The following is a 115,343-nucleotide window of genomic DNA, read 5'->3' on the forward strand; positions in this document are numbered from 1 at the left end:
CCGGACCCGGGTTCGACAACTGGCGGCAGCCAGTTGGACAGACCGCGAACGCAGTGAACGGGCTGCCCGCAGGGCGACGAGGAGTTTCCCAACATAGTCTCATGTTGCGTTCATAAAGGATGGGGGGAAAGATACCTTGTTTTGCAAAATCATATTTGCATAAGATAATAGCGAAATAATATTTATTACTTACAAAGGCAAAAGCTGAATATAAATGTACAAAGCGATTCAATTCTAACTATTGCGAGTAAATGGATGGGAGTATCCTTTAATAACAGACAGCATGACTATGCTCTTCTGAAGCGAGCACAAGACAAAAGAGTTTCCGATATCGCTTTAAGAACTCTTGATGCAAAAGGTCCTGATGTTGTTACTCGCCTGCTTCTTGTTGAAGCAAAATAAATCTTAACTCTTACGAAACAGGTTGGCATTCAGGCACTCCAGACTCGCATATGTTCATGATCTACAAACAAAGATTCAAGATGTCATATCTGCGATGAATTCAACAATTTATAAGATGGAGGATAAAGCATGAACTTAACTGAAATTTCAAAAGAAATTGAAAAATTGAAATACCATATAAACATCCTTGGTGACATAATCGACTACCATAATCATCCTGTGGAGTCATTAACTATTTCAATGGATTGGGATGAAAAAAACATCAATCACACACATGATATATTTGAAAAATACGATGAAAAGTTAAGCAACAATGAAAGATTAAACTGGTATGATTTTGAAAACGACTTAAAAAACGAACTCGATATTGAATACCAAATGGTTAAACAAGTTATTCTTGCTTTTTACAAAAATCATCAGTGGACAGATGTTTGTTATCAATATGCGCTAAGTTTTGGACCTAACATACCTGCCGAGTTTCACCAAATTATTCATCACAATAACTAATTGTCTATCTGGTAGTAGGACAATTCTATTACCAGATAAATACATTTAATCATAGTTATTTATTTGGTTACTACCTAACGCACAAACTGATATGACATTAATGCTGGCGATGAGACAGTAAGTTATATACAATATTGATAATAGTCTCGTACATTTGTTTAAGTCAATTTAAGGATAGAACCATGTATAATACAAAGAGGATTGCCTGGCGCGCATATAAAAAAGGGTATCATACAGGGGAGAGTATAAAATGGTTTTCATATTTTCACTCAATTCTTACTGGAGCCTGCTTTACCTTTTTCATTGGGCTTTTTAGTGTATCTCCTGTCAATATCTCCAATAGTGTTCCGCTGTGGTGGGCTACGTTAGGTTTCGCAATATCAACATTGCTGAACACAGGCTTCTCATTATTTTACATATTTGCAAGTGGTGAAAGGGAGTTCATTTTTGAACTACACTCATATAGTAAAGTTGCTAATTTATTGATTATTACTTCATTAGCACTGCCAGTAATTTCATTTATCATGTTACTTTTTTATTACTCCACACATATTGGCGTAATAATTTTATTTGTCACAGCCATCATTTCATTAATAATAAAAAGAATGTTTTCCGAGATAAAATCAACAAAGGATAAAATAGAAAAGAGAAAGTTATGGTCAATTGAAAATGACAAGTTTGATGATTATGATACAATATGTGAACAATATGATTTTCCAATTTTTACACCAGAAGAACAATCCCAGAGAAGTATTGAACTTTATTTCCTTATCAAAATATATAAAATTATAAAAAACTTTCAAGACAGCAACCCTCAAATCGACAACATGGCTAATATTGATTCGTTTAATAACGAATTACTCAACATTGTTCATGAAATGTATAACAGCAGAAATTTCCTCCCGGGAATTTTATCAAAAAAAACAAAGAAACTGATTTTATTAACCATGACAAAAAACAATGAATTGAATAAGGAAAAAATATCAGAAGAGTTGACAAAACTGAATGAATATATTGAGAACAGACTTTATTATTTAAAATAGCTATTCTGCATTGCAACTAAACCGGCTATAGGCAGTTTCAGATAAAGTTGTAGCCCGGGCATAAACATCAAAAACAAAGCCCGGTTAGCCCGGGCTCTGCGCTTATAATACGCTTAACTGTATGCATGTAGCGTACGTTGGCAAAGTGCCGAACGTACGCAATCATTTTTGCCGAACCGGACGATCCCGACCATTTCATCTTCTTCGAAACGTTCCAGCGCGTCACTTAATCCGGAGCGCACACCGCGAGGTAAATCGCATTGCGTAATATCACCGTTGACGATAACCGTCACGTTCTCCCCGAGGCGGGTTAAAAACATTTTCATTTGCGCGGCAGTCACATTCTGCGCCTCGTCAAGAATGACGACTGCATTTTCAAAGGTACGTCCACGCATATAGGCAAACGGCGCAATTTCCACCTTCCCTATTTCCGGTCGCAGGCAATACTGCATAAAGGAAGCCCCTAAGCGCCGGACCAGCACGTCGTAGACCGGGCGAAAATAGGGAGCAAACTTTTCTGCAATATCCCCGGGTAAGAAGCCAAGGTCTTCATCTGCTTGTAGAACTGGACGGGTGACGATGATCCTGTCGACATCCTTATGTATCAGGGCCTCTGCCGCTTTTGCCGCACTGATCCAGGTTTTACCGCACCCGGCTTCGCCCGTAGCGAATATCAGCTGCTTACTCTCAATAGCCTTCAGATAGTGCAATTGCGCTTCATTTCGCGCCTCGATTGGCGAAGTATCGCGACTGTCGCGGGCCATACCAATGGCTTCTACGCCGCTCATCTGCACAAGCGAGGTGACCGATTCTTCTTCACGCTGTTTATGGCTGCGCGAATCCCGTCTCAGCACACGTTTTGCTTCGCGACGAGCTTTGATCACTGCTTTTTGTCTTCCCATGGAGAGCACCTTGAGTTGTTTGTATTCATCACACGCGCCATTGGCAGCGCGATTATGCGCACGAACATCAGAGGGTTGGCTTCCTTGTAAGCCATAGTTTGCTTTTGGAAATAACACCAAAAACGGCTACGCGCACCGTTTACGGCGTCGGTAACACGAGTAAAGAAAGGAAGTGGATGAGAATGTAGAGTGACGCAGTTGCTACCGGAGGAGAAGTCTCCGCGTTTGGTGGAGCGTTGATTGTCTAAAACATGTCCAGTACAGGACGTTACCATCCGCGATCTCCATAGTGACTGACTATCACTGCCGGGAATTACCGCTGTTACATAATAATTACAACAGATCTCTCATCCATTGCAACAATATATTCACCTATATTTAACCACAAACAGCCATTTCAGTGATATTAGTTTCTATTGGAAAGATGACAGCGTGATGACAGTAATAGAGAAAGTTATGTGCTTTCAGCAGGATTCGTGGTAGCTGGTAAAGTGCCTTGTTCTTGCCGGATGCGGCGTAAACGCCTTATCCGGCCTACCGATCCGCCACCAACTGTAGGCCTGATAAGATGCGTCAGCATCGCATCAGGCACCAGCACACGAATGCCGGATGCGGCGTAAGCGCCTTATCCGGCCTACCGTTCCGGCACCAATTGTAGGCATGATAAGATGCGCCAGCATCGCATCAGGCACCAGCGCACGAATGCCGGATGCGGCGTAAGCGCCTTATCCGGCCTACCGATCCGCGACCGATTGTAGGCATGATAAGACGCGCAAGCGGCGCATCAGGCATCAGTGCACGAACGTCGGATGCGGCGTGAACGTCTTATCCGCCTAAAAACATTAAACCCGCAATAATGCGCTTCCGAGATAATCGTTCGCGTCCTTCACACCCGGCAGCGCAAAGAAATAACCGCCACCGATGGGTTTGACGTACTCCTCCAGCGCCTCGCCGTTCAGTCTTTTTTGTACTGTCAGGAAGCCTTTTTCCAGATCGTGTTGGTAGCAGACAAACAGTAGCCCCATGTCCAGTTGCCCGGAATTGGTGACGCCCAACGAATAACTGTAGCCACGTCGCAGCATCAGGCTGGACTCACTCTCCGCCGTGCGGGGATTCGCCAGCCGGATATGGCTGTCCAGTGCAATCACCTTCCCTTCCGGGTCGCTGGCGTAATCGGGAACATCATGCTCATGCTTCATACACAGCGGCGCACCGGTTTGCTTATCACGACCAAAAATCGTCTGCTGTTCTTTCAGCGGTGTTCTGTCCCAAAACTCAACGCGAAACTGAATTAAGCGCACAGCCTGGTAGCTGCCACCAATAGTCCAGGCTGGTTCTTGCTGATCTGCCGTGACCCACACCACTTTTTGCATCAACTTATCATTCTGGCTATCGGGATTGGCGGTACCGTCTTTGAAGCCCAGCAAATTGATTGGTGTCTCTTTACCTTTACTGCGTGCCGCGTGATCGGAGATAAACCCTTCCCGCTTCCAGCGCACGCTGAGTAAATCCGGCGTGTGTTTGATGATATCGCGCAGCGCATGGATCACCGTGTCCTGGGTGTTGGCGCAAATCTGTAACAATATGTCGCCATGACATAACGCTGCATCAAGCGAGTCGTTGGGGAAACGCGTCATCTTTTGCAACTTTTTCGGTATCTGCGTTGCAAGACCAAAGCGCTCATCAAACAATGCGTGGCCCACCGATAACGTAATGGTGAGATTATCAGGCGCAATGTAGCCGCCAAGAATACCGGAATCGAGTGGCGGCAGGCGCGGGTTTGGCGTTTCTGGTGCCACTCCGCCCTGAGTCAGAAAAGCAAACCGCTGAGTCAACAAGCGAAACAATCGCTCAAGATCGGCTTTATCGCTGGCAAGCACATCAAATGCCACCAGCATCATTGCAGCCTGCTGCGGCGTCAGAATACCCGCCTGATGCTCGCCATAAAAAGGCTGCACTTCACTGCGCGCATCCGGTGAAAGCGTACCCGGCGCACTTTGCGGTTTTTGTGCATGCGCGACCGGGCAACTTCCCGCCAGCGCCAGCGCGCCAATCCCTTTCAGTAAACGTCGGCGTGACGGTTCATTCACGCCGTTTTCATTTTCATACTGCATAACGCTTAATCCAGCCCCAGCACACCGCGAAGTTGCGCCAGATCTTCCGCCAGCGCAGTAATCGGGCCTTTCAGCGCGTTACGGTCGGCATCGGTCAGCTTGTCGTAGGTTTCAAAACCGTCTTTGGTACGGTATTTCGCCAGAATGGTATCGACCTTTTTGAAGTTGGCATCGACTTTTGCCAGCAGTTCCGGGTTGGCTTTTTGCAATTGTGGACGCAGCAGATCGACAATTTTCTGCGAGCCTTCAACGTTGGCCTGGAAGTCCCACAGATCGGTGTGGCTATAACGATCTTCTTCACCACTGATTTTGCTGGCTGCCACTTCCTCAATCAGTCCGGCTGCGCCGCCGACCACTTTTGACGGTGGGAAAGCCAGTTCACTGATCCGTTTTTGCAAATCGACCACATCGGTATAAAGCTGGTCAGCGTACTGATCCATTCCTTTGGTGGAGTTGTCGCCAAATAAGGCTTTTTCCAGACGGTGGAAACCGGTGAATTTCGGGTCGGCGGCTTTTTGCTCGTAATCATCCTCACGGGCGTCAATGCTGCCATCCAGATCGGAGAACAGTTCAGCAATCGGTTCAATCCGCTCATAGTGCTGGCGCGTCGGCGCATACAGCGCTTTCGCTTTTTCGATATCGCCCGCTTTAATAGCGTCGGTAAAAGCTTTGGTGTCGGTAACCAGCTGCGTGGTTTCCGCCATGACATACGCTTTATATGCGGTAATTGCACCGCCGAGGCTTAACAGTGCATCGCTTTGCGCCGCATCCGCCGTTGCCTCACCTTTAACGATCAACTTCCCTTTCGGGTTAGTCAGCAGACCGCAGGTCATATCGTATTCTCCAGGCTGTAAATTTGCCGTCATTTTCTGGCTAAAACCGGGAGCGATGTTTTCTCGCTCTTCCACCACCATCACCCCTTTGAGGATCTCCCACTCCAGCGCCTTCTGGCTGTGGTTCTGAATGATGAACTGTGTTTTCCCGGCGTTAACCGTAATGGTCATCGGTTCGCACTGTTTATCTGTCACAGTGACTTTGACCTGCGGAATATCAGCGGCGTTAGCCATAAAAGCAGAGGAGAACAGCGCAGCTACGCTCAGGTGCAGTGCGCTACGACGGAAGTTAATGGTCATGACGAGACTATCCCTTTAAAGTATGTTGTAACTAAGCAAGAATTTGCGTCGTATTCGTTACGCGGAGCGAGACGCTGTCGTTCCTGCACGTGGCGGCAGAGCAAACGCTACCAGCGCCGGGATGAGATAAATAAACCAGACGGCGACTTCGCTGACGCTCGGCGCTTCCTGATAACCAAAAATACCTTCCATCAGCGTACCGAACAGCGAGTGAGTTGAGAGCACCGCACTCATATCGAAGGCGATTTCCTGAAAGTGGTTCCACAATCCGGCTTCATGAAATGCGCGAATGGCACCTGCCGCCAGCCCTGCGGCGACGAAGAGAATAAACAGGCTGGTCCATTTGAAAAATGCGCCCAGATTCAGTCGAATACCGCCCCAGTAGAGCAGGAAACCAAGCACCACAGCCGTGGCAAGACCCAGCATTGCGCCGAGCGGGGGCCAGATCCCGACATCTTGTTGAAATGCCGCCAGCAGGAAAAAAACCGACTCCAGCCCTTCCCTTGCAACGGCAAAAAAGACCATCATCACCAGCGCCCAGCCATGATGATTTCCACGCTGCAATGCGCTATCGACTGCCTGCTCCAGTTGCACCTTGACGTTACGCGACACTTTGCGCATCCAGAAAACCATCCAGGTGAGGATCACCACAGCAATCACCGCCACGATACCTTCAAACAGCTCCTGCTCTTTTTGTGGAAATTCGCCGGTGGTTTCATTAATGAAGATGCCCAGTCCCAGGCACAACGCAGCGGCAAGCAACACGCCAATCCACATGACTCCAATCCATCGGCCTCGCTGGGTACGCTTAAGATAGCTGGCAATCAAACTGACAATCAGCGCGGCTTCAAGTCCTTCGCGCAACATAATGAGAAACGGAACAAACATGCCACCCACCCTTAAACGTTTTTCTGAGTCAATCTATGCAAAGAAAAGTAAATCACAGTGATAGTGATTATCATTACGACACAGAAAAACACAAGCAGAATGTAGTGATAATGATGAGAAAATGTAAAAATATTTTGAGAAAAAACACAGAGGGCAATCACTGATTGCCCTCTGCCTGATTCCCATTATGACGTGGGATTTTCGGTAAAACGCCTTCCCTTAGCTTTCTTGCAACCGTGACGGCGGTGCCGAATGATAGTGCGCATCCGCTTCGGCAAAACGTTTTTGCATCGCCGCTGACGGCGCTTTACCCAGCAAACTAAACACCACAATCCCAATACTGCCGAAGATAAAGCCCGGAATAATTTCGTACAGTCCCAGCCAGCCGAACTGTTTCCAGACGATAACCGTGAGCGCGCCAATGATCATCCCCGCCAGCGCTCCGTTGCGCGTCATGCGTGACCACATCACCGAGAACAGCACCACCGGTCCAAACGCCGCGCCAAAGCCTGCCCACGCGTAGCTCACCAGCCCCAGCACGCGGTTTTCCGGGTTCGCTGCCAGCGCAATCGCCACCAGCGCCACCACCAGCACCATGACACGCCCTACCCACACCAGTTCTTTCTGGCTGGCATGTTTACGCAGAAACGCTTTGTACAAATCTTCAGTAATCGCACTGGAACATACCAACAACTGGCAGCTTAAGGTTGACATCACCGCCGCCAGTATCGCCGACAGCAGGATCCCGGCAATCCACGGGTTAAACAGAATTTGCGCCAGTTCGATAAACACGCGCTCGGCATTCTGATTTACTGCCCCCGCCAACGCCGGATGATCATTAAAGTAAGCAATCCCAAAGAAGCCGACAGCCACCGCCCCTGCCAGGCAGAGGATCATCCAGGTCATACTGATACGACGCGCATGGACGATGCTGTGATGAGAATCCGCCGCCATAAAACGCGCCAGGATGTGTGGCTGACCGAAGTACCCCAGCCCCCAGCCCATCAGCGAGATAATGGCGATAAAGTTCAGTCCTTTGAGCATATCAACGTTTTCAATGCTCTTTTGTTTGATAACCTCCAGCGAATCACCAAACCCGCCGACGCTGATAATGACAATAACCGGCGTCAGGATCAGCGCAAAAATCATCAGGCTGGCCTGTACAGTATCAGTCCAGCTCACCGCGAGGAAGCCGCCAATAAAGGTGTAAAGGATGGTCGCCGCTGCCCCTGCCCACAGAGCCGTTTCGTAGCTCATGCCGAAGGTGCTTTCAAACAGACGTGCGCCTGCCACAATGCCCGAGGCACAATAAATGGTGAAGAACAGCAAAATAACCAACGCGGAGATAATGCGCAAAATACGGCTTTTATCTTCAAAGCGCCCGGTGAAATAATCCGGCAGAGTTAAGGCGTTATTGTTGTATTCGGTATGCACACGCAACCGCCCTGCCACCAGCTTCCAGTTGATCCACGCGCCTAATGTCAGGCCGATGGCAATCCAGCTTTCGGAAATACCGGAAAGAAAAACTGCGCCCGGCAACCCCATTAACAGCCAGCCGCTCATGTCAGACGCACCCGCAGATAATGCCGTTACAAACGGCCCAAGGCTGCGACCGCCCAGAATATAGTCGTCGAAGTTTTTAGTTGATCGCCAGGCGATAAACCCAATCAATATCATGCCAAAGATATAGACACAAAATGTCACCAACATCGGTGTGCTAATAGCCATCTAAAGTCTCCAAAAAATTATTATCGGCAATGTCGAAACTTGCCGTTATATCTGCCACCGGAACGGGGTAACAGAGTTTATGTTTTACCAGGGCGACCGTATCCTGCCGGAAGTGCTGGTTATTCACAATCGATTTAACACATCATTTACATCAAATTTTATTACCCAGCGACACTATTTTTCATCAGGTTGCACTTCCTCACATTTTTTGCAGTTGCACCTTTCAAAAATGTTAACTGCCGCAGAGAAAAAGCCTGCATTACTTTTTTAATTCCTGTCATATCGATTTCTTTTATTAACATTTCATTCATTTTTAAGCTTGCTACGTAAGTCACATTTAACGCGGTTGCGCAAAGTTGCAACATAATAGATATTTCACGATAACGTTAAGTTGCACTTTTCAGAACAACAGGAGTAATGGCATGGGAACCACCACTATGGGGGTTAAGCTGGACGACGCGACGCGTGAGCGTATTAAGTCTGCCGCAACACGCATCGATCGCACACCGCACTGGTTAATTAAGCAGGCGATTTTTTCTTATCTTGAACAGCTGGAAAACAACGATACCCTGCCGGAGCTGCCTGCGCTGCTTTCTGGCGCTGCCAATGAGAGTGATGAAACGCCGAATCCGGCAGAGGAACCACACCAGCCGTTCCTCGACTTTGCCGAGCAAATTTTGCCGCAGTCGGTTTCCCGCGCCGCCATCACCGCCGCATATCGCCGCCCGGAAAGCGAAGCGGTTTCTATGCTGCTGGAACAAGCCCGCCTGCCGCAGCCGATTGCTGAACAGGCGCACAAACTGGCGTATCAACTGGCGGATAAACTGCGTAATCAAAAAAACGCCAGTGGTCGCGCTGGCATGGTGCAGGGGTTATTGCAGGAGTTTTCGCTGTCATCGCAGGAAGGCGTGGCGCTGATGTGTCTGGCGGAAGCATTGCTGCGTATTCCCGACAAAGCCACCCGTGATGCGTTAATTCGCGACAAAATCAGCAACGGTAACTGGCAGTCACACATTGGTCGTAGCCCGTCTTTGTTTGTTAATGCCGCCACCTGGGGGCTGCTGTTTACCGGCAAACTGGTTTCTACCCATAACGAAGCCAGCCTCTCCCGTTCGCTGAATCGCATTATCGGTAAGAGCGGCGAACCGCTGATCCGCAAAGGTGTGGATATGGCGATGCGCCTGATGGGCGAGCAGTTTGTCACTGGCGAAACCATCGCGGAAGCGTTAGCCAATGCCCGCAAGCTTGAAGAGAAAGGTTTCCGTTACTCATACGATATGCTGGGCGAAGCCGCACTGACCGCAGCGGACGCGCAGGCGTATATGGTTTCCTACCAACAGGCGATTCACGCTATTGGTAAAGCATCCAATGGTCGTGGCATCTATGAAGGTCCAGGCATTTCAATCAAGCTGTCGGCGCTACACCCGCGTTACAGCCGCGCCCAGTATGACCGGGTAATGGAAGAGCTTTACCCGCGTCTGAAATCATTAACCTTGCTGGCACGCCAGTACGACATTGGTATCAACATTGACGCCGAAGAAACCGATCGTCTGGAGATCTCCCTCGATCTGCTGGAAAAACTCTGTTTCGAGCCAGAGCTGGCAGGCTGGAACGGTATTGGTTTTGTTATTCAGGCTTATCAGAAACGCTGCCCGCTGGTGATTGATTACCTGATTGAGCTCGCGACCCGCAGCCGTCGCCGTCTGATGATTCGTCTGGTGAAAGGCGCATATTGGGATAGTGAAATCAAGCGTGCGCAGATGGACGGCCTTGAAGGTTATCCGGTTTATACCCGCAAGGTGTACACAGACGTCTCTTATCTCGCCTGTGCGAAAAAGCTGCTGGCGGTGCCAAATCTAATCTACCCGCAGTTTGCAACGCACAACGCCCATACGCTGGCGGCGATTTACCAACTGGCGGGTCAGAATTACTACCCGGGCCAGTACGAGTTCCAGTGCCTGCATGGCATGGGCGAGCCACTGTATGAGCAGGTCACCGGGAAAATCGCTGACGGCAAACTTAACCGTCCGTGTCGTATTTATGCTCCGGTCGGCACACATGAAACGCTGCTGGCGTATCTGGTGCGTCGCCTGCTGGAAAACGGTGCCAACACCTCGTTTGTTAACCGTATTGCCGACACATCTCTGCCGCTGGATGAACTGGTTGCCGATCCGGTCACTGCCGTTGAAAAAATGGCACAACAGGAAGGGCAAACTGGATTACCGCATCCGAAAATTCCACTGCCGCGCGATCTTTACGGTCACGGACGCGACAACTCGGCAGGGCTGGATCTCGCCAACGAACACCGACTGGCATCGCTTTCCTCTGCCCTGCTCAATAGTGCACTGCAAAAATGGCAGGCCTTGCCAATACTGGAACAACCGGTAGCGGCAGGTGAAATGTTACCCGTTATCAACCCGGCGGAACCGAAAGATATTGTTGGCTATGTGCGTGAAGCCACGCCGCGTGAAGTGGAACAGGCACTGGAAAGTGCAGTAAATAACGCGCCAATCTGGTTTGCCACTCCTCCGGCTGAACGCGCGGCGATTTTGCATCGCGCTGCCGTGCTGATGGAAAGCCAGATGCAGCAACAGATTGGTATTCTGGTGCGTGAAGCCGGAAAAACATTCAGTAACGCCATCGCCGAAGTGCGTGAAGCCGTCGATTTTCTCCACTACTACGCCGGACAGGTGCGGGATGATTTCGCTAACGAAACTCATCGTCCATTAGGGCCTGTGGTGTGTATCAGTCCGTGGAACTTCCCGCTGGCGATTTTCACCGGGCAGATCGCCGCCGCACTGGCGGCGGGTAACAGCGTGCTGGCAAAACCGGCAGAACAAACGCCGCTGATTGCCGCGCAAGGCATCTCTATTTTACTGGAAGCGGGCGTACCGCCAGGTGTGGTGCAGTTGCTGCCAGGTCAGGGTGAAACTGTGGGCGCGCAACTGACGGGTGATGATCGCGTGCGCGGGGTGATGTTTACCGGTTCAACCGAAGTCGCCACGTTACTACAACGCAATATCGCCAACCGCCTGGATGCTCAGGGTCGCCCTGTTCCGCTCATTGCTGAAACCGGCGGTATGAACGCGATGATTGTCGATTCCTCCGCCCTGACCGAACAGGTCGTCGTCGATGTGCTGGCCTCGGCCTTCGACAGTGCAGGTCAGCGTTGCTCGGCGCTGCGTGTGCTGTGCCTGCAAGATGAAATTGCCGACCACACGCTGAAAATGCTGCGCGGCGCAATGGCTGAGTGCCGGATGGGTAATCCGGGTCGCCTGACCACCGATATCGGTCCGGTGATTGATAGCGAAGCGAAAGCCAATATTGAGCGTCATATTCAGACCATGCGTGGCAAAGGCCGTCCGGTGTTCCAGGCGGTGCGGGAAAACAGCGAAGATGCCCGTGAATGGCAAAGTGGCACCTTTGTCGCTCCGACGCTTATCGAACTGGATGACTTTGCTGAATTGCAAAAAGAGGTCTTTGGGCCGGTGCTGCATGTGGTGCGTTACAGCCGTAATCAGTTACCAGAACTGATCGAGCAGATTAACGCTTCCGGCTATGGCCTGACGCTCGGCGTCCATACGCGTATTGATGAAACCATTGCTCAGGTCACTGGCTCGGCGCATGTCGGTAACTTGTATGTTAACCGTAATATGGTTGGCGCGGTGGTTGGGGTGCAACCGTTCGGCGGCGAAGGATTGTCCGGCACCGGGCCGAAAGCAGGCGGGCCGCTCTATCTCTACCGTCTGTTGGCGAATCGCCCGGATAGCGCACTGGCGGTGACGCTCGCGCGTCAGGATGCAGAGTATCCGGTCGATGCCCAACTGAAGGCGGCATTAATTCAGCCGCTAAATGCACTGCGGGAATGGGCGGCAAACCGGACAGAATTGCAGGCGTTATGTACGCAATATGGCGAACTGGCGCAGGCAGGAACACAGCGATTGCTACCAGGACCGACGGGTGAACGCAACACCTGGACGCTGCTGCCGCGTGAGCGCGTGTTGTGTATTGCGGATGATGAGCAGGATGCACTGACCCAACTCGCCGCCGTGCTGGCCGTTAGCAGCCAGGTGCTGTGGCCGGATGACGCACTGCATCGTCAGTTAGTGAAGGCATTACCATCGGCAGTCAACGAACGGATTCAACTGGCGAAAGTGGAAAATATTACCGCTCAACCGTTTGATGCGGTGATCTTCCACGGTGATTCGGATCAGCTTCGCGCGTTATGTGAAGCCGTTGCCGCGCGGGATGGTGCAATTGTTTCGGTGCAGGGTTTTGCCCGTGGCGAAAGCAATATCCTTCTGGAACGGCTCTATATTGAACGTTCACTGAGTGTGAATACCGCTGCTGCTGGCGGTAACGCCAGTTTGATGACTATCGGTTAAACAGGTTGCCGGAGGATGTTGCAACTTCCTCCGGCATCATTAACGTGGCCGAATCCCTTCAATAATAATCCGCTGCACGTTTTCAACCGTTTGATTAAAAAACACTTCATCACGCAACGTCGCGCCTGTCACCGCCTCCACCTGGGGGGCAAAATCGGCGTAATGTTGAGTGGAAGCCCAGATCATAAAAATCAGATGCTGCGGGTCAATCGGCGCGAGTTTGCCGCTTTTGACCCAACCGGCAATCAGCGCCGATTTCTCATCAATTAATGCTTTCAAATCGCCCGTCAGTTCATCCATTAATAGCGGCGCACCTGCCAGCATTTCCATACAAAACAGGCGTGAGGCCTGCGGATAATCGCGGGAGACTTCCAGTTTCAGACGAATGTACTCTTTGATCGCCGCCAGCGGGGCGAAATCTTCACGAAACGCCTTTAACGGCGCCAGCCAGATATCGAGAATTTGCCGCAACACGGCAATGTATAGCGCCTCTTTTGACGGAAAGTAATACAGCAGATTGGTTTTTGAAACGCCCGCCAACTCTGCTATTTGCTCCAGCCTTGTACCGTGAAAACCGAATTGTGAAAAAGTGTCCAGTGCCGCGCTAAGAATCGCTTTTTTCTTCGCGCTCACTGCGCGCGAACGTTTACCCGTTGTTTTCACTGCGTCTTGCGTCATGCGCTCTCCCCTCTTTTAGATTGGCAACAGGATAGCAAAATCAGCATGATGCCTCGACCATCAACATTCACAGTACGAATGAATAATGGTGAAATGAGCGAGAAAGGTATTAACGTGAGGATATTAAGGAGAGTAGAACAAAAAACCGCCGGAATTACCGGCGGCAGTGGCGTATTGACGCGCGTCAGACAAACGCATTCGTCATTGAGTAGCCCGGCTAGTTGTCGCTTTTGCCGTGGCTGCTTTTGCCACCTTTTTTTCCTGCTTCAGATGCGCGCTGCGGGTCATTTTTGAAATTCCCCCCGCTGTGCTGTCTACCTTTTTTACCTGCTTCTGATGCTCTTTCGCGGTCTTCTGCAAAATTACCTGAACCGCCTCGATGGTTTGCCATTACTGACCTCCGTCTTGATGTAGACATCATATTGCATTGCATAGGATTAACGCGGCGTATGGCGGTTGCCATATTTTCGCTACGTGGGACTAAGCTTAGTGAACTGACGCGGGTGGACCCGCGTTTAGTAATATCCTGCAACAGGTTCTGAGCGAGAATGGATATCATTTCCAATAATTATCCATAAGCCTCTCTTATGATTAAAAAAACACTATGGGATAAAAATGTATCATTTTGCGACAAATTTATGCGCTTGTAAAAATTGTTATAAATCAAATAAGTGCTTGTGAAATTTGCACTCTGAAAAGGACGTCTTATCTTTAAAAGAGTGGTAGCGAATCGCTACGGAATAGAGATAACACGAGGAGTGGTTAGAAATGGCTAAAGTTCTGGTGCTTTATTATTCCATGTACGGACATATCGAAACGATGGCGCGCGCAGTCGCGGAAGGCGCAAGCAAAGTCGATGGCGCAGAAGTTGTTGTTAAGCGTGTACCGGAAACCATGCAGCCGCAATTATTCGAAAAAGCAGGCGGTAAAACGCAAACTGCACCTGTTGCAACCCCGCAAGAACTGGCCGATTACGATGCCATTATTTTTGGCACGCCAACCCGCTTTGGCAATATGTCCGGGCAAATGCGTACCTTCCTCGACCAGACTGGCGGCTTGTGGGCTTCTGGCGCATTGTACGGCAAACTGGCGAGCGTCTTTAGCTCTACCGGCACCGGCGGCGGTCAGGAACAAACCATCACATCCACCTGGACGACACTTGCCCACCACGGCATGGTGATTGTCCCTATTGGCTACGCAGCGCAGGAACTTTTTGACGTCTCGCAGGTTCGCGGCGGAACGCCGTACGGCGCAACCACCATTGCAGGCGGTGACGGTTCACGCCAACCCAGCCAGGAAGAGCTGTCTATCGCACGTTATCAGGGGGAATATGTCGCTGGTCTGGCAGTTAAACTTAACGGCTAATCTTCAACAGGAGGATACGCATGCCAACTCAAGAAGCGAAAGCTCATCACGTGGGTGAATGGGCATCTCTGCGCAATACGTCGCCGGAAATAGCCGAGGCCATTTTTGAAGTCGCCGGGTATGACGAAAAAATGGCGGAAAAAATTTGGGAAGAAGGTAGCGATGAAGTGTTAGTCAAAGCCTTTGCTAAAACCGATAAAGATTCGCTTTTTTGGGGCGAACAGACCATCGAACGTAAAAACGTTTAACCAGCAATTCCCCCGCTTCTCGCGGGGGAGTTTCAAATTGTCGACAAAGTTGCGCTTTGTTCATGCCGGATGCGGCGTGAACGCCTTATCCGGCCTACATAGTCGTGCAAATTCAATATATTGCAATCCTCTGGTAGGCCTGATAAGCATAGCGCATCAGGCAATCTTACGTTTGTCATCAGTCTCATACTCCCCCGCTTCTCGCGGGGGAGTTTTCTGTTATTTCACCGCTTCATTCAACACGTTATCAAACTTATCCATTGGACAAAAACCGTTGGCATCTATCGGGCAGTCGGTAAGTTCAAGCGTCACGCGTTGAGCCGGAGACTGCAACGTTAACGCGTCGGCATTACGCAACTGTTCCGAACTCTGGTACACATACTCGATTTTCATCAGGTCGCGGTTCGCTTTGCTGTCATGCCAACGCTGGAAAACGATTTTGCCGCCAATCGGCGTGCGTTCGTTCTGATCATGCAGTTGATACGGTTTGAAATCCAGCGCCGTTAACAGAGAGGCAATGTTTGAGTCGTGACCCACCAGCACCGTGATTTTCGGCGCGTTGGCACGATCGGTGACCAGGGCTTTGTCGATATAACTGACCAGCGGTTTCGCGACATTGCGCGCCACTTCCGGTGAGGTAAACAGGCTGTCCTGGTAACCGTTTTTCAGCTTCGACAACACCTTCCACTGCTGGTCAGATTTGATTTCTCCCCAGGCCACCTGATCCATCGGGAAACCTTCGTAGTATTGCAAAGTAAACGCATCCACCAGCGAGTTGCCGACTTTTAGCGGCCCTGAAACGCCCGGTTCTTGTTGATATTTCGCGCTAAAGGTATTTTTGCCATCCACCAGCGAACACTGCTGTTTCTCCTTGCAGGCTGGAGAGTCTTTATAGTTGACGATTTTTTCCAGTAGCTGGTAGCTGTCGGTAAGCTGGAGTTTACTAAGCTCTTTTTCCATTGCCGCTACTGCCTGCTCGCTGAAGGCGGCAGAATCATCGGTAATTACCGGGTTAAAGGTTGGGTCCATGCTGCCCATTTTTTCCTGGTGATGAACCGGAATGTCACACCCAGGGAATGCGCCTGTGATAAAAAATTGTGCAGTAGCGACAGTACGTTGCAGACTATTCGCGTAAGCATAAACGGTGTCCGGCGGCGGACATTCCCCCGTTTTCACTATTCCCTGCTCTGCCAGCCACTCACGCATGTAATGACCCATATACACTTCCAGTACGCCGCCTTTGGTAGTGAGTTGTCCACCGGGAACATCCCACTGCGGCCATTTATTCGGCGTCGACTGCTCAAGCACACTGCCATTATTTGCCAGAGGCGCACGTAAGTTATGACGGCTCATGAGTAGCACTTGCTGTAGCTGATAGCCTTCCGGCATGGTCTGTGCCTGACCATTCGAAGAGAGTAAAACCATCCCAGCCACGGCTGCAGCGATTAGCGTTTTTTTCATTCCTCACACCTCTTTTGTTATCAATCAATTAAGAGTGTGACAGAAATATGGCATTTTTCCGGGAACAGGTTCGCAAATTAGCAGATGACGAGGCGGGAAACCGTCAGGCGATAACGGACAGTAGTCGTGCTATCGCCTGGTTTGTATCGTTAAACTAATACCTGAAACAGCAAGGCAAAAAGAATGATATTGGCAATGACAATGGCCCAACCGTTATAAAGCATATATTTCAGGTGAGTTGATTGTGCCAGCCCCATTTGACCAAACATATCCGATGAAGGGAAAGGTCCAAACCAGTCCACTTGCGATGAGGCTAATAATACCGCCGTTGTACCCTGTGGCGGCACTCCCGCAGCCATCAACATCGGACCAAATATTTTGTGCGTAAAGGTCATCTGAGCAACAGCAGCACCAGGCACATGACCGATAATATTAAAGGCAAAAATACAGAAACAAAGCCATGCCGGAGATATCCCGGTTAACAGTGGTTGAGTGTATTCGAGCAATCCCTGATACGCCTGCAAACTATCCATAAGTTCCAGAATCGGGTTATACAGCCAGTAGAGCAGAAACATCCACACCAGTCTGCCACAGCCTTTATACAGCGCTTGCAGGATCCCGGTTGGGCTTAATCCACCCACCAGCCCGGTGATCAACGCCACCAACAGCATAACGATAATGGCAAAACTAAAACCTGCTTTTATCACTACGCCAATAACCGCCATCACAATAATGGTTGCAGCAAATGCCAGGGCGCTGAGTTTGCGACGACGATCGCGGGCAGGATCCTCTTCTTCCTGAGTTTTCTCTGAAAGATCCACTTCGTAGTGTAATTTTCCTTCCGTCATCTTCTGAATTCGCCCGGCCATTATCCAGCCAGCGAATAACGTCACGGCGCTCATTGGTAGCCCGACGTACATCAGGTATTGCGGATAAGTCAGGCCGCCGAGTTGTAAAATCGTCACGGTACTGGGAGTAAATGGCCCGGTAAACAATCCCACTGATCCGGCCGTCATCATCAGTGCAGCCACCGTAGGCGGTGTCAGCCGTACTGCCGCCGCCACAGGAATAATCACCGCGACAATAATGGCATTACCGCCAGCCATAGTCCCCAGCGCGCCACAGATGAGAATGGATGAGACGACGATGCCAAATTTGACCCGTGTCTGGCTGGAAAGCCCGATACGGTGTACCACAAATTTGACCAGTTCAACGGCGGCTCCGGTACGTGTTGCCACTTCACCGACACCGGCACCAAGCATAATGATCAGACCAACAGTGGCGATAAATGATCCTGTCGACTTTGCCAGCATGGCGCCCATTTCTGGTAAGCCGGTGGAGGTCATTATCATCGCAATAATAATCGATGAAATAACTGCCAGAACAATATCGACGCCTATCAACGAGAGCACCGCTAACGCCACCAGTGGTGTAAAACCAAGCAGTCCGAGTTCATTACCTGGACGCCCCTGACACCAGAACGCTGTCAGTAAAAATGCAATCAACAACAAGCCAATAATGACATTCTTTTTGGTGATATTTTGTCTGGTTAGCGAACCACCAGCGAGCATTGAGTCACTCATATAACTCCTTAACCCCATCGAATCGACCGACAATATCAGCCGATGTATTTGGACAGCTCAGAAAATATCCCCCCTCGTTATTATTGTTGGCGAAATGCACTGAGGGTTTGTCCGGGTACTACAGGTATTATTCTGAGTTCGTAATTAACCCCCTTTAGGTGGGCAAATAACGCATTGTTACCAGAACAGGCGTTACAGATTAAATTTATGTTAACTTGGTGTTACCATGAAATGACTTTTTATCTACCGTCTATAACTCTGGGTTAACTCTTAATGAAACTGCGCCACCTGGAAATCTTCTATGCCGTGATGACATGCGGGACACTTTCACGAGCTGCGGAATCGCTGAATATTTCCCAACCGGCCGTCAGTAAAGCGTTAAAAAACGCTGAACAAAAACTCGGTTTTCAGCTCTTTCAGCGAGTTCGAGGCAAGCTTCTTCCAACCAGCGAAGCGATCACACTTTTTGAAAAAGCGCAGTCGATTTATCACGAACTCGATAACCTGCGACTGCTGGCCGATAACCTGACGCGAGATCCGCGAGCCAGAATCGCTCTGGGATGCCTGCCAAGTCTGGGATTAAGTCTGGTGCCAGAAATAGTCACTGCGTTTTACCAGCAGAATGCCAATCTGGTAATGACACTGACGACAGAGCACACCGAAACGTTGGTTAAAAAACTTGATCTGCGAGAGATTGATCTGGCCCTGACGCTACAGCCGATTCAACAGGGGGAGATTATGACGACGCTGATAGCCGAAGTTCCGCTGGTTTATATCGACCGGGACTATCGCCAGGGCGCGGTAGAAATAGACAAGATTGACCAACAACGCTGGATTTCTCCCGGCCCACATTCCCTTTCCGATGCAATAGCCAAACGGCGTGATTTTTTGACAACGCGCCTGAATGTCCAGACCTATTACATGGCCACGGAATTTGTAAAACGAGGAATGGGATGCAGTATTACCGATATTTTCTCTGCCCGTCATAACCTCCCGGCAGAAACAATTCACCCTATCGAACCACCAATGAAAATTGACCTTTGTTTGTTACGCCGTGCCGACGTTTCACTTAGCCCCATTACACAAAAATTTGTCGATTTCCTCTGTCAGCAATTACGTCAGCAACTGCGAGCCATTAACCTTGAGTTATACCCTGAAAATAAAAAGTCAATTGCTCCTCAGGCCTAAATGTTTTGACATAACCCCAACGCATTTATTAGCGGTGGATATCTCAGGTGATGAAAAAACGCATTGTAGTTATTGGCGGTGGGGTAATTGGTCTGGCGACAGCCTGGGTGCTGGTAAAACAGGGCCATCAGGTGCAATTGTTAGAACGCAACAATCAGGCAGGCGTCGCTACCAGTTTCGCTAATGGTGGCCAACTGAGTTACCGCTACGTTGCTCCTCTGGCGGACAAAGGCGTACCGATGCAGGGACTTAAATGGATGGGGAAAAGCAACTCCCCCCTGAATATGCGTTTGCGCATGTCATTTAGCCAGTGGCGCTGGTTGCTGGAATTTTTACTGGCCTGCAATAGCCGGACAAATAAACTCAATGGCGATCATATCTTACGTTTATCACTGTTAAGTCGCCAGGTGATGGAAGAGTGGCTGCTGGAAGATAATCTTGATGACTTTCACTGGCGCCGTTCGGGCAAACTGATTATTCATCGCCGCCCGCAAGATTTAGCCAAAGCGGCAAAAGGCATTAATCCGCAATTTCAACAGGCGTTATCACGCGAAGAGTGCGTTTATCTTGAGCCAGCACTAAAACATATTGGTCATTCATTGTATGGCGGTATTTACTCCCCGGGCGATGAAACGGCGGACTGTTATAAGTTCTGCCAGGCATTACTTGCCAAACTTAATGCCAGCACAAACTTTTCGCTACAAACCGATTGTGAAGTTTTGCAGTTGAATAAAAAAGGCGAGCGCATTGATTCCATCACCACCAGCACAGGGACGCTGGTTGCGGATGATTATGTCGTTGCCGCCGGTAATGGCAGTAAGTATTTACTTGCCGGAACCGGGACCCACGTACCGATCTGCGGTCTGAAAGGTTACAGTCTGACGCTCCCCTTCCCACAAGAAATGGGGATCGCACCGCAAATCAGTGTCACCGACTATGGCCATAAAATTGTCTATGCCCGACTCGGTGAGCGGTTACGTATCGCCGCTATGGTCGATATTGGTTATGACGGTAATGAACTGCGCCCTGAACGCATTGACGCCTTAAAACAGATAGTAGCTAACAGTTTTCCACAACTGCAAGGTATCGATGAAGCCGAATTATGGACAGGTATGCGTCCATCCACCCCTGCGGGTCCGCCACTATTAGGACGGGCGAAGTATCAAAATCTCTGGATGAATCTTGGCCAGGGCAGTCTGGGCTTCACGTTAGCGGCAGGTAGTGCCGTGGTGTTAGGCGCTCTGCTGTCGGGCGAAGATCCCGCAATTTCCCTTGATGGACTGACATGGAGCCAATCAGCTTGAATATCAAACGTAATAACCCACAACCTCGTCTTGCCGCCAGTGTGGAATATGGCAATCTTGTATTTCTCTCCGGCCAGACACCGAAGAGCAATACTCCTGACATCGCGCAACAAACGCGCGAAGTGCTGGAAAAAATCGACGCACTACTTGCTGAAGCTGGCAGTGATAAATTTCATCTCTTGTCCGCTCAGGTATGGCTGAAAGATATCAGCCGCGATTTTGCCGATTTCAACGACGTATGGGTTAGCTGGCTGCCAGAGGGATATAGCCCGGCTCGCGCTACCGTACAGGCTGAGATGGCCCGCCAGGAGATTCTGGTTGAAGTGATGGTCACTGCGGTAAAAGCGGGATAAATCCCCATTTTCAGCCCCCTGACGACGTCGTCACGGGGCATCTATGAAGGTTAAACGCCCCTCTTTTACCTGCCAAAATTCAGGCTGAAAATATCATTTTTAGTTATGTTTTTATCACTGACCTACGATTTTTTCTGATTTCCCCTACACTTAACACTGATACCTTGTCAGGGGTTTCCCTTTGTCTGTATTGATTTACGCGAGATAACGCTATGGAATTAAAGGATTATTACGCCATCATGGGCGTGAAACCGACGGACGATCTCAAGACAATCAAGACCGCCTATCGTCGACTGGCCCGCAAATACCATCCAGATGTCAGCAAAGAGCCCGATGCCGAAGCCCGCTTCAAAGAGGTCGCTGAAGCCTGGGAAGTGTTAAGTGATGAACAACGTCGCGCTGAATATGATCAGATGTGGCAGCATCGCAACGATCCGCAATTCAACCGTCAGTTCCAGCATGGCGACGGTCAGAGTTTCAATGCCGAAGATTTTGAAGATATCTTCTCGTCAATTTTCGGCCAACATGCCCGCCAGAGTCGTCAACGCCCCGCCACACGTGGTCACGATATTGAAATTGAAGTTGCGGTATTCCTTGAAGAAACGCTGAGTGAGCACAAGCGTACCATCAGCTATAACCTGCCGGTTTATAACGCCTTTGGTATGATCGAACAGGAAATACCAAAAACGCTGAACGTGAAGATCCCCGCTGGTGTCGGCAATGGTCAACGTATCCGCCTGAAAGGCCAGGGGACGCCAGGCGAAAACGGCGGTCCCAATGGCGACCTGTGGCTGGTGATTCATATAGCCCCGCATCCGTTGTTTGATATTGTCGGGCAGGATCTGGAAATTGTGGTGCCGGTTAGCCCGTGGGAAGCGGCGCTGGGTGCTAAAGTCACAGTGCCAACGCTGAAAGAAAGTATTTTGTTGACCATTCCGCCTGGCAGTCAGGCCGGGCAACGATTGCGTGTTAAAGGCAAAGGTCTGGTAAGCAAAAAACAGACTGGTGACTTGTATGCGGTGCTGAAAATCGTCATGCCGCCGAAACCGGATGAAAATACTGCCGCATTGTGGCAACAACTGGCAGACGCCCAGTCGTCTTTTGATCCACGCAAAGATTGGGGGAAAGCATAATGGCCCATGTTACGGTGACTTTTACCATTACCGAATTTTGCCTGCATACCGGCGTTTCTGAAGAGGAGTTGAATGAAATTGTCGGTTTGGGCGTGGTTAAACCCTGCGAGATTCAGGCTACGTCCTGGGTGTTTGATGATCACGCCGCGACCGTCGTACAACGGGCGGTACGGCTGCGTAATGAACTGGCGCTGGATTGGCCGGGGATCGCGATGGCGCTGACGTTAATGGATGATATTACGCATCTGAAACAGGAAAACCGCCTGCTACGCCAGCGGCTTTCCCGGTTTGTAGCTCATCCGTGAGTGTGTTGCCTGAGGCGACGCTTAACGCGTCTTATCAGGCCTACAAAATCACTCCCGTAGGCCGGATAAGGCGTCCGCGCCGCATCCGGCGGCTGTACCATAATGCCTGATGCGACGCTTAACACGTCTTATCAGGCCTACAAAATCACTCCCGTAGGCCGGATAAGGCTTTCACGCCGCATCCGGCGGCTCTGCCATAATGCCTGATGCGACGCTTAACGCGTCTTATCAGGCCTACAAATCGGCATTATCTCTGGTGGTTATCGCAAGCAACAATTGGCTTAATGCTGCGTAAAAACCAAACCTATCATACTGATGGCAACGCGCAGCAAACTCAGGTAGCCATTGCCGCAGCGCCATCAGCGTTTTTAGCCGCAAACTGTCGATTCTTTGCGCAGGAACGGTTCCCTCTCCGAGCGAAAAATACAGATGACTCAACAACTCCAGATAGATCGCCAGATGATCTGCCGGTTCGTTGAAATTGCCACTGGTTTCCATACCTGCCTCAACTAACAAGCGTCTAATCTCTTGCTCGTCCTGTTTGTAGGCCGAAGCATACGGCAGTGCCGCTTGTTTATCGGTCATCAGAAACAGGCCGCAAAAGTCAGCGGCGAGTTCCAGACGGGCGTCGTCACGTACCGTCAAGGCGGCGATTTTTACTTCCAGTTCGTTCACTGCCGCAGCCAGCGGCGGTTCGCTTTTCAGCAAAGAAAACCATTCAGCCATCTGCGCACTGGCAATTTGCGTCAGTTGTTCATCATCCAGTTCACGGGAGAACAACTGCGCCAGCCAGGCGTAAACACAGGCAATCTGTTGCGCCGTTAGTGAAGTCATGATTTCACCTGTGACGCCGGAACATATTCGCACTGCGCCACCATCTCAACGGGGCCGTTAAACGCCGTCACCTGCTCCACTGTTCCGCTGTACTTCTCAATTTCCACCAGCGTAGTGTGCGCACTGGTCGCCTGCGCCAGCTGCGAAGTACCGATGTCGATGGTCAACACGTTGGGGTTACCATATTTACACAGCGCACCAGGCTCGCCGCCTTTATCTGGATCGTACCATGCCCCTTCGTGAATTCGCGCCACGCCGGGTGCATAGCGGTCAGAAACCACGGCCCCTGCCAGCACCTGACCACGAGCGTTAAAGACACGCACCACATCACCGTTACGAATACCGCGCGCGCTGGCATCCTGCGGGCTAATAAATACTGGCTCCTTACCCGCTACCGTATACTGCTGACGCAGAGTTTCCGACTCACATAACTGCGAGTGCAGTCGGAAATCGGGATGCACAGATTGCAGATGCAACGGATACTTCTGTGAGCCGGGTCCACCGTGGGAACGTTCGATTTTCTCAAACCACATCGGATGTCCCTGACAATCGTCATAGTTCATGTCGGCAATGGTTTTCGAGTAGATCTCAATCAGGCCACTCGGCGTGCCCAGCGGTTCGAGATCCGGATCTTCGCGGAATGCCTGGTGGCGAACAAACATCTGCGGATGGTCAAACTCGACGTACTCTTTGTTATTCCAGAAGTCATCAAACGCGGGCAGATGAACGCCGCGTCCTTTGCCCTGTTGTACCCCTTCCTGCCAGATGCGTTTCAGCCAGCCCATTTCGTCCAGCCTTTCGGTAAAGGCTTCTTCGCGATTAAAGCGACGGCACAGCTCGCGGAAAATATCAAAGTCGTTGCGCGCCTCGAACTGCGGCGGCACGACCTGTTTCATGGCGATAATGCCACGGTTGGAGTGGTTGCCGTACTGGTCGAGATCGTTACGCTCAAACTGCGTGGTCGCAGGCAGCACGATATCGGCAAAGCGGCAGGTTGAGGTCCATTGGTTATCTATGGCGATAACCGTTTCCAGCTTGCGCCAGCCTTCAATAATGCGGTTGATCTGCTGATGGCGATGGAACGGGTTAGTTCCGGCAAAAATACACATTTTCAGTGGCGGCAGTTTTACCGATTTACCGTTCCAGTTGATTACTTTCCCCGGTTCGAGGATCGCATCAACAAAACGGGCAATCGGAATGGTGCTGCTGTAGCCTTTGTAGTCGCTGTTGTCGTGGACAGGCGGAATCGACGTTGAGCCGGAGAAACCGCTCAGAATGACGCCTTTACGCCCCGGCGTGCCTGCACCGTTATAGTGCCAGCCAAAACCAAAACCACCGCCCGGCAGGCCAATTTGTCCCAGCATCGCCGCCAGAACCACAACCATCCACGCCCACTGTTCACCGTGCTGCATTCGCTGTACGCACCAGCCAGCAATAATCTGCGTTCTGTTGGCCGCCATCTGCCGCGCCAGCCCGCGAATGGTTTCGGCATCAATACCAGTCAGTTTTTCAGCCCATGCGGCATCTTTCGGCTGACCGTCTTTCTCGCCCAACAGATACGGCAGGAACTGTTCAAAGCCCACGCAGTAGTTGGCGAGGAAGTTTTTGTCGTACAGGTTTTCGCTGTACAGCGTATGCGCCAGCGCCAGTTGCAACGGCACGTCAGTTTGCGGGTTAACCGCAATGTGTTTCACATGCTCACGCCCCAGATACTCATGGGTTGAAGTGACAACCGGATCAATGCTAATGACCTCAATTTCACCTGCGGCAACTTTCGCCTTCAACTGCTCGTAATATTCATAAACATCGTGATCCGGGCACCACCAGTTTGCCTGCTGGTTTTTCAGCAAATCGGAGCCCCACAGCACAATGGTTTTGCTGTTCTGCAAGACCAGCGGCCAGGAGGTTTGCTGTTCATACACTTCCATTGAGCCAACGACACGCGGCAGGATCACCTGCGCAGCACCGGTGGAGTAATCCCCACCCGTACCAACGCTATTACCATGTAAAGCAATAGCTTTCGCCAGCATCCCCGAAGCGTTATGGAACATCCCCGTCGATTGCCAACCACTGGCGGTCAGCAAGGCACTCGGCCCGTGAGTTTTCTGTACGCGTTCCAGCTCTTCATAGAACATGTCGAGGGCTTCATCCCAGCTCACGCGTACGAAGCGGTTATCGCCACGCTGGGAGGTATCACTCAGATGGCGCTTACGCAGCCAGTCCACGCGTACCATCGGGTAACGAATACGCGCCGCGTTGTGTACGTGATCCGGCAATCCGGCAATCATTTTCGACGGGTATTTATCCAGTTCGAACGGTTTTGCTGCCACAAAGCGACCATCCTTCACCGTCGCGCGAATAGCCCCCCAGTGCGACCCGGTCAGAATGCCCTCTTTCGAGGTGGCGGCCTCGGTAGCCGCTTGCGCCGCATTCGCGCGGCGCGGCGTTAACAATGACGGCCCCAGCATCCCGGCGACAGTTAAGCCGCCGAGTTGTGCCAGAAAACGCCGACGTGATGCCTGAAAGAGATCGTTATTGTTCATTATTTTTCTTCCTTCTTATCGCCGTGAGCTTTACCTGCGGTGTCAGATGCATTCATTTGCAGATATTTCAGCAGGGTGCGTTCTTCACGTTTATCAAGGCTGGTAAAACCAATCATGCCGTTGAGCGTGCCGATCCAACCGTTAGCGTCAAAGTGGGAGATTTCCGGTGCACCGTGGCACTGGTTACAGGTGCCGTTGTACAGCGAATCCGCATAAGCCCAGATCGGTTTGATATCGTTCACCATGTCGCCTTTCTTCATCCACGCGGTGGCCTGCAACTTGCTCCACTCGGTATTGGTGTCGGCAACGGTGGTTTTCTCCAGCGTTTTCACCTGCTGCTGAACATCGCCACGAATCGAAGCAACAAAGATGCGTTTGCCAGGGAACTGGGTGAGTACTCGCTGACGTCCGGCGCTTTCCGTCCAGCCGGTGATTTCAATTTGCAGCCAGTCGCCGTCACGTTTAAGGACTTTCACTTCCGAAGCAGGCAGCAGAGAACCAGACGCTTCTTTATCGCCTTTCGCCGCATAAATCGGCTTGATATCAATGGAGTACAACGTGTCACCACTGTCATTAGCACTGGCGCGCAGCTCATCGAATTGCTTACGGAAGCCGCTACTCATATCCGGTAACTGGTGGGCAATACCTTTATGACAGTCGATGCAGGATTGATTATCTTTCGCTGCCACCTTCATCTGACGAGCCGCTTCCGGATGCTGCTTCGCATGATCCATCGCATCGTAGTTATGGCAGGAGCGGCAGGTTGCCGAGTTGTTTTCTTTCATTCGCGCCCATTCACGCTCGGCAAGTTCCGCGCGTTTGGCTTCGAATTTCTCAGGTGTATCAATGGAGTGGGCAATAAAGGTCTGGTAGATGTCGTTGCTCGCTTCCAGTTTACGCTTCACTATGCCTGGAATATCCGGCGGGATATGGCAGTCATGGCATTCAGCTCGCACGCCGGAGGCGTTCTGGAAATGCACCGACTGTTTATATTCTTCATAGACCGGTTGCATACTGTGGCAACTGACACAAAATTCAGTTGTGCTGGTGACTTTGATCCCAACGTGTGGCAACACAATCAGCGCAATGCCAATCACAATCCCAATAGCGACCAGCGCCAGTACCGACCAACGAGCACTGGGTCGGCGTAGCGTGTTCCAGAGTTTCCGCATAATAGCCCCTGTAAAATTATGGTTTAGTGAAGCGATCTTAATGAGTAAATATGAACAGCGGCACTGGTCAGGATGAACGGCTTACGGCAGAATATGAACAGATATGAACAGAATGAGTAAAACCCTCTGATGCCACATCACATTGTTATTGTTGAAGATGAGCCGGTTACCCAGGCGCGATTACAAACCTACTTCACTCAGGAGGGGTATACCGTTTCCGTTACGGCGAGCGGTGCCGGGCTGCGGGAAATTATGCAAAATCAACCAGTGGATTTAATTCTGCTGGATATCAATTTGCCCGATGAAAATGGCCTGATGTTAACCCGCGCCCTGCGAGAACGCTCAACGGTGGGTATTATTCTGGTTACCGGACGCAGCGATCGGATAGACCGTATTGTTGGGCTGGAAATGGGCGCAGACGATTACGTCACCAAACCGCTGGAACTGCGCGAACTGGTGGTGCGGGTGAAAAATCTGCTCTGGCGCATCGACCTCGCGCGACAGGCTCAACCGCTCACTCAGGACAACTGCTATCGCTTTGCCGGTTATTGCCTGAATGTGTCGCGTCATACGCTGGAACGGGATGGCGAGCCGATTAAACTGACCCGCGCAGAGTATGAAATGCTGGTGGCGTTTGTGACCAATCCGGGCGAAATTCTCAGCCGTGAACGTCTGCTGCGTATGCTTTCTGCGCGTCGGGTGGAAAACCCTGACCTGCGCACCGTCGATGTGTTAATTCGTCGTTTACGCCATAAACTCAGTGCAGATTTACTGGTGACGCAACATGGCGAAGGTTATTTCTTAGCTGCTGATGTGTGCTGATAATAATAGACCGGGCGAAATCCCCCTGGCGACAGCGAGCGGCGGATATGTTCACGGTCAGCATTTTTCGGCGTCAGGACTAAAATCGGTGGGCTGACATTATCGGACACCGATTGTCCCTGTAATTGCCTGATGGCCTGCTCAACTGCCAGTTCCCCCTGCCAGACCATTTGATCGCTGGCAGCCATAATCACTCTCCCCCGCTTCAGCCCACGATACACCTGATGTGAAAGATAAAACGACACCACAGTAAGCGGCGTTTTCAGGTTACGCCCTTCGCCCATTGCCGCCTCTGCCGCAATGGCCGTTCCGGCAACGACGTCGATTTCTGGATGGCGCTCCAGCATTTCCTGCAACAGGTTACGCTGGATTTCAATATCGTTGTCGCCGAGCGCAATATCGACAATACGCACCGGGCTTCCGGCAATGGCTGCGCGGAAACCCTCTACCATCTCCTTACTGCCCCCGGCGTTATCGGGGCCAGGCATCAACAGCACGTTCAGTGGTTTTCCGTGGCTCCATTGCACCAGATATCGCCCTGGTTGATAGCCCATCTGAAACCAGGGCACACCAACGCGGCTTTTTATCTGTGAGTCGTCAATAGCATTCACCAGTTCGATCACCGGCAGATTAGCTACCTGCTTTTGCAGATCGGGAAATGACATCGTACTGCTGCCGAGCAAAATCGCCTCTGCGCCCCATTGTTTACACTGGTCGATTTGCGCCTGCTGAGTAGCTAACTGGCTGTAACCACCTGCCTCCAGCACTTTTAAATCCACACCGTAGCGACGAGCAGCCTCCTGCATTCCATAGTTCAACGATAACCAGTATGAATCTTTCAGGCTGGGATAAAGCGCACACAACTTCCAGGGACGATTTGCCTTTAACGGCATAACAGGTTGCACCTTGAAATGCTGCGCATCATGCCAGCGCAACAGGTTATCGCCCGCAAAGGCTGGCAGCACAAAAAAGGGAAGAAGTAACAAAAGCAGTACGCGCATGATAGCCTCATCAATAATAAGGCTTTATGCTAGATGCATTCCGCTTTGCGACTCAACCTTTTTCACCCAAAGGATGACAAAATCACACAAATCATTTAAAAATCATAGCATTATAAGAAGTTATGGTTAAATAATAGACTACAAGACGCAGCAAAACACTACATTTTGAATCACTATAAATCAATGAGTTAGATATCTTTAGTGACCTGAGACAGAGCATTAGCGCAAGGTGATTTTTTGTCTTCTTGCGCTAATTTTTTGTCAACGCACTGGGTTAGCTGAATTTACAACCATGCTCAGTATCTAGATAAGCGCAGAGAAATGCTGCAGTGGTGGGCGGACTGGCTTGATGGGAAATGATTAGACATTAGCTAGAGAAAAATGGCTGCGCACTTTCCTCTCAACTTTATTTCCACACTAGACGAACGCAGAACCATAAGGAAAATTTGGAGGCATCCACAAAAATTGATAATATCGCGACATTTGCATAAACAGAACAACAGGATAGTAGCCGAGATGAAATTTAGCACAAAACAAGATGTAGGGATACAATATTTAAGGGGGGTATCTGCTTTATACGTTGTATTCTTCCACTTTAGAGAATTTTTAGATAATTTTTTACCCATGGCCATGTTGGGTCAAAAATTTTTTAGCAATGGTTCTTTCGGTGTTGATATATTTTTTATAATTAGTGGATATATTATTTCTCTTTCAACAGAAAAAAAAGACAATTCAACTGTTAAAGGATATATCATAAAAAGATTTTTCAGAATATACCCCGCTTATTTCATAGCACTCTCTATTTTGATTGTTTTCTCTCCAATAAAATATTCTTACCATGAGATTTTTAGTTCATTTATGATGATCCACCCTGATTATCAATATAATGCACCTTACTTTGGTTATGGTGTACTGTTTACCGCATGGACATTAACATACGAGATATATTTTTATATAATATTTCTAATAGGTATGTTTTTATCACATAAACATCGCATTATGTTTACATCAACAATTGCAATATTTGCTATGATATCAATACAGCTTATTTTCAACAAATCAATAAACATTTTCCATCAGGAACAATTTAAAAATGGAGCAGGGATATTGAATGTCCCAGGAAATATAATGGTTATAGACTTTATATATGGAATGTTTATTTATAAGATTAGAAATTATTTAAAATTAAATAAATATTCTATCGCAATATCATTTTTACTTATATCAATTGGATTTATAACAATACAATCAGGAGTAAACGCTGGGCATGGTCCACTGCAATACGGGCTTTACTCTCTAATGATTGTTCTAGGGGTTGTTATGTACGAGAAAAATAACAAAATTACCGAGATTAAGCCATTGGTTTTTCTTGGTGATATATCATACTCAGTTTATTTGTATCATGTGATAATTGCTACATGTGTATATTCACACCTATTAAAAATAGGATTTTCAGGATTATCGATGTTCTCTATGATGACCGTTTTATCAATATTTCTTGCGTATATTTCATATGTTTTAATTGAAGTTCCATCAGTTAAAGCAGGGCATTTGATATTAAAAAAACAAACGAAAGGTTAAATATTAAAAATGTTCTTCATGGATAACAGTAAAAGACCACCTCCTGAGTAGTTTGTTTAGGGATAACAATAAAAACAGGCATCCAAAATGAATGTCTGTTTTATTACTGAATAAGATAAGCAAAAAAGCTACAGGCCACTTCGCCAGAAGTGTTGTTTCTTGTTATTTTTATAGTATTATCGACGACGCCTGTTGAAATATTTGTTGCAACATCAGTTGATGTCGCAATCACACCAATAGACGATGTATTTTTAATTGATTTTATTGTTAGAGGGATTTGTATTGATGCAGATCCATCAGGAATGATAATTATTCCTGTTTGTTTATCTGGATGGCTTGGTGAATCATTATTTATGAGCCTGCAGTTTGTTGGGCCTACGATCGCCCCTCCATTAATGACTGTATTATATAGATATGCACTAGCACCACCACCTATATTATCAAGAATGACAATATCTGCCACCCTGCCACTAGTAAGAGTGCAATTAACTAACCTTACATTCGTTACTGAGTTGACAAGAAGTTCTCCAATTTGTTCATCTACGAGGTTGTTATTTTGGATGATGCAATTGTTTAGAGTTACATTAGAAGGTGAAAATATGTTCTTTGTTATTCCCCCCCCCATTTTCTACTGTCTGAAAACGTAGAACCAACAGCGGTAAACATATCACTTGAGCCTTCAATAATTGTATAAGATGATGTTGAAGAGTTAGATGAAAAATACACCGACCATTGCATAATATGGAAAATGTTTTATAGTGAAATCCCTTCCGGAATGCAAATTGACCATAAAGATGGTAATGGGTTAAATAATTCAATAGACAACCTGCGTCTCGTTAGTCTCGGTGAAAACCTAAAAAACAAATCTAAATACACAAACAATACATCTGGGTGCGCTGGGGTTTCATGGCATAATACCCATAAAAAGTGGCATATATTAGCGACACAGGGAAGCGCATTGATCTCGGATACTTTAAGAGTCTCGATGATGCAATTGCTGTAAGGCGTGAGGCTGAAAAGACCTATGGTTAACATGAGAATCATGGTAGGTAATGTCTGTCATTTAATTTTCTCCAGACGTAGCAATGTCGAACAAGATGCAACTTGCCCTGCATTGCACTAATGTCAGTTATGATTTGTTAATTATGAGATGAGTCTATGCAAAGAGATCTGTTGAACATTGCGTTCTACATATTTGGTTTTTGCACGTTCATGGTGTTTGCGAAGCTATTCTGACAACGCATCAGACTTAGCACTGACCTGGCTGCCAGCGGCGTTGCCTACAAAGAGCGGATGAAAATACCGGTAATTGCAGAACAGGTAGCCCGTGAGCAACCGGAGAACTTGCACACCTATTTCATGGAACGGCTACGATACTGGCCGGCGTTGAATTAATCCACATGATGCGCAAGGGGCAATATCAGCATCCTCAGGGTGATGGATTGTCACCCACGGAACAATTTTATCTGCTGACTGTATGAAAAATCAGCAATACAACTTTTGCTGACTTTCCACCGTTAACGCGACACAACCTTAATATGCCACAAAGGTTTTTGTTAACGAGCTGCATCTTTTTCTTTTCTGGGTGATGATTGTTTTATAATAAACAAATAACAACATTTATTCTTGTAAAAGTAATAATATCTCTCTGGCGATCGAATTTATTGATCGCATTTCAATTAAACAAATAAGGAGTTTTTTATGCCAAAAATTACCGGTGTTCTAGTGAGTCACCATGTTTTCGATATAAAAAAAGACATGGCTAATGGTTCATTCCCGAAAACATTATTTCCAGGTGCGACATTTCAGATGGTGGTTGACAATGATGTTGTCAATAATAATACGTTGGACTGGAGTGTTGTCACCAATGCGGGAGACAATTCGCTGACTGTAAATCAGGACGGCGTGGTGTCATTTTCAAAATATATTGATGAAAGCTGCATTGGTAAAACATTTGTTATTTTTGCGAAGGATAAAGCCACAGGGAAATTTGTGTCATCTTATTTAATTAAACCTCATCGCTTCTTTAAACCTCGTACCGCAACGTCGGACAGATTTGACAATGTCTTGTCATTGTGGAAAGGCCGACATCCATAGCTTTGGCGGCATCTGCCACCGTGTAGTTCTGGTCAACAACCCGTTGAGCGGATTCGCGTTTAAACTCTGCGCTGAAATTTCTTTTTTTCATTGGAGCACCTGTGTTGTTCTGAGGTGAGCATATCACCTCTGTTCAGGTGGCCAAATTCAGTGTGCCACTACAGTATCAGGCCGAAAACTCTACTCGACTACGCCAGCAAAATCAGGGCAATCCGAAGAAAATTGCCGGACAAACCGCTCACTGACATATCAACGAAAGAAGTGGCAGCAATGCTAAACACCTACGTAGCAGAAGGTAAAGCAGCTTCCGCAAAATTAATCAGGTCAACCCTTGTTGACGTTTTTCGTGAAGCAATAGCCGAGGGGCATGTGGCAACGAATCCGGTAACAGCAACCCGTACAGCAAAGTCAGAAGTAAGGCGCTCAAGGCTGACAGCTAATGAGTATGTCGAGATTTACCATGCAGCCGAACCTCTCCCTATCTGGCTAAGGCTGACGATGGATTTGGCCGTCGTTACAGGGCAGAGAGTCGGCGATTTGTGCAGAATGAAATGGTCAGACATAAACGACAACCATCTTCACATTGAACAGAGTAAAACAGGGGCTAAACTCGCCATTCCGCTAACGCTAACGATTGACGCGCTCAATATATCATTGGCTGATACACTACAGAAATGCAGGGAGGCCAGCAGCAGTGAAACTATAATCGCATCAAAGCATCACGATCCGCTTTCCCCGAAAACAGTATCAAAGTATTTTACAAAGGCGAGAAATGCATCTGGACTCTCATTTGATGGAAACCCGCCAACATTCCATGAACTGCGTAGCCTGTCAGCGAGGCTATACCGGAACCAGATTGGCGATAAGTTTGCTCAACGTCTTCTCGGGCATAAATCAGACTCAATGGCGGCGCGGTATAGGGACAGCCGTGGACGGGAATGGGACAAAATTGAAATCGACAAATGATTTTATTTTGACTAATAATGACCTGCCTACATTAATCCATTGATAATAAAAGAGATTTTAAATATACAACTTATTCACCTTAAGTACACCGACCGTGAATTTAACCCTGACCCGAAGACTCTGGATGGGCTTTGCCCTGATGGCGCTGTTAACACTGACCAGTACCCTGGTGGGATGGTACAACCTGCGTTTTGTCAGTGAGGTGGAAAAAGCCAATACTCAGGCATTGATTCCTACCATGAATATGGCGCGCCAGTTGAGCGAAGCCAGCGCCTGGGAACTTTTCGCCGCGCAGAACCTGACCAGTGCCGATAACGAAAAGATGTGGCAGGCGCAGGGGCGAATGCTCACCGCACAAAGCCTGAAGATTAACGCGTTGCTGCAAGCGTTACGGGAACAAGGTTTTGACACCACCGCGATTGAACAGCAGGAGCAGGAGATCTCCCGTTCGTTACGTCAACAAGGGGAGCTGGTGGGGCAGCGTTTGCAACTGCGCCAGCAACAACAGCAACTCAGTCAGCAGATAGTCGCCGCCTCCGATGAGATCGCGCGCCTGGCGCAAGGTCAGGCGAATAATGCAGCAACCTCAGCCGGAGCTACCCAGGCAGGGATTTACGATTTGATCGAACAACATCAGCGCCAGGCCGCCGAAAGCGCACTCGATAGGCTAATTGATATCGATCTTGAGTACGTTAACCAGATGAATGAACTGCGCCTTAGCGCCCTGCGGGTGCAGCAAATGGTGATGAATCTGGGGCTGGAGCAGATCCAGAAAAATGCGTTAGCGCTGGAAGCGCAGCTCAATAATGCGGTGAAAATTCTGCAACGTCGGCAAATACGTATTGAAGATCCGGGAATTCGAGCTCAGGTCGCGACAACGTTAACTACCGTTAGTCGATATAGCGATTTGCTGGCGCTGTATCAGCAGGACAGTGAAATCAGTAATCGCCTGCAAACTCTCGCCCAAAACAACATCGCCCAGTTCGCGCAGTTTAGTAGCGAAGTCAGTCAGCTGGTCGACACTATTGAACAGCGTAATCAGAGCGGGCTCGCGCATCTGGAAAAAGCAAGCACACGCGGGCAATACAGCCTGTTATTGCTGGGGATGGTTTCACTTTGCGCACTGATTCTGATCCTCTGGCGCGTGGTGTATCGCTCAGTCACGCGCCCACTTGCCGAGCAAACCCAGGCGTTGCAACGCTTGCTGGACGGCGATATCGACTCCCCTTTCCCGGAAACCGCTGGCGTGCGGGAGCTGGATACCATTGGGCGGCTGATGGACGCGTTTCGCAGCAGTGTTCATGCGCTGAATCGCCACCGCGAACAGCTGGCGGCGCAGGTCAAAGCGCGTACGGCCGAATTACAAGAACTGGTGGTAGAACACCGACAGGCACGAGCGGAAGCAGAAAAAGCCAGTCAGGCAAAATCAGCGTTTCTGGCGGCAATGAGCCATGAGATCCGCACGCCGCTGTACGGTATTCTCGGCACCGCGCAGTTGCTGGCAGATAACCCGGCACTTAATGCCCAGCGTGATGATTTGCGGGCGATTACCGACTCTGGCGAATCATTGCTGACCATCCTTAACGATATTCTCGATTATTCGGCTATCGAAGCAGGTGGCAAGAATGTTTCGGTCAGCGATGAACCCTTTGAACCGCGCCCACTGCTGGAAAGTACCCTGCAATTAATGAGCGGACGGGTGAAAGGTCGTCCGATTCGACTGGTAACGGCAATTGCCGACGATGTACCAACCGCATTAATGGGCGATCCGCGACGCATTCGCCAGGTTATTACCAATTTGTTGAGTAATGCTCTGCGTTTCACCGACGAGGGGCAGATTATCCTGCACAGCCGCACTGATGGCGAGCAATGGCTGGTCGAAGTGGAAGACAGCGGCTGCGGTATTGATCCCGCGAAACTGGCAGAAATCTTCCAGCCATTTGTTCAGGTGAGCGGCAAACGCGGCGGCACCGGGCTGGGGCTGACTATCAGTAGCAGTCTGGCTCAGGCGATGGGCGGCGAATTGAGCGCCACCAGCACGCCGGAGGTTGGAAGCTGTTTTTGTTTACGGTTGCCGTTACGTGTTGCTACTGCGCCCGCGCCCAAAACAGTCAATCAGGCAGTGCGTCTGGACGGTTTACGGTTGCTGTTAATTGAAGATAACCCGCTAACCCAGCGAATTACCGTCGAGATGCTGAACAGCAGTGGTGCGCAGGTCGTTGCCGTGGGAAATGCCGCTCAGGTTTTAGAAACACTGCAAGATAGTGAACCGTTTGCTGCCGCACTGGTGGATTTTGATCTGCCGGATATTGACGGCATTACCCTTGCCCGGCAACTGGCACAGCACTATCCGTCGCTGGTTTTGATTGGCTTTAGCGCCCACGTTATCGACGAAACTTTGCGCCAGCGTACCAGTTCGCTATTTCGCGGAATTATCCCTAAACCAGTGCCGCGTGAAGTGCTTGGCCAGTTACTGGCGCACTATCTGCACCTGCAAACACCTGACCATCAACCACTGGATGTATCGCAACTCAATGAAGATGCGCAGTTAATGGGCGTGGAGAAAATCCACGAATGGCTGACATTATTTAAACAACATACCCTGCCCCTTCTCGATGAAATAGACGCAGCCCGCGCCAGGCAGGACGGCGAAAAAATTAAACGTGCCGCGCACCAGCTAAAAAGCAGCTGCGCGAGTCTGGGAATGCATAGCGCCAGCCAGCTATGCGCGCAACTGGAGCAGCAGCCATTATCTGCGCCCCTCCCACACGAAGAAATTACACGCAGTGTTGCCGCTCTGGAAGCGTGGTTGAATAAGAAAGACCTGAACGCGATTTGAATCAATATCAGCCAGTTAAGAATATTTAGAATAGTGGCATTTAGCATGCAACTTAACGGGCTGGCAAAAACATGGCAGAGAAAAAAAGAACCCGCTGGCAGCGGCGGCCAGGCACGACGGGCGGCAAATTACCGTGGAATGACTGGCGCAACGCCGCTACCTGGCGTAAAGCGACGCAATTATTACTGTTAGCAATCAATATTTATATTGCCGTCACCTTCTGGTACTGGGTGCGCTATTACGAAACGGGCGGAAATACGCCTTTTGTCGCAAGGCCTGGTGGCATCGAAGGTTGGCTACCGATTGCCGGTCTGATGAATCTGAAATATAGCCTTGAAACAGGTCAGTTACCTTCCGTGCACGCCGCCGCAATGCTGTTGCTGGTCGCTTTTATCATTATCAGCTTGCTGCTGAAAAAAGCCTTTTGTTCGTGGCTATGCCCGGTTGGTACGCTCTCTGAATTAATTGGCGATCTCGGGAAAAAACTGTTTGGTCGACAATTTGCCCTTCCCCGCTGGCTGGATATTCCTCTGCGCACGGTGAAATATTTACTGTTGAGTTTTTTTCTCTATATCGCGTTATTCATGCCCGCCCAGGCGATTCACTATTTCATGCTATCGCCTTATAGCGTGGTGATGGACGTTAAAATGCTCGATTTCTTTCGCCATATGGGGAAAGCGACATTAATCAGCGTAACGGTTTTGTTAATTGCAAGCCTGTTTATTCGCCATGTCTGGTGTCGTTACCTCTGCCCGTATGGCGCGCTGATGGGACTGGTTTCGCTATTATCGCCGTTTAAGATTCGTCGCAATGCAGAAAGCTGTATCGACTGCGGTAAATGTGCGAAAAATTGCCCATCACGTATCCCGGTCGATAAATTAATCCAGGTACGAACAGTGGAGTGTACCGGTTGTATGACCTGCGTAGAGTCATGTCCGGTGGCCTCAACATTGACCTTTTCGCTGCAAAAACCTGCGGCAAATAAAAAGACCTTTGCGTTGTCTGGCTGGTTAATGACGCTACTGGTTCTGGGGATTATGTTTGCGGTGATTGGTTATGCGATGTATGCGGGCGTATGGCAAAGCCCGGTGCCAGAAGAATTGTACCGACGCTTAATTCCGCAAGCGCCAATGATTGGTCATTAAAATAGCAACAAGCGGAACATCACCTCGCACGGGGTGATGTTCACAAAATCACATTATTTTGATTTTGACATTATAACTTTCAAGCCCGGTCATTTTCTCCCGCGCGGTGAAGCAAATTTCAGAGACTTCTTTCCCTGTGTTCTTGTTAAACTCGGCGATTTTTTGCGCGATAAAATCTGAGATTTCCGTTTCAGCTTGTTTTTTTAGCTCTTCAATATTCACTGTTAACCTCTTCTGGTCTTAAAAGACAGCAACACGCCAGTAAGGTGTTGGTTCCCGGTACCTGGTCAGGTAAGAAATGTTATAAGCCATCTCCCTGAAAGATTCAATAATCAACAGGTTATCGCTTATTATACATACAGAGTTGAAGAAAAATAAGCCAGATATAAAAAAGGCTCCACGAGGGAGCCTGATATTATTTGGTGAAATCCAGCGGCACATGGTCAGTGCGTATCTGCAATGCGATGTTATCAAACGTGATCATCGTCGATTTACAGAAAATACACTTTGCGCCCAAAGGGTTTCGCTCCGTCACATCGAATGCCGATGTGCGGTACTGTGAACCATGACAACATGGACAGCGGAAATGGAGATGCTGAGTAATAACGGCAACCTTAGAGCGTAACAACGTTCGCTGCCGAGGGACCACGTTGCCCCTGCTCAATAGAAAATTCGACTTTCTGATTTTCATTCAGAGTGCGGAACTCATTGCTCTGGATGGCGGTGAAATGAACGAAAACGTCCTTGCTGCCATCATCAGGAGTGATAAAGCCAAAACCTTTATCTGCGTTAAACCATTTTACTAAACCAGTCATTTTATTAGACATATTTTACTTCCTTCATTTTGGGCCTTTCGGCAAACAGGGCTTTAATACAGAAACTACTTAGTGTTCAGGAGAGAGACTCAAAAGAAGGGGATAATGCCTGATAATGAGAACTGCTTTAGTAAACTACTTTGTATGCCGTCTGTCTTTCAAACCGAAGCAGCTATTAACGCATGATACACATAATTAAGCAAATTTTATTTTAGCCGTCCGGCGGTCTTAAATATCGCTGGTTTTATTTTATTAAAACCGTATAGTGCAGCGCAGTATTTTTAGTAAGGAATTTGTTTGTCCCGTAAAATGACAGGAATTGTCAAAACCTTTGATCGCAAAAGCGGCAAAGGATTCATTATCCCCTCCGACGGTCGTAAAGAAGTCCAGGTCCATATTTCCGCATTCACTCCCCGCGACGCAGAAGTGCTCACACCTGGGTTACGTGTGGAATTTTGCCGCATCAATGGCCTGCGTGGCCCCTCAGCGGCAAATGTTTATTTGTCCTGATGTAAGCTACATGCCGGAATGCGCGCTTCATTCACGATTTGCGTAAAATCCGCCAGTGAACACATGCCCTGTACGTTTCTCTCCTCACATTCTGCCAGTGTCAGTTTCACCTCTCCAGGTGGCGTTTTTAGCGATAGCGGCGTTTTGTCACGCATCTGCTGTAAGGTCTGGAATACCAGCGATACCTGAATCCACTGGCTGTTATCACTAAGTCGCCGCCAGCGTTCAAAAACCAACTCGCCACCCGGTGGGGTATTATCCGGCTGGCCTGGTAGCGTCCAGTTAAGCGCTAACGCGCCCCCCAGATTCGCCAGATTAGTATCGTGTCCGGCAATAAATAGCAGTGAAGTGGGTAATGTCACGCCATAAACCTGTTGTTGCGTGTTATTTGGCGTCAGCGCCGTCAGGACCAAATCTAACAACGGCGTGGCGCGACTACGGGCAACCTCTGGTGTCCGCTGCAGCAAATAAAACTGCGCATTATGCAGACTTAGCAAGGTGTTCCACTGGTGTGAATCAGTAATTCGTCCCCAGCCAGGCTCCGGCATTCCCTGCGCCTGTTGCAGGAGAAATATCTCCGTCAGCATGGATGCGAGACTTACCGCCCCCGTTAATGAGACGTTATCAGCACTCACCTTGAGTTCAGAGGGTAATGCCCGCGTGAACGAACAGCTTTCGTCTTGTTTCTCTCGTTTGAGGCACAGACTTGATTGCGGAAAATTGAGTACCCGCTCCAGTTCGTGAAATGCCGTTTGCCGATGATCGGTAAAATCAACGAGAGAGCCGCCTGCCCTGCTGAGAATCGCCTCAGTCACATTCACGTTATCCAGTTGGCAAACACCGGTTTTCAGGGGATTAAATAACGGATCGGGCCGGGAAGTGTCTGACTGAGTATGTACGGTTATTGCACAGTCGGGAGCCAGCCCGGCAGCAAAGGCTTCGCCTGTTTTACGAGTGCGCTCGTCGACATCGGCAATAATTTCAACCTGCCCAGCTTTCGGGCAACCATTTTTTGCCAGCAAACCGTCAGCTACCAGGCGTTGGCGTTGGTAATGTCCGAGATAAGAGATCAGCTCACCGCCTCGTGGTGTCAGCCACCCCAGTTTCACCGGCCAGCCAGGCCAGGTGTCTGGCGTAACTTCCTGCATGAGTTGCGTAGATTTGGTGGGTGCTCGCACACCATGACGGCTCACAATCACCACACTTTCCAGCTTCAGTTCCGGCGCCCCCTGAGCAAAAGCAGGTAGCGGTGTTAACGGAAGCAAAAGAGAGAAAAAGGGGATTAAAATCGCTTTCATCGCCAGGTTTCCGTTTTTCATGTTTCGCATTATTGCCGGATATGACGCTAACGCCTCTTATCCGGCCTATGTTCGTTGTGCGTCCAGTCATCCCTTCAGACGCGGTTCCAGCCAGACCAACACGACGGTAGAGAGCGAACACATCAACAAAATGCCGACGAACCACAATAAATACCACATTGATCATCCCTCCTTAGTACAGCTCACTATCGTGACGGCGAAGAGTTTCAGTCGTCATTCGACCCCACATTTTGTAGTAGCTCCATAGAGTGTAGAGCAACACTAATGGCAAAAATATCAGTACAATTACTAACATAATGCTAAGTGTCAGTTGGCTGGAGGTACTGTCCCACAGCGTCAGGCTGGATATCGGACTGATACTCGAAGGCATAACAAATGGAAATAACGTAACGCCAGCGGTGAAAATCACGCCAAATTGCATCAATGACGCCATCAGAAATCCCCAACCGGGGCGACCACGATAAATTGCCATCACCGTCAGTAACGGGCAGAAGAAGCCGAGCAGTGGGAAGATCCACAAGACAGGCGATTCGACGAAGTTATTCATCCAGGCTCCTGGCAGTATCGCCACCATTTTCATCAATGGATTGGACGGACCGTTGACATCCTGGGCGAGTAACACAAAACCATCAATGCCGACCCACAGCCAGTAACCCGCCAGCAGAAAGCAGAGCATCACCAGCAGTGCGGCGCGTTTGGTCGCCAGTTGCGAACGCAGATGAATAGCGCCGACGGTTTTTAGCTGTAACCAGACGCCCCCTTGCAAAATCACCATACCCAGACTGAGCAAGCCACACAGTAAGGGGAATGGCGTCAGCAACTGCCAGAAGCTACCGAGATACTCCACGCGTAATTGTGGTGTGAAGCTAAACGGCACGCCAAGTAACAAGTTACCGAACGCAATACCAAAGACCACGGGCGGGACCAGACTACCAATGACCAGACCGGTATCCCACATTTTGCGCCAGCGGGCATCCGCTATTTTGCCGCGATAATCAAAAGCTAACGGGCGGAAGAACAGCGAGCACAGTACCAGGATCATCGCCACATAAAAGCCGGAAAACGCCGCAGCATAGACTCTGGGCCAGGCAGCAAATAATGCCCCACCAGCGAGGATCAGCCAGACCTGGTTGCCCTCCCAGTGAGCGCCAACGCTGTTGATCACTATTCGGCGTTCATCATCGTCACGCGCCACCAGTGGCAGCAGACAACCGATCCCCATATCAAATCCGTCGGTGACCATAAAGACCACCAGAATGACGCCCATCAGCAGCCACCAGATGAAGCGTAATGTTTCATAATCAAACATGACTATCTCCTTTACCCCTGTTGCTGCGCTGGTTGTTCACTCTGCATCGCACTCGGCCCCAGACGGGCATATTTCTGCATCAGGTAGACTTCGGCGATTAAGAACAAGGTGTAAAGCCCTACGATCATGATCAGAGAGAAGGCCAGTTGGCCCGTGGTTAACGCAGAGTGCGCGGAGTATGTCGGTAAGATGTCCTGAATCGCCCACGGCTGACGACCAAACTCGGTCATAAACCACCCGGCTTCAATGGCAATCCACGGCAGTGGCAAACTCCAGAGCACCATTTTCAGCACCCAGCGATGTTGGTCGATTTTGCCGCGCAGCGTCTGGACGAGCGCAATCAGCATCACCAGTAACAGCAGCGAACCACAGCCCACCATGATGCGGAAACTCCAGAATACCGGCGCAACCTGCGGGATTGCTCCACGCATCGCAGCCTGGTACTGCGCAGCAGTGACATGATTCATATCCGGCGCATAGCGGGAGAGCAACATGCCATAACCGAGATCGCCTTCTAACTTGCGAAACGCCTGTAGTACATGCGGCTCGCGGTTGCCCTGCGATATCTCCTGCATCAACAGCCAGGCTATGCGTCCGCGTTGCAGCCGTGGGTAGGTTTCGGCCATCAAATTTTTCAGCCCGGGAACAGGTTTATCCAATGAATGAGTGGCCAGTATCCCTAACAGTGCCGGGATTTTAATGGCAAATGCGTTGCGTTCTTGATCCTGTTCCGGCCAGGCAACGAGATGGAACGGCGCGGGCGCCGGTTCGGTTTGCCACTCCCCTTCCATCGCCGCCAGTTTTACCGGCTGTACTTGTGCGACTTCATATGCAGAGCTGTCTCCGAGTTGTAGCGCGCCCATTATCGCCAGGGTCCCAAAGACAGAACCGATGGCAAACGAGCGGAGTGCAACGTCGCGCTCCCGCCCACGCAGCAAATACCACGCGCTGATCGCCATAATGAACATCGCCCCGGTCACATAACCTGCCATCACCGTGTGTACAAATTTCACCTGGCTTACAGGGTTAAAAACCAGATCGCTGAAACTGGTCATCTCCATACGCAAGGTGTCAATATCGAAATGCGCTCCGGTCGGGAACTGCATCCAGCCATTGGCATTCAGGATCCACAATGCGGAGATATTTGAACCGAATGCCACCAGCCAGGTGACCAACAGGTGTTGGTATTTATTCAGGCGTTGCCAGCCGAAGAAGAACAGACCGACAAAAGTGGATTCGAGGAAGAAGGCCATTAATGCTTCCATCGCCAGCGGTGCGCCGAAAATGTCGCCCACATAGTTGGAATAGAATGACCAGTTAGTACCAAACTGAAACTCCATCGTCAGGCCGGTGGCTACGCCGAGAGCAAAGTTGATACCAAAGAGCTTACCCCAGAAACGCGTCATGTCGCGGTAGATTGTTTTGCCGGTAACCACGTAAATAGTTTCCATGATGGCCAGCAAAAAAATCAGCCCCAGGGTAAGGGGCACAAATAAAAAGTGATACAGCGCGGTCAGCGCAAACTGCCAGCGCGATAAGTCAATAACATCCCACATGCTAACTCCTGTAGGCGAAGAGAGGGTAATAACCCATTAATAGTAGATCCCTCTTTTCAACCTTACAGTTTGTAGGTAGTTGTATTCGCTAATTGCGATATTCACAGGACCGAAAGCGATATTTGCCGCCGTTTTTACTTTTGCGCGCTTTCCACCAGCCACTGACAAACCTCGCCGAGACGCTGTGCAGAATCCGCCAGATCTTCCGGCGCAGCCAGCACAACTTCGGGTATCGGGCAGATTTCATAACTTTCAAGCAGAGGGCCTTTTAAGGTGTCCATACAGCGTAAATGCCAGACATGGCGTAATCCCGTGGCGTTGATATAGCTCTCTCCGTAGCCAATGGTTCGAATCTGAATATTGCCCGGTCCGCAAAGACGCAACAGAAAAAGCCGGTCAGCCTCGCTGATGGGTAACTGCGTCAGGTTAATACTGTGCGGCTGCGCGTCGGGGTTTCGTACATGCGCCAGTAATTCATGGGCCAACGGTAAGCCATTCATCAGACCATTAAGAGGGGGCGGTAATAGCGAATCTGTCGGCAGTGCGTTTTGCGTTGCCGCCTGCCACAACGCCTGCGGCGCGCAGCCAGCCTCCAGGCGATCTTCCAGCAATTGCTCACCGCAACGTCTGCGTACACGCCATAATCCACAGAAGATCGCCTCCTGAATCTCACTTTCACTGCCGTCAGCATGCTGGATGCGAACTGACACTTCCCCTTCCCCGAGAAGCGTATTAATAAAGTGACGATCGTCGGCGTTGAGATTTAACAGATCGACTGCCAGCACCTCGCCCAGCGGCGGCTGGCGTTCGCTTAGTTGATGTTGCAACTCGGTTAATAGGGCAATCACCTGCGGGCTGTGAACACATTGCTCCAGAGCAGCCATACTCGGTTCATCATTCACCTGACAGGTGATCGGCAGTGGATTCATGCTGAAACTATCGTCGCCAGGTTGTGTTCCCGGCCCCAGCAGATGGAAGAAAGCGTCGCTCATGAGGCTCGCTCCTGTTGCGGTTCGACAAGCGTGCGCATCAGGCTTATCAACTCCGCCCACGGGTGAATGCCGTTCAACACGCCGCAATAGTTACCGCCGGTAAACACCAGGGTGGCGGGAAAGCGAAAAACACCAAAGCGATCGCCAATGGCTTCGCTCTGCTCAAGATCGGCAATCGCCACCTTCCACGCATAGTCCGGAAACTCGTGCAGTAGCTCTGCGATCATTACCGGATTGTCGCTGACTTCAGGCGTCCGTTTTGGGTCACAGCTTAACAACACCACACCGTCTGGCGTTTGTGTAAGCCAGTCGTCAAGACGGGATTCACTGACCGGTGTCCAGCCTCGTGCCAGCATTCGTTGCCACAACGCATTAAAAGGAGAGTCATTGATCATCCCTGCTCCTCCTGCGTCATCCGATACTGGCGCAAACGAACGCCTTCGTAATTTTCCATCGACAGGCAGTCATAATTGAGACAACGAGACTCCTCAGTCGGTTGCGGCACAACTCCCCACAGAGCCAGCTGTACCAGCGCCGCCTGTTCCGCAGCGGGCAGTTGCTCCCGCGCCAGTTCGCTCAGGCTGCCGCCGTAGTCGTCGAGCATCGCGGGTTGCAGACCGACGAGGGCAATATGTGCTGGCAAATGACCACGTATGTCCGCCAGCGCCAGCACTTCGGAGAAACTATTCTGGTGCAGGCTCATTTTCTTCGCGCTGAGATATGCCGGAATGCGCTCTCCGGCATAGGTTCGTAGCGTTCCTGGCTCCAGCCCATAATCAATGGCATCGAGAATCAACAAATGACTGGCGCTTTCGACATAGCCCAGCAAGTTCAGCCCCTGGGTACCGCCATCAACAATTTCCACTTCTTCGGGCCAGTGGTAATGGGCATACAGCCGTTCCGCCACCCGCACACCGAAACCTTCATCGGCCCACAACAGATTTCCCAGCCCCATCACCACCACGCGCTGCTCACTCATGAACGCTCCTTGTTGCTTTTAACTTTAAAAAATTTGTGGCTGCGGTAGCCGTTCACCATGGTGGAGATCACCGTGTCGTCAGACATGATGTCTTCACGCAGCGCCATATAGACATGACCAATCACAAAAGCGCCAATTAGCCACATCCCCAGCCGATGCCAGCTGTGAATGTCCATTGAGTTGCCGCCCGTCCAGTAGAAAAATTCCACCACGTAACGGAACGGTGTGAAGATAGCGTACTGACTGTGTTCGCTGAACAGCGCAAAACCGGTGACGATCATAAAAACGGACATCAGAAAATAGCCGAACATCGCGGCCTGGGCGATGGGGTTATGACCAATATCAGTACTTGGACGTTTGGCCAGAAACAGATACCAGCGGATTTCATACCACACGCCCAGCCACCAGCTTTTACGCCACACTGGCACGACGAACAGCTCACGTGAGTAGCGATTACCGACAAATGCCCAGTAGATCCGCATCAGTAATATCACGGTAAAAATCATCCCGGCACTAAAGTGAATTAGCCTGATGTAGCCCATATAGAACAGATACGTCGCCTCGCCGCTGACCGAAGGCAGCGGTTTGCCGATAAAGTAGCCAGTAACCATCAACACTGCCATGCACAGCACCGTCAGCCAGTGCCATATCCGCACGGGCGCTTCAAAGACATAGTGGCTGACAACGTTGTCGCTTTTCTCTTGCATGATGATTCTCCTTCGCGGTTAACGCACCTGCACGGAGATAAGCTCGCTACCATCGTCGCCCAGCACGTGAGTTGAACAGGCGAGGCACGGGTCGAAGCTGTGCAAAGTACGCAGGATTTCCAGCGGCTGTTCAGGAATAGCCATTTTGGTGTTCATCAGCGCCGCCTCATACGCACCAATTTGCCCTTTAGGATCGCGCGGGCTGGCGTTCCAGGTGGTCGGCACCACACACTGATAGAGATCAATCTTGCCATCGCGAATGGCGGCCCAGTGACCTAACGCCCCGCGCGGCGCTTCGGTAAAGCCGACGCCACGGCACTCTTTCGGCCAGGTAGCTGGCTCCCATTTTTCAGTGGAGGCGGTGGCGAGGTTGCCGTTTTTCAGGTTGGTTATCAGTTTGTCGAAGAAGTATTGCAGCTTACCTGCGGCCCACTGCGCTTCGTGCGCGCGGCACAGAATGCGGCCCAACGTTGACTGGATACCGGAAAACGGCAGGTTCAGTGCCGACATCATGCGCTCGACCGACTCAACGGTTGCTGCATCGCCTTTGTGGTAAGCGATCAACGTACGCGCCAGCGGCCCCACTTCCATCGCATGAACGCGCCAGCGTGGCGCTTTGATCCACGAGTAGCGCTCCTGTTCATTCAGTTGCTGAATGTTAGTGTCACTGCCTTTGACATCTCCGGGGTTGTACCACGGATCAGTAATACCATCGAACGGATGACGCCCGACCCGATCGTCGGGATAACGATACCAGGCGTGATCGACAAACTCCTGCACCTGCTGCGGATCCACTAAGTCTACTGGCAGGACGTTTTTGAAGTCGCCGTTAATTACTGCGCCGCCAGGCATCAACAGACTTTTCTCGCCAAAATCGTTGGCGATATCCGGGAACGCGCCGTAGCTGAGAACGCATTGATCCGAAAGGCCAGTGCCGATTTCACTCCACGGTTTGTTGAACTGACCAATGGCTAAGGCGTCGGGGATCATCACGTTATTAATGAAGTCCGCCGTACGGGTAATGATCGACTGCACGAGGTTCAGGCGTTCCATATTGACCGCCCCGACCGCGCCGCTTTCGTCAATGTTAATTGCACATGGCATCCCACCAACAATCCAGTTCGGATGCGGGTTTTTACCGCCGAAGACCGCGTGGATTTTGACAATTTCACGCTGGAAATCGAGAGCCTCGAGATAGTGGGCAAAGCCCATCAGGTTGGCTTCTGGCGGCAGTTTATATTGCGGATGGCCCCAGTAACCGTTGCGGAAGATCCCTAACTGCCCGCCTTCAACAAATTTCTTCAGTCGGTTTTGCACATCGAAGAAATATCCTGGAGACGATTTCGGCCACGAGGAGAGACTTTGCGCCAGTTCGGACGTTTTACGCGGATCGGCTTGCAGTGCGTTTAGCACGTCGATCCAGTCCATTCCGGCGAGCTGATAGAAATGCACCAGGTGATCGTGGCACCAGAGCGTCGCCAGCATAATGTTGCGGATAATATTGGCGTTATCAGGCACTTGAATACCAATGGCATCTTCGATGGCATAAACCGAGGCCAGGGCGTGTACACCGGTGCAGACGCCGCAAATACGTTCAACGAACGCCCACGCATCGCGCGGATCGCGCCCTTGCAGGATGATCTCCAGCCCGCGAAACATAGTGCCGCAGGAGACTGCATTGGTTATCACATTCTGATCGTTGATATTTACTTCGCAGCGCATATGACCTTCGATGCGCGTGATCGGGTCGACCACCAGGCGGCGTCCGGCATTGTTGATGGTGTATCCCTGGGTTTCGTACTGAGTGCTCATGCCTGTTTATCCTCGTTGCCCGGCTGTTGTTCTGCTTCTGCAAGTTGCTGGTTGTGACGTCTGCGCTGGTCAACGGCGCTGGCGACTGCATGTACGCCAACAGCCGCAGCCACCACGCCAAGCGCGGTTAAACCGACGGTATCGGCGGTGGAGTGAGTCCCCATTTGCGGAATATCGACCACGCGGCTGTAGAACGAGCCGCGATCCCAGAAGCCATTTTCAGAACAGCCAAGACAGCCGTGACCAGACTGGATCGGGAAGGAAACGCCATCGTTCCAGCGGGTAGAGGAACAGGCGTTATATGTAGTTGGCCCTTTGCAGCCCATTTTATACAGGCAGTAACCTTTTCGCGCCGCGTCATCGTCCCAACTCTGGACGAACTCACCGGCGTCAAAGTGGGCGCGGCGATAGCATTTATCGTGAATACGCTGACCATAGAACATCAGCGGACGCCCCATTCTGTCGACATCCGGCAGGCGATCGAAGGTCACCATATAAGTAATGATGGCACTCATCACATCCGGGATCGGCGGGCAGCCAGGCACTTTAATGATCGGTTTATCGGTGATCACTTTGTCGATAGGCGTGGCCTGCGTCGGATTAGGGCGCGCGGCTTGTACGCAGCCCCAGGAAGCGCAGGTTCCCCAGGCGATTATCGCACTGGCCCCAGCCGCTGCACGTTTCAGTTTTTCAATAAACGGTCGGCCACTGCTGATACAGAACATCCCCTGCTCGCCCAGCGGCGGATTGCCCTCTACCGCGAGGATATATTTGCCATTGTATTGCGTGATGATGTCTTCAAAGACGTCTTCCGCCTGGGTTCCGGCGGCAGCCATCAGAGTATCGTCGTAGTCGAGAGAAATAAGGGAAAGAATGACATCCTTCGCCAGAGGGTGAGCGGAGCGGATAAAAGATTCGGTACAGCAGGTGCATTCCAGACCGTGGATCCACACCACCGGAATGCGCGGTTTATTTTCCAGCGCCCAGGCAATCTTTGGCGCCATCCCCGCACCTAACCCCAGCGAGGTTGCAGCCAGACTGCAATATTTGAGAAAGCTGCGCCGGGTGACCCCCTGACGCCGCATGGCCTGGTAAAATGTCTCCTCGTTATTCATATCGCACGTCTCTTCTCCTTGCGACACCAGCAGGACGCCGGGCGCTTATGGTCGGCAAGCGACGTCCCTGTAGCAAGGCAAACCATCGTTTTACGTGAGATGCTGAAAACGAAAGCTCATCCTTCTGCACTGGCGCACGTCGCCAGAAAGTATTGTTAATAAAGCGTAGTGAAACTTTTGCACAAAACAATACAAACTGTGTGGATTTGTCTTTTAGCGATAAAAATGGACCTTATTTTCCTTAAGGTTTGCCGCCGGAAGGTTATGAAGCGATTTTTATGGCGACGGAATGCGCAAATTGCTGTTATTTCACGCAATCAACACGATTTTGTCTGTTTTTCAGGCAAACAAACAAATTGGGGGTTTACACGACGCATCGGGATGTTTATAGTTCGCGTCATTCCGGAAGTGTGGCCGAGCGGTTGAAGGCACCGGTCTTGAAAACCGGCGACCCGAAAGGGTTCCAGAGTTCGAATCTCTGCGCTTCCGCCAAATAAGATGAGGGGTTAGCTAAATGCTAACCCCTTTTTCTTTTGCCTGTCAAAATGCTATACCACACTCAGTGGCTTAACCATCCTCTGCTAAACCTGTTCCAGATCAAATGCGTAAAGATGGGTAAAACCTCTGGGTAGCTTTCGGCAATATCATTATGCTGCTTCATTAATTACATCTGTCATAGAGAGTGACTCAATGGATCGTATTGTTAGTTCTTCACATGACCGTACATCACTACTTAGCACCCATAAGGTGCTGCGTAATACCTATTTCCTCCTGAGCCTGACACTGGCCTTTTCGGCGATTACCGCGACGGCCAGTACGGTTCTGATGCTGCCATCTCCGGGACTGATTCTGACGCTGGTGGGTATGTATGGTTTGATGTTCCTGACCTATAAAACGGCGAATAAGCCGACCGGGATTATCTCCGCGTTCGCGTTTACCGGTTTTCTGGGTTATATCCTCGGGCCAATTCTGAACACCTATCTGTCTGCCGGAATGGGTGACGTAATTGCCATGGCGTTGGGCGGTACGGCATTAGTGTTCTTCTGCTGCTCTGCGTATGTGCTGACCACTCGCAAAGATATGTCGTTCCTCGGCGGTATGCTGATGGCGGGTATTGTTGTTGTCCTGATCGGGATGGTAGCGAATATCTTCCTGCAACTACCTGCTCTGCATCTGGCAATAAGCGCGGTGTTCATTCTGATCTCCTCTGGCGCAATTTTGTTTGAAACCAGCAACATCATCCACGGCGGTGAAACGAACTACATTCGTGCTACTGTGAGCCTGTATGTGTCGCTGTATAACATCTTCGTTAGCCTGTTGAGCATTCTGGGCTTCGCCAGCCGCGATTAATCCCGGCCGCTATCTCTTTCAGAGCCTCGCTTTATGCGGGGCTTTGTTTTTTGTTACACTGCCGCCAGTCTGACTAAGGTAGTAAATAATTATGCTGATCTTCGAAGGTAAAGAGATAGAAACCGATACCGAAGGCTATCTCAAAGAGAGTAGCCAGTGGAGCGAACCACTGGCGGTGGTCATTGCAGAAAACGAAGGCATTACACTGTCGCCAGAACACTGGGAGGTCGTGCGTTTTGTGCGTGACTTCTACCTGGAATTTAATACGTCTCCGGCGATTCGTATGTTGGTTAAAGCGATGGCGAATAAATTTGGTGAAGAGAAAGGCAATAGCCGCTATCTGTACCGACTGTTCCCGAAAGGTCCGGCAAAGCAAGCCACCAAAATTGCTGGCCTGCCTAAACCGGTAAAATGCATTTAACGGATTCGAAAATCCGTTAACTCTCCGGAGGGATGATGCGGCTCGCTAAGAACCCGTTCCACACGCGCTGAATGCGGGCCGCCGCTCTTTAACCACTGCATTAATTTTTCCACCTGCCCTTCTTCACCGCAAGCAACGACTTCCACGCTGCCATCGTCAAGATTTTTGGCGTAACCAGTTAACCCAAGTCTTTTCGCTTCGTACTGGGTGGTATAGCGAAACCCTACGCCCTGAACCCTGCCATAAACCCAGGCAATTATGCAGACTTTCAACATGACTGCTCTCCTTATCCTTAATGGACGCGTTGCAAATCCATGGAAAACTCCGGACAATGGCGCCCATTTCTTTGCATCGACAGAATAGTTAATTATGAGTGTACGTTTAGTGTTAGCCAAAGGGCGCGAAAAATCATTACTTCGTCGCCATCCGTGGGTCTTTTCCGGCGCCGTTGCCCGAATGGAAGGTAAAGCCAGCCTCGGAGAAACCATCGATATTGTTGATCATCAGGGAAAATGGTTAGCACGCGGCGCTTATTCGCCAGCATCGCAAATCCGTGCGCGCGTCTGGACGTTTGACCCGTCAGAATCCATCGACATTGCCTTTTTTACTCGCCGTTTACAACAGGCGCAAAAGTGGCGCGACTGGCTGGCGAAAAAAGATGGCCTCGACAGCTATCGTTTAATCGCGGGCGAATCTGATGGTCTGCCAGGCATTACTATCGATCGCTTCGGCAATTTTCTGGTGCTGCAACTGCTGAGTGCTGGCGCAGAGTATCAGCGCGCGGCATTAATTAGCGCCCTGCAAACGCTCTATCCGGAGTGCGCAATTTACGACCGCAGTGACGTCGCAGTACGTAAAAAAGAAGGTATGGAACTGACCCAGGGTCCCGTTACCGGCGAGCTGCCGCCTGCCCTGCTGCCGATTGAAGAACACGGTATGAAGCTGCTGGTGGACATTCAACACGGCCACAAAACGGGCTACTACCTGGACCAGCGTGACAGCCGCCTGGCTACCCGCCGCTACGTTGAAAATAAACGCGTACTCAACTGTTTCTCCTATACCGGCGGTTTCGCCGTCTCGGCATTAATGGGTGGATGCAGCCAGGTAGTCAGCGTCGATACTTCGCAAGAAGCACTGGATATCGCACGGCAGAACGTTGAGCTGAACAAACTGGATCTGAGCAAGGCTGAGTTTGTCCGTGATGACGTCTTTAAATTGCTGCGTACCTATCGCGATCGCGGTGAAAAATTTGACGTTATCGTGATGGACCCGCCGAAGTTTGTTGAGAATAAAAGCCAGTTGATGGGCGCCTGCCGTGGCTATAAAGACATCAACATGCTGGCCATTCAGCTGTTGAATGAGGGCGGAGTTCTCCTGACTTTCTCATGTTCTGGCCTGATGACCAGCGATTTATTTCAGAAAATCATCGCCGATGCCGCAATTGATGCCGGTCGTGATGTACAATTTATAGAGCAGTTCCGTCAGGCCGCCGATCACCCGGTGATCGCTACCTACCCGGAAGGGCTATATCTGAAAGGGTTTGCCTGTCGCGTCATGTAACTTGAAAAGTGAAATTTTGCCCATATATCAAAGGTAAAGATTTCCCGGGAGGTGACTATGATTGCCAGCAAATTCGGTATCGGCCAGCAGGTCCGCCATTCCCTGTTAGGTTATCTTGGAGTGGTCGTGGATATCGACCCGGTTTACTCGCTCTCTGAACCGTCGCCTGATGAGCTGGCGGTGAATGACGAGCTTCGCGCCGCTCCGTGGTACCACGTGGTGATGGAGGATGACAACGGCCTACCGGTTCATACCTACCTGGCTGAAGCCCAGCTAAGTAGCGAATTGCAGGATGAACATCCAGAGCAACCGTCGATGGATGAGCTAGCGCAGACTATCCGCAAACAACTCCAGGCGCCGCGTCTGCGTAACTAATCCTCATAAACATGCCCGGAAGGTTTTTTCCTTCCGGGTATTTTTTATTTAGCCAGGCCCAGACGGGGGATCTCAATCGCCGGGCAGCGATCCATCACCACGTTTAGACCTGCATCACGCGCCAGCACCGCCGCCTGTTCATTTATCACACCCAACTGCATCCATAAGGTTTTCGCACCAATAGCGATCGCCTCCTGCGCCACGCCCCATGCTGCTTCTGAATTACGGAAGACATCGACCATATCCACTTTTTCCGGAACCTCCGCCAGCGTGCCGTAACCTTGCTGGCCTAACAGCGTTTTACCGGCGACCTTTGGCGAGACGGGAATAACGTGATAGCCCTGATCGAGCAGATATTTCATTACGCGATAACTTGGGCGATCGGGTTTGTCACTTGCTCCCACCAGCGCAATGGTGCGAGTGGACGTTAAAATGCCTGCAATATCGGTTTCTTTCATCATTTCCTCCAGACTATTTACCAAAGTGTACGACAATCCCGACATCCCAACCATGTAGCTAATACGAATGAATGAGAGCAAAAGCGGAAAATATGTCTATATGTTAGTAAGTATGATTAAAGAAAAATTTTGATACATTATTAGTCGGGCGGTCTTTGGACAGGAGCTATCTATGAAAACCGGCGTTATGACCACCTTGATTGCACTATGTTTGCCGGTATCCGTTTTTGCCACCACACTGCGGCTGTCCAGCGATGTTGATCTCCTGATACTCGACGGTAAAAAGGTTTCCAGTTCTCTGCTTCGCGGTGCTGACAGCATCGAACTGGATAATGGACCACACCAGTTAGTGTTTCGCGTTGAAAAGACAATCCATCTATCCAGTAATGAAGAACGACTTTACATCTCCCCGCCGCTGGTCGTTAGCTTTAATACCCAGCTCATTAGCCAGGTAAATTTTCGCCTCCCTCGCCTGGAGAATGAACGAGAAGCTAACCATTTTGACGCTGCGCCGAACCTTGAATTGTTAGATGGCGATGCGACGCCGATTCCGGTGAAGCTGGACATTCTGGCTATTACTTCAACCGCAAAAACGATTGATTATGAAGTCGAGGTCGAGCGTTACAACAAATCCGCAAAACGTGCTTCGCTACCGCAATTTGCCACTATGATGGCAGATGACAGTACACTGCTCTCCGGCGTTTCGGAACTGGATGCAATTCCTCCGCAGTCACAGGTGCTCACTGAACAACGGCTGAAGTATTGGTTTAAACTGGCTGACCCACAAACGCGTAATAACTTCCTGCAATGGGCGGAAAAACAACCTTCTTCCTGAAATTTTTGTGCCTGTGCGCAGGCTTTTTCGGTCTTTATCTTGCAGCGATAAGTGCTTACAGTAGTCTGTAGGAAAGTTAACTACGGATGTAAATTATGGAACTGACAACTCGCACAATGGCGGCGCGTAAACATATTGCGCTGGTGGCACATGATCACTGCAAGCAAATGCTCATGAGCTGGGTGGAACGGCATCAACCGCTTCTGGAGCAGCACGAACTTTATGCAACGGGCACCACGGGTAACTTAATTTCCCGCGCAACAGGAATGAACGTCAACGCGATGCTGAGTGGCCCGATGGGCGGCGATCAGCAGGTTGGCGCATTGATCTCAGAAGGGAAAATTGATGTGCTGATTTTCTTCTGGGACCCGCTGAATGCTGTACCACACGATCCCGACGTGAAAGCGTTGCTGCGTCTGGCGACGGTGTGGAACATTCCGGTCGCCACCAACGTGGCAACGGCTGATTTCATCATCCAGTCACCACATTTCAACGACGCTGTAGATATTCTGATCCCGGATTATCAGCGTTATCTCGCTGAACGCCTGAAGTAAGTTCGCACAGGCGGCACTCGCCGCCTGTTTTTTACGGTTTTCTTGCTACCGGTACATCCAGTTTTTTCAGGTCGTCCACAAAGGGAGAAGGATTCTCTTTGCTGAACAGTACCCATACCCGGTGCCGTGCGCGAGTGAGCGCAACGTACATCAATCGCCGTTCTTCGGCATCCGGGTAGTCCTCTACCGGCGGCAGTAGCGCCTCTTCCATAATTGACTCACGCGCCACAGCCGGGAAGCCATCGCTCCCCTCCTGCAAACCAACGATGATGACGTAGTCGGCCTGTTGCCCTTTGCTGGCATGAATGGTCATAAAGTCGATTTGCAGCTTCGGCCAGCGCGTCCTGGCTTTCTCCAGACTAACGGGCTTCAGGTGGTGATAACGCGCCAGTACCAGAATGCGCTCTTCGGGTTTGACATAACCAGATAGCTTGTCCAGTAAAGCGTCAAGCTGACTCTCGTCCAACAAGGTGACGGCTTTTTTGTCGCCATTCGTTAAGCTATTCAGCGGTTTTTTCAACTGATTAGGGTTCTGCTGAATAAAACGATTTGCCACCTCTCCGATACGGCTATTGAAACGGTAAGTAGTATCTAAATCACAGCGGTCGCCTTCACCGAAGTTTTCATGGAAGGCCGTGGTGAGCGACATTTGCGCGCCGCTGAAGCGGTAAATAGCCTGCCAGTCATCGCCAACAGCAAACAACGTTGCCTGGCTATTTTGTTTACGCAATGCTGCCAGCAAGGCCGCACGCTGTGGGGAGATGTCCTGGAATTCATCAACCAGAATATGTTTCCACGGGCTGATAAACCGTCCTTTCTCAAGGATAGCAATCGCCTGATGAATCAGACCTGAAAAATCGACGGCGTTTTCCGCTTTCAGCGCACCTTTCCAGGCTTTCAGCAACGGCGCCATCAATTTGATTCGTTTACTGAACAGATCCCGAATCTCTTCAGGCGCATTGGCAATCATTTCAGCCTGCGCGCCGCCGTGCATCCGCATCAGGCTGACCCAGCGATCGAGACGAGAGGCGAGACGACGCTGCAATTTTTCATCATCCCAGAAGTTTCCTTCTGGCACTGACCACTGCATTTCTTCCGTTAGCCATTGCCGCCAGCCCTTCGCCTGCGCTTTCTTTTCACTACACTGCTTGCGCCACTCAGCAATAAAGAGTTCATGGCGGGCTGCGGTGTCATTTTCCAGGTTACTGACTGTCGGTACTTTTTTGCTGCCCTGCTGAATAATATGCAGGGCCAGAGAATGAAACGTGCGAGCGGTAATCTCTTCGGTACGCAGTCGTTCGCGGATCCGCTCGTCCATCTCTTCCGCCGCTTTTCGGCCAAACGCCAGCAATAAAATTTGCTCGGGTGATGCTTCACCACGCGCCAGTAACCAGCCAGCGCGCGCCACCAGCACAGACGTTTTTCCGCTTCCTGCGCCAGCCAGCACTAACAGGGAATGCTCACCATTAACCACCGCCCGTGCCTGCGCCGGATTAAGCGGTGAAGACTCAACCTGACGGAAAAAATCCGCATATTCGTTAAGCATGGTTTCGGTATACGCCTGATTATGCTGCAACCAACTGCCTTCAATATCTTTCAGCCAGGCCTGACATTTGCGCCACGCCTCACGACAGTTATCAAATTCCTCCAGGCGATTAACCGGTAACGGCAACGCTGACAAAGCCTGACGAATTTGTTGCTGTACCCCAGTGGTTTGCTCCCGCGTCAGCCATTTATTTTCTCCAGTGCGGGCAGCAATCAGATCCAGTTGTTGCTGTAATACGCCAGCAGCAATTTCGCTCATTTCCTCGCTCCAGCGCCGCCAGTGAGCATCAAGATGATGGTGAAAACGCTGCGTCTCTGCCCATTCAGTGCCATGCAGACGCACGACTTTTTCATCAGGCAACACAAATTCCAGCTCGCCCCATACCAAACCACGTTTGCAGTGAATAGCCAGTAGTTGATTGAAAGGAATAAGGTATTCGTGGCGATCGCCGGAAACTTTTATCCCGGCATTGAGGATCACCGCCCGATCGTAAGGGTGCTGTGCCAGACGTTTGCCAAGAGTTGTCGCTTTCAGTTCCATGTCTCTGTAGATCCACACGATGTCATTTCTTATCAGTGTAACCGCCAGAGAAAACGTGCTCCAGCCCAAAAAAACGTTACAATTGCCGCCCATTACTGAAAACCACAGTAAAGCGAGGTTTTATGCGTACCGTTTTGAACATTCTGAACTTTGTGCTTGGCGGATTCGCCACCACTCTTGGCTGGCTGTTAGCGACCCTGGTCAGTATTGTGCTGATTTTTACCTTACCGCTGACACGATCATGCTGGGAGATAACCAAACTGTCTCTGCTGCCTTATGGCAATGAAGCTATTCATGTCGATGAACTAAACCCGGCGGGCAAAAATGTGCTGCTAAACACTGGCGGTACGGTGCTGAATATCTTCTGGCTGATTTTCTTCGGCTGGTGGCTATGCCTTATGCATATAGCAACAGGTATCGCGCAATGCATTTCCATCATTGGTATTCCGGTTGGTATTGCGAACTTTAAAATTGCCGCTATTGCACTGTGGCCGGTCGGACGCCGCGTGGTATCAGTAGAAACAGCTCAAGCTGCGCGTGAAGCCAATGCACGTCGCCGTTTCCAATAATCCAACATTATGGCCTTTATGCTAAGTCCTTTGCTCAAACGCTATACCTGGAACAGCACCTGGCTGTATTACGCGCGCATTTTTATCGCACTTTGCGGCACTACTGCGTTTCCGTGGTGGCTGGGTGATGTAAAACTTACAATTCCGTTGACTCTCGGAATGGTGGCAGCAGCACTGACCGATCTCGACGACCGGCTCGCGGGACGTCTGCGTAATCTCATTATTACGCTGTTCTGTTTTTTTATTGCCTCGGCTTCAGTAGAACTGTTATTTCCGTGGCCCTGGCTGTTCGCCATTGGTTTAACGCTCTCCACCAGCGGCTTTATTTTGCTTGGTGGTCTGGGTCAACGCTATGCGACCATCGCCTTCGGTGCATTGCTGATTGCCATTTACACGATGCTGGGAACCTCTCTGTATGAGCACTGGTATCAGCAGCCTATCTATCTGCTTGCTGGTGCAGTTTGGTACAACATCCTGACACTTATTGGTCATTTGTTGTTCCCTGTCCGCCCGTTGCAGGACAACCTGGCTCGTTGTTATGAACAGCTGGCGCGGTATCTGGAACTCAAGTCACGTATGTTTGATCCTGATATTGAGGATGAAAGCCAGGCACCACTGTATGATTTGGCGCTCGCCAACGGGCAGCTCATGGTGACGCTGAACCAGACGAAAATCTCGCTGCTGACCCGCTTACGCGGCGACCGCGGTCAGCGAGGAACGCGTCGTACACTGCATTATTACTTTGTCGCGCAGGATATCCACGAGCGGGCGAGCTCTTCACATATTCAGTATCAAACGCTGCGAGAACATTTTCGCCACAGCGACGTACTGTTTCGCTTCCAGCGCCTGATGTCGATGCAGGGACAAGCTTGCCAACAATTGTCACGCTGTATTTTGCTGCGCCAGCCTTATCAGCACGATCCACATTTTGAACGCGCTTTTACGCATATTGACGCCGCACTTGAGCGAATGCGCGAAAACGGTGCGCCCGCCGATCTGCTAAAAATACTGGGATTCCTGCTGAATAATTTACGAGCCATTGATGCCCAACTGGCGACTATTGAATCAGGACAAGTCCAGGCGCAGCCCCACAATACAGACGAAAATGAACTCGCCGACGACAGCCCTCGCGGGTTTAGTGATATCTGGCTGCGTCTTAAGCGTAACTTAACGCCGGAGTCTGCACTCTTCCGCCACGCGGTGAGAATGTCGCTGGTATTGTGTGTTGGCTACGCCATCATTCAAATTACCGGGATGCATCACGGGTACTGGATCTTGCTGACAAGTCTGTTTGTCTGCCAGCCAAACTATAACGCCACGCGCCACCGTCTGAAGCTAAGAATTATTGGCACATTGGTGGGTATTGCTATTGGTATTCCTGTGCTGTGGTTTGTTCCGTCACTGGAAGGGCAACTGGTGCTGCTGGTGATTACCGGCGTGCTCTTTTTTGCCTTCCGTAACGTGCAATACGCTCATGCAACGATGTTCATTACGCTTCTGGTGCTACTGTGCTTCAACCTGCTGGGTGAAGGTTTTGAAGTCGCACTGCCTCGCGTAATCGATACGCTTATCGGGTGTGCAATAGCATGGGCGGCGGTGAGCTACATCTGGCCCGACTGGCGGTTTCGCAATCTGCCGCGAATGCTTGAACGCGCGACGGATGCTAACTGTCGTTATCTCGATGCCATTCTTGAGCAATATCATCAGGGGCGTGACAACCGTCTGGCGTATCGTATTGCCCGTCGCGATGCGCACAACCGTGATGCTGAACTGGCATCGGTGGTGTCGAATATGTCCAGTGAACCGAATGTCACACCGCAAATTCGCGATGACGCGTTCCGTTTACTGTGCCTTAACCATACGTTTACCAGCTATATTTCTGCCCTCGGCGCACACCGCGAGCAGTTAACCAACCCTGAAATTCTGGCGTTTCTTGATGATGCAGTTTGCTATGTTGATGACGCGCTACATCATCAACCTGCCGATGAAGAACGCGTCAATCAGGCATTAGCTGGCCTGAAACAGCGGATGCAACAACTTGAACCACGGGCAGACAGCAAAGAACCTCTGGTCGTACAGCAAATCGGGTTACTGATTGCATTACTGCCAGAAATTGGCCGTCTGCAACGTCGGATTACTCAAGTTCCTCAGGAAACTCCTGTTTCGGTGTAATGGAATCAGCCCATTCTGCAAGCTCCTGGCGGCGTGCCACCGGGAGCGCTGCTTCATGAATACCGATAATTGCGCCTTCAAGCATGAACAGAATCTTTTCTGTCACCAGACTGTTATGCTGCCGTAGTCGCAACCAACACATTTTCGCCCCAAGTATACGTAGCGCCCGAACATCCTTAATCCCCACTTCCCCGAGAATCGCTTCCAGGTGATAAGACATATTGGGCAAATCTTTCAGCCGTTGCTGGGTATCGCGCGTACTTTTCTCTTTAAGCGCAGCGTCCAGCGAATATTTCGACAGCCGCACCAACTTCTGTTGATTCCGCCATAAGCTTTCATCAACCCGGTAGTAATTGAGAGTAACGGGGCGGCCACACTTTTTATATGTCAACCAGACTGGGGGATGTTTTACACAGTACTGTGCGCTTTGCTCACAAGCCCGAAGATACAACTCACCATCAGAAACCATCGCAAACACTGTATCGTCAATGGTCAGACTGTAACTGCCAAACAACGAACGATATTCAATAGTGCCTAACGTCGACAGGTATTCTTGTGACTTATAGATCCGCTTGTAGGAGAGGCTTTTCATAAAATTCCTTTTAAAATCATAATATAAAAGAATGATTCACATTAACGGATCCGTTAAATACGAAAATAGGCAACTTATTCTCAAGGGGCAAGATTAATTTAAGTTTTCAGGTCACCAACGACAAAAATTGCGAGGCTCTTTCCGAAATTTGTGTTGATCTTTGTTGTCACTGGATGTACTGTATATTCATACAGTAACTCACAGGGCTGGATTGATTATGTACACTTCAGGCTACGCAAATCGTTCTTCGATGTTCTCCTCCACAGCAAGCAAAATTGCGCGTGTCTCTACGGAAAACACTACAGCCGGGCTAATTAGTGAAGTTGTCTATCGCGAAGATCAGCCCATGATGACGCAACTCCTGCTTTTGCCATTATTACAGCAACTCGGCCAACAATCGCGTTGGCAACTTTGGTTAACGCCGCAACAAAAACTAAGTCGTGAATGGGTTCAGGCAGCGGGACTACCCTTAACTAAGGTGATGCAGATAAGCCAGCTTTCCCCTTGTCACACTGTGGAATCAATGGTTCGTGCTTTGCGTACGGGAAATTACAGCGTAGTGATCGGTTGGTTGGCAGACGATCTGACAGAAGAAGAGCATGCTGATCTTGTCGATGCCGCTAATGAAGGCAACGCAATGGGGTTTATTATGCGTCCAGTAAGCACACACTCTCACGCCACGAGACAACTTTCTGGGCTAAAAATTCACTCAAATTTGTATCATTAAGTAAATTTAGGATTAATCCTGGAAATTTTTTTGTTAACCCGTAGACGCTTTCACTCGTCACTAATTTTACTTGTGGAGGCTTGTCTGAAGCGGTTTCCGCGATTTTATCCTGTAAAGTATCGTTAACAAAAAAGGTTAAACGTACCTTATACAAGTCTTTTTTTTCATATGCCTGACGGAGTTCACACTTGTAAGTTTTCAACTACGTTGTAGACTTTACATCGCCAGGGGTGCTCGGCATAAGCCGAATTTATCGGCAGAGTTACTATTGAGCAGATCCCCCGGTGAAGGATTTAACCGTGTTATCTCGTTGGAGATATTCATGGCGTATTTTGGATGATAACGAGGCGCAAAAAATGAAAAAGACAGCTATCGCGATTGCAGTGGCACTGGCTGGTTTCGCTACCGTAGCGCAGGCCGCTCCGAAAGATAACACCTGGTACACTGGTGCTAAACTGGGCTGGTCCCAGTACCATGACACTGGTTTCATTCCTAACAATGGTCCGACCCACGAAAACCAACTGGGTGCAGGTGCTTTTGGTGGTTACCAGGTTAACCCGTATGTTGGCTTTGAAATGGGTTACGACTGGTTAGGTCGTATGCCGTACAAAGGCGACAACATCAACGGCGCATACAAAGCTCAGGGCGTTCAACTGACCGCTAAACTGGGTTACCCAATCACTGACGATCTGGACATCTACACTCGTCTGGGTGGTATGGTATGGCGCGCAGACACCAAGGCTAACGTACCTGGTGGCCCATCCTTTAAAGACCACGACACCGGCGTTTCTCCGGTATTCGCAGGCGGCGTTGAGTACGCGATCACTCCAGAAATCGCTACCCGTCTGGAATATCAGTGGACCAACAACATCGGTGACGCTAACACCATCGGTACTCGTCCGGACAACGGTCTGCTGAGCCTGGGTGTTTCCTACCGTTTTGGTCAGGGTGAAGCAGCTCCTGTAGTTGCTCCGGCTCCGGCTCCGGCTCCAGAAGTACAGACCAAGCACTTCACTCTGAAGTCTGACGTTCTGTTCAACTTCAACAAAGCAACCCTGAAACCGGAAGGTCAGGCTGCTCTGGATCAGCTGTACAGCCAGCTGAGCAACCTGGATCCGAAAGACGGTTCCGTAGTTGTTCTGGGTTACACTGACCGCATCGGTTCTGACGCTTACAACCAGGGTCTGTCCGAGCGTCGTGCTCAGTCCGTCGTTGATTACCTGATCTCCAAAGGTATCCCGTCTGACAAGATCTCCGCACGTGGTATGGGCGAATCCAACCCGGTTACTGGCAACACCTGTGACAACGTGAAACAGCGTGCTGCACTGATCGACTGCCTGGCTCCGGATCGTCGCGTAGAGATCGAAGTTAAAGGCATCAAAGACGTTGTAACTCAGCCGCAGGCTTAAGTTCTCGTCTAATAAAAAACCCCGCTACTGCGGGGTTTTTTTTCATCTGTAGCAAAGTAAATGACCTTCGCCAGTTATTCCTTACCAAGTAATGCCTGCAAATCCTGCTTCAAAGAAGACATTTTATTTGCATACTTCTCTTTGTTTTCAGCATCTTCAATCAGCTGGACAATCGTTTCGGATAGCGTTTTACCTCGCCGTTGCGCAAGCCCTGCTAACCTTTGCCAGACAATAAATTCCAGATCGATAGATTTCTTGCGCGTATGCTGATGCTCCGCATTAAAGTGCCGTTTTCGTCTGGCCCGAATCGTCTGTTTCATACGATTAAGCAGCTCTGGATTCATATGTTTTTCAATCCAGCCATTTACGAGTACAGGTTCGTTCTCCAGCGATAGCAACACATCGACGGCTTCCTGGGCGGCACTGGCCTCTATGTAACGGGTGATCAACTCACCTTCACGGTGCTTCTTCACCAGATATTTCCATTTCCAACCACTTTCAAGATTTTCAAGTTGTTGATATTTCATAGCGATCTCAATGTTACCGTGTAACTCTTTACAGAATATCAGCTTTTTACCTGCGTGATGAAAAGAATCTCTGTCCTGTGAGCCTTAACGCGTATGCCAGGACTTTTGTCGGTGCTTTCTACGTGTGCTGCAGTGCCGGTTACGGTATAATCGCGCCTTTGACAACAGACTAAAAAACATCGACTTTGACCATTACGAAACTTGCATGGCGTGACCTGATTCCTGATACCGAAAGCTATCAGGAAGTATTCGCACAGCCACATTTGATTGACGAAAACGATCCTTTATTCAGTGACACTCAACCGCGACTGCAATTTGCGCTTGAGCAGTTACTGCACGCGCGGGCATCATCCTCTTTTATACTGGCGAAAGCGCCGGAAGAATCCGATTATCTGAATCTTATAGCCGATGCAGCACGCACGCTACAAAGCGATGCAGGCCAATTGATGGGCGGTCACTATGAGATTTCCGGCCACACCATACGCTTACGGAACGCAGTAAGCGTTGACGATAATTTTGCGACCTTAACCCAGGTTGTTACAGCTGAGTGGGCTGAAGCCGAACAGCTTTTTGGCTGTCTGCGCCAGTTTAATGGCGACATTACCTTGCAGCCAGGACTGGTACATCAGGCCAATGGCGGCATTTTGATTATCTCCTTGCGTACACTGCTGGCCCAGCCACTGCTGTGGATGCGTCTGAAGAACATCGTCAACCGGGAACGCTTCGATTGGGTAGCATTTGATGAGTCGCGCCCTCTCCCCGTCTCTGTACCTTCGATGCCATTGAAGCTGAAAGTCATTCTGGTAGGCGAACGCGATTCATTGGCCGATTTCCAGGAGATGGAGCCAGAGTTGTCCGAACAAGCTATCTATAGCGAATTTGAAGATACTCTGCAGATAGTCGATGCCGAATCCGTAAGCCAGTGGTGTCGCTGGGTGACTTTTATCGCCCGACATAACCACTTGCCAGCGCCAGATGCCGACGCCTGGCCGGTACTTATCCGCGAGGCAGTACGCTATACCGGTGAGCAAGAAACGCTGCCACTTAGTCCGCAGTGGATCCTCCGCCAGTGTAAAGAGGTCGCTTCATTGTGCGAAGGTGATACCTTCTCCGGCGAGCAGCTAAACTTAATGCTACAGCAGCGGGAATGGCGCGAAGGTTTCCTCGCCGAGCGCATGCAGGATGAAATCCTTCAGGAGCAGATCCTGATTGAAACCGAAGGTGAACGCATCGGTCAGATAAACGCCCTTTCGGTAATCGAGTTTCCGGGCCATCCACGCGCATTTGGCGAGCCTTCGCGCATTAGCTGTGTTGTACACATTGGCGACGGCGAATTTACCGACATCGAACGGAAAGCGGAACTTGGTGGCAACATTCACGCTAAAGGGATGATGATCATGCAGGCGTTTTTGATGTCGGAACTTCAGCTTGAGCAACAGATCCCTTTCTCGGCGTCACTCACCTTTGAGCAATCTTACAGTGAAGTGGATGGTGACAGCGCATCAATGGCCGAACTCTGCGCTCTGATCAGCGCCCTCGCCGATGTCCCGGTGAATCAGAGTATCGCCATTACAGGTTCAGTGGATCAGTTCGGTCGCGCCCAGCCAGTGGGTGGTCTGAATGAGAAAATCGAAGGCTTCTTTGCTATCTGCCAGCAGCGTGAGCTAAGTGGGAAGCAAGGTGTGATAATCCCCAGCGCTAACGTCCGCCATTTAAGTCTTCACAGTGAACTGGTGAAGGCGGTAGAGGAAGGCAAATTCACCATCTGGGCAGTGGACGATGTGACTGATGCACTGCCGTTATTATTAAATCTGGTGTGGGATGGCGAAGGCCAGACGACGCTGATGCAAACTATCCAGGAACGTATCGCGCAAGCATCGCAACAGGAAGGGCGTCACCGTTTTCCGTGGCCACTACGTTGGCTGAACTGGATTATTCCGAACTGATCGGACTTGTTCAGCGTACACGTGTTAGCTATCCTGCGTGCTTCAATAAAATAAGGCTTACAGAGAACATGGTAGATAAACGCGAATCCTATACAAAAGAAGACCTTCTTGCCTCTGGTCGCGGTGAACTGTTTGGTGCTAAAGGCCCACAATTGCCAGCACCAAACATGCTGATGATGGACCGTGTGGTCAAAATGACTGAAACGGGCGGTAACTTCGACAAAGGGTATGTAGAAGCAGAACTGGATATTAATCCGGATCTGTGGTTCTTCGGTTGCCACTTCATCGGTGATCCGGTAATGCCGGGCTGCCTGGGCCTGGACGCGATGTGGCAGCTGGTAGGGTTCTACCTCGGCTGGCTGGGCGGCGAAGGTAAAGGCCGCGCCCTTGGCGTTGGCGAAGTGAAATTCACAGGCCAGGTGCTGCCGACGGCGAAAAAAGTGACCTATCGTATTCACTTTAAACGCATTGTTAACCGTCGTCTGATTATGGGCCTGGCGGATGGCGAAGTGCTGGTTGATGGTCGTTTGATCTATACCGCCAACGATCTGAAAGTGGGTCTGTTCCAGGATACGTCTGCATTCTGATTTTAATCAGACAGAGTATAAAAAGGCGAAACCTCCGCAATGCGGAGGTTTCTTTTTAAAGAGACAGAATCAGGCCATTACTACCCTGTCCGCCATGGCTTCTCGCCAGCCTCCCAGCCATTGTGACCTTTGATTCAGCGTCTGATAGGGACACATTTCTTTTGAGCGTCCGGCGATGCCGGCCTGATAACCACGTTGATGTGCCCGTTCCAGGCGATCTCGTTTTTGTCTCTTCATGCCTCGTTTCCCTCATACTGGTTTCTGGTGGAAAAGAAAACAGTGATTACTAAATGTGCAATCACAGTTAAGCAATACCGCGAATCATAACTGCCGTCAATGCGCAAAATTCACACCACTGCCATATTTGTGAGCTACACGGGCATGTCGGTTGTACAAAAAATGTGAAGCGGAACAAGTTTTCCCGTGACTTATAAACAAAAAAACCGCCTCAGGCTACATGCCGGAGACGGTTATATTTACAAATCTTTATAATTAAGGTAAACGCTTTATCTCTTGCGCAATAGTCGCGGCTTCCTGACTCCAGACACTGGCCAGCACTTTGACCATTTCATCGTAACCATCCTGATTCTGCACCCCTTCCACACGGAACGGACGTTTTATCAGTTGTCCCTGATGGTTTAGCAGCCACTCGCCACTCACAATCACCTTACCATCGTAACGGCCGTTAAACTCAGTCACCGTCACATTAAGCGTGTCCTGAGTGCTTCCCAAAGGCTGGGAAGCTACGACCCAACCGGGCAGTTGTGCACTCAGGTTAGCGACCAAAGTATTGCGCAACTGTTGGTCCAGCGGGCTGGCCCACAGATTGTTATTGGCAATCACATACTTCACATCACTGGTCTGATATACCACGCCATTCCCTGCCAGATAATCAGGTACAGAAACCTGCTCGACCCATAGCAGGCGGTTACCCTGGCTGGCGGTACTTTGCGTACCGCTCTGCACGACAGGCAATTGGTAATAGTTTTTGTTAATTTCACCGGAGCTGCATCCGGCCAGCCACAGTGCAGCTATCGTCACTAGCCACTTTTTCATTGTTTCGCCCTCTTCGGCTCTGGATCTTTCTTATCCTTCGCTTCAAATACCAGCGCGTTGCTCTTCTCGTTGAGCGTTTTCAGAACCGGTTGCAGTTCACGCAATACCTGATCAAGACGCTGCATATCCGCCACCATCTTGTTATAAGCTGCGGAACCCGGCTGGAAGCCCTGCATGCTGCGGTTCAATTCGCGTAGTGTCGACTGCATATCCGTCGGCAACTGTTGCATCGACTGGCTGGCAAGGATCTTGTTCATACTATCCAGCGTAGTCTGCAGGTTTTTCATCGTGCGCTGACTTTCCGACAGTGTACTGGTCGCCTGTTCAATCATCGGATTCAACGGCAGTTTGTTAATCTTATCCAACGCTTCCATCAGACGTTGCTGGATTTGCGCCAGACCACCGCTAACGGTCGGGATTATCTGATAGCCATTAAACTCACGCACACCGGTAATTGCCGGGGTATTTGGATAGAAGTCCAGATCAACGTACAGCGCTCCCGTAACCAGATTCCCGGTCTTCAGTGAACCGCGTAAACCGCGCTTCAGCAATTCGGCCAGGTGTTCTACCACATCAGCATTTTCACCTAACTGCATTTTCAGTCGTTCTGGTTCAATACGCACCATGACTGGAATGCGATAATCATCGTTAAAGACCTGACGCATATTCGGCGCAAAGAATGGCACTTTGCTTACCGTACCGAGACGAATACCGCGGAATTCCACTGGCGCGCCTGGTTGCAGACCGCGTACCGAATCTTTAAAGAACATCAGGTAATCAATGTGATCTGTGTACAGTGAATCCTGAATACTCTTCTGATCATCATACAAAACGAATGACGTTTTTGGCGCAACCGGCTGTCCCAAATCCAGCCCTTCAGGCACGTCAAAGCTGACACCACCACTTAGCAACGTCGTCAATGAACCCATCTCTACGCGCATCCCCGCCGATGTCAGATCCACCGCTATGCCGCTATCTTTCCAGAAGCGAACGTTGCTGGTTACCAGGCGATCATAAGGCGCGTTGATGAACAGTTGATAGCTGATATTACGCTTCTGGGTATCGAAGGTGCTGGTTTCAACCGACCCTACGCGATATCCACGAAACAGCACGGGATCTCCCGCTGTGAGCTGCCCAGCTTTGTTGCTGTCAAGAATGACACGGATCCCTTTGGCATCTGGTGGGGCCAACGGTGGAGAATCAAGCAAATCATATTTTGTTTGCTTGCTGCCTGCAGCCCCCGGTTGCAACTCGATATACACCCCGGAAAGCAACGTACCAAGACCACTGATGCCTTCACGGCCAATTTGTGGTTTCACTACCCAAAAGACAGTATCTTTGTGCAGCAATTTTTCCATACCGGCGTTGAGACGCGCTTTGATTTCAACATGCGTTAAATCATCAGCCAGCGTAGCACTTTCGACCACACCGACGTCCACGCTACGGCTTTTAATGGTCGTCTTGCCGCCTTCTATTCCTTCCGCATTAGCAGTGATCAGGGTAACTTCCGGCCCTTGATGACTGTAATGATAAAAAAGTACCCAGGCCCCGATGAGTGCCGTAACGATGGGAAATATCCACACAGGGGACCAGTTCTTCACTTTCTGGATTTTGGCTTCCCCACTATTAGATTCCATACTGTCAGGACTCCTCATGCTCTGGTTCAGGTTGACGATCCCACGACAAACGCGGATCAAACGTCATCGCAGAAAACATTGTCATTATGACGACTAAAGCAAACATTAATGCACCCATTGCCGGATAAATACTCATTAAGCCTCCCATACGCACCAACGCCGAGAGCACCGCAATCACGAAAACGTCAATCATTGACCAGCGGCCTACAAACTCAACAACTTCGTAAATCAAATGCATTCTTTCACTATCACGCTTGCCGTGCCCTTTCGCGTCCCAGCAAAGCCAGCCTATAGCGATCATCTTTAAAGTCGGCACCATAATACTGGCTAAAAAGATGACTGCGGCAACCGGATAAGAGCCTTCGCTCCATAATAAGATAACCCCGGCGAGAATGGTCGACGGCATCTTAGAACCTAAAAAATCGGTCACCATAATGGGTAAGATGTTCGCCGGGAGATATAACATGATCGACGTAAAAAGCAGTGCCAACGTCCATTGCAGGCTGTTTTTACGTCGAACATATCCTTTGGTGCCACAGCGCGGACACACTGGCTCATCGGCAGGAAGAATTGCCGTACAGCATGAGCAAGAGCGCAGCCCCTGGCGTATTCCCGTAATGCCGGGTTTCAGCGTCTGGCGAAGCTCTGGCATCGGGGCAATATCATCCCATAACCAGCGACGGTCAACGCATTGAAAGGCGCGTAATTGCAGCACACAAAACAAACACCAGGGAATAAAACTACTGCCCACGCCAATGCTGCCGTAAGCCATCAGTTTGACAAAGCTGACTAACACACCGGCAAGGAAAATCTCCGCCATTCCCCAGGTTTTGAGCTGAAAAAGCACCCGCCCCAGTTGTTCTTTTAAACGAACGGGTAATTCCGCACGATTCACCAACAGTAAAATCGTAATCAGGCAAAACGCGGGGACCAGTTGCACAAACAACAGGAAAAAAGTACCGAGGCTGGCATAGTTCTCGGAAAATAGTACGCTCGGGATTTCCAGCAACGTAATCTCACTGGTTACCCCCGCAACGTTCATATTCACAAAAGGGAACAGGTTGGACAGCAGCAGCATGAACAGTGCAGCCAACGCATAAGCGGTAGGACGCTGTCGAGGGGCATCCCACGCAACGGTTAACGTTGTGCCACACCGAGGGCATGCCGCCTTCTGACCATGCTCAAGGTGGGGTAAAACCACCAGCATGTCACACTGCGAGCACAGGATGTGCTTCGCGGCATGATGATGTTCGCACATTGGTACTCCTTAATGATGCGCTATTCTACAGAATGCTGACATAGCACTCGCTTTTATGCCGGATGCTGAACTACCGCATTATCCGCTCAGGGAAGTTGTGGAAACGCAATAAATTGACGTTTCCACCCAGGCCAGATAAGCGTAGCGCATCAGGCAATTTGGCCATTGTCAGCAGTCTCTCTTTTCACTTAACTAATTAGCGATCAGCCACCATTTTTTAACGCTTCAAGATACTCCCAACGTTCAAAAGCCTGCTCCAGCTCCTGCTCCGCAGCTGCCATATCGGCGAGCACTTTTTGCGTCTGCTCATGGGGCTGGCTGAAGAAAGAGGCATCTGCCACCTGCGCCTGTAAGGCTTCCAGTTTTGCTTCCAAATCTTCAAGCAGTTGCGGTAGCTGTTCTAATTCGCGCTGCAATTTATAGCTTAGTTTGCTACTGCTGCGTTTTACAGTTTCTGCTTTCGGCGCAGCCACTTCTTCGTTTTTTTTCACCGCAGGCTGTTTTAACGCCACATACTGTTCTTGCTGTCCACGCGCGTCGTGATAACCGCCGACATAACGGCCAATTTCGCCGCCACCTTCGAAGATCCAACACTCTGTTACGGTATTATCGACAAACTGACGATCGTGACTCACCAGCAATACCGTGCCCTGGTAGCTGTCGATCAGCTCTTCAAGCAGTTCCAGCGTTTCAACATCAAGATCGTTGGTTGGTTCGTCGAGGATCAGTAAGTTACTGGGTTTCAGGAACAGACGCGCCAAAAGCAGGCGGTTACGTTCCCCGCCAGAGAGCGCGCGCACCGGCGTCATCGCCCGCTTCGGATGGAACAGGAAGTCCTGCAAATAGCCCAGCACATGGCGCGGTTTACCGTTAACCATCACCTCTTGCTTGCCTTCAGCAAGGTTATCCATCACCGTTTTATCGGGATCGAGTTCCGCGCGGTGCTGGTCGAAATAAGCCACTTCCAGCTTAGTGCCGACGTGAATCCGCCCGCTATCTGGCTGAAGTTGACCAAGCATCAGTTTCAGCAACGTGGTTTTGCCGCAGCCGTTCGGGCCAATCAGGGCAATTTTGTCGCCACGTAGTACCTGGGCGGAAAAGTCTTTCACCAGTTGCTTACCATCAACCTGGTAGCAAACATCTTCCATTTCGAAAACGATCTTACCGGAGCGACTGGCCTCTTCCACCTGCATCTTTGCAGTACCCATTACCTCGCGACGTTCACCGCGTTCGCGACGCATTGCTTTCAGGGCGCGCACGCGGCCTTCATTACGGGTACGGCGAGCTTTGATCCCCTGACGGATCCACACTTCTTCCTGTGCCAGTTTGCGATCAAACTCGGCATTTTGCAGTTCTTCCACGCGCAGTGCTTCTTCTTTTTCCAGCAGATACTGGTCGTAATTCCCCGGATAGGTCACCAGTTTGCCGCGATCGAGATCGACAATGCGCGTCGCCATATTGCGAATAAATGAGCGGTCGTGGGAGATAAAAATAATCGTCCCATTGAAGGTTTTGAGGAAACCTTCCAGCCAGTCGATGGTTTCGATATCCAGGTGGTTAGTCGGTTCATCGAGCAGCAACACGCGCGGATTACTCACCAGCGCACGTCCTAATGCGGCTTTACGCAACCAGCCGCCGGAAAGTGACGACAGCGCGACGTTAGGATCCAGCCCAAGCTGCGCCAGTACTTCGTTGATGCGGTTTTCCAACTGCCACAGGTTATGGTGATCCAGCAGCTCCTGCACCTTCGCCAGTTCGTTGAGATTTTTCTCGCTCGGATCGTTCATCACCAGGCGCGAAATATCGTGATAGCGTTTCAGGTACTCGGCCTGTTCCTCAATGCCTTCGGCAACGAAATCATAAACGCTGCCTTCAACGTTACGCGGCGGATCCTGTTGCAGACGAGCTACGATCAAATCTTGCTCGTAAATGATGCGCCCGTCATCCAGCCCCTGTTCACGATTGAGGATCTTCATTAACGTCGATTTGCCCGCGCCATTACGGCCTACCAGACAAACACGTTCGTTATCTTCGATATGCAGTTCTGCGTTATCGAGAAGCGGCGCGTCGCTGAACGACAGCCATGCGCCATGCATACTGATTAATGACATTACTATTCCTTTCAGGCTGCGGTAATCAGCCAGCAGTTGTGGATCTGGCGGTTCCGGGCAAAATCCTGGGAGAGCGTTTTTTGCGTAATTTCTTGTGCTTTCAGTCCCAGTTTCGCCAGTCCGTCGAGATCCATACGGAAGCCACGTTTGTTGTTCGAGAACATAATCGTCCCACCTGCGCGCAGCAGACGTTTCAAATCTTTCATTAGCGCCAGATGATCGCGCTGAACATCAAACGCATCTTCCATTCGTTTCGAGTTGGAGAACGTTGGTGGATCGATAAATATCAGATCGAACTGTTCATTAGCCTCACGCAACCACGCCAGGCAGTCGGCCTGAATCAGGCGATGCGCACGGCCGGTTAAGCCGTTAAGGCGCAGGTTACGTTCTGCCCACTCCAGATAGGTACGCGACATATCCACCGTAGTGGTACTGCGCGCGCCGCCTAATCCCGCGTGCACGGTGGCGCTACCGGTATAGGAGAACAGGTTGAGGAAATCTTTGCCTTTGCTCATCTGACCAAGCATACGACGGGCGATACGGTGATCGAGGAACAAACCAGTATCAAGATAATCCGTCAGGTTCACCCATAGATGAGCGTTATATTCGGTGACTTCAAGAAACTCGCCCTTCTCGCCCAATTTCTGGTACTGATTTTTGCCCTTCTGGCGTTCACGGGTTTTCAGCACCAGTTTGTTTGGCGCAATCCCAAGTACCGAAATGGTCGCCGCGATAATATCGAACAAACGTTGACGCGCTTTGTGCGCATCAATGGTTTTCGGCGGCGCATACTCCTGCACCACCACCCAATCGGCGTAGCGGTCAACGGCGACGTTGTATTCCGGTAGATCGGCGTCATACAGGCGGTAGCATTCAATGCCTTCCTGACGCGCCCACTTCTCGAACTTTTTGAGGTTCTTACGCAGACGGTTGGCATAGTCTTCCGCTACCATCGCCGGTTTACTGTCCGGCGTACTTTCGGCTACATGATAGTTTTTCTGCACACAGTCTAATGGACCGTTTTTCGCTTTGTACTGTTTGTCTGCACGCAGCTGTAGGCAACTTAACAGATCTGGCGAGGCACTGAATAAAGAGAGATTCCAGCCGCCGAACTGGTTTTTCATAATCCGCCCCAGCAGACTATGCAACGCAATCAGCGCCGGTTCGCTGTCCAGACGCTCGCCGTAAGGCGGGTTGCTCAACACTGTACCGTACGGCCCTTTGGGTAGCGGATTGGTCAGTTGCGCAACATCTTTCACCTCAAAAGTGATCAGTTCGCCAATCCCCGCGAGACGGGCGTTAGTGCGCGCACGTTGAATCACCCGCGCATCGCTGTCAGAACCGTAGAAATGAGAGTTGTACTCGGCCAGTCCTTTACGGGCGCGGGTTTGCGCTTCCGCTTTAACTTCCTGCCAGATAGCTTCATCATGTTGCGCCCAGCAGCTAAAGCCCCAGCGTCCCCGGTGCAAACCTGGCGCGCGATCGGTCGCCAGCATCGCCGCTTCAATCAGCAACGTACCGGAACCACACATCGGATCAAGCAACGGTGTTCCTGGCTGCCAACCGGAACGCATCACAATTGCCGCCGCCAGAGTTTCTTTGATTGGCGCAATACCAGCACGATCACGATAGCCGCGCAAATGCAAACCGTCACCGCTTAAATCGAGAGCAATGCTGGCAGTTTCTTTATTCAGCCAGACGTTCACGCGGATATCCGGCGCATCGCGATCGACATTCGGACGCGGCAGATTTTTGCGGGTGAAAGCATCAACGATCGCATCTTTGACTTTCATCGCGCCGTACTGGCTGTTGCGGATGGTGTCATTCAGACCGCTGAAGTGGACAGCAAAGGTCGCGCCAGGATTAAACATCTCTGTCCAGTTGATCGCCTGAACGCCGAGATAAAGGTCTAAGTCGCTGTAAACCTTGCACTCACCCAGCGGCAACATAATACGCGAGGCCAGGCGGCTCCACATCAGGCTCTGGTAAACAAGCCGCGTGTCGCCCTTGAAATGGACCCCACCCTGAACCACCTGGCATTCAACGGCCCCCAGGTTTTCGAGTTCAGTTTTTAACAGCTCTTCCAGCCCACGGGCCGTACTGGCAAACAGAGAATTCATATCGTCACTTTTACTCTAAGGCCTACCGCAGTAGGCGTAATTGTTGCAGTCAGTTTAGACATGGACAGCGCAGAGAAACCGGAGCGTACACAAGTACGTGAGGATTTCGAGCACTGCCCAGGGCTAAACTGACAAATAAAATAGCCTAATAGGATAGGCACTAAGAAAATTGTTGCGCATTATAGCTAATAAGCGCGTCATGTCATAAAGTTGAGGGCTTATTTTCATTTGAGGACCGCACCGTGACGACATTAACCCGGCTTTTTATTCATCCTGTTAAATCGATGCGCGGCATCGGTCTGACACATGCTCTGGCTGATGTCAGCGGTCTGGCCTTCGATCGCATCTTTATGGTCACAGAACCTGACGGCAGGTTTATTACTGCCCGCCAGTTTCCGCAGATGGTGCGCTTTACCCCTTCGCCCGTGCATGACGGCTTACATCTCACCGCACCAGATGGCAGCAGCGCATACATCCGTTTTGCGGATTTCGCTATGCAGGACGCCCCAACCGAAGTGTGGGGTAACCATTTTACTGCGCGCATTGCGCCAGATGAGATAAACAAATGGTTAAGCGGCTTTTTCTCCCGTGAAGTGCAATTGCGCTGGGTAGGGCCGCAGATGACGCGGCGCGTAAAACGCCATAACACTGTACCCTTGTCGTTTGCTGATGGCTATCCGTATCTGCTCGCGAATGAAGCTTCCCTGCGTGATGTGCAGCAACGCTGCCCGGCAAGTGTAAAAATGGAGCAATTTCGCCCCAATCTGGTAGTTTCCGGCGCGGCAGCCTGGGAAGAAGATACCTGGAAAGTGATTCGCATTGGCGATGTGGTGTTTGATGTGGTTAAGCCCTGCAGCCGCTGTATTTTCACCACTGTCAGCCCGGAAAAAGGACAAAAGCACCCGGCTGGCGAACCGTTAAAAACGCTGCAATCATTTCGCACTGCCCAGGATAATGGCGATGTCGATTTTGGCCAGAATTTAATTGCCCGTAATAGTGGTGTTATTCGTGTCGGTGATGCAGTGGAAATTCTTGCAACTGCACCGGCGAAAATCTACGGCGCGGCAGCCGCAGACGATACTCTCCCGACAACGCAGCAAATGGATGCGAATGTAGATATCGACTGGCAAGGGCTGGCATTTCGCGGTAATAACCAACAGGTATTGTTGGAACAATTAGAAAATCAAGGGATTCGGATCCCCTATTCTTGTCGTGCTGGCATATGCGGAAGTTGTCGGGTTCAGCTTCTGGAAGGCGAAGTCACCCCGCTGAAGAAATCAGCTATGAGCGACGATGGAACAATTCTTTGCTGTAGTTGTGTGCCGAAGACTGCATTGAAACTGAAAGGTTAAACGGCTTGTTCAAGGCTGAAGCTGTCATAACTCATATGAGGTTTCAGTCTGTCATTCATAATTTTGATGGCGTCGCCCAGTTGCATGGCACGACCGGCGATGACAACACAAGGCTGCGCAAGGAGGCACAGCGCGGCATTTTCGCCAGATTCAACAACCAGCAGGCTGACTTGTTCATTGGTGTCGCTTAACCAGACACAGGCTGCATCACCCGGCACTGGCGACCACATTTCACCATGGGAAACAAAATGCCAGCTTTTCGGCATTTGCGGTTTGAGATAACGAACTGCCACCAGCGCATTAAGCACCAGTTCAGCTTTTTGTTCTTTTGATAAGTTAAGGTCGCGGCATTTTTCTTCAAACGAGAAATAGAGCGCGGCGTCATCAACGCAGAATCCCGCTGGAGAAAAGGCGTCTGGTGTCAACATCTTGCGCGCAAAACGTGAGCGAAATAGCATGCCATTGGCTAAATCAAGCATCATTCGATCATGCTCTTCATCATAATACCAACGCCAATTATCGTCTGGTTTAATTCGCATATGCATCTCCTCTACCCTATAAATCCACTGCAACATATTCCATTGTTGCTTCGCTTAATAACCTCAACAAGAAAAGTGCAAAATGTCTAAATAAGTAACAGCAATGAATATAAAACAACCAGGGCTGAAAATAAAGCCCTGATTATCTTATAAAGAGAAAATGAAAGAAATAATTAGATATGGTTAACGATTTCTTTAATCAGCGGCGGTCCTTTAAAAATAAAACCGGAATAAATTTGCACCAAAGAAGCTCCCGCAGCTATCTTCTCGCGAGCAGCAATTACCGAGTCAATACCACCAACACCAATAATCGGTAAGCGGCCGTTTAATTCCTGCGACAAGCGACGAATAATTTCCGTACTTTTTAATTGTAAGGGACGACCACTTAAGCCACCGGTCTGATCACAATTTTTCATCCCCTGAACCAAAGAACGATCGAGTGTCGTATTAGTTGCAATGACACCATCAATATTATGGCGAACTAAACTATCGGCAACCTGGATCAACTCTTCTTCAGAAAGATCCGGCGCGATCTTCACTGCTATTGGTACATATTTATGATGGGTTGCGTGCAGATCATTTTGTTTATTTTTAATTGCCGTTAATAAATCATCCAGTGCTTCGCCATATTGCAGCGTGCGTAATCCCGGGGTATTTGGTGATGAAATATTGATGGCTATATATCCTGCATAGGCGTAGATTTTTTCCATACAAATCAGATAGTCATCTTTGCCTTGCTCAACCGGCGTATCTTTATTTTTGCCGATATTGATTCCCAGAACACCGTCGTAGTGGGCTTTTTTAACGTTCTCTACGAGGTTATCAACGCCGAGGTTATTAAAGCCCATACGGTTTATTAAACCTTCAGCCTCTACCAGGCGAAAAAGACGCGGTTTGTCGTTTCCTGGTTGTGGACGCGGGGTGACCGTACCGATCTCGATCGATCCAAATCCCATTGCACCAAGGGCATCAATACACTCTCCGTCTTTATCAAGACCGGCTGCCAGGCCAAGCGGGTTTTTAAAAGTCAGTCCCATACAGTTAACTGGCTTCGCTGCAACATTTTGCCGAACAAGCGCTTCAAACGGTGTTCCGGTGATGCGGCGTAATTGCTGAAAAGTAAACTCGTGTGCGCGCTCTGGATCGAGCTGGAAAAGGGCTTTACGAACGAAGGGGTAGTACATGAACTCTCCTGGATTCCCGGTGTGCAAACCGGGGGCGTATTATGTGCGAGTTCGCAGCAAAAGGGAATTGACCTGCGGCAATAAATAGCAAACGTTTTCTTATTGCGCTTTTTTTATGCTTTTTTTGGCTTTCCTTCTTCAGATAAATCATTTCGACTCGCGAATGCCCTCTGTCAGACTGAGCAAATTGTTATCAATGTTAACAAAACAAGAACAATTGGTTATAAGGAGAGAATATGCGCGTCATCACCCTGGCAGGAAGTCCTCGCTTTCCTTCTCGCTCAAGTTCCTTGCTGGAATATGCGCGAGAAAAACTAAATGGCCTGGATGTGGAGGTTTATCACTGGAATTTGCAAAACTTCACCCCGGAAGATTTGCTCTATGCCCGTTTCGATAGTCCGGCACTAAAAACGTTCACCGAACAGTTACAAGAAGCCGACGGACTGATTGTCGCCACACCAGTATATAAAGCCGCCTATTCCGGGGCGCTAAAAACCCTCCTCGACCTGCTACCTGAACGGGCTCTGCAAGGCAAAGTCGTGCTGCCCCTGGCGACAGGCGGCACGGTGGCTCATCTACTGGCAGTTGATTACGCACTAAAACCGGTTCTAAGCGCACTGAAAGCCCAGGAGATCCTGCACGGCGTGTTTGCCGATGACTCGCAGGTGATTGATTACCATCACAAACCACAGTTCACGCCGAATCTGCAATCTCGTCTCGATACCGCGCTCGAAACTTTCTGGCAGGCACTTCACCGCCGTGATGTTCAGGTTCCTGATCTTCTTTCTCTGCGAGGTAATGCCCATGCGTAACATCGTTAAACTAGCGTTAGTGGGATTACTTAGCGTCTCCACACTTGCGGTTGCTGCGGAGCCGTCTCCAGAAGCGTTACGTATTGGCTACCAGAAAGGCAGCATTGGTATGGTGCTGGCAAAAAGCCACCAGCTACTGGAAAAACGCTATCCGCAAACAAGAATTTCATGGGTAGAATTCCCAGCTGGCCCGCAGATGCTGGAGGCGCTGAACGTCGGCAGTATCGATCTGGGCAGTACGGGTGATATTCCACCAATCTTTGCTCAGGCCGCTGGGGCCGATCTGCTGTACGTTGGCGTCGAACCGCCAAAGCCAAAAGCCGAAGTGATTCTGGTGCCAGAAAACAGCCCGATCAAAACCGTAGCCGATCTCAAAGGTCACAAAGTTGCCTTTCAGAAAGGTTCCAGCTCACACAACCTTCTGCTGCGTGCACTGCGCCAGGCCGGACTTAATTTTACCGATATCCAACCCACTTACCTGACGCCCGCCGACGCCCGCGCCGCGTTCCAGCAAGGTAACGTCGATGCCTGGGCTATTTGGGATCCCTACTACTCCGCTGCATTGCTACAGGGCGGCGTGCGGGTGCTGAAAGATGGCACCGATCTCAATCAAACAGGATCGTTTTATCTTGCTGCTCGTCCATATGCGGAGAAGAACGGCACCTTTATTCAGGGCGTACTGGAAACCTTCACCGAGGCCGATGCGTTAACCCGCAATAAGCGCGAACAGAGTATCGCCTTGCTGGCAAAAACAATGGGCTTACCTGCGCCAGTGATTGCCTCGTATCTTGACCATCGCCCCATTACCACCATCAAACCGGTAAGCGTCGGGGTCGCTGCCTTACAGCAGCAAACAGCAGATCTGTTTTATGAAAACCGTCTGGTACCGAAAAAAGTCGATATTCGCCAGCGCATCTGGCAGCCCACTCAACTGGAAGGAAAACAATTATGAGCCTGAATATGTTCTGGTTTTTACCTACGCACGGTGACGGTCGTTATCTAGGAACGGAAGAAAGTTCACGCCCGGTTGATCATGGTTATCTGCAACAGATTGCGCAAGCGGCGGATCGTCTTGGCTTTACCGGCGTGCTGATCCCGACGGGGCGATCGTGTGAGGATGCGTGGCTGGTAGCGGCGTCGATGATCCCGGTAACACAGCGGCTGAAGTTTCTTGTCGCCCTGCGCCCCAGCGTGACCTCTCCTACCGTTGCCGCCCGCCAGGCCGCCACACTTGACCGTCTCTCTAACGGACGCGCATTGTTTAACCTGGTCACAGGCAGCGATCCGCAAGAACTGGCAGGCGACGGCGTGTTCCTCGACCATAGCGAGCGCTACGAGGCCTCGGCGGAATTTACCCAGGTCTGGCGGCGGTTGTTGCTGGGCGAGACGGTAGATTTCCACGGCAAACATATTCATGTACGCGGAGCCAAACTGCTCTTTCCGCCGATTCAACAGCCATATCCTCCTCTTTACTTTGGCGGATCGTCAGACGTCGCCCAGAATCTGGCCGCCGAACAGGTTGATCTCTATCTCACCTGGGGTGAACCGCCAGAGTTGGTAAAAGAGAAGATCGAGCAAGTACGGGCAAAAGCGGCTGCGCATGGACGCGAAATTCGTTTCGGTATTCGCCTGCATGTGATTGTGCGCGAAACCAACGATGAAGCGTGGCAGGCCGCCGAACGGTTAATCTCCCATCTTGATGATGACACCATCGCCAGAGCACAAGCCGCTTTTGCACGGACAGATTCCGTGGGGCAGCAGCGAATGGCGGCGCTGCATAATGGCAAGCGCGACAATCTGGAGATCAGCCCCAATTTATGGGCGGGCGTTGGTTTAGTACGCGGCGGTGCCGGGACGGCGCTGGTGGGCGATGGCCCTACGGTCGCCGCGCGAATCAACGAATACGCCGCGCTTGGCATCGACAGCTTTGTGCTTTCTGGTTATCCGCATCTGGAAGAAGCGTATCGGGTCGGCGAGCTACTGTTCCCCCATCTGGATGTTGCCATCCCGGAAATTTCCCAGCCGCAGCCGCTAAATCTGCAAGGTGAAGCGGTGGCGAATGAGTTCATCCCACGTAAATTCGCGCAAAGCTAAGGAATAAGATGATGGCAACGCCAGTGAAGAAGTGGTTATTGCGCGTTGCCCCCTGGTTTTTACCAGTGGGCATCGTGGCGGTGTGGCAACTGGCCTCCTCGGTTGGCTGGTTGTCGACGCGTATTTTGCCCTCACCGGAAGGGGTGGTAGCGGCGTTCTGGACGCTCTCCGCCAGCGGCGAACTGTGGCAGCATCTGGCGATCAGTTCCTGGCGGGCGCTGATTGGCTTTTCAATTGGCGGCTCGCTGGGGTTGATTCTGGGACTGATTAGTGGGCTGTCGCACTGGGGTGAACGACTGCTGGACACTTCAATACAGATGTTGCGCAACGTACCGCATCTGGCACTGATTCCATTAGTGATTTTGTGGTTTGGTATTGATGAGTCCGCAAAAATCTTTCTGGTGGCGCTCGGCACGCTATTCCCCATTTATATCAATACCTGGCACGGCATCCGTAATATCGATCGCGGGCTGGTGGAGATGGCACGTAGCTATGGCCTATCCGGCTTACCGCTGTTTATCCATGTGATCCTGCCTGGTGCACTGCCCTCAATTATGGTCGGCGTGCGCTTCGCGTTAGGTCTGATGTGGCTGACGCTGATTGTTGCTGAAACCATTTCGGCTAATTCAGGCATTGGTTATCTGGCGATGAATGCGCGGGAGTTTCTGCAAACGGACGTGGTGGTGGTCGCCATTATTCTCTACGCCCTGCTCGGCAAACTTGCTGACGTCAGCGCGCAATTGCTGGAGCGCGTCTGGCTGCGCTGGAACCCGGCTTATCATCTGAAGGAGGCCACTGTATGAATACTGCTCGTCTGAACCAGGGTACGCCGCTACTGCTCAATGCAGTAAGCAAACATTACGCGGAAAATATCGTCCTGAACCAACTAGATTTGCATATTCCGGCAGGTCAATTTGTGGCGGTAGTGGGCCGCAGTGGCGGCGGTAAAAGTACCCTACTGCGCCTGCTGGCTGGGCTGGAAATGCCAACCGCAGGCGATGTGCTGGCAGGCACAACACCGCTGGCTGAGATTCAGGATGATACGCGAATGATGTTTCAGGATGCGCGTCTGCTGCCATGGAAATCGGTGATTGATAACGTTGGGTTAGGTCTTAAAGGCCAATGGCGCGATGCGGCGCGTCAGGCGCTGGCTGCGGTAGGGCTGGAAAATCGTGCCGGAGAATGGCCTGCTGCGCTTTCTGGCGGGCAGAAACAACGTGTGGCGCTGGCAAGGGCGTTGATTCATCGACCTGGTTTATTGTTGCTTGATGAACCACTCGGTGCGCTGGATGCCTTAACGCGGCTGGAGATGCAGGATTTAATTGTGTCACTTTGGCAGGAGCATGGCTTTACCGTTTTGCTGGTGACGCATGATGTGAGCGAAGCGGTAGCAATGGCTGACCGGGTGCTGTTGATTGAAGAGGGAAAAATTGGGCTGGATTTGACAGTGGATATTCCCCGTCCGCGCCGATTAGGGTCGGTACGGTTAGCAGAACTTGAAGCGGAAGTGTTGCAGCGGGTGATGCAGCGAGGACTTTCTGAACAACCGATTCGGCGTCATGGTTAATATGCTGGATGCGGCGCACAAAACCAGCATTTTCAACGGGCTTGTAGGCCTGATAAGACGCGTCAAGCATCGCATCAGGCAGTTGGGCACGGTTGCCAGATGCGGCGTGAACGCCTTATCCGGCCTACAAAACCAGCAATTTCAATGGGTTTGAAGGCCTGATAAGACGCGTCAAGCGTCGCATCAGGCATATTTGTATCAAGCCAGTGCTTTAGTTATCTTCTCGTACAGATCGCCAGAGAGATTTTCCAGCCCTTTCAGCTGTTCCAGCGCCGCACGCATTTTCTCCTGACGTTTGGCATCATAACGTTTCAGGCGAATCAGCGGCTCAATCAAACGCGAAGCCACCTGCGGGTTACGGCTATTGAGATCGGTGAGCATTTCTACCAGGAACTGATAACCGCTGCCATCTTCAGCATGGAACGCTGCCGGGTTGCTGCCCGCAAATGCACCAATCAACGAACGAATACGGTTCGGGTTACTCATGGTAAATGAGCGATGCTGCAACAGGCCTCGCACGGTATCCAGCACATTCGCCGCCGGGCTGGTGGCTTGCAGGATAAACCATTTATCCATCACCAGACCGTCCTGATACCACTTGTCGTCGTATTCCTGCATCAACTTGTCACGGCATGGCAACTGCGCAGCAACCGCCGCAGAGAGCGCCGCCAGCGCATCGGTCATATTGTTCGCTTCATGGTACTGCTTGCTCACCAGCACGTCAGCCAGATGCGTTTCACCAAAAGCGAGGAAGCGCAGGCAGGCGTTACGCAGCGTACGTTTCGCAATATCTTCATGCTCAACGCGGTACTCGCTCTGGTAATTCGCGTTATAGATTGCCAGCAGCTCATCCGCCAGTTCAGTCGCTAGTGTACGGGTGAGTGCTTCGCGCACTTCAGCAATGGCAATCGGGTCGATGATATCGAACAGTTCCGCCATTTCATTTACGGAAGGCAGCGTCAGTATTTCTGCCGCCAGTGCCGGATCGATTTTCTCATCGAGCAGCACCGCGCGGAAAGCATCAGCAACATGCACTGGTAAAGACAATGGCTGACCTTGTTGATAACGGACGACGTTCAGCTTGATATACGTTGCCAGCAGACTTTGCGCCGCATCCCAACGGGAGAAATCATTACGCGCATGACGCATCAGGAAAGTCAGTTGCTGATCGCTCCACTTATATTCCAGTTTCACCGGCGCGGAGAATTCGCACAGCAGCGCAGGCACCGGCTGGAAGTATACATTATCAAAAACAAAGGTCTGTTCCGCCTGAGTAACATTCAGCACGGAATTCACCGGATGACCGCCTTTCTGCAACGGGATCACTTTACCTTCGTTATCATACAGTTCGATGGCAAACGGAATATGCAACGGCTGTTTTTCTGCCTGATCCGGCGTGGCTGGCGTACGCTGGCTGATGGTCAGCGTGTACTGCTCAGTTTCTGGATTGTAGTCGTCTTTGACGGTCACAACTGGCGTACCGGACTGGCTGTACCAACGGCGGAAATGCGAGAGATCGACATTCGACGCGTCTTCCATCGCCTGAACGAAATCGTCGCAGGTCGCTGCACTGCCATCATGGCGCTCGAAATAAAGCTGCATCCCTTTCTGGAAGTTTTCTTCGCCAAGCAGAGTGTGGATCATACGAATTACTTCCGCGCCCTTCTCGTAAACGGTCAGGGTGTAGAAGTTGTTCATCTCAATAACCATGTCTGGGCGGATTGGGTGCGCCATCGGGCTGGCATCTTCCGCAAACTGCAATCCGCGCATGGTGCGCACATTGTTGATCCGGTTAACCGCGCGGGAACCGAGATCAGAACTGAACTCCTGATCTCGGAACACCGTTAAACCTTCTTTCAGACTAAGCTGGAACCAGTCACGACAGGTCACACGGTTACCAGTCCAGTTGTGGAAATATTCGTGACCAATAACGCGTTCAATATCGAGATAATCTTTGTCGGTTGCGGTGTCGGTGCGCGCCAGTACATACTTGGAGTTAAAGATATTCAGTCCTTTATTCTCCATCGCGCCCATGTTGAAGAAATCTACCGCGACGATCATATAGATGTCGAGGTCATACTCCAGACCGAAACGTTCTTCATCCCACTTCATGGAATTTTTCAGCGAGGTCATCGCCCACGGCGCGCGATCGAGGTTGCCGCGATCGACATACAGCTCCAGTGCCACTTCGCGACCAGAACGCGTGGTGAAGGTGTCGCGCAGCACGTCGAAGTCACCCGCTACCAGCGCAAACAGATAGCTCGGTTTCGGGAACGGATCCTGCCACTGCACCCAGTGACGCCCATTTTCCAGTTCGCCTTGCGCAACGCGGTTACCATTGGAAAGCAGGAACGGATATTTGGTTTTATCGGCAACAATTTTAGTCGTAAAGCGCGCCAGCACGTCCGGGCGATCGAGATAGTACGTAATATGGCGGAAACCTTCGGCCTCGCACTGGGTGCAAAGCGCATCGCCTGACTGATAAAGCCCCTCCAGCGCAGTATTCGCTGCTGGGCTAATTTCATTAACAATCTTGAGCGTAAAACGCTCCGGTAAATTACTGATGACCAGCGCGCCTTCTTCTTCTTTCCAGGCGGTCCACGGCTCATCATTAATATGAATAGAAACCAGTTTAAGATCTTCGCCATCAAGACGAAGCGGTGCATCTGATGCACCATGACGGACAGCCTGGCTGACTGCGGTAACTACCGTCTTTTGCGCGTCCAGGTCAAAGGTCAAGTCAATATCAGTAATCTGGTAATCCGGCGCACGATAATCGTGACGGTATTTGGCTTGTGGCTGTTGAGTCATAAATAACCTTTAGCATTTTTTATAGAGTCTGGAGTTCAGTCTATTCCTGTTGCGAAAATCTCGCTACGCAGAATCTTCATCTTTTCAGGTACAAACGCTTTTATTGCTACATTTGTATAACATACAGAGCGCAATGCTATCGACCATAAAGGTGGCATATGGTGTGATCGGGGTTCAATAAATTGCGAAACAAGGTATACTCCAGCAGTTTCCTAAGATGTTTATTGTACTAAACGCTCCCGTAAGAGGACGCTACTGCGCACCTATGACACAATTCGCTTCTCCTGTTCTGCACTCGTTGCTGGATACAGATGCTTATAAGTTGCATATGCAGCAAGCCGTGTTTCATCACTACTATGATGTGCATGTCGCGGCGGAGTTTCGTTGCCGTGGTGACGATCTGCTGGGTATTTATGCCGATGCTATTCGTGAACAGGTTCAGGCGATGGAAAACTTGTGCCTGCGGGATGATGAATATCAGTGGCTCTCTGCCCTGCCTTTCTTTAAAGCCGACTATCTCGACTGGCTGCGTGAATTCCGCTTTAATCCGGAACAAGTCACTGTTACCAACGATAACGGTAAGCTGGATATTCGTTTAAGCGGTCCGTGGCGTGAAGTCATCCTATGGGAAGTTCCTTTGCTGGCGGTCATTAGTGAGCTGGTACATCACTATCGCTCACCGCAGGCCGACGTTGCGCAAGCCCTCGACACTCTGGAAAGCAAATTAGCCAACTTCTCGGCGTTAACCGCCGATCTTGATATGTCGCGCTTCCATCTGATGGATTTCGGCACTCGCCGCCGCTTCTCCCGTGAAGTCCAGGAAAGTATCGTTAAACGCCTGCAACAGGAAAAGTGGTTCGTTGGCACCAGTAATTACGATCTGGCACGTCGTCTTTCCCTTACGCCGATGGGAACACAGGCGCATGAATGGTTCCAGGCACACCAGCAAATTAGCCCAGTTCTTGCCAATAGCCAACGTGCCGCTCTTGCTGCCTGGCTGGAAGAATATCCTGATCAACTGGGGATTGCGTTAACCGACTGTATTACGATGGATGCATTCTTACGTGATTTCGGCGTGGAGTTTGCCAGCCGCTATCAGGGCTTGCGTCATGACTCTGGCGACCCGGTAGAATGGGGCGAAAAAGCGATTGCACATTATGAGAAACTAGGGATTGACCCGCAAAGCAAAATACTGGTTTTCTCCGACAATCTGGATTTACCTAAAGCGGTTGAGCTTTATCGCCACTTCTCTTCTCGCGTGCAATTAAGTTTTGGCATTGGTACACGCCTGACCTGTGATATTCCTCAGGTAAAACCCTTGAATATCGTGATTAAACTGGTGGAGTGTAACGGTAAGCCGGTGGCAAAACTTTCTGACAGTCCCGGCAAAACTATCTGCCATGACAAAGCATTTGTCCGCGCGCTACGCAAAGCGTTCGACCTTCCGCATATTAAAAAAGCCAGTTAATGTCATCAGGGAGCCACCGCGGCTCCCTTTTTTGCCTTTTATTCTGAAATCTTTCGCCGCATCTGCGAATTCTGCTTGTCTGATTGCAGATGCCAGGTAACATAGGTATCCCCCCACTGACGGGTGGACAAGTGTTTATTTTTTCCGACTATTAACAGAGAGAATATTATGAGCGTTGTGCCTGTAGCCGACGTACTCCAGGGCCGCGTAGCCGTTGACAGCGAAGTCACCGTGCGCGGATGGGTACGTACCCGCCGAGATTCAAAAGCTGGCATCTCCTTCCTCGCCGTTTATGACGGTTCCTGCTTTGATCCTGTACAGGCTGTCATCAATAATTCTCTGCCCAATTACAATGAAGACGTACTGCGTCTGACTACCGGTTGCTCGGTCATTGTGACGGGTAAAGTCGTGGCGTCGCCGGGCCAGGGACAACAATTTGAAATTCAGGCCAGCAAGGTTGAGGTAGCTGGTTGGGTTGAAGATCCAGACACTTACCCGATGGCAGCAAAACGCCACAGCATCGAATATCTGCGTGAAGTCGCTCACCTGCGTCCGCGCACTAACCTGATCGGTGCCGTCGCGCGCGTTCGCCACACGCTGGCGCAAGCGCTGCATCGCTTCTTTAACGAGCAGGGATTCTTCTGGGTTTCTACGCCGCTTATCACCGCGTCTGATACCGAAGGTGCTGGCGAAATGTTCCGCGTTTCAACGCTGGATCTGGAAAACCTGCCACGCAACGATCAGGGCAAAGTCGATTTCGATAAAGACTTCTTTGGTAAAGAGTCTTTCCTGACCGTATCTGGTCAGTTGAACGGCGAAACCTATGCCTGTGCGCTGTCGAAAATTTATACCTTCGGCCCGACTTTCCGTGCTGAAAACTCCAACACTAGCCGTCACCTGGCGGAATTCTGGATGCTGGAGCCAGAAGTCGCGTTTGCTAACCTGAACGATATCGCCGGTCTGGCTGAAGCAATGCTGAAATATGTCTTCAAAGCAGTTCTCGAAGAACGTGCTGACGACATGAAATTCTTCGCTGAACGCGTGGACAAAGATGCTGTTAGCCGCCTGGAACGTTTCATTGAAGCAGACTTCGCCCAGGTTGATTACACCGAAGCGGTCACCATTCTTGAAAACTGCGGTAAGAAATTTGAAAACCCAGTTTACTGGGGTGTAGATCTCTCTTCCGAACATGAGCGTTATCTGGCGGAAGAACACTTTAAAGCACCGGTAGTGGTGAAAAACTATCCGAAAGACATTAAAGCGTTCTATATGCGCCTTAACGAAGACGGTAAAACCGTTGCCGCAATGGACGTTCTGGCGCCGGGTATCGGTGAGATCATTGGTGGTTCGCAGCGTGAAGAGCGTCTGGACGTGCTGGACGAGCGCATGCTGGAGATGGGCCTGAACAAAGAAGATTACTGGTGGTATCGCGATCTACGCCGCTACGGTACTGTTCCACATTCCGGTTTCGGTCTTGGCTTTGAACGCCTGATTGCCTACGTGACCGGTGTACAGAACGTGCGTGACGTGATTCCTTTCCCTCGTACTCCGCGTAACGCCAGCTTCTAATTCACTTCCTGAAAGAGCCAGCACACTCGCTGGCTCTTTTTTTATTCTCTTCTGTCAAGTTATCTGTTTGTTAAGTCAATCAATCTATTTGCAACCCCTCAAGGCCCCTCTTCCTGTTACGGAATATTTCTTTGAAATATTTGCGAACAAAAAATTAACCCACAGACTTATTGCGGATTAGCAATTTCTTAGCTGATAGCACAATTTTTATACTTATTTTTGGCTTTCTGGACGCCTGAAAGAGTGATTCAGTGAAACGGCAAGGAGAAATCATCAGAAAGAAAATTTCCGTTTAGTTAATTTAAACATAAGGAAATCATATAAATAGATAAAATTCACTGCAAATATCATGAAAGCCCAATGGAAATATGACGGCGTTCACAAAGTTCCTTAAATTTTACTTATTGTTACACATTTTTTCTTTTTGTAACCATATCTTTATCTTTGTAGCACTTTCACGGTAGCGAAACGTTAGTTTGAATGGAAAGATGCCTGCAGATACATAAAACACCAAACTCTCATCAATAGTTCCGTAAAGATTCATTGACAGAATTTATTGGCGGCAGTGGCAGGTGTTATAAAAAAAACCATGAGGGTAATAAATAATGATGAAGCGCAATATTCTGGCAGTGATTGTCCCTGCTCTGTTAGTAGCAGGTACTGCAAACGCTGCAGAAATCTATAACAAAGACGGCAACAAAGTAGATCTGTACGGTAAAGCTGTCGGTCTGCATTATTTTTCCAAGGATAACGGTGAAAACAGTTACGGTGGCAATGGCGACATGACCTATGCCCGTCTTGGTTTTAAAGGGGAAACTCAAATCAATTCCGATCTGACCGGTTACGGTCAGTGGGAATACAACTTCCAGGGTAACAACTCTGAAGGTGCCGACGCTCAAACTGGCAACAAAACCCGTCTGGCATTCGCTGGTCTGAAATACGCTGACGTAGGTTCTTTCGATTACGGTCGTAATTACGGTGTTGTTTATGACGCACTGGGCTACACCGATATGCTGCCAGAGTTCGGTGGTGATACCGCATACAGCGATGACTTCTTCGTAGGTCGTGTAGGCGGCGTTGCTACCTACCGTAACTCCAATTTCTTTGGTCTGGTTGATGGCCTGAACTTCGCTGTTCAGTACCTGGGTAAAAACGAGCGTGACACTGCACGACGTTCTAACGGCGACGGTGTTGGCGGTTCCATCAGCTACGAATTCGAAGGCTTTGGTATCGTTGGTGCTTATGGTGCTGCTGACCGCACTAACCTGCAAGAAGCTCAACCTCTTGGCCAGGGTAAAAAAGCTGAACAGTGGGCAACTGGCCTGAAGTATGATGCAAATAACATCTACCTGGCAGCGAACTACGGTGAAACCCGTAACGCCACCCCGATCACTGGCGGCTTTGCCAACAAAACGCAAGACGTTCTGTTAGTTGCGCAATACCAGTTTGACTTTGGCCTGCGTCCATCCATCGCTTACACCAAATCTAAAGCGAAAGACGTAGAAGGCATCGGTGATGTTGATCTGGTGAACTACGTTGAAGTGGGCGCAACCTACTACTTCAACAAAAACATGTCCACCTATGTTGACTACATCATCAACCAGATCGATTCTGACAACGCACTGGGTGTAGGTTCTGACGACACCGTTGCTGTAGGTATCGTTTACCAGTTCTAATAGCAGACCTCTTTGTTAAATGCCGAAAAAACAGGACTTTGGTCCTGTTTTTTTATGCCTTCCAGAGCAATCTCACGTCTTGAAAAAACAGCCTGCGTTTTCATCAGTAATAGTTGGAATTTTGTAAATCTCCCGTTACCCTGATAGCGGACTTCCCTTCTGTAACCATAATGGAACCTCGTCATGTTTGAGAACATTACCGCCGCTCCTGCCGACCCGATTCTGGGCCTGGCCGATCTGTTTCGTGCCGATGAACGTCCCGGCAAAATTAACCTCGGGATTGGTGTCTATAAAGATGAGACGGGCAAAACCCCGGTATTGACCAGCGTTAAAAAGGCTGAACAGTATCTGCTCGAAAATGAAACCACCAAAAACTACCTCGGCATTGACGGTATTCCTGAATTTGGTCATTGCACTCAGGAACTGCTGTTTGGTAAAGGCAGCGCCTTAATCAATGACAAACGCGCACGTACAGCCCAGACCCCAGGTGGTACCGGTGCATTACGTGTAGCAGCCGATTTCCTGGCAAAAAATACCAGCGTTAAGCGTGTTTGGGTGAGCAACCCAAGCTGGCCAAACCATAAGAGCGTATTTAACTCTGCGGGTCTGGAAGTTCGTGAATACGCTTATTATGATGCGGAAAATCACACTCTGGACTTCGACGCTTTAGTTAACAGTCTTAACGAAGCTCAGGCTGGTGACGTCGTCCTGTTCCACGGTTGCTGTCATAACCCTACCGGCATCGATCCTACACTGGAGCAATGGCAAACACTGGCGCAACTTTCTGTTGAGAAAGGCTGGCTGCCGCTATTTGACTTCGCTTACCAGGGGTTCGCCCGTGGTCTGGAAGAGGATGCTGAAGGTCTGCGCGCTTTCGCGGCTCTGCATAAAGAGCTGATCGTCGCCAGTTCCTACTCTAAGAACTTTGGCCTGTACAACGAACGCGTTGGCGCCTGCACCCTGGTTGCCGCAGACAGTGAAACTGTCGATCGTGCATTCAGCCAGATGAAAGCAGTAATTCGCGCAAACTATTCTAACCCACCGGCTCACGGGGCTTCGGTTGTTGCCACAATCCTGAGCAACGAAGCTTTGCGTGCTATCTGGGAACAAGAGCTGACCGATATGCGCCAGCGTATTCAGCGTATGCGTCAGTTGTTCGTTAATACGCTGCAGGAGAAAGGCGCAAACCGCGACTTTAGCTTTATCATCAAACAGAATGGTATGTTCTCTTTCAGTGGCCTGACTAAAGAACAGGTACTGCGTCTGCGTGAAGAGTTTGCCGTGTATGCAGTTGCTTCTGGTCGAGTGAACGTAGCCGGAATGACGCCAGATAACATGGCGCCGCTGTGTGAAGCGATTGTGGCTGTGCTGTAAGCGTTAAAACCACTGAAGCCCGCTTCGAAAGCGGGCTGAGACTGATGACAAACGCAACATTGCCTGATGCGCTACGCTTATCAGGCCTACGCGGCTCCTGCAATATTTTGAATTTGCACGATTTTGTAAGCCGGATAAGGTGCTCGCGCCGCATCCGGCATAAACAAAGCGCACTTAGCCAGAAATCCAGGCCCGCTTCGAAAGCGGGCTTTTTTATGCGCCTTTACCAGACGGGCATTTCGTCTTGCAGGAAGGGGTTATGCAACCGTTCATAACCGAGAGTTGATAACGGCCCGTGACCAGGTATAAACGTCACGTCATCACCAAGTGGCAGCAGTTTATCCTTGATAGAGGCAACCAGTTGATTATGGTCGCCACGCGGGAAGTCGCTACGCCCTACTCCGCCTTTGAAAAGGACGTCGCCAGAAATCAACAGTTTTGCCTGATTATCAAAGAAAACCACATGGCCTGGCGTATGCCCTGGGCAATGCAACACCTGTAAAGTCACATTCCCTATGCTGATAGTGTCGCCTTCATTCAGCCAGCGATCTGGTGTTAATGGCTGACACTCTTCCAGGCCAAACATGCGACTCTGCGCAGGCAAGCCTTGCAGCCAGAACTCATCTTCTTTTTCCGGGCCAAGCACTGGCACGCCGTAGTGTTGTGCCAGTTCCGCCGCTGCGCCAACGTGGTCCAGATGGCCATGCGTCAGTAGGATCTGCATTAGCGTCAGGCCGCTGGCGTCAACTTCCTGTTTAATTTTTTCCGCATCGCCGCCAGGATCGACCAGTGCGGCCAGGCGAGTTTGCTCACACCAGATCAGTGAACAGTTCTGGGAAAATGCGGTGACCGGAATAATACGATAGTTCATACTGCCCCTGTTTCGTTAAGCGATTGTTACCAGTGCCGCGCTGGCCCGGTATCAATATGCACAAAGTTACTGCGTGGGTAATATCCTACACCACCTGCGCGCATAGATAACGCTGCTTTGCGTATATTGCTTAACGCAATACCTTCAATATGGAAATCCATCGCCTGCCCTTTAGTGTGATAGCTTTTCTTTGCTACTCCACGGCTGTGGGCGCGTAATTCATTATTGGTATCAATAGAACGGTAGCCGGAAATGAGCTGTACCGGTTTGCGAGTGCCTAACAACCCTTGCAGGCGATATAACTGGTCGAATAATCCTGGGTCGATGGACTTTATTTTGTTCGCGCGGAAATCGCGGAAAAAATGGTTTAGTTTTGCCAATTCTTCCTGAATATAGCCTCTGCCATCGAAAAACTCCGCCTTAATTGACTCTCCAGTATGAAGATTGTTAAGTGTCAAAATGCGCGGACGTGGGGTAGAGAGTGTCGCAAATGTAGGCGTCGGCAGGATGGCGGCACCAAGTGCAACGCCACCAAGCGCCAGCAGTTTGCGGCGATTAGCGTCGAATTTGTCCATGATAATCAAGTCTACAGGTCAATGTTATCGTTTATATGCACTTCTGGCGCACAAGAGGCACCTTAACCGCCCATAAAGCTGACGTCAAGATGACTCAACCCCAGCAGCGACGGGGGCTACAGAGAATAGCCCCCGAACATGCCAATTATTACGACAACAGATTTTCCCGAACTACTTCATTTACCTGATTAATTGTTCCGCTTTTGAGACAATTTGCGAGCTGGATCGTGCAGGCAGATCATAATTGTAAATATCTGTACGATACTGGGTACGACCATCTGCACCAACAAAGGCGGTCAGATAGTAAAGATTAACCGGTATCGATTGACGGATATTGACGTAACGGGTATCCCCTCGCTTCAGAGCATCGGAGATACGCTTGTCATTCCAGCCAGCATCCTGCAGCAGCATATTTGCCAGATCTGACGCCTTATTCACCCGCACACAGCCAGAACTCAATGCGCGCGTATCGCGTTTGAAAAGATTGTGATTCGGCGTGTCATGTAAATAGATAGCATCTGAACTCGGCATATTAAATTTATACCGTCCCAGCGAATTTCGCGGGCCAGGAGCTTGCTGGAAGCGGAACGGCAAATTCGATGCGGTTATTGTCGACCAGTCAATCTGCCACGGATCCAGCGTATCTTTGCTGTTCCAGCCGCGCATAACCGTATAGCCATGGCTTTCAAGATAACCTGGATCGTTACGCACCTTTGGCAGAATATCTTTGCGTGCCAGCGTCGGTGGTACGTTCCACGGCGGGTTTACCACCACATTGTTTAAGGCACTGCTCATCATCGGCGTTTTGCGATCGGGACGACCGACAATGACCCGCGAATCCAGCACCTGATTGCCGTTCTGATAATAGACCAGCGAATAGGCCGGAATGTTAACCATGATGCCAGTAGATAGATCGGCTGGCAGCAAGCGCAATCGCTGGATGTTGAGTGCCAACACGCCAGCACGCTGTGCAGGCGTGACGTTTAACCAGTCTCGCGTTGCCGGGCCAATAGAGCCATCTGCCCCTAAACCTTGCCATGCCTGAAAACGTTTCACGGCCTCCACCAGCTCATTATCATAGACAGCTCGGACGGCTGGCGCAGGTTTACTGCGAGCTGTAGTTTGCTTGTCCATTGGCTTAGTTTCGGCTGTTTCGATTCCAGCGGCAGACGGGCTAACTACCGCGCCTGTCGATGTTTCATCGCCCGGCAGTGCTATTTTCGGCCCACCTTCGAGCATCCCCGTACGTTGCAAAATCTCACGCAGCGCCGGGACGTCGTTACTCCATTGACCAGGGCGCAGCGTTGCTTTACCGGTCAGCTGCGGCCACGGTTTGGAATCACTCAATAAGGTCAATAATGATTCATGCATTGCTGAATATTGCGGATGCTGCGGTGCCAACCCTGTGACAAACGTGGTCAGTTGACCGTTATCCAACGCCACCTGCCAATGGTTAATGACCGAGAGCGGCGGTGTTGAGAGCGCATAAGGTTTACTGCTGTACAGCCAGCGAGTACCTTTGACCGGAATGTTTGCGACGAAATGGAGATACCCCATCATTGCATCCGATAGCACCACATCGCGCGCCATACCGTTAACGCCCGGGTCAGTCAGTAACTCCACCCATTTGTTAAACTGCGGTTGAAAACCGGCAATCGCCACTTCCGCCAACTGCTGCTGGAAAGCTTTAACTGCATCACGATTTTCCCACATCGGCTGCATATCGCGTGCGGCATACAAGAGTTGAAGCTGGTTAAGATAAACCGGCTTATAACCTGCAGGTAATAGTGATTCAATTTGCGTGCGGGCCTTTTCTGCCGCACCTTCTGGTAGCGGTTGGATCCCCGCCATTATTGCCGTGGCTTGCGCCTGCGGCAGTACATCTCCCTGTTCACTGACAGCCACCGGGCTGTCACCAGGGATAACTTCAGGCTCATCAGCCTGCACACTGAACAGTGGAGCGAATGTTACGGCCAGGCACAAACTGATTGCCGAAAGCCGACGACCACACATCATGTTAAGCAACATCCCTTGCCCCCTGTTTTTATCATACTCTGAATAGCCAGGCTGTTTTATCTTAACTGCCTTTACAACGCCAATACTCATGAAAGTATGACGAGCAAGCCTGTTACTCATCAGGCTTACCTTCAGTATATAAACGTCGGTACGTTTTTACACAACCTAATGTAAAGAAGTTTAAAGAAAAGCGCGCCATAATGCGGCATTTTTTTAGTGCAGAAACGGAGTTTTCCGAAAAAAAAGGCGGCATCGCTGCCGCCTTGAACTTAACTTGCCTGAGAAGGCGCTTCGTCAGTTCCTGGAAGCGTTTCAGGGAGTTGCGGCGCAAATCCTCGCAGGCCGACTACGTGAACATGTTCGGTATTCTGGAAGACTTTACGCACTAGTTTATAGGTAGTGCCTTTCTCCGGGCTGATATTTTCAGGTGCCGCGATGATGAGCTGCATTTGCAAACGTTCACACAATTCAAACAGCGTAGCGATAGAACGGGCGTCCAGTCGCGCAGCTTCATCGAGGAATAGCAGACGGCAAGGAGAGATATCTTTACCGCGCAGGCGGCGAGATTCATCTTCCCAGCTCTGTACCACCATCACCAGAATTGACATACCAGTACCGATAGCCTCACCGGTCGACAGTGCGCCGGACTCCGCACGCAGCCAGCCGTCGGAACCACGGTTAACCTCAACTTCCATCTCCAGGTAGTTACGGTAATCCAGAAGTTCTTCACCAATGGTCTGCGGCGTGCGCTGGCCCATATCAATTTGTGGGTTAAGTCGCTGATACAGTTTTGCCAGAGCTTCCGAGAAGGTCAGTCGATTGCTCTTGAACAGATCCTGATGTTGCTCATGCTGTTCTGAAAGCACGTCAAGCAGCATGGCGTGAGTTTCACGCACGTTCACGTTCAGACGCACACTGTTCACCTGACCGAACGATACGTTCTGCAAGCCCTGGTTGAGCATGCGGATACGGTTTTGCTCGCGCTGAATGGTTTTGCGAATGATGTTCGCCACGCTACGGGAGCTAATCGCCAGTTTCTGTTCGCGAGAAGTTAGCTCTTCGGTCAGACGGCTGAGTTCGATTTCCATCTGCTCGATAGCTTCCACCGGATCATCAGTACGAATAATATCCTGACGAATACGTTCGCGCAGATGCTGGTAAACCGCCACGAAGAACTGGATTTTGCGCTCAGGTCGTTTTGGATCTTCCGACATCCGCAGCACGTCGCGCAGATGTTCGTTATCCGCCACCGCCAGACGCAGCGCACCTAACGCCTTATCCGACATGGAACGCAAATCATCAGCAGAGAGATAAGCCAGCTCACGACGGTGCAGGCGGCGTTCAACGCCATTATCTTTCACCATGCGCATTACCGCGCACCAGCCCGCTTTGGCGGTCACCACCTGCTCGCGCATTTCAAAGTAATCACGTTCCAGCTTGCGCAGTTTGCGGGTCAGGTTGTCCATCTCCGCTTCGCAGAAGGTAAGTGCTTTTTCCAGTTGGTTGCGGCGTGCACGGTTATTGCTCAGTTGTGCATGCAGTTCGTCACGGCGAATACGCGCCCGCTCTTCTGCTCCGCTATCGGCACGTACGCCGATATCCTGCAGTTCTCGTTGTAGATCGTTAAGCAGCTCTTTTTTGGTGTCATAAGAACTTTTCAGCGAAGCCAGTACCTGGTTGTACTGACTCAACTGCGCAGCGTGACCGCGCAACGCTTCACGAGCACGAGTACGTTCCGCTTCCGCCTGCTACAGACGTTCGCGCAGTTTTTCGTTGAGATCGCTGTTCCCGTTAAGCATTTCTGCCGAGTCAGAGTAGCTAAAGTGCGCACGACGCTGTACCACTTCAGTCAGGGCAAATGCCTGTTGACGGGCATCTCGCTGCATCTGCTGGGAGTATGCATAATCTTCTTTTAATTGCTCAAACTGTTCCGGGTCACTCTGCAACACAGAAACAATCGGCTCCAGTTTCGCCAGTTGATTACCAAACTGCTGAACAAAACGTGCGGCTTCCTGAGCTTCATCAAGACGTTCGCGGATTTCATCGACACGATCCGCCAGTGAGTCATCCGCCAAGAGGTTGAGACGCGGCAGGATACGGTTCAGTGCCGCAACGCCCTCTTTCGCCTGCTCAAACTGAATGCGCTGCTGCTGGTTATCATTTTCATGATTACTTAACGCCCGCTCCAGTTCGACACGACGGCTGTTCAGTTGGCGAATTTCGGCTTCCGGATCGGACTCAAACGCCACTGCCAGATGGCTGCCAATAAAGCGGCTGAATGCCTGATGCAGTCGCTGGGTTTTCTGTACATCAAAGGAGAGCGTAGCAAAGCGTTCAGAGAGCAATTCGCGCTCGGCGTGCAGGCTTTCGATACGGCTTTCACGCGCCGCGCGACCAAACAGCGGTACTTCCGGGAACCGCGAATAACGCCACTGGCGATCGGCAGTTTTCACCACCACCGCTTTTTCCAGCTCATCGACGTTGAACACGCTATCATCGAACGACTGCGGATCTCCCTCGATCAAGTAGAGATCTTCCGGACAATCGGTCAAGCCTTCCAGCTGTTCGGCTACCTGTGACAGATCCGGCACCACAATGGCGTGGCGAGACGGGCCATACAGCGCCGAGAAGTACGGCGCATCTTCCAGGCTAACGTCGTCATAAATTTCTGACAGCAGCACGCCGCCAAAGCGTTCCGCCAGCGCATTCAGACGTTGATCTTCTGAGCCCCCAGGCTGGCTTAAACGTTCGATCTCTTCATCGACAGCGTTTTTGCGCGCGCCCACTTCATCGCGTTCAACAATCGCTTCGCGCTCACGCTCCAGCAGTTGTTGCAGATATTCGGTGACATCCTGGCTGCAGGTGAACTCTTCACCACACTGCTCACTCAACTGATTAAGGCTGTTCTGCGCTGCCAGCCAAACCGGTGCACGCTGCATCAGGCTCTGGATACGGGATTGCAGCTGTTCCTGTTCCTGACGCAGCGCCATGCGCTCTTCACGGGCGTTGGATACGCTGTCAGAAAGGGAGGCAATGCGCGCTTCCAGTTCCTGGTGCAGGGCTTCCAGCTCGTCAATATCGAAATTCTTGCCCTGACGTTTGCAGAAATCCGCCAGCAGACGTTCCGCTTCTTGCTGCTCGCGCAGACGCTGTTCCAGTTCGCTTAAGCGCATCCGCAGTGGCTGAACCTGCTCTGCCAGGTGACGCTGATCGACCCCTTCGCGTAGCAGTTCACGGGCAACATCCCACGCTTCGTTACGCGCCAGCGGACCGTTAATTGCTACCACCAGCTGATAAGCCTGCTCAAACTGACTGTGAGCAGTTTGCGCCATGCTCATTTTCTGCTCAAGAGAGAGCATTTTTTCGGTCGCTTCCAGCTCTTTCGCCTGGAAGGTTTCCAGCCATTCCGCCGCACTGTCAGCGGTTAAATCCGGCAGATGACACAGTTCTTTGGCACGATTAAGCGCAGCAATCGCCTGGTTGTACTGGATCGCGCGCGTTTGCTGGACGTCCAGCGCCTGCTGGTAATCAGCAAGCTGGCTTTTCAGCTCGTCCACTTCCAGTTCGGCGGCTTCCGCACGCGCTTCGTTATCTTCCTGACGCTCGATGGCTTCTGCCACCACTTCATTCTGTTCTTCCAGACGGATCTGCAGCTCATCGAGATCCGCTTCGTAGCGTTCGATTTTCTCCTGCTGACGCAGTGCGGTTTGCACCAGATTCAGGTGATCGCTGGCGGCCTGATAATCCGCTTCCAGATCGCCTTCGGCACCGTTGTGCTCTGCCAGTTCACGCGCCATATCGACGTGTTTGTACTGCTCCGCCGCCAGTTGCTGACGCGAAGTGTGTAGCTCGCGACGAAACTCCAGCGCTTTATCGAGATGGACACGGCGCTCGTTGGCGTGACGCATGTAGTCTGCCGCCACGTAGTTGGTGGCTTCGCTGATCAGATGCTCAAACAGGTCACGGTCAGACTGGGTGACGCGAATCGCTTCCAGCGTCATGCGGTTTTCACGCAGCGCCGCTTCCATGTCCTGGAACGCTTTACGCACGCCGCTGTTTTCCGGCAACAGGTAGTCGCGCAGAGAACGGGTAATGGCACTGGAGATACCACCGTACAGCGAAGCTTCGATCAGACGATAGAATTTGCTACGGTCTGACGCCGAACGCAGACGACGTGCAATGATGCCCAGATCGAACATCAGCGAGTGGTAATCGGTAATGGAGTTGAACTGTTTAAACTGCACGCCTTCCATCGCCTCGAGCTTGTCTTTCAGCTCGTTAAGCGGCAGCACACGCGCCTGGCGTTCGTTCAGGGATTCGGTCACCAGTTGCGTCGGCTGCACCGACATCGGCAGCCCCTGAATGGCAAACGGCTTAATATCAACCTTGCGATCGCGCCCGGCAACCTGTTGCAGACGCACACCGACAACCACGCGCTGGTGACGCGAGTTAATTGTATCGAGTATCGAATAACAGACACCCGCTTTCAGCTTACCGTGCAGGCCTTTATCGCGCGAACCACTGGTAGCCCCTGCTTCCGTGGTGTTACGGAAATGCAGCAGGGTCAAATCGGGAATAAGCGCCGTAACAAACGCCGCCATCGTGGTGGATTTACCCGCACCGTTACCGCCGGAAAGCGTTGTGACCAGCTCATCCAGGTCAAAGGTGCGAGCAAAAAAGCCGTTCCAGTTAATCAGCGTCAGTGAGCGAAATTTACCGCGTTCAATCATTATTCTTCCTCTCCGCTATCTGGCTGATTCTCTTCAGTTTCGTCATTGAGTTGCAGGTGATTTTCCAGCGACATTGCTTCGCCATCGCGAATCAGACGACGTTGTGCTTCTCGCGGATCGTCGCCCGCACGCACATCGGCACCAAAGCGGAACACCGATTCGGTAATGCGGAACTTGCTGCTGTCGTGGCCCATAAACCACACCATGCCTAAGCGACGCAGACGGTTGAGTGAAGAGCGTACTTTTTCCTGCAACTTCTGACGGTCAACGTCTGAACCGGTAGAACGGTTGTTTACCAGTTTCAGCAGTTTCGCTTCATCGGCCAGGGTAAGCAGTTCGTCATAAAGTTCCTGCTGGGTAAAAATCCCCTCGTTCGCCAGCCGTTCCGGGCTGAGATAGAGATAACAGAGGATTTTACCGACCATCATGTCCAGTTCAGACAATACGGAACGTGGGATGATGGTGGTGGAACGTGGACGCAAATAGAAGAAACCTTCCGGCGCGCGGATTAACTCCACGTTATAACGTGCGTAAAATTCTTCCAGATATTCCTGAAAATCCATCAGGAAAGCATGATTATCCAGTTCGTCGAGGCCAATATGGCGGCCTGAACGTAAGGCGCTATCCAGCGCCGGAAATAACGGATTCGCCAGCGCCTGCGCCAGCTTAACCGGCATCACTTGTTCAATATTTGTCGATGACATGCGCCTGTACCTTGGCTCCGTAATCATTAATCGGCTGCCATTTCGCTGGCAGTCCGGTGAAATCTGCTTGCGCTACGCCGAGACGTACCGCCTGATCAATAACAATACGCGCGACGTCAAAGTGACGCGCACGCGGATACTGCGCCAGATATTCGCGTACCACCAGACCAAGATCCAGTGGCACTTGTCTGGTTTTATATACGGCGAGCTGCTCTTCGATAATTGCTGCGAGTTGTTCGCGGATCTCGTTAAACTCTTCGTACTCTAAATCTGGCGGAAGTTCCCCGGTCACTTCTTCATCGCGCAGTGCCATCTCTTCGTCACGCATATCCAACAGACGATCGGCATTGGCGTAAGTCAGCGCCCAAGGGTCATCAAAGTAGGTTTGTACCGACTGGCGTAAACGCTGTGCAAAGACGCGGTTTTTATCCATATCGATCGCGGTACGGATAAATTTGTGTACGTGGCGGTCGTAGCCAATCCACAAGTCGATGGACTGCTGCCCCCAGCTGATAATACGGTCGAGTTTGCTCTGCAGATCGAACACCAGACGATCGACGAAATGTAGATCGTCATGAGTCATCGTCGCATCCTGAATGCGCAACAGATTAGCCTGCAATTTGTCGCCTGCCGCTTCCAGGGTATCCTGCAATTCACGCAGCGTTCCGGAAGTTTCCGAAAGCAACAATTCACAGCTGGAGATCGCCGCCCGCCAGTCTTTATTCAGCAACTGAGCGATATCGTCTTTCACCTGCTGCTGCTGTTCGTCCATCAGACGTTGCGTCAGGTCGATACTGTCGAAAATTTCCGCCACCGAATATTTCAGCGGGGCATAGACGTTGCGGTGCCAGTGAAACTCATCACCACCCTCTTCGGCGGCATCAGCTGCACGTTTTAACTCCCCCGCCACAATCGACAACTGCATAGAAAGACGCAGCGTAGAAAACTCACGCTGACGGATGTAGTAGTCAGTAATGCCGATGCCGAGCGGCGTCAGGCGATAAATAGCATTCCCTTCCGCCTGCTCGCTGGTAAAGCGGTTCAGCAGACGTTGACGCACCATGTCGTTGATCGCGTTGTTGGCGCGCACGCCGATGGTTTCGCTGGTTTGCTCAAACGCATCACTCACATGGCGGAACGCATCCACCAGCTCGCCTTCACTCATCTCACCATCAAGACGCTCGCCATTCAGCGTGGCAACTGCCAGCAGAAAAGAGAGACGGTCTACCGGCAACGAGATGGAGAAGTCATTTTTTCTGGCCCAGGCAACCAGTTCGGGGACTGTCTGGGATAATTCACTCATACTTTATCCTTGCTCTGCGGTTTGCGCGCGGTGACATGAATATAACGCCCCAGGTTAATATACGGTTCCTGGCGGCAATAACGCGTTTCTAATTCAAGTAATGCTTCGTAGCTGTCGCGCTGTTGGTGCTTTTCACGCAGATAATCATGAAACACGCGAACGCCGGTCTTGCCGGTTATTTGCCAGCCGGCCTCTTCCAGCCACAGATAAACCTGCGCCGGGTAGCGCGGATAGTCTGGCGAAAGCGTCCGTTTTTTCTTCTTCGGCATTCCCGCTTGCACGTAATCAAAGTTCCCTGCAACCATGTTGTGGATCAGCAAGCCATGCGCATTGTAGAACATTAACGATAACACACCGCCAGGACGTAACACTGACCACAGCGTCTTTAATACACTACGGGGCTCGGCCACCCACTCCAGTACTGCATGGAACAATATCAGATCAACGGGCGTTTCCAAATGCGAAGCAACGTCCTGAGCGGCGCAATGTATAAATTGCATGTTGTCGCTCACACCTTTCGCTTCTGCCGCCTGTTTTGCGCGTTCGATCATCTGGACAGAGAGATCGCACAAAATAACCTGATGTCCGCGCTCGGCCATTTTGATTGCAGTCTGCCCTTCACCGCCACCGGCATCCAGCACACGCAGTTTTTGCTGGCCCATTTCTGCCAGTACACGATCGAGGTCCTGCCACAGAATAGCCTGTCGAAGCTGCCCTTTGGTGGTGCCGTAGATGTTACGGGAAAACTTTTCCGCAATATCATCAAAATTGCGATCCTGCATTGCTTTCTCCACCGGTTGGCTAAGACGTTATCTGATAAAGACGCTATTTTGTCACAGCCACGGCGAGAATGAACCAGTCTGGTGTAATATCGCTGGCGATCCCTTGCTATATGGTTAAAAAAGGAACCAGAAAGGATGCTTTTTACACTGAAAAAAGTGATTGGCGGTATGCTGCTGCCACTTCCGCTGATGTTGCTGATTATTGGCGCAGGCCTGGCGCTGTTGTGGTTTAGCCGTTTTCAAAAAACCGGAAAGATTTTTATTAGCATTGGGTGGTTGGCGCTATTGTTATTGAGTTTGCAACCGGTAGCCGACCGCCTGCTGCGTCCCATCGAAAGCACCTATCCGACATGGAATAATACACAAAAAGTAGACTATATCGTGGTATTGGGTGGCGGCTATACCTGGAACCCGCAGTGGGCGCCAGGCTCAAATTTAATCAATAACAGTTTACCGCGCCTGAATGAAGGCATTCGTTTATGGCGTGAGAATCCGGGAGCAAAGTTGATCTTCACAGGAGGCGTGGCAAAAACCAATACGGTCAGCGCAGCTGAAGTGGGTGCCAGAGTTGCGCAGTCACTGGGCGTGCCGCGCGAGCAAATTATCACTCTGGATTTGCCCAAAGATACCGAAGAAGAAGCCACGGCAGTGAAACAGGCTATTGGTGACGCCCCTTTCCTGCTGGTGACATCTGCATCTCATTTGCCGCGCGCGATGATCTTTTTTCAACAGGAAGGGCTAAATCCGCTGCCAGCCCCGGCGAACCAGTTGGCAATCGACTCGCCGCTTAATCCGTGGGAACGGGCAATCCCCTCGCCGATCTGGTTGATGCATAGCGACCGCGTTGGCTATGAAACGCTTGGCCGCATCTGGCAGTGGCTAAAAAGTTCGTCAGGCAAGCCAGGGCAGGAGTGATTTAGTCGCCAGATCAAAGTTGCTACGGCTAAACCGCCCGGTATTGACCAGTTGCGCAACTTCATCCCATAGCACATACAGCCAACGCCGCCAGATGAAAGACTCCGCCACTGGCGCGCGTTGCAAGTAACTCCATAGCAAATCTTCTGCCAGAGAATTATCCATCAACCGGAATAATTCATACTCACGCGGCGCCCAGAGCATTAACCCCGGTCCAACCATCGCCAGGAGCTGATCGCTACGGGAATCTTTCAGCATGCTACGCAAACAGAAGTTGCCGTGAATCAGCACACAATTATCGTTAAAACCTTCAAATAACACCGGCAGACATTCACGGGTGCGAAACAGGATCCGTTTATCCTGCATGGTTAAACCCGTGTTATTGAACTGATTGAGCGTCGCCCATAGCATTTCAACATGCTGGCGATACCAGGAAGGCCAGAAATTTTCCTGGGTATTGTCAACCGCGCCAACACATCCGCGGCTGTCCTGACGGTGCCAGGCCAGCAACGCTTCAACAATTTGATCTTTCAGATGTTCCCAGCGTTCTGGTGTTCTTGCGGGAGCTTCCACAGAAACACCGCGCATCCGCTCCAGCAACAGGACATCGGGGCCGGGATGTTCTTCATGCGTCATCACACCATAGATAGTCGGCATGCGAACAGTCCCGCTCCGGGCCAGCATGGTGGTTTTCCATGCCAGCTGTCTGGCCTGCCCCGGGGTAGAAAAACTTCGCGCCATGAGTGGCATCGGGTTTCCCTGGCTGTCATACAACGCCCACAGAGTAGTGTCTGCTTTTTCATTCACACACTCTATACGACTCAATCTTTCGCCCAGTAAATGGCTTAGTTCGGCACGCAGCTGTTCCATTCAGATTACCCTCATAAAAGCTACTGCTTTCATAATGAGCGCCAATGTAAAAGATGTCACCTGAATGAGATCAATTGTTGAAGGGAAAAAATGAAGAGAATCGTAACGCTACGACACTCCTCCCAAAATTGGGTGAAGTGTCGTGGGGATAAATTAAGCCATTTCAGCGCGAACACGCTCAAGATCTTCGGGAGTATCTACACCGGTGCCTGGAACCTCCTGGGCGACAGCAACATGGATTTTTTCTCCATACCACAGCACACGAAGCTGCTCTAACATTTCGATATGTTCTAACGGGCTTGGCTGCCAGTTAACATAGCGGCGGATAAAACCGGCACGATAACCATAAATACCGAGATGACGCAGGAAGTTATCGCCAACGGTTTCCAGACCTTTCGCAAAACGGTCACGATCCCACGGAATGGTGGCGCGCGAGAAGTAGAGCGCATAACCTTCGGCATCGAGAACAACTTTAACCGCATTCGGATTAAAGGCTTCTTCCGCACTGTGGATAGGCACAGCCAGAGTCGCCATTCCAACCTGACGCTGGGCAAGGTTATCGGCAACCTGACGAATGATTGTCGCGGGGATCATGGGTTCATCACCCTGCACATTCACAATCACCGTGTCGTCGCTGAACGCGCATTTTTCGACAACTTCCGCCAGGCGTTCTGTACCGGACTGGTGATCGGCACGCGTCATGCATACTTCACCACCAGCAGCTTCCACAGCGCGGGCGACATCCTCATGATCGGTTGCGACGATGATGCGCTCGGCACCTGATTCGCGCGCGCGTTCAAGCACATGAACAATCATGGGCTTGCCGTTAATATCGACCAGTGGCTTACCTGGCAGACGCGTGGAAGCGTAGCGCGCGGGAATAATGACCACAAAACTCATGATTTACTCTCATCAGCAGTCAGCACGCGGGCTTCCGTTTCCAGCAGCACTGGAATGCCATCGCGCAGCGGGAAAGCCAGGTTGTCCAGTTTGCAAATAAGTTCTTGTTTTTCCTGGTTATACCAAAGTTTGCCGTTGCAAACCGGGCAGGCAATGATTTCAAGCAGACGATGATCCATAGTTCCTCCAGATGGATCGGGTTATGAATGCATAAATCTTATCATAATCATTTATGCGTCGGGGTCTATTTCCCAGCCGGTGCGGCAATCGGTAAAGAAACCGTGCGGGCAGCGCCCTATTGTTACTCGTGTTGCCTGCTGCCAGTGAGCAAAATCAGTAATCGCCTGACGCAGCCCTTTTTGAAGGGTCACCGTTGGTTTTACGCCATCCTGTAACCAGAGAGAGAGCACTTCAAAGATGCCTGTCTGGCGATGCATCTTAGAATCCATTCGCCCAACTAATTGCCCACGGTGCAATAACGGTAGAACGAAATAACCATACTGGCGTTTGGGCGCTGGCGTGTAGCACTCCAGCCGGTAGCTAAAATCAAAAAGTTGCTCTGCCCGTTTACGATCCCAGACAACAGGATCAAAAGGCGACAGTACGGTGCTATGTGTTGCAGTTAGCTTACCCACAAGCGTACGTTCGAGAAGCGGTAATAAATCGGCATGTAGCCAAAGTCGCCCTAATTTCTCCACATTTACGGCGATGATTTGCCGCTCTTCAGATCTCATATCACGCCACGCCGCCAGCGCCGGACGTTTCAGACGGTAGTAATCCGCCAGCCACTGTTCGCGAAAAATACCCAGGCTGCGCGCACTGTTATCCAACATGATGATTTCTGCTTCCTGCTGCGAAAGCAGGTCACGCTCGTCATTCCAGTACGGCATGACGCGATGGGTTAAATCATAAACGCGCTGGAAATTGCGTCGTTCAACCACCATCACCTTTCCAGCGGTAAAGAGCCCTTCCAGATGACGTTTATGCGGCTTCCACTCCCACCAGCCGCTCGCCCCTTTACGAGGATGCTCAAAATCGGCCGAACGTACCGGCCCGTTATTCTGAATATGCTCAATTAATTGTGCAATTTCCGCCGCATGTTCCTGCATCCAGGCATCTTTGTATTTCCAGCCCATTTTTTCAGGTGCCAGCATGCGGTGGCGAATAAGTTGAAAATCGCTACGCGGCATAAAACTGGCCTCATGTGCCCAGTATTCCATTAATTCACCACGCGCCAGCGATTCATCCAGCCACTGCGGTAAATAATTACCAAGACGACTGAAAAGCACCAGATAAGGACTGCGGGCAACGATATTAATGGTGTCGATTTGCAGCAAGGACATGCGAGAAATGGTAGCCAGAATATCTTCCGGCAACGCGCGCCGACGGGGCTTGTTTAACAGCCCCTGCGCGGTGAGATGAAGATTTCGCGCATCGGTGAGGGAGAGATAAGGCAGCGTCATTCATTGCTCCGTCAATTAAACGCTGCCGCGGCGGAATTAGTTGCCTGAAGCCAGCGAGGAAAGTTGTGCGAGCAGTTTCTCTGGTTCATCGCCCGCAAGCTGTGCATCAACGGGCAAATACCACCAGTTTTCTTCCGCAAAAGCCCGGCATTTCACCGCATCTTTTTCGGTCATGACCAGTGTTTGCCCGGCACTTAATAGTGCGCTGACATCCGCATGATTCAAAGATTGATGATCGGCCAGCGGCACACATTTTTCCGGTTGTATACCGCACATCTTTAGTGTGGCAAAAAAGCGCGGCGGGTGACCAATACCGGCCATCGCTACCACATGTTTAAGTTGTGTAACGTCGCAACGAGCGCCGGTAAGCAAATTCACTGCCTGACCCGGTATTAAATTCATCGGAATTTCACCGTGACGCGGTACGCCGCCATTAACGACTACCGCATCAACCGATTTTAAGCGCCCTGCGCGCTCGCGCATTGGCCCCGCAGGCAACCACCAGCCATTGCCAAATCGACGCACACCATCGATGACGACGATTTCCACATCACGCGCCAGGCGATAATGCTGTAAACCGTCATCAGTCACGATGATCTGCACATCGGGATGTTGCGCCAGAATGGTTTTTACCGCATCTGAGCGGACGGGAGAAACGGCAACAGGCGCGCCAGTGCGTTGATAAATCAACACAGGTTCATCACCCGCCTGTGCTGTAGTGGTATCTGCCGACAATAACAGCGGATAAGATTCAGCCTTACCGCCATATCCCCGCGACACGACCCCCACGCGAATACCGCGCTGTTGCAGCTGTTCCACCAGCCAGACAACGACCGGGGTTTTTCCGTTGCCGCCTGCGGTGAGATTACCAACCACGACAACCGGTACGGGGGCACGCCAGGCGCGCTTCAGTTTTAGTTTATAGCAAAGACGGATGGCACCACTCACCAGGCCATACAGCCAGGAGAGTGGCAGCAGTAGCCGCCACAAAGGCGACTCACCAGACCAGATTTTTTCGATCATTGGCCAAACTGCATTTTATGAAGTTGCGCGTAGACTCCACGGTGCTCAAGCAAATCGTTATGCGTACCGCGTTCCACAATGACACCATCCTCGACGACCACAATTTCGTCTGCCTTTTCAATGGTAGACAAGCGGTGGGCAATCACCAGCGAGGTACGGTTTTTCTGCAACTCGTCCAGCGCCGCCTGAATCGCACGTTCGGATTCGGTGTCCAGCGCCGAGGTGGCTTCATCCAGGATCAGAATTGGGCTATCACGCAGCAAGGCACGGGCAATGGCAATACGCTGGCGCTGACCGCCCGAAAGCAACACGCCGTTTTCACCAATCACCGTATCAAGACCGTTATCCATCTTATTGATAAAGTCCATGGCGTAGGCCATACGTGCCGCTTCTTCAATTTGCTCACGGCTGTACTGTTCGGTACGGGCGTAAGCAATGTTGTTGGCAACCGTGTCATTAAACAGATGAACATTCTGCGACACCAGAGCAACCTGGTTACGTAACGACGCCAGGGTATACTCGCGCAGATCGTGACCATCCATCAGGATCTCGCCTTCATCGATATCATAAAAACGGGTTATCAGGCTGGCGATGGTCGATTTACCCGAACCTGAACGCCCTACCAGAGCCACTGTTTTCCCTGCCGGGATCTTCAGGTTGATATTACGCAGCGCAGGGACTTCACGCCCCGGATAAGTAAAGGTGACATTGCGGAATTCGACGTCGCCGGTAGCACGCTCAATCTCGCGTTTACCTTCGTCTTTCTCCTGTTCACTATCCAGAATGGTAAACAGCGTCTGGCATGCTGCCATCCCGCGTTGGAACTGGGCGTTAACGTTGGTCAGCGATTTCAGAGGACGCATCAGTGCAATCATCGAAGAGAAGACGACAGTGATCGTACCAGCAGTCAGGCTATCCATCACGCTTGGGAAGCTTGCAGCGTAGAGAACAAATGCCAGAGCCAGAGAGGCGATCAGCTGAATGATCGGGTCAGAGATGGAAGAGGCAGAAACCATCTTCATCCCCTGCAAACGCATCTTGTTGCTGACCTTATCAAAACGCTTCGTTTCTACTTCCTGGCCGCCAAAAATCAATACTTCTTTGTGGCCTTTCAGCATCTGTTCAGCACTGGTGGTCACCTGCCCCATGGTGTTCTGCATGTTTTTACTGATGCTGCGAAAACGCTTCGATACGATACGAATCGCAATCGAGACGATCGGCGCCAGCACAATCAAAATGATCGACAGCTGCCAGCTGTAATAGAACATCATGGCGAACAGACCGATAATGGAAGCACCTTCACGCACCACCGTAATCAGCGCGCCGGAAGACGACGAAGCAACCTGTTCAGAATCGTAAGTAATACGTGAAAGCAGTGTCCCGGTTGACTGTTTGTCAAAAAATGACACTGGCATTCCCATCATGTGGCCGAACAGACGTCGACGCATGGTCATGACCACTTTTCCTGATACCCAGGAAATACAGTAGCTGGAGATATAACTGGTGATACCACGTAAAATCATCAGGCCGATAACCACCAGCGGCATCCACATCAAAACGGAGCGATCTGTTTTACCAAAGCCATCATCAAGAAGCGGCTTAAGGAGCGATAACATGAAGGTATCGCTGGCTGCGTTGAGAATTAACGCTATGCCCGCCACGATCAGACCCGCTTTAAAAGGCGCAATGGTTGGCCACAGTCGGCGGAATGTCTGCCACGTAGAGAGATCTTTGTCGTTATGCATTCAAAAAACCAGCATTTGTTGAAATAGCCGCATATTCTACCCGTTATCCACTGGCACGCCAAACCACTGATGATACCAACGAGGTAAAATTTGCTCCCTTAGGCTGCTCACCCGCCAACCTTGCGCTGAAAAATCGACCGTTATTTGCCCCTGATGTGGGGTATCAACCCATTGATATCCCTGTAGTTGATAGCGGTGTTTAACTTTACTGGAGGGTAGTCGCCAGGCGTTATAGCGCGACGCCGAAGCCAGTGCCATTTTTCCATTTACCCGCTGAATTAATGGCACTGATGACGAGGTATTACTGCCGTGATGGGGTACCTGAATCAAGGTTGCCTGCACCTGTTGCCAGTAATGACTTAGCATTTTTTGTTCAGCCGCAGCTTCAATATCGCCCGTCAAAAGAATGCTATGTGTTCCGTCATCAACCTTAATCACACAGGAATGGTTATTTCCCTTTTCGTTACTTCCTTGCAAAGGCCAGTGCGCGCTAAACTGCAATCCTTGCCACTGCCACACTTCGCCACGCACACAGGGCTGATGATGCTCCCAGTTTAAGGGACTCCTTACCCATAACGTCGGCCAGGCATGTAATATTGAGTCCAGCCCCCCACGGTGATCAAGATGTTCATGACTAAGAATAACGCCTTCTGGTTCAAGGTTATGCCAGCGAAGCCAGGGAATAATCAGTTGTTGCCCACTGTCCCCCTCCGGCCAGGCAAGCCCTGTATCATAGAGAACCGCTTTACCGTTTCGAGCAATCACCATTGCCAGCCCTTGCCCGACATCAAGCATATATACCTGCCACTCGTCAGGCTGCGGTTTTTGCCATAGCGGCCAACACATTATAATTCCTCCAGCCATACACACCGCAGGTAACTTTCGCCATGCGTTTAGTCGCCCTATCACCAGTAATAACCAGGGCGAAAATGATAGCCATTGCCAACGTTCAGCAATGTTTATCCACCCTTCAGGCAAACTCTTTAACACCCCAAAAAGTAAAGCCAGTGACCGATCGGCCAGAAACCATAAACCATGCTCCAGGATTAATGGCCCGCTTAAATGCACAACCATCGCGGCGAGGATCAACGGAACCGAAATAAATGTCACTAAGGGAATTGCGAACAGGTTTGCCATAAATGCAGTCAGACTAACGCCATGAAATATGACTATTTGCACTGGCATTAGCAGGAGTGTTATACCAAGTTGCAGATGGATGAGTGAAACAATAGCTCGTAATACCGGCGGCAGCCGCCACTCCGGACAGGGAAACCACTGATACCAAAATATCAGCGCTGCCACCGCGGCGGCAGAGAGCCACAAACTTTGCGAGAGAATAGCGACAGGATCCATCAGCAGAATTGCCGCCAGGCAGCATATCCACACATCCCAGCCACTCCATTGCCGACCGCTCAATTTGAGCATTCCCCAGGTCGCAAGCGCCACTACGGTACGCAATGCGGGCGGCTGCATACCGGTGAGCCAGGCATAAAAAGCAGCGCAGCAAACGCCACCTATTAATGGCATCTGCCAGTAGATCCAACGACCGGGGAGAAAAATTTGCCCGCCACGAATTAGCCCCGCAGCCAGTAATGCTGCAAAAGCGATGTGTAAACCCGATATCGCCATTAAATGTGCCGTACCGGTGTCGCGCATTATATTTTTAATTTCTTTAGATACCGATAACCGTTCACCCATTCCTAAGCCGAGCATCACCGTCTGCCATGAATACGGCTGCAGCGTCGTTTGCAGAGATGCAAGATATTGCGCACGCAAGCTACAACCAGCTTCAATGACGCTTGCTTGCAGAAAACGTCCGGTAAGTGGCTGATGCTGGGCAATGGCATAACGCTGGCTGTCAAAGCCACCATCATTAAGTTGGCCATGAACAGCACGTACTTTGAGTTTCATGGACCATCGTTGCCCAGCGCATACTGATTGTGGCAAATATTCGCCATATAGCGCGATGCCTGGCGCGGGAAATAACCGCCGCCCTTGTAGATGAGTAATTTGCCCGTAATGCGTGGTCATGCCGTCAGTGGAGGTAATCTCGACGACCGCATCCTGCGTCGCGCCAGTTAAGTTTTCTCCTGCCCACAGAATTTGCTTCGCCGCCAACACGCCCCAAAGAAAAAACAGCAGTGTCAGCGTGAAATAACGGGCGACTTTAACAGGAATAAATGCCAGTACGCAGGCGAATACAGTCAGACTCGCGAGAGTTAATGTCCCAGGCAACTGCGGCAAAATCAGCAGCGGGAAAATTCCGCAAATTATGCATAGACTAACCGTCGTTATTTTCATGCACTCCTCCCTGTTTTTGGAAAGTGTGCAACTTTGTTGAGTGGTTGTCTGGCGGGAGTTTTACGTTGCCCGAGGCACGTTCAGAAGAATTTAACAGGATGATGAAAACTGTGCACAACTCTGCGAGACAGCTTCCAGATCCATATTGCAGATATGAAAAAAGCACCCGACAGGTGCTTTTTCCGCGTTCAAGTTTTACTAAAACTCAACCGTAAATATTGGCACGATCGCGCAATTCTTTACCTGGTTTAAAGTGAGGAACGTATTTTCCTTCCAGCTCTACTTTATCGCCAGTCTTCGGATTACGTCCGGTACGCGGTGCGCGGTAGTGTAAAGAGAAACTGCCGAAACCGCGGATTTCAATACGCTCGCCCTGCGCAAGAGTCGAGGCCATATGCTCCAGCATCTCTTTTACTGCATCTTCAACCGTCTTGGCGGGAATGTGCGATTGCTGGGTGGCAAGTCTTTCTATCAATTCTGACTTGGTCATGATTCCTCCGGTTCCTTAAAGGCAAATTTAACGGCTGCTGTTGCTGCATTGATTAAGGGCGGCCGTAGCCGCCCTTAGTGCTTGATTACAGGACGAAACCTGCAATCTGTCAAGTAAACTCAGCAAACTTCGGAATAAAAATCCCGAAGAGTCAGAGAATTACTCGCCTTTAGCTGCTTTGAAAGCTTCAGCCATTGCGTTGTTGGAGAAGTTTGCATCTTCCTGTTTGTTAACAGTTGCGATTGCATCTTTCTCGTCAGCTTCGTCTTTCGCACGAACAGACAGGCTGATTGCGCGGTTTTTACGATCAACGCCGGTGAATTTAGCTTCAACTTCGTCGCCAACGCTCAGAACCAGGGTAGCGTCTTCAACGCGGTCACGGGATGCTTCAGAAGCACGCAGGTAACCTTCAACGCCGTCAGCCAGTTCTACGGTTGCGCCTTTAGCGTCAACTGCAGTTACTTTACCGGTTACGATAGCGCCTTTCTTGTTCAGAGCAACCCAGTTGTTGAACGGATCTTCTGCGAGCTGTTTAACGCCCAGGGAGATACGTTCACGTTCTGCGTCAACCTGCAGAACAACTGCAGCGATTTCGTCGCCTTTTTTGTATTCACGAACTGCTTCTTCGCCTGCAACGTTCCAGGAGATGTCAGACAGGTGAACCAGGCCGTCGATGCCGCCGTCCAGGCCGATGAAGATACCGAAGTCAGTGATAGACTTGATTTTACCTTCAACACGGTCGCCCTTGTTGTGGGTTTCCGCGAACTGCTGCCACGGGTTAGCTTTGCACTGTTTCAGACCCAGGGAGATACGACGACGTTCTTCGTCAATATCCAGAACCATAACTTCCACTACATCGCCAACGTTAACAACTTTGGACGGATGGATGTTTTTGTTGGTCCAATCCATTTCGGAAACGTGTACCAGGCCTTCAACGCCTTCTTCGATTTCAACGAAGCAGCCGTAGTCGGTCAGGTTGGTCACGCGACCAGTCAGTTTGGTTCCTTCCGGATAACGTTTAGCGATAGCTACCCACGGATCTTCGCCCAGCTGTTTCAGGCCCAGGGATACACGGGTACGTTCGCGGTCAAACTTCAGCACTTTAACAGTGATTTCGTCGCCCACGTTGACGATTTCGCTCGGATGCTTAACGCGTTTCCAGGCCATGTCAGTGATGTGCAGCAGGCCGTCAACGCCGCCCAGATCAACGAATGCACCGTAGTCAGTGAGGTTCTTAACGATACCTTTAACTTCCATGCCTTCCTGCAGGTTTTCCAGCAGCTGATCGCGCTCTGCGCTGTTTTCGGATTCGATAACGGCACGACGAGAAACAACAACGTTGTTGCGCTTCTGATCCAGCTTGATTACTTTGAATTCAAGCTCTTTGCCTTCCAGGTGCAGAGTGTCACGCACCGGACGAACGTCTACCAGAGAACCTGGCAGGAACGCGCGAATACCGTTCAGCTCAACAGTGAAGCCGCCCTTAACTTTGCCGTTGATAACACCGGTAACAGTTTCAGCATCTTCGTAAGCTTTTTCCAGCGTGATCCAGGCTTCGTGACGTTTAGCTTTCTCACGGGACAGCAGAGTTTCACCGAAGCCGTCTTCTACTGCGTCCAGAGCAACGTCAACTTCGTCACCTACCTGGATTTCCAGCTCGCCCTGGGCGTTTTTGAACTGCTCAGCCGGGATGGCAGACTCAGATTTCAGACCAGCGTCAACCAGTACTACGTCTTTGTCGATAGCAACAACAACGCCACGAACGATAGAACCCGGGCGGGTTTCGATTTCTTTTAAGGACTCTTCAAAGAGTTGAGCAAAAGATTCAGTCATGTTTAATCTTCAGGTTTATATTTAACGTCCACCTGGCTCCGTGCCGGATGGGGTTGTTTAACATACCCGCTGTCATTCCATTGCAACGGGGGTACTGCAAATTCGGTCGCTTATGCGAGAGCCAATTTTTGGCGCGCGTAGTGTAACGCTTTTTCAATCACTTGCTCAATGCTTAAGGTGGTGGAATCCAACACTAAAGCATCGGCTGCCGGAACCAAGGGCGCTACCGCGCGATTACGATCGCGGTCGTCGCGTTCTTTGATCTCGGCCAAAAGGCGTTCAAAGTTAACACTAAAGCCCTTCTCCTGCAACTGTAGCATGCGGCGATGCGCACGTTCTTCCGAGGAGGCGTCAAGGAAAATTTTTACTGGCGCATCAGGGAATACCACTGTCCCCATATCGCGACCATCGGCGATCAAACCCGGTAACTCCCGGAATGCGCGTTGGCGACGCAGAAGCGCTTCACGAACGCGTGGGAACGCCGCCACTTGTGACGCAGCATTCGCCACTTCCTGGGTCCGAATTTCGCCGCTGACATCTTCCCCTTCGAGGATGACTTCCAGATTGCCATTGGTCGAAACAAAACGTACATCCAGATGAGATGCCAGCGGCACCAGCGCATCTTCCGAGGCCACATCAACATGGTGATGTAATGCAGCCAGTGCCAGTACGCGATAAATTGCACCCGAGTCCAGCAGATGCCATTGCAACGCTTCCGCCATAGCCTTACACAAGGTGCCCTTCCCTGCACCGCTTGGGCCATCAATGGTAATAACCGGGGCAATTGCCGTCATCTTTATCTCCTTAAAACAGGCGTACTGTTAACATAACCGCGCGCATTATACGCTTCAGGGCCACAAATCGTTAACGTTGTGTGCAAAAACTCGTTTTGTCTGTATTCAGATGGGGATTTATTGCGCAATTATAGCGGGCTGGCGAGGGACCAGCCCGAAAGATGACAATGATTTACTTACCGGAGGCGATACGCTCACGAATGTGTTGAGCGCGCTCTGTTGATGGTGGGTGGGAATCAAACATTGACTGGGTACGACCGCCATCCAGGCTGGCCAGTTTTTCAAAGCTACCTACCAGTCCCTGAGTGCTGATGCCACGTTTCTTCAGCAGATCAAAGGAGAAATCATCAGCTTCGGACTCTTTATCGCGGGAGTACTTAGCATTGATAGCGCCTTCTGCGATATCACCCAGTTGCGAACGAGAAAGCTGGGAAGCAACACCGCTGGTGGCGGAGATTGCATCGCGTGCGGCAACGATCGCATAAGAGGCTTTCATTTCAGCCAGCGAGTGACCCAGCGCGACGTGACCCAGTTCATGGCCCAGAACGCCTTCAATTTCGTTGTCGTTCATCATGTCCATCAGGCCGCTGTAGACACGAACACAGCCGTTGGCCATCGCCCATGCGTTGACGTCGCTGGTCATATAAACCTTATAGTTGACCGGCGTACCGTTAATATTGTTACCCAATGCTTTGGCGATTTTCGCCAGACGTTTACCATACTTACTGGATTTGCTTGCTACTTGATTGCCGCTGTCCATTTCGGCACAGCCCTGATTTGCAATGGCTTTTGCATCAGCATCGCTTAACGTTACGGCTTTATAGGCATTTAAACCGGAGCTGATAGCCATATTGGTATCAATACCGTGCGTATTTTGACACCCTGTCAGTAATGCTGCAGAAGTCGCAATCGCCAGCAGTAATTTAGTATTCTTCATGTGAATCATCCGTTGATTAATCATATATAAATATTATATATCAACAAGTTACATTGACAGCTAACGCTACCATCTATAAAAGTGACTCACAAGGTCCGAAAAAAAACGCCGACATTGTGTCGACGTTTTGATAAAGAAAGGTTTGTCTATTTTCGCCCGATGTTCATTCAGGCTGGTTGGCTAATCTGCGCCAGTTGCTCGAAGTAATCCGGGAAGGTTTTAGCCGTACATTTTGGATCAAGTATCGTTACCGGTGTATCTGACAACGCCACCAGTGAGAAACACATCGCCATCCGGTGATCGTTATAAGTCGCAATCTCGGCGAATTTCAATTTTTCCGGCGGTGTGATACGAATAAAATCATGTCCTTCTTCTACCTCCGCACCGACTTTACGCAACTCTGTCGCCATCGCGAACAGACGATCCGTTTCTTTTACGCGCCAGTTATAAATATTGCGCAGCGTGGTGGTTCCTTTCGCAAAAAGCGCGGTCGTAGCAATGGTCATCGCTGCATCGGGAATATGGTTCATATCCATATCGATGGCGTTCAGTTCGCCACGCGTGCAGGCAATATAATCATCGCCCCAGCTAATAGTCGCCCCCATTTTTTCCAGTACATCAGCGAAGCGAATATCGCCCTGCATACTGTTACGGCCAATGCCAGTCACTTTTACCGTGCCGCCTTTGATCGCACCTGCTGCCAAAAAGTAAGAAGCGGAGGAAGCGTCTCCTTCCACTAAATAGCTGCCCGGTGATTGATAAGATTGGCCGCCTTTCACCACAAATTGTTGATAGCCCTGATTTTCAATCTCAACACCAAACGTTTTCATCAGGTTGAGTGTGATATCGATATAAGGTTTAGAAACCAGGTCGCCTTTAATACGAATAACTGTATCTTCCGGCGCCAGCGGCGCAGTCATCAATAGCGCGGTGAGGAACTGACTGGAAACGGAGCCATCAACTTCAACATTGCCGCCAGTAAAACCGCCCTGTAAACGCAGCGGCGGATAATTCTCTTGTTCCAGGTAAGTGATTTTTGCCCCCCCCTGGCAAAGTGCATCTACCAGATGACCAATTGGCCGCTCTTTCATACGCGGCTCACCAGTCAGGACAATATCATTGCTTCCCAGGCAAAGTGCCGCCGCCAGCGGACGCATTGCCGTTCCGGCGTTACCAAGAAACAACTCCAGCGCGCTTTCTGCGTGTAATGGGCCGCCGTTACCAATGATTTCGCAACGTGTACGATCGGCTGAAAGCGTATAGCTCACCCCTAACGCCTGTAGTGCATTCAGCATGTGGCGCACGTCATCGCTATCCAGCAGATTGGTTAATACTGTTTTGCCGTGCGCTAATGCCGCCAGCAATAAAGCGCGGTTAGAAACGCTCTTGGAACCGGGCAGATTAATAGTGCCATCGACACGGGCGATGGGTTGTAACGTCAGGGATTCCATGAACTCAACT

The 115,343-nt window shown here is 50.6% G+C and carries 101 protein-coding genes, 1 tRNA gene and 6 pseudogenes; 45 read left to right on the forward strand and 63 right to left on the reverse strand.

Features of this window, described 5'->3' with window-relative positions; translation table 11 throughout:
* The first annotated feature begins 531 nt into the window (after window positions 1-531).
* Window positions 532-909 carry a DUF1878 family protein gene (locus H9644_RS16085; protein ID WP_191775350.1) on the forward strand — a complete coding sequence of 126 codons (378 nt, stop codon included), beginning with the start codon at window positions 532-534 and terminating at the stop codon, window positions 907-909.
* 182 nt (window positions 910-1,091) lie between these two features.
* Window positions 1,092-1,952 (forward strand): hypothetical protein, encoded by an 861-nt coding sequence (locus tag H9644_RS16090; protein WP_064528477.1) that lies wholly within the window; start codon window positions 1,092-1,094, stop codon window positions 1,950-1,952.
* A 113-nt stretch (window positions 1,953-2,065) separates the two neighbouring features.
* Here the strand turns inward: H9644_RS16090 and phoH are convergent, their stop codons facing one another.
* The 6 genes from phoH to H9644_RS16120 form a co-directional block, all read right to left on the reverse strand.
* Window positions 2,066-2,854, reverse strand: a complete 789-nt coding sequence (gene phoH / locus H9644_RS16095; protein WP_064528475.1) for a phosphate starvation-inducible protein PhoH — start codon at window positions 2,852-2,854, stop codon at window positions 2,066-2,068.
* A gap of 842 nt (window positions 2,855-3,696) precedes the next feature.
* Window positions 3,697-4,968 carry an iron uptake transporter deferrochelatase/peroxidase subunit gene (efeB, locus tag H9644_RS16100; protein WP_191775352.1) on the reverse strand — a complete coding sequence of 424 codons (1,272 nt, stop codon included), beginning with the start codon at window positions 4,966-4,968 and terminating at the stop codon, window positions 3,697-3,699.
* A 5-nt stretch (window positions 4,969-4,973) separates the two neighbouring features.
* Entirely contained in the window at window positions 4,974-6,101 is a 1,128-nt protein-coding gene (gene efeO, locus H9644_RS16105) for an iron uptake system protein EfeO (RefSeq protein WP_191775361.1), read from the reverse strand.
* Between the two features lie 57 nt (window positions 6,102-6,158).
* Complete coding sequence (efeU, locus tag H9644_RS16110; RefSeq protein WP_000497943.1) at window positions 6,159-6,989, reverse strand: iron uptake transporter permease EfeU; 831 nt, start codon at window positions 6,987-6,989, stop codon at window positions 6,159-6,161.
* Between the two features lie 219 nt (window positions 6,990-7,208).
* The gene (gene putP, locus H9644_RS16115) at window positions 7,209-8,717 is read right to left on the reverse strand and encodes a sodium/proline symporter PutP (protein WP_135559665.1); all 1,509 of its coding nucleotides are present in this window, start codon (window positions 8,715-8,717) and stop codon (window positions 7,209-7,211) included.
* 161 nt (window positions 8,718-8,878) lie between these two features.
* Window positions 8,879-9,082, reverse strand: coding sequence for a hypothetical protein (locus H9644_RS16120; protein ID WP_149025975.1), 204 nt, complete (start codon window positions 9,080-9,082; stop codon window positions 8,879-8,881).
* 57 nt (window positions 9,083-9,139) lie between these two features.
* Here H9644_RS16120 and putA point away from each other — a divergent pair, with 57 nt between their 5' ends.
* Window positions 9,140-13,102, forward strand: a complete 3,963-nt coding sequence (putA, locus tag H9644_RS16125) for a trifunctional transcriptional regulator/proline dehydrogenase/L-glutamate gamma-semialdehyde dehydrogenase (protein WP_191775372.1) — start codon at window positions 9,140-9,142, stop codon at window positions 13,100-13,102.
* 39 nt (window positions 13,103-13,141) lie between these two features.
* Here the strand turns inward: putA and rutR are convergent, their stop codons facing one another.
* Both rutR and H9644_RS16135 read right to left on the reverse strand, forming a co-directional pair.
* A complete protein-coding gene (rutR, locus tag H9644_RS16130; protein ID WP_064528462.1) occupies window positions 13,142-13,780 on the reverse strand; it encodes an HTH-type transcriptional regulator RutR in 639 nt (212 codons plus the stop codon).
* 217 nt (window positions 13,781-13,997) lie between these two features.
* Window positions 13,998-14,171 (reverse strand): con-10 family general stress protein, encoded by a 174-nt coding sequence (locus H9644_RS16135; protein WP_040081828.1) that lies wholly within the window; start codon window positions 14,169-14,171, stop codon window positions 13,998-14,000.
* Between the two features lie 377 nt (window positions 14,172-14,548).
* Here H9644_RS16135 and wrbA point away from each other — a divergent pair, with 377 nt between their 5' ends.
* Both wrbA and H9644_RS16145 read left to right on the forward strand, forming a co-directional pair.
* Entirely contained in the window at window positions 14,549-15,145 is a 597-nt protein-coding gene (wrbA, locus tag H9644_RS16140) for an NAD(P)H:quinone oxidoreductase (RefSeq protein ID WP_001151442.1), read from the forward strand.
* Between the two features lie 20 nt (window positions 15,146-15,165).
* The gene (locus H9644_RS16145) at window positions 15,166-15,393 is read left to right on the forward strand and encodes a YccJ family protein (RefSeq protein WP_001143120.1); all 228 of its coding nucleotides are present in this window, start codon (window positions 15,166-15,168) and stop codon (window positions 15,391-15,393) included.
* Between the two features lie 219 nt (window positions 15,394-15,612).
* Here the strand turns inward: H9644_RS16145 and agp are convergent, their stop codons facing one another.
* Together agp and H9644_RS16155 are read right to left on the reverse strand one after the other, a co-directional pair.
* Window positions 15,613-16,854 carry a bifunctional glucose-1-phosphatase/inositol phosphatase gene (gene agp, locus H9644_RS16150; RefSeq protein WP_191775374.1) on the reverse strand — a complete coding sequence of 414 codons (1,242 nt, stop codon included), beginning with the start codon at window positions 16,852-16,854 and terminating at the stop codon, window positions 15,613-15,615.
* Window positions 16,855-17,003: 149 nt separating this feature from the next.
* Entirely contained in the window at window positions 17,004-18,437 is a 1,434-nt protein-coding gene (locus tag H9644_RS16155) for a hypothetical protein (protein WP_064528458.1), read from the reverse strand.
* A gap of 273 nt (window positions 18,438-18,710) precedes the next feature.
* Here H9644_RS16155 and H9644_RS16160 point away from each other — a divergent pair, with 273 nt between their 5' ends.
* The 5 genes from H9644_RS16160 to cbpM all read left to right on the forward strand — a co-directional run bounded on the left by H9644_RS16160 (window position 18,711) and on the right by cbpM (window position 22,720).
* The gene (locus tag H9644_RS16160) at window positions 18,711-19,625 is read left to right on the forward strand and encodes a LysR family transcriptional regulator (protein WP_191775376.1); all 915 of its coding nucleotides are present in this window, start codon (window positions 18,711-18,713) and stop codon (window positions 19,623-19,625) included.
* A gap of 50 nt (window positions 19,626-19,675) precedes the next feature.
* Window positions 19,676-20,929, forward strand: coding sequence for a D-amino acid dehydrogenase (locus H9644_RS16165; protein ID WP_191775378.1), 1,254 nt, complete (start codon window positions 19,676-19,678; stop codon window positions 20,927-20,929).
* On the forward strand, window positions 20,926-21,282 hold the full coding sequence (locus H9644_RS16170) for a RidA family protein (protein ID WP_191775380.1): 357 nt from the start codon (window positions 20,926-20,928) through the stop codon (window positions 21,280-21,282). Before H9644_RS16165 ends, H9644_RS16170 begins: the two co-directional genes overlap by 4 nt.
* A 212-nt stretch (window positions 21,283-21,494) precedes the next feature.
* Window positions 21,495-22,415: a curved DNA-binding protein gene (cbpA, locus tag H9644_RS16175; protein ID WP_064528450.1), complete on the forward strand. Its 921-nt coding sequence runs from the start codon at window positions 21,495-21,497 to the stop codon at window positions 22,413-22,415.
* Window positions 22,415-22,720, forward strand: coding sequence for a chaperone modulator CbpM (gene cbpM / locus H9644_RS16180; RefSeq protein ID WP_191775382.1), 306 nt, complete (start codon window positions 22,415-22,417; stop codon window positions 22,718-22,720). The genes cbpA and cbpM overlap by 1 nt, the downstream gene beginning before the upstream one ends.
* A gap of 234 nt (window positions 22,721-22,954) precedes the next feature.
* Here the strand turns inward: cbpM and torD are convergent, their stop codons facing one another.
* From torD to torC, 3 genes are read right to left on the reverse strand one after another with little or no spacing between them, the layout of a single operon-like run.
* On the reverse strand, window positions 22,955-23,554 hold the full coding sequence (gene torD, locus H9644_RS16185) for a molecular chaperone TorD (protein ID WP_191775384.1): 600 nt from the start codon (window positions 23,552-23,554) through the stop codon (window positions 22,955-22,957).
* Window positions 23,551-26,097: a trimethylamine-N-oxide reductase TorA gene (torA, locus tag H9644_RS16190; RefSeq protein WP_191775386.1), complete on the reverse strand. Its 2,547-nt coding sequence runs from the start codon at window positions 26,095-26,097 to the stop codon at window positions 23,551-23,553. Before torA ends, torD begins: the two co-directional genes overlap by 4 nt.
* Window positions 26,097-27,269, reverse strand: a complete 1,173-nt coding sequence (gene torC / locus H9644_RS16195; protein WP_191775388.1) for a pentaheme c-type cytochrome TorC — start codon at window positions 27,267-27,269, stop codon at window positions 26,097-26,099. The genes torA and torC overlap by 1 nt, the downstream gene beginning before the upstream one ends.
* Before the next feature lie 129 nt (window positions 27,270-27,398).
* Between torC and torR the strand changes: the two genes are divergently transcribed.
* Entirely contained in the window at window positions 27,399-28,091 is a 693-nt protein-coding gene (gene torR / locus H9644_RS16200) for a two-component system response regulator TorR (RefSeq protein WP_001120133.1), read from the forward strand.
* Here the strand turns inward: torR and torT are convergent.
* The gene (gene torT / locus H9644_RS16205) at window positions 28,064-29,092 is read right to left on the reverse strand and encodes a TMAO reductase system periplasmic protein TorT (RefSeq protein WP_191775390.1); all 1,029 of its coding nucleotides are present in this window, start codon (window positions 29,090-29,092) and stop codon (window positions 28,064-28,066) included. The genes torR and torT overlap by 28 nt on opposite strands.
* 282 nt (window positions 29,093-29,374) lie before the next feature.
* Between torT and H9644_RS16210 the strand changes: the two are divergent.
* Window positions 29,375-29,452 (forward strand): annotated as a pseudogene (locus tag H9644_RS16210) (tyrosine-type recombinase/integrase); the annotation flags it as partial.
* 156 nt (window positions 29,453-29,608) lie between these two features.
* Window positions 29,609-30,673, forward strand: coding sequence for an acyltransferase family protein (locus H9644_RS16215; protein ID WP_191775392.1), 1,065 nt, complete (start codon window positions 29,609-29,611; stop codon window positions 30,671-30,673).
* A 103-nt stretch (window positions 30,674-30,776) separates the two neighbouring features.
* Here the strand turns inward: H9644_RS16215 and H9644_RS21630 are convergent, their stop codons facing one another.
* Complete coding sequence (locus H9644_RS21630; protein ID WP_225221424.1) at window positions 30,777-31,136, reverse strand: hypothetical protein; 360 nt, start codon at window positions 31,134-31,136, stop codon at window positions 30,777-30,779.
* A 312-nt stretch (window positions 31,137-31,448) separates the two neighbouring features.
* Between H9644_RS21630 and H9644_RS16225 the strand changes: the two genes are divergently transcribed.
* The 4 genes and pseudogenes from H9644_RS16225 to H9644_RS16240 all read left to right on the forward strand — a co-directional run bounded on the left by H9644_RS16225 (window position 31,449) and on the right by H9644_RS16240 (window position 32,770).
* Window positions 31,449-31,676, forward strand: a complete 228-nt coding sequence (locus tag H9644_RS16225) for an HNH endonuclease (RefSeq protein WP_263611612.1) — start codon at window positions 31,449-31,451, stop codon at window positions 31,674-31,676.
* Between the two features lie 239 nt (window positions 31,677-31,915).
* A complete protein-coding gene (locus H9644_RS16230) occupies window positions 31,916-32,068 on the forward strand; it encodes a DNA polymerase III subunit theta (protein WP_191775456.1) in 153 nt (50 codons plus the stop codon).
* Window positions 32,044-32,154, forward strand: a pseudogene (locus H9644_RS16235) (IS6 family transposase); the annotation flags it as partial. The gene H9644_RS16230 and the pseudogene H9644_RS16235, both read left to right, overlap by 25 nt.
* A 277-nt stretch (window positions 32,155-32,431) precedes the next feature.
* Window positions 32,432-32,770, forward strand: coding sequence for a hypothetical protein (locus tag H9644_RS16240; protein WP_404825897.1), 339 nt, complete (start codon window positions 32,432-32,434; stop codon window positions 32,768-32,770).
* Here H9644_RS16240 and H9644_RS16245 read toward each other — a convergent pair.
* Window positions 32,739-32,861, reverse strand: a pseudogene (locus H9644_RS16245) (transposase); the annotation flags it as partial. The gene H9644_RS16240 and the pseudogene H9644_RS16245 sit on opposite strands and share 32 nt — an antisense overlap.
* Window positions 32,862-32,935: 74 nt before the next feature.
* Here H9644_RS16245 and H9644_RS16250 point away from each other — a divergent pair.
* The 3 genes and pseudogenes from H9644_RS16250 to H9644_RS16260 form a co-directional block, all read left to right on the forward strand.
* Window positions 32,936-33,736 (forward strand): annotated as a pseudogene (locus tag H9644_RS16250) (tyrosine-type recombinase/integrase); the annotation flags it as partial.
* Window positions 33,737-33,830: 94 nt separating this feature from the next.
* Window positions 33,831-36,575, forward strand: a complete 2,745-nt coding sequence (gene torS, locus H9644_RS16255; protein WP_191775394.1) for a TMAO reductase system sensor histidine kinase/response regulator TorS — start codon at window positions 33,831-33,833, stop codon at window positions 36,573-36,575.
* Window positions 36,576-36,646: 71 nt separating this feature from the next.
* Window positions 36,647-37,720 (forward strand): 4Fe-4S binding protein, encoded by a 1,074-nt coding sequence (locus H9644_RS16260; RefSeq protein WP_191775396.1) that lies wholly within the window; start codon window positions 36,647-36,649, stop codon window positions 37,718-37,720.
* Window positions 37,721-37,768: 48 nt separating this feature from the next.
* Here the strand turns inward: H9644_RS16260 and H9644_RS16265 are convergent, their stop codons facing one another.
* From H9644_RS16265 to cspG, 4 genes and pseudogenes are all read right to left on the reverse strand, one after another.
* On the reverse strand, window positions 37,769-37,942 hold the full coding sequence (locus H9644_RS16265) for a GnsA/GnsB family addiction module toxin (RefSeq protein WP_191775398.1): 174 nt from the start codon (window positions 37,940-37,942) through the stop codon (window positions 37,769-37,771).
* Window positions 37,932-38,161: pseudogene (gene ymcE, locus H9644_RS16270) on the reverse strand (protein YmcE). Before ymcE ends, H9644_RS16265 begins: the two are co-directional and overlap by 11 nt.
* On the reverse strand, window positions 38,136-38,324 hold the full coding sequence (ymcF, locus tag H9644_RS16275; protein WP_191775458.1) for a cold shock small protein YmcF: 189 nt from the start codon (window positions 38,322-38,324) through the stop codon (window positions 38,136-38,138). Before ymcF ends, ymcE begins: the two are co-directional and overlap by 26 nt.
* Window positions 38,325-38,334: 10 nt before the next feature.
* Window positions 38,335-38,547, reverse strand: a complete 213-nt coding sequence (gene cspG / locus H9644_RS16280; protein WP_000066493.1) for a cold shock protein CspG — start codon at window positions 38,545-38,547, stop codon at window positions 38,335-38,337.
* A gap of 285 nt (window positions 38,548-38,832) precedes the next feature.
* Between cspG and cspH the strand changes: the two genes are divergently transcribed.
* Entirely contained in the window at window positions 38,833-39,045 is a 213-nt protein-coding gene (gene cspH, locus H9644_RS16285) for a cold shock-like protein CspH (protein WP_064528434.1), read from the forward strand.
* Here the strand turns inward: cspH and H9644_RS16290 are convergent.
* The 10 genes from H9644_RS16290 to hyaA all read right to left on the reverse strand — a co-directional run bounded on the left by H9644_RS16290 (window position 39,033) and on the right by hyaA (window position 48,834).
* A complete protein-coding gene (locus H9644_RS16290) occupies window positions 39,033-40,343 on the reverse strand; it encodes an AppA family phytase/histidine-type acid phosphatase (RefSeq protein WP_191775461.1) in 1,311 nt (436 codons plus the stop codon). The genes cspH and H9644_RS16290 overlap by 13 nt on opposite strands.
* Window positions 40,344-40,430: 87 nt before the next feature.
* On the reverse strand, window positions 40,431-40,523 hold the full coding sequence (cbdX, locus tag H9644_RS16295) for a cytochrome bd-II oxidase subunit CbdX (protein ID WP_000270307.1): 93 nt from the start codon (window positions 40,521-40,523) through the stop codon (window positions 40,431-40,433).
* Between the two features lie 13 nt (window positions 40,524-40,536).
* Window positions 40,537-41,673 (reverse strand): cytochrome d ubiquinol oxidase subunit II, encoded by a 1,137-nt coding sequence (gene appB, locus H9644_RS16300; protein ID WP_064528433.1) that lies wholly within the window; start codon window positions 41,671-41,673, stop codon window positions 40,537-40,539.
* Between the two features lie 11 nt (window positions 41,674-41,684).
* Window positions 41,685-43,229: a cytochrome bd-II oxidase subunit 1 gene (appC, locus tag H9644_RS16305; RefSeq protein ID WP_191775400.1), complete on the reverse strand. Its 1,545-nt coding sequence runs from the start codon at window positions 43,227-43,229 to the stop codon at window positions 41,685-41,687.
* A gap of 134 nt (window positions 43,230-43,363) precedes the next feature.
* Window positions 43,364-44,221: a hydrogenase expression/formation protein gene (locus H9644_RS16310; RefSeq protein WP_191775402.1), complete on the reverse strand. Its 858-nt coding sequence runs from the start codon at window positions 44,219-44,221 to the stop codon at window positions 43,364-43,366.
* Complete coding sequence (hyaE, locus tag H9644_RS16315) at window positions 44,218-44,616, reverse strand: hydrogenase-1 operon protein HyaE (protein ID WP_191775404.1); 399 nt, start codon at window positions 44,614-44,616, stop codon at window positions 44,218-44,220. The genes H9644_RS16310 and hyaE overlap by 4 nt, the downstream gene beginning before the upstream one ends.
* Entirely contained in the window at window positions 44,613-45,200 is a 588-nt protein-coding gene (hyaD, locus tag H9644_RS16320) for a hydrogenase 1 maturation protease (RefSeq protein ID WP_064528425.1), read from the reverse strand. Before hyaD ends, hyaE begins: the two co-directional genes overlap by 4 nt.
* Entirely contained in the window at window positions 45,197-45,907 is a 711-nt protein-coding gene (gene hyaC / locus H9644_RS16325; RefSeq protein ID WP_191775406.1) for a Ni/Fe-hydrogenase b-type cytochrome subunit, read from the reverse strand. Before hyaC ends, hyaD begins: the two co-directional genes overlap by 4 nt.
* Before the next feature lie 18 nt (window positions 45,908-45,925).
* Window positions 45,926-47,719, reverse strand: coding sequence for a Ni/Fe-hydrogenase large subunit (hyaB, locus tag H9644_RS16330; protein ID WP_191775408.1), 1,794 nt, complete (start codon window positions 47,717-47,719; stop codon window positions 45,926-45,928).
* Window positions 47,716-48,834, reverse strand: a complete 1,119-nt coding sequence (hyaA, locus tag H9644_RS16335) for a hydrogenase 1 small subunit (protein ID WP_064528419.1) — start codon at window positions 48,832-48,834, stop codon at window positions 47,716-47,718. The genes hyaB and hyaA overlap by 4 nt, the downstream gene beginning before the upstream one ends.
* A 404-nt stretch (window positions 48,835-49,238) precedes the next feature.
* On the opposite strand from hyaA, the gene H9644_RS16340 reads away from it, so the two are divergent.
* The 3 genes from H9644_RS16340 to tusE all read left to right on the forward strand — a co-directional run bounded on the left by H9644_RS16340 (window position 49,239) and on the right by tusE (window position 50,605).
* Window positions 49,239-49,326 (forward strand) — tRNA-Ser (locus tag H9644_RS16340).
* Between the two features lie 198 nt (window positions 49,327-49,524).
* Window positions 49,525-50,184: an FtsH protease modulator YccA gene (yccA, locus tag H9644_RS16345; protein ID WP_000375136.1), complete on the forward strand. Its 660-nt coding sequence runs from the start codon at window positions 49,525-49,527 to the stop codon at window positions 50,182-50,184.
* 91 nt (window positions 50,185-50,275) lie between these two features.
* Window positions 50,276-50,605: a sulfurtransferase TusE gene (gene tusE / locus H9644_RS16350; RefSeq protein ID WP_000904443.1), complete on the forward strand. Its 330-nt coding sequence runs from the start codon at window positions 50,276-50,278 to the stop codon at window positions 50,603-50,605.
* On the opposite strand, the gene yccX is transcribed toward tusE, so the two are convergent.
* The gene (gene yccX, locus H9644_RS16355) at window positions 50,602-50,880 is read right to left on the reverse strand and encodes an acylphosphatase (protein WP_191775410.1); all 279 of its coding nucleotides are present in this window, start codon (window positions 50,878-50,880) and stop codon (window positions 50,602-50,604) included. The two genes, tusE and yccX, sit on opposite strands and share 4 nt — an antisense overlap.
* Before the next feature lie 94 nt (window positions 50,881-50,974).
* Between yccX and rlmI the strand changes: the two genes are divergently transcribed.
* Window positions 50,975-52,165, forward strand: a complete 1,191-nt coding sequence (gene rlmI / locus H9644_RS16360) for a 23S rRNA (cytosine(1962)-C(5))-methyltransferase RlmI (RefSeq protein WP_064528417.1) — start codon at window positions 50,975-50,977, stop codon at window positions 52,163-52,165.
* A 57-nt stretch (window positions 52,166-52,222) separates the two neighbouring features.
* Window positions 52,223-52,540: a heat shock protein HspQ gene (gene hspQ / locus H9644_RS16365; RefSeq protein WP_001295356.1), complete on the forward strand. Its 318-nt coding sequence runs from the start codon at window positions 52,223-52,225 to the stop codon at window positions 52,538-52,540.
* A gap of 44 nt (window positions 52,541-52,584) precedes the next feature.
* Here the strand turns inward: hspQ and H9644_RS16370 are convergent, their stop codons facing one another.
* Window positions 52,585-52,998, reverse strand: a complete 414-nt coding sequence (locus H9644_RS16370) for a CoA-binding protein (protein ID WP_064528416.1) — start codon at window positions 52,996-52,998, stop codon at window positions 52,585-52,587.
* A gap of 172 nt (window positions 52,999-53,170) precedes the next feature.
* Here H9644_RS16370 and H9644_RS16375 point away from each other — a divergent pair, with 172 nt between their 5' ends.
* The gene (locus H9644_RS16375; protein ID WP_191775412.1) at window positions 53,171-53,833 is read left to right on the forward strand and encodes a DUF2057 family protein; all 663 of its coding nucleotides are present in this window, start codon (window positions 53,171-53,173) and stop codon (window positions 53,831-53,833) included.
* A 95-nt stretch (window positions 53,834-53,928) separates the two neighbouring features.
* The gene (mgsA, locus tag H9644_RS16380) at window positions 53,929-54,387 is read left to right on the forward strand and encodes a methylglyoxal synthase (protein WP_064528411.1); all 459 of its coding nucleotides are present in this window, start codon (window positions 53,929-53,931) and stop codon (window positions 54,385-54,387) included.
* A gap of 31 nt (window positions 54,388-54,418) precedes the next feature.
* Here the strand turns inward: mgsA and helD are convergent, their stop codons facing one another.
* Window positions 54,419-56,473, reverse strand: coding sequence for a DNA helicase IV (gene helD / locus H9644_RS16385; protein WP_191775463.1), 2,055 nt, complete (start codon window positions 56,471-56,473; stop codon window positions 54,419-54,421).
* 122 nt (window positions 56,474-56,595) lie between these two features.
* Here helD and H9644_RS16390 point away from each other — a divergent pair, with 122 nt between their 5' ends.
* Window positions 56,596-57,042, forward strand: a complete 447-nt coding sequence (locus H9644_RS16390; protein ID WP_064528407.1) for a YccF domain-containing protein — start codon at window positions 56,596-56,598, stop codon at window positions 57,040-57,042.
* 9 nt (window positions 57,043-57,051) lie between these two features.
* Entirely contained in the window at window positions 57,052-59,214 is a 2,163-nt protein-coding gene (yccS, locus tag H9644_RS16395) for a YccS family putative transporter (RefSeq protein ID WP_074399512.1), read from the forward strand.
* Here the strand turns inward: yccS and sxy are convergent.
* Window positions 59,177-59,806 (reverse strand): CRP-S regulon transcriptional coactivator Sxy, encoded by a 630-nt coding sequence (gene sxy / locus H9644_RS16400; protein ID WP_064528405.1) that lies wholly within the window; start codon window positions 59,804-59,806, stop codon window positions 59,177-59,179. The genes yccS and sxy overlap by 38 nt on opposite strands.
* A 217-nt stretch (window positions 59,807-60,023) precedes the next feature.
* On the opposite strand from sxy, the gene sulA reads away from it, so the two are divergent.
* Both sulA and ompA read left to right on the forward strand, forming a co-directional pair.
* Window positions 60,024-60,533 (forward strand): SOS-induced cell division inhibitor SulA, encoded by a 510-nt coding sequence (gene sulA / locus H9644_RS16405; protein ID WP_064528402.1) that lies wholly within the window; start codon window positions 60,024-60,026, stop codon window positions 60,531-60,533.
* A 356-nt stretch (window positions 60,534-60,889) separates the two neighbouring features.
* Complete coding sequence (ompA, locus tag H9644_RS16410) at window positions 60,890-61,942, forward strand: porin OmpA (protein WP_064528817.1); 1,053 nt, start codon at window positions 60,890-60,892, stop codon at window positions 61,940-61,942.
* A 74-nt stretch (window positions 61,943-62,016) separates the two neighbouring features.
* Here ompA and matP read toward each other — a convergent pair whose 3' ends face one another.
* The gene (gene matP, locus H9644_RS16415) at window positions 62,017-62,469 is read right to left on the reverse strand and encodes a macrodomain Ter protein MatP (RefSeq protein ID WP_064528401.1); all 453 of its coding nucleotides are present in this window, start codon (window positions 62,467-62,469) and stop codon (window positions 62,017-62,019) included.
* A 185-nt stretch (window positions 62,470-62,654) separates the two neighbouring features.
* On the opposite strand from matP, the gene H9644_RS16420 reads away from it, so the two are divergent.
* Complete coding sequence (locus H9644_RS16420; RefSeq protein WP_191775415.1) at window positions 62,655-64,415, forward strand: AAA family ATPase; 1,761 nt, start codon at window positions 62,655-62,657, stop codon at window positions 64,413-64,415.
* 68 nt (window positions 64,416-64,483) lie between these two features.
* Complete coding sequence (gene fabA / locus H9644_RS16425) at window positions 64,484-65,002, forward strand: bifunctional 3-hydroxydecanoyl-ACP dehydratase/trans-2-decenoyl-ACP isomerase (RefSeq protein ID WP_000227926.1); 519 nt, start codon at window positions 64,484-64,486, stop codon at window positions 65,000-65,002.
* 69 nt (window positions 65,003-65,071) lie between these two features.
* Here the strand turns inward: fabA and rmf are convergent, their stop codons facing one another.
* The 6 genes from rmf to rlmKL all read right to left on the reverse strand — a co-directional run bounded on the left by rmf (window position 65,072) and on the right by rlmKL (window position 73,184).
* Window positions 65,072-65,239 (reverse strand): ribosome modulation factor, encoded by a 168-nt coding sequence (rmf, locus tag H9644_RS16430; RefSeq protein ID WP_000828648.1) that lies wholly within the window; start codon window positions 65,237-65,239, stop codon window positions 65,072-65,074.
* Window positions 65,240-65,494: 255 nt separating this feature from the next.
* Entirely contained in the window at window positions 65,495-66,058 is a 564-nt protein-coding gene (gene pqiC, locus H9644_RS16435) for a membrane integrity-associated transporter subunit PqiC (protein WP_064528397.1), read from the reverse strand.
* Complete coding sequence (gene pqiB / locus H9644_RS16440; RefSeq protein ID WP_064528395.1) at window positions 66,055-67,695, reverse strand: intermembrane transport protein PqiB; 1,641 nt, start codon at window positions 67,693-67,695, stop codon at window positions 66,055-66,057. Before pqiB ends, pqiC begins: the two co-directional genes overlap by 4 nt.
* A 4-nt stretch (window positions 67,696-67,699) precedes the next feature.
* A complete protein-coding gene (pqiA, locus tag H9644_RS16445; RefSeq protein ID WP_064528393.1) occupies window positions 67,700-68,953 on the reverse strand; it encodes a membrane integrity-associated transporter subunit PqiA in 1,254 nt (417 codons plus the stop codon).
* Window positions 68,954-69,156: 203 nt separating this feature from the next.
* Window positions 69,157-71,064, reverse strand: coding sequence for an ABC transporter ATP-binding protein (locus H9644_RS16450; protein ID WP_064528391.1), 1,908 nt, complete (start codon window positions 71,062-71,064; stop codon window positions 69,157-69,159).
* Window positions 71,065-71,075: 11 nt separating this feature from the next.
* Entirely contained in the window at window positions 71,076-73,184 is a 2,109-nt protein-coding gene (gene rlmKL, locus H9644_RS16455) for a bifunctional 23S rRNA (guanine(2069)-N(7))-methyltransferase RlmK/23S rRNA (guanine(2445)-N(2))-methyltransferase RlmL (RefSeq protein WP_191775425.1), read from the reverse strand.
* Between the two features lie 242 nt (window positions 73,185-73,426).
* Between rlmKL and ycbX the strand changes: the two genes are divergently transcribed.
* Entirely contained in the window at window positions 73,427-74,536 is a 1,110-nt protein-coding gene (gene ycbX / locus H9644_RS16460; protein WP_064528387.1) for a 6-N-hydroxylaminopurine resistance protein YcbX, read from the forward strand.
* On the opposite strand, the gene zapC is transcribed toward ycbX, so the two are convergent.
* The gene (zapC, locus tag H9644_RS16465) at window positions 74,533-75,075 is read right to left on the reverse strand and encodes a cell division protein ZapC (RefSeq protein WP_064528385.1); all 543 of its coding nucleotides are present in this window, start codon (window positions 75,073-75,075) and stop codon (window positions 74,533-74,535) included. The genes ycbX and zapC overlap by 4 nt on opposite strands.
* A gap of 173 nt (window positions 75,076-75,248) precedes the next feature.
* On the reverse strand, window positions 75,249-76,259 hold the full coding sequence (pyrD, locus tag H9644_RS16470) for a quinone-dependent dihydroorotate dehydrogenase (protein ID WP_064528384.1): 1,011 nt from the start codon (window positions 76,257-76,259) through the stop codon (window positions 75,249-75,251).
* A gap of 236 nt (window positions 76,260-76,495) precedes the next feature.
* Between pyrD and ssuE the strand changes: the two genes are divergently transcribed.
* From ssuE to ssuB, 5 genes are read left to right on the forward strand one after another with little or no spacing between them, the layout of a single operon-like run.
* Window positions 76,496-77,071, forward strand: coding sequence for an NADPH-dependent FMN reductase (ssuE, locus tag H9644_RS16475; RefSeq protein WP_064528382.1), 576 nt, complete (start codon window positions 76,496-76,498; stop codon window positions 77,069-77,071).
* Window positions 77,064-78,023: an aliphatic sulfonate ABC transporter substrate-binding protein SsuA gene (gene ssuA, locus H9644_RS16480; RefSeq protein ID WP_064528380.1), complete on the forward strand. Its 960-nt coding sequence runs from the start codon at window positions 77,064-77,066 to the stop codon at window positions 78,021-78,023. The genes ssuE and ssuA overlap by 8 nt, the downstream gene beginning before the upstream one ends.
* Window positions 78,020-79,165 (forward strand): FMNH2-dependent alkanesulfonate monooxygenase, encoded by a 1,146-nt coding sequence (ssuD, locus tag H9644_RS16485; protein ID WP_191775427.1) that lies wholly within the window; start codon window positions 78,020-78,022, stop codon window positions 79,163-79,165. The genes ssuA and ssuD overlap by 4 nt, the downstream gene beginning before the upstream one ends.
* An 11-nt stretch (window positions 79,166-79,176) precedes the next feature.
* Window positions 79,177-79,968: an aliphatic sulfonate ABC transporter permease SsuC gene (ssuC, locus tag H9644_RS16490; RefSeq protein ID WP_191775465.1), complete on the forward strand. Its 792-nt coding sequence runs from the start codon at window positions 79,177-79,179 to the stop codon at window positions 79,966-79,968.
* The gene (gene ssuB, locus H9644_RS16495) at window positions 79,965-80,732 is read left to right on the forward strand and encodes an aliphatic sulfonates ABC transporter ATP-binding protein (RefSeq protein WP_064528373.1); all 768 of its coding nucleotides are present in this window, start codon (window positions 79,965-79,967) and stop codon (window positions 80,730-80,732) included. The genes ssuC and ssuB overlap by 4 nt, the downstream gene beginning before the upstream one ends.
* 198 nt (window positions 80,733-80,930) lie before the next feature.
* Here the strand turns inward: ssuB and pepN are convergent, their stop codons facing one another.
* Complete coding sequence (gene pepN / locus H9644_RS16500) at window positions 80,931-83,543, reverse strand: aminopeptidase N (protein WP_191775429.1); 2,613 nt, start codon at window positions 83,541-83,543, stop codon at window positions 80,931-80,933.
* Between the two features lie 265 nt (window positions 83,544-83,808).
* Between pepN and pncB the strand changes: the two genes are divergently transcribed.
* From pncB to aspC, 4 genes are all read left to right on the forward strand, one after another.
* Window positions 83,809-85,011 (forward strand): nicotinate phosphoribosyltransferase, encoded by a 1,203-nt coding sequence (gene pncB / locus H9644_RS16505; RefSeq protein WP_064528367.1) that lies wholly within the window; start codon window positions 83,809-83,811, stop codon window positions 85,009-85,011.
* 168 nt (window positions 85,012-85,179) lie between these two features.
* Window positions 85,180-86,580, forward strand: coding sequence for an asparagine--tRNA ligase (gene asnS / locus H9644_RS16510; protein WP_130236239.1), 1,401 nt, complete (start codon window positions 85,180-85,182; stop codon window positions 86,578-86,580).
* A 605-nt stretch (window positions 86,581-87,185) separates the two neighbouring features.
* Window positions 87,186-88,256, forward strand: a complete 1,071-nt coding sequence (gene ompF, locus H9644_RS16515; protein ID WP_077883511.1) for a porin OmpF — start codon at window positions 87,186-87,188, stop codon at window positions 88,254-88,256.
* A 183-nt stretch (window positions 88,257-88,439) separates the two neighbouring features.
* Window positions 88,440-89,630: an aspartate transaminase gene (gene aspC, locus H9644_RS16520; protein ID WP_064528361.1), complete on the forward strand. Its 1,191-nt coding sequence runs from the start codon at window positions 88,440-88,442 to the stop codon at window positions 89,628-89,630.
* A gap of 223 nt (window positions 89,631-89,853) precedes the next feature.
* Here the strand turns inward: aspC and gloC are convergent, their stop codons facing one another.
* The 7 genes and pseudogenes from gloC to cmoM form a co-directional block, all read right to left on the reverse strand.
* Entirely contained in the window at window positions 89,854-90,501 is a 648-nt protein-coding gene (gene gloC / locus H9644_RS16525) for a hydroxyacylglutathione hydrolase GloC (RefSeq protein WP_191775431.1), read from the reverse strand.
* 26 nt (window positions 90,502-90,527) lie between these two features.
* The gene (locus tag H9644_RS16530) at window positions 90,528-91,076 is read right to left on the reverse strand and encodes a YcbK family protein (protein ID WP_064528810.1); all 549 of its coding nucleotides are present in this window, start codon (window positions 91,074-91,076) and stop codon (window positions 90,528-90,530) included.
* A 180-nt stretch (window positions 91,077-91,256) separates the two neighbouring features.
* Entirely contained in the window at window positions 91,257-93,104 is a 1,848-nt protein-coding gene (gene ldtD / locus H9644_RS16535) for a L,D-transpeptidase (RefSeq protein WP_191775467.1), read from the reverse strand.
* Between the two features lie 257 nt (window positions 93,105-93,361).
* Window positions 93,362-97,822: pseudogene (gene mukB / locus H9644_RS16540) on the reverse strand (chromosome partition protein MukB).
* Window positions 97,822-98,526 carry a chromosome partition protein MukE gene (gene mukE, locus H9644_RS16545; RefSeq protein WP_010344468.1) on the reverse strand — a complete coding sequence of 235 codons (705 nt, stop codon included), beginning with the start codon at window positions 98,524-98,526 and terminating at the stop codon, window positions 97,822-97,824. The pseudogene mukB and the gene mukE overlap by 1 nt, the downstream one beginning before the upstream one ends.
* Window positions 98,507-99,829 carry a chromosome partition protein MukF gene (gene mukF, locus H9644_RS16550; protein WP_064528351.1) on the reverse strand — a complete coding sequence of 441 codons (1,323 nt, stop codon included), beginning with the start codon at window positions 99,827-99,829 and terminating at the stop codon, window positions 98,507-98,509. The genes mukE and mukF overlap by 20 nt, the downstream gene beginning before the upstream one ends.
* A complete protein-coding gene (gene cmoM, locus H9644_RS16555) occupies window positions 99,826-100,611 on the reverse strand; it encodes a tRNA uridine 5-oxyacetic acid(34) methyltransferase CmoM (protein ID WP_191775433.1) in 786 nt (261 codons plus the stop codon). Before cmoM ends, mukF begins: the two co-directional genes overlap by 4 nt.
* Window positions 100,612-100,746: 135 nt before the next feature.
* Between cmoM and elyC the strand changes: the two genes are divergently transcribed.
* The gene (elyC, locus tag H9644_RS16560) at window positions 100,747-101,526 is read left to right on the forward strand and encodes an envelope biogenesis factor ElyC (protein ID WP_191775435.1); all 780 of its coding nucleotides are present in this window, start codon (window positions 100,747-100,749) and stop codon (window positions 101,524-101,526) included.
* Here the strand turns inward: elyC and H9644_RS16565 are convergent.
* From H9644_RS16565 to aroA, 12 genes are all read right to left on the reverse strand, one after another.
* Window positions 101,503-102,396, reverse strand: a complete 894-nt coding sequence (locus H9644_RS16565) for a YcbJ family phosphotransferase (RefSeq protein WP_064528342.1) — start codon at window positions 102,394-102,396, stop codon at window positions 101,503-101,505. The two genes, elyC and H9644_RS16565, sit on opposite strands and share 24 nt — an antisense overlap.
* A gap of 153 nt (window positions 102,397-102,549) precedes the next feature.
* Window positions 102,550-103,296, reverse strand: coding sequence for a 3-deoxy-manno-octulosonate cytidylyltransferase (gene kdsB, locus H9644_RS16570; RefSeq protein WP_064528339.1), 747 nt, complete (start codon window positions 103,294-103,296; stop codon window positions 102,550-102,552).
* Window positions 103,293-103,475: a protein YcaR gene (ycaR, locus tag H9644_RS16575; RefSeq protein ID WP_000350058.1), complete on the reverse strand. Its 183-nt coding sequence runs from the start codon at window positions 103,473-103,475 to the stop codon at window positions 103,293-103,295. Before ycaR ends, kdsB begins: the two co-directional genes overlap by 4 nt.
* A gap of 51 nt (window positions 103,476-103,526) precedes the next feature.
* Window positions 103,527-104,759, reverse strand: coding sequence for a crosslink repair DNA glycosylase YcaQ (gene ycaQ, locus H9644_RS16580; RefSeq protein ID WP_064528337.1), 1,233 nt, complete (start codon window positions 104,757-104,759; stop codon window positions 103,527-103,529).
* A 36-nt stretch (window positions 104,760-104,795) separates the two neighbouring features.
* Window positions 104,796-105,782, reverse strand: coding sequence for a tetraacyldisaccharide 4'-kinase (gene lpxK / locus H9644_RS16585; RefSeq protein WP_191775436.1), 987 nt, complete (start codon window positions 105,780-105,782; stop codon window positions 104,796-104,798).
* Window positions 105,779-107,527 (reverse strand): lipid A ABC transporter ATP-binding protein/permease MsbA, encoded by a 1,749-nt coding sequence (gene msbA / locus H9644_RS16590; RefSeq protein WP_064528332.1) that lies wholly within the window; start codon window positions 107,525-107,527, stop codon window positions 105,779-105,781. The genes lpxK and msbA overlap by 4 nt, the downstream gene beginning before the upstream one ends.
* Before the next feature lie 36 nt (window positions 107,528-107,563).
* Entirely contained in the window at window positions 107,564-109,828 is a 2,265-nt protein-coding gene (locus H9644_RS16595) for a ComEC family protein (protein ID WP_191775438.1), read from the reverse strand.
* Window positions 109,829-110,033: 205 nt separating this feature from the next.
* A complete protein-coding gene (gene ihfB / locus H9644_RS16600; RefSeq protein WP_000167336.1) occupies window positions 110,034-110,318 on the reverse strand; it encodes an integration host factor subunit beta in 285 nt (94 codons plus the stop codon).
* A gap of 159 nt (window positions 110,319-110,477) precedes the next feature.
* Window positions 110,478-112,151 (reverse strand): 30S ribosomal protein S1, encoded by a 1,674-nt coding sequence (gene rpsA / locus H9644_RS16605; RefSeq protein WP_000140327.1) that lies wholly within the window; start codon window positions 112,149-112,151, stop codon window positions 110,478-110,480.
* Window positions 112,152-112,261: 110 nt separating this feature from the next.
* Window positions 112,262-112,945, reverse strand: coding sequence for a (d)CMP kinase (gene cmk, locus H9644_RS16610; protein ID WP_000125014.1), 684 nt, complete (start codon window positions 112,943-112,945; stop codon window positions 112,262-112,264).
* A 172-nt stretch (window positions 112,946-113,117) separates the two neighbouring features.
* On the reverse strand, window positions 113,118-113,882 hold the full coding sequence (gene ycaL / locus H9644_RS16615) for a metallopeptidase YcaL (protein ID WP_191775440.1): 765 nt from the start codon (window positions 113,880-113,882) through the stop codon (window positions 113,118-113,120).
* 167 nt (window positions 113,883-114,049) lie between these two features.
* Window positions 114,050-115,333, reverse strand: coding sequence for a 3-phosphoshikimate 1-carboxyvinyltransferase (aroA, locus tag H9644_RS16620; protein ID WP_191775443.1), 1,284 nt, complete (start codon window positions 115,331-115,333; stop codon window positions 114,050-114,052).
* Window positions 115,334-115,343 lie beyond the last annotated feature (10 nt).

Origin of the sequence: Escherichia whittamii (genome assembly GCF_014836715.1) — a bacterium.
Taxonomy (GTDB): Bacteria; Pseudomonadota; Gammaproteobacteria; order Enterobacterales; family Enterobacteriaceae; genus Escherichia; species Escherichia whittamii.

Bases quoted from the DNA above. Each gene is read 5' to 3' on its own strand.
- yccS (WP_074399512.1), top strand. From the start codon at position 57,052: ATGGCCTTTATGCTAAGTCCTTTGCTCAAACGCTATACCTGGAACAGC.
- torA (WP_191775386.1), bottom strand. From the start codon at position 26,097: ATGAACAATAACGATCTCTTTCAGGCATCACGTCGGCGTTTTCTGGCA.
- putA (WP_191775372.1), top strand. From the start codon at position 9,140: ATGGGAACCACCACTATGGGGGTTAAGCTGGACGACGCGACGCGTGAG.
- yccX (WP_191775410.1), bottom strand. From the start codon at position 50,880: ATGTTGAAAGTCTGCATAATTGCCTGGGTTTATGGCAGGGTTCAGGGC.
- H9644_RS16090 (WP_064528477.1), top strand. From the start codon at position 1,092: ATGTATAATACAAAGAGGATTGCCTGGCGCGCATATAAAAAAGGGTAT.
- ldtD (WP_191775467.1), bottom strand. From the start codon at position 93,104: ATGTTGCTTAACATGATGTGTGGTCGTCGGCTTTCGGCAATCAGTTTG.
- sulA (WP_064528402.1), top strand. From the start codon at position 60,024: ATGTACACTTCAGGCTACGCAAATCGTTCTTCGATGTTCTCCTCCACA.
- H9644_RS16225 (WP_263611612.1), top strand. From the start codon at position 31,449: ATGCAAATTGACCATAAAGATGGTAATGGGTTAAATAATTCAATAGAC.
- yccA (WP_000375136.1), top strand. From the start codon at position 49,525: ATGGATCGTATTGTTAGTTCTTCACATGACCGTACATCACTACTTAGC.
- ycaQ (WP_064528337.1), bottom strand. From the start codon at position 104,759: ATGACGCTGCCTTATCTCTCCCTCACCGATGCGCGAAATCTTCATCTC.
- appC (WP_191775400.1), bottom strand. From the start codon at position 43,229: ATGTGGGATGTTATTGACTTATCGCGCTGGCAGTTTGCGCTGACCGCG.
- tusE (WP_000904443.1), top strand. From the start codon at position 50,276: ATGCTGATCTTCGAAGGTAAAGAGATAGAAACCGATACCGAAGGCTAT.
- asnS (WP_130236239.1), top strand. From the start codon at position 85,180: ATGAGCGTTGTGCCTGTAGCCGACGTACTCCAGGGCCGCGTAGCCGTT.
- hyaB (WP_191775408.1), bottom strand. From the start codon at position 47,719: ATGAGCACTCAGTACGAAACCCAGGGATACACCATCAACAATGCCGGA.
- H9644_RS16595 (WP_191775438.1), bottom strand. From the start codon at position 109,828: ATGAAAATAACGACGGTTAGTCTATGCATAATTTGCGGAATTTTCCCG.
- H9644_RS16160 (WP_191775376.1), top strand. From the start codon at position 18,711: ATGAAACTGCGCCACCTGGAAATCTTCTATGCCGTGATGACATGCGGG.
- H9644_RS16135 (WP_040081828.1), bottom strand. From the start codon at position 14,171: ATGGCAAACCATCGAGGCGGTTCAGGTAATTTTGCAGAAGACCGCGAA.
- putP (WP_135559665.1), bottom strand. From the start codon at position 8,717: ATGGCTATTAGCACACCGATGTTGGTGACATTTTGTGTCTATATCTTT.
- H9644_RS16565 (WP_064528342.1), bottom strand. From the start codon at position 102,396: ATGGAACAGCTGCGTGCCGAACTAAGCCATTTACTGGGCGAAAGATTG.
- ssuE (WP_064528382.1), top strand. From the start codon at position 76,496: ATGCGCGTCATCACCCTGGCAGGAAGTCCTCGCTTTCCTTCTCGCTCA.
- lpxK (WP_191775436.1), bottom strand. From the start codon at position 105,782: ATGATCGAAAAAATCTGGTCTGGTGAGTCGCCTTTGTGGCGGCTACTG.
- agp (WP_191775374.1), bottom strand. From the start codon at position 16,854: ATGAAAAAAACGCTAATCGCTGCAGCCGTGGCTGGGATGGTTTTACTC.
- ompA (WP_064528817.1), top strand. From the start codon at position 60,890: ATGAAAAAGACAGCTATCGCGATTGCAGTGGCACTGGCTGGTTTCGCT.
- H9644_RS16215 (WP_191775392.1), top strand. From the start codon at position 29,609: ATGAAATTTAGCACAAAACAAGATGTAGGGATACAATATTTAAGGGGG.
- ycaR (WP_000350058.1), bottom strand. From the start codon at position 103,475: ATGGATCATCGTCTGCTTGAAATCATTGCCTGCCCGGTTTGCAACGGC.
- hyaE (WP_191775404.1), bottom strand. From the start codon at position 44,616: ATGATCAATGACTCTCCTTTTAATGCGTTGTGGCAACGAATGCTGGCA.
- msbA (WP_064528332.1), bottom strand. From the start codon at position 107,527: ATGCATAACGACAAAGATCTCTCTACGTGGCAGACATTCCGCCGACTG.
- rpsA (WP_000140327.1), bottom strand. From the start codon at position 112,151: ATGACTGAATCTTTTGCTCAACTCTTTGAAGAGTCCTTAAAAGAAATC.
- ssuA (WP_064528380.1), top strand. From the start codon at position 77,064: ATGCGTAACATCGTTAAACTAGCGTTAGTGGGATTACTTAGCGTCTCC.
- torC (WP_191775388.1), bottom strand. From the start codon at position 27,269: ATGCGGAAACTCTGGAACACGCTACGCCGACCCAGTGCTCGTTGGTCG.
- aroA (WP_191775443.1), bottom strand. From the start codon at position 115,333: ATGGAATCCCTGACGTTACAACCCATCGCCCGTGTCGATGGCACTATT.
- rlmKL (WP_191775425.1), bottom strand. From the start codon at position 73,184: ATGAATTCTCTGTTTGCCAGTACGGCCCGTGGGCTGGAAGAGCTGTTA.
- efeB (WP_191775352.1), bottom strand. From the start codon at position 4,968: ATGCAGTATGAAAATGAAAACGGCGTGAATGAACCGTCACGCCGACGT.
- torT (WP_191775390.1), bottom strand. From the start codon at position 29,092: ATGCGCGTACTGCTTTTGTTACTTCTTCCCTTTTTTGTGCTGCCAGCC.
- hyaD (WP_064528425.1), bottom strand. From the start codon at position 45,200: ATGAGTGAGCAGCGCGTGGTGGTGATGGGGCTGGGAAATCTGTTGTGG.
- mukF (WP_064528351.1), bottom strand. From the start codon at position 99,829: ATGAGTGAATTATCCCAGACAGTCCCCGAACTGGTTGCCTGGGCCAGA.
- sxy (WP_064528405.1), bottom strand. From the start codon at position 59,806: ATGAAAAGCCTCTCCTACAAGCGGATCTATAAGTCACAAGAATACCTG.
- ssuB (WP_064528373.1), top strand. From the start codon at position 79,965: ATGAATACTGCTCGTCTGAACCAGGGTACGCCGCTACTGCTCAATGCA.
- H9644_RS16240 (WP_404825897.1), top strand. From the start codon at position 32,432: ATGGCTAATGGTTCATTCCCGAAAACATTATTTCCAGGTGCGACATTT.
- fabA (WP_000227926.1), top strand. From the start codon at position 64,484: ATGGTAGATAAACGCGAATCCTATACAAAAGAAGACCTTCTTGCCTCT.
- matP (WP_064528401.1), bottom strand. From the start codon at position 62,469: ATGAAATATCAACAACTTGAAAATCTTGAAAGTGGTTGGAAATGGAAA.
- H9644_RS16310 (WP_191775402.1), bottom strand. From the start codon at position 44,221: ATGAGCGACGCTTTCTTCCATCTGCTGGGGCCGGGAACACAACCTGGC.
- elyC (WP_191775435.1), top strand. From the start codon at position 100,747: ATGCTTTTTACACTGAAAAAAGTGATTGGCGGTATGCTGCTGCCACTT.
- phoH (WP_064528475.1), bottom strand. From the start codon at position 2,854: ATGGGAAGACAAAAAGCAGTGATCAAAGCTCGTCGCGAAGCAAAACGT.
- pqiC (WP_064528397.1), bottom strand. From the start codon at position 66,058: ATGAAAAAGTGGCTAGTGACGATAGCTGCACTGTGGCTGGCCGGATGC.
- cbpA (WP_064528450.1), top strand. From the start codon at position 21,495: ATGGAATTAAAGGATTATTACGCCATCATGGGCGTGAAACCGACGGAC.
- ssuD (WP_191775427.1), top strand. From the start codon at position 78,020: ATGAGCCTGAATATGTTCTGGTTTTTACCTACGCACGGTGACGGTCGT.
- gloC (WP_191775431.1), bottom strand. From the start codon at position 90,501: ATGAACTATCGTATTATTCCGGTCACCGCATTTTCCCAGAACTGTTCA.
- torD (WP_191775384.1), bottom strand. From the start codon at position 23,554: ATGACTTCACTAACGGCGCAACAGATTGCCTGTGTTTACGCCTGGCTG.
- pyrD (WP_064528384.1), bottom strand. From the start codon at position 76,259: ATGTACTACCCCTTCGTTCGTAAAGCCCTTTTCCAGCTCGATCCAGAG.
- efeO (WP_191775361.1), bottom strand. From the start codon at position 6,101: ATGACCATTAACTTCCGTCGTAGCGCACTGCACCTGAGCGTAGCTGCG.
- hspQ (WP_001295356.1), top strand. From the start codon at position 52,223: ATGATTGCCAGCAAATTCGGTATCGGCCAGCAGGTCCGCCATTCCCTG.
- H9644_RS16530 (WP_064528810.1), bottom strand. From the start codon at position 91,076: ATGGACAAATTCGACGCTAATCGCCGCAAACTGCTGGCGCTTGGTGGC.
- cmoM (WP_191775433.1), bottom strand. From the start codon at position 100,611: ATGCAGGATCGCAATTTTGATGATATTGCGGAAAAGTTTTCCCGTAAC.
- rmf (WP_000828648.1), bottom strand. From the start codon at position 65,239: ATGAAGAGACAAAAACGAGATCGCCTGGAACGGGCACATCAACGTGGT.
- H9644_RS16290 (WP_191775461.1), bottom strand. From the start codon at position 40,343: ATGAAAGCGATTTTAATCCCCTTTTTCTCTCTTTTGCTTCCGTTAACA.
- hyaA (WP_064528419.1), bottom strand. From the start codon at position 48,834: ATGAATAACGAGGAGACATTTTACCAGGCCATGCGGCGTCAGGGGGTC.
- appB (WP_064528433.1), bottom strand. From the start codon at position 41,673: ATGTTTGATTATGAAACATTACGCTTCATCTGGTGGCTGCTGATGGGC.
- ompF (WP_077883511.1), top strand. From the start codon at position 87,186: ATGATGAAGCGCAATATTCTGGCAGTGATTGTCCCTGCTCTGTTAGTA.
- H9644_RS16450 (WP_064528391.1), bottom strand. From the start codon at position 71,064: ATGTCATTAATCAGTATGCATGGCGCATGGCTGTCGTTCAGCGACGCG.
- ssuC (WP_191775465.1), top strand. From the start codon at position 79,177: ATGGCAACGCCAGTGAAGAAGTGGTTATTGCGCGTTGCCCCCTGGTTT.
- rlmI (WP_064528417.1), top strand. From the start codon at position 50,975: ATGAGTGTACGTTTAGTGTTAGCCAAAGGGCGCGAAAAATCATTACTT.
- hyaC (WP_191775406.1), bottom strand. From the start codon at position 45,907: ATGCAAGAGAAAAGCGACAACGTTGTCAGCCACTATGTCTTTGAAGCG.
- pqiA (WP_064528393.1), bottom strand. From the start codon at position 68,953: ATGTGCGAACATCATCATGCCGCGAAGCACATCCTGTGCTCGCAGTGT.
- cmk (WP_000125014.1), bottom strand. From the start codon at position 112,945: ATGACGGCAATTGCCCCGGTTATTACCATTGATGGCCCAAGCGGTGCA.
- cbdX (WP_000270307.1), bottom strand. From the start codon at position 40,523: ATGTGGTATTTATTGTGGTTCGTCGGCATTTTGTTGATGTGTTCGCTC.
- mukE (WP_010344468.1), bottom strand. From the start codon at position 98,526: ATGTCATCGACAAATATTGAACAAGTGATGCCGGTTAAGCTGGCGCAG.
- torR (WP_001120133.1), top strand. From the start codon at position 27,399: ATGCCACATCACATTGTTATTGTTGAAGATGAGCCGGTTACCCAGGCG.
- mgsA (WP_064528411.1), top strand. From the start codon at position 53,929: ATGGAACTGACAACTCGCACAATGGCGGCGCGTAAACATATTGCGCTG.
- H9644_RS16145 (WP_001143120.1), top strand. From the start codon at position 15,166: ATGCCAACTCAAGAAGCGAAAGCTCATCACGTGGGTGAATGGGCATCT.
- ihfB (WP_000167336.1), bottom strand. From the start codon at position 110,318: ATGACCAAGTCAGAATTGATAGAAAGACTTGCCACCCAGCAATCGCAC.
- aspC (WP_064528361.1), top strand. From the start codon at position 88,440: ATGTTTGAGAACATTACCGCCGCTCCTGCCGACCCGATTCTGGGCCTG.
- H9644_RS16390 (WP_064528407.1), top strand. From the start codon at position 56,596: ATGCGTACCGTTTTGAACATTCTGAACTTTGTGCTTGGCGGATTCGCC.
- pepN (WP_191775429.1), bottom strand. From the start codon at position 83,543: ATGACTCAACAGCCACAAGCCAAATACCGTCACGATTATCGTGCGCCG.
- pqiB (WP_064528395.1), bottom strand. From the start codon at position 67,695: ATGGAATCTAATAGTGGGGAAGCCAAAATCCAGAAAGTGAAGAACTGG.
- cbpM (WP_191775382.1), top strand. From the start codon at position 22,415: ATGGCCCATGTTACGGTGACTTTTACCATTACCGAATTTTGCCTGCAT.
- H9644_RS16370 (WP_064528416.1), bottom strand. From the start codon at position 52,998: ATGAAAGAAACCGATATTGCAGGCATTTTAACGTCCACTCGCACCATT.
- rutR (WP_064528462.1), bottom strand. From the start codon at position 13,780: ATGACGCAAGACGCAGTGAAAACAACGGGTAAACGTTCGCGCGCAGTG.
- H9644_RS16260 (WP_191775396.1), top strand. From the start codon at position 36,647: ATGGCAGAGAAAAAAAGAACCCGCTGGCAGCGGCGGCCAGGCACGACG.
- H9644_RS16120 (WP_149025975.1), bottom strand. From the start codon at position 9,082: ATGTTGCAACTTTGCGCAACCGCGTTAAATGTGACTTACGTAGCAAGC.
- ycaL (WP_191775440.1), bottom strand. From the start codon at position 113,882: ATGAAGAATACTAAATTACTGCTGGCGATTGCGACTTCTGCAGCATTA.
- helD (WP_191775463.1), bottom strand. From the start codon at position 56,473: ATGGAACTGAAAGCGACAACTCTTGGCAAACGTCTGGCACAGCACCCT.
- H9644_RS16085 (WP_191775350.1), top strand. From the start codon at position 532: ATGAACTTAACTGAAATTTCAAAAGAAATTGAAAAATTGAAATACCAT.
- zapC (WP_064528385.1), bottom strand. From the start codon at position 75,075: ATGCGAATTAAACCAGACGATAATTGGCGTTGGTATTATGATGAAGAG.
- kdsB (WP_064528339.1), bottom strand. From the start codon at position 103,296: ATGAGTTTTGTGGTCATTATTCCCGCGCGCTACGCTTCCACGCGTCTG.
- H9644_RS16165 (WP_191775378.1), top strand. From the start codon at position 19,676: ATGAAAAAACGCATTGTAGTTATTGGCGGTGGGGTAATTGGTCTGGCG.
- H9644_RS16375 (WP_191775412.1), top strand. From the start codon at position 53,171: ATGAAAACCGGCGTTATGACCACCTTGATTGCACTATGTTTGCCGGTA.
- pncB (WP_064528367.1), top strand. From the start codon at position 83,809: ATGACACAATTCGCTTCTCCTGTTCTGCACTCGTTGCTGGATACAGAT.
- efeU (WP_000497943.1), bottom strand. From the start codon at position 6,989: ATGTTTGTTCCGTTTCTCATTATGTTGCGCGAAGGACTTGAAGCCGCG.
- H9644_RS16155 (WP_064528458.1), bottom strand. From the start codon at position 18,437: ATGAGTGACTCAATGCTCGCTGGTGGTTCGCTAACCAGACAAAATATC.
- cspG (WP_000066493.1), bottom strand. From the start codon at position 38,547: ATGTCTAATAAAATGACTGGTTTAGTAAAATGGTTTAACGCAGATAAA.
- wrbA (WP_001151442.1), top strand. From the start codon at position 14,549: ATGGCTAAAGTTCTGGTGCTTTATTATTCCATGTACGGACATATCGAA.